The organism is Stenotrophomonas sp. S4 (assembly GCF_054187805.2).
The window spans coordinates 3205339-3315690 of record NZ_CM196188.1 but is presented as its reverse complement, the minus strand read 5'-3'; the positions used below and the strand labels follow the sequence as shown (position 1 = coordinate 3315690).

Here is a 110352-nt window from a genome sequence, read left to right as displayed (position 1 = left end):
CATCAGCCAGTTCTTCCACAAGGAATCGTGCGGCCAGTGCACCCCGTGCCGTGAAGGTACCGGCTGGATGCACCGCGTGCTGGAGCGCATCGTCGCCGGCAAGGCCACGATGGAAGACCTGCACCAGCTGAAGGCGGTGGCCGGCCAGATCGAAGGCCACACCATCTGTGCGTTCGGCGAAGCGGCTGCATGGCCCATCCAGGGCTTCCTGCGCCAGTTCTGGGACGAGTTCGAGTACTACATCGTCAACGGTCATTCGATGGTTGACGGCAAGAAGGTGGAGGCAGCCGCCGCATGAGCGCGCAACCCGTAAATCCGAGCGTCCCACCCGATCACGTCACCATCGAGATCGATGGTAAGTCGCTGGTCGTGCCCAAGGGCTCGATGATCATCCAGGCGGCCGACAAGGCCGGCATTTCGATTCCGCGCTTCTGCTACCACGAGAAGCTGCCGATCGCCGCCAACTGCCGCATGTGCCTGGTGGACGTGGAGAAGTCGCCGAAGCCGGCGCCGGCCTGCGCCACCCCGGTGATGGATGGCATGAAGGTCGCCACCCGCAGCGAGAAGGCACTGAAGTTCCAGCGCTCGGTCATGGAGTTCCTGCTCATCAACCACCCGCTGGACTGCCCGATCTGCGATCAGGGCGGCGAGTGCGAGCTGCAGGACGTGTCGCTGGGCTATGGCCGTTCGGTCAGCCGCTTCAACGAGCGCAAGCGCGTGGTGCCGGACGAGGATATGGGCCCTCTGGTCGCCACCGAGATGACCCGTTGCATCCAGTGCACCCGCTGCGTCCGCTTCACCGCCGACGTTGCCGGTACCTATGAACTGGGTGGCATGTACCGCGGTGAGAACCTGCAGATCGGTACCTTCGACGGCAAGCCGCTGACCACCGAGCTGTCCGGCAACGTCGTCGACGTCTGCCCGGTCGGCGCGCTGACCAACAAGGTGTTCCAGTTCCGCGCCCGCCCGTGGGAACTGACCGCGCGCGAATCGCTGGGCTACCACGACGCGATGGGTTCGAACCTGTTCCTGCACGTGCGTCGCGGCGAAGTGCTGCGCACCGTGCCGCGCGACAACGAAGCCGTGAACGAGTGCTGGCTGTCCGACCGTGACCGCTACTCGCACCAGGGCCTGTACAGCGAAGACCGTGCGGTCAAGCCGCTGCGCAAGGTCAATGGCGAGTGGAAGGAAGTGAGCTGGGCCGAAGGCCTGGCCGCGGCCGCCGAGATCCTCAAGGCCAACCAGGGCGACAACCTGGGCGTGCTGGTGCACCCGTCGACCTCGAACGAGGAAGGCGCGCTGCTGGCCCGCCTGGCCAAGGGCCTGGGCTCGAGCAACATCGACCACCGCATCAACAACCGCGATTTCTCCGACGCTGCAACCGCCGAAGTGTTCGGCCTGCCGCTGGCTGAGATCGAAGGCGCTGACCGCATCGTCGTTCTGGGCAGCAACATCCGCCACGAACTGCCGCTGCTGCACGCCCGCCTGCGCAAGGCGCAGACCACCAACGGCGCGAAGATCCACGTCGTCAACCCGGTGGACTTCGACTTCGCCTTCAGCATCGCCGGCAAGCAGATCGTCGCGCCGTCGAAGTTCGTCGACGCGCTGGCCAACGCCGAGCTGCGTTTGGCGGTGCAGGGCGGCAACAACACCGTGCTGATCGTCGGTGGCATTGCCGAAAACCACCCGCAGGCTGCCGCGATCCGCGCTGCCGCGCGTGACTTCGCTGCCGCCACCGGTGCCAAGCTGTGCCGCATCCCGCAGGGCGCCAACGCCGTTGGCCTGACCCGCGCCGGCGTGCTGCCGGCCGGCAAGGACGTCGCCGCGATGCTGGCGCAGCCGCGCCAGGCCTACGTGGTGTACGGCCTGGAGCCGGGCCTGGACTTCGCCGACGCTCCCGCCGCGCGCAAGGCGCTGGCCGGTGCCCAGGTGGTGGCCTTCAGCCAGTTCGCCTGTGCTTCGACCCGCGACGTCGCCGACGTGATCCTGCCGATCGGCGCGCTGCCGGAAATCGACGCCACCCTGACCAACCTCGATGGTCGCGAGCAGTCGGCCCGTGCCGGCGGCAAGCTGCCGGGCGAGGCCCGTGAAGGCTGGCGCGTGCTGCGCGCCCTGGGCGGCGACCTGGCTGTGGCCGGTTTCGACTTCACCGACCTGGCCGGCCTGCGCGCCAGCCTGGCCCCGGTGTCGGTCACCGTTGCCGCCTCGGCACAGCCGGCGGTTGCCGGCGAAGGCCTGGAAGTGGCTTCGACCGCCGCGATCTACCGCACCGATGCGGTGGTCCGTCGCGCCCCGGCGTTGCAGTCGCATCCGCTCAACAACGCCCCGCGCATCGTGCTGAACGCTGAAGATGCCGCTCGCCTGCAGCTGCAGGAAGGGCAGATGGCCAAGGTCGGCACCGATGCCGGCAAGGCCACCCTGCCGGTGGTGGTCGACGCCCGCGTCGCTGCGGGTTCGGTCTGGATTGAATCGGGCCACGGCGCGACCGCGCCGCTGGGTGCCGCTCGCGTAACGGTGGTGGCTGCATGAACGAATTGCTGTTGAACGCGGTCGACCCGCTGCACCAGTGGCTGCTTGGCCTCGGTGACATCGGCGCGCTGATCTGGATCATCCTGAAGATCCTGGTGATCACCGTGCCGGTGATCATCTCGGTGGCCTTCTACGTGGTCTGGGAACGCAAGCTGATCGGCTGGATGCACGTCCGCCACGGCCCGATGTACGTGGGCATGGGCATCTTCCAGGCCTTCGCCGACGTCTTCAAGCTGCTGTTCAAGGAAGTGGTCCAGCCAAGCAGCGCCAACAAGGCGATCTACCTGCTGGCCCCGCTGATCACCCTGGCCCCGGCCTTTGCGGCCTGGTCGGTGGTGCCCTTCGATTCGCAGATCGTGCTGTCCAATGCCAACGCCGGCCTGCTGTACCTGCTGGCGATGACCTCGCTGGGCATCTACGGCATCATCCTGGCCGGTTGGGCGTCCAACTCGAAGTATGCGTTCCTGGGTGCGATGCGCGCCTCGGCGCAGATGATCAGCTACGAAATCGCCATGGGCTTCGCCCTGGTCGGCGTGATGATCGCGTCGGGCAGCTTGAACCTGAGCAACATCGTGATGGCGCAGGCCGGCAGCTCCGGCTTCTTCGACTGGTTCCTGCTGCCGCTGTTCCCGCTGTTCGTCATCTACTGGGTGTCGGGCGTGGCTGAAACCAACCGCGCGCCGTTCGACGTCGTGGAAGGCGAATCGGAAATCGTCGCCGGCCACATGGTCGAATACTCCGGCGGTGCATTCGCCCTGTTCTTCCTGGCCGAATACGCGAACATGATCCTGATCAGCTTCCTGATCTCGATCTTCTTCCTCGGCGGCTGGCTGAGCCCGGTGCAGGGCTGGGTCAACTTCGGCGACGTCTCGCCGCTGGTCGACTGGATCTGGAAGGGGGGTGCGCCGTGGCTGTTCGTCAAGGTGTTCTTCTTCGCCAGTGCCTACATCTGGTTCCGTGCCAGCTTCCCGCGCTTCCGCTATGACCAGATCATGCGCCTGGGCTGGAAGGTCTTCATTCCGCTGGCCATTCTGTGGATCGCGGTTACCGCCGTCATGGTGTTCTTCGGCGTGATTCAAAAGGGCGTCTAAAGTGATGAACAGGATTACCCATTACTTCAAGAGCCTGCTGCTGCTCGAACTGCTGGCCGGTCTCTGGCTGACGCTGAAGTACAGCTTCAAGCCGAAGTACACGATGATGTACCCGATGGAGAAGTTCCCGCAGTCGCCGCGCTTCCGTGGCCTGCACGCTCTGCGCCGTTATCCCAACGGTGAAGAGCGCTGCATCGCCTGCAAGCTGTGCGAAGCGGTGTGCCCGGCGCTGGCCATCACCATCGACTCGGCCAAGCGCGAAGACGGCACCCGCCGTACCACGCGCTACGACATCGACCTGTTCAAGTGCATCTTCTGTGGCTTCTGCGAAGAAAGCTGCCCGGTGGACTCGATCGTCGAAACCCACATCCTCGAGTACCACTTCGAGAATCGTGGCGAAAACATCGTTACCAAGCCGCAGCTGCTGGCCCTGGGCGACCGTCTCGAAAACGAGATCGCCGAGCGTCGCGCCGCCGATGCCGCTTACCGCTGAGGTCGAGAGATGGATTGGGTAAATATCGCTTTCTGGGTGTTCGCCATCGCGGCAACGGTTTCGGCCGGTGCGGTGATCAGCGTGCGCAACCCGGTTCACGCCGTGCTCTGCCTGGTGCTGACCTTCTTCTCCATCGCCTGCGTGTGGCTGCTGGTGGGCGCCGAGTTCCTCGGCGTGGCGCTGGTGCTGGTCTACGTCGGCGCAGTGATGGTGCTGTTCCTGTTCGTGGTGATGATGCTGGACATCGACCCCACCAAGCTGCGTGAGGGCTGGGTGCGCTACCTGCCGGTCGGCCTCATCGTCGCGGTGGCGATGCTGGCGCAGATGCTGATCCTGATCGGCGTCAAGGCCCGCTCGGTCACGCCGTTCCCGGCCGACAACGCTGCAGCGGTCGCCGCCGACAGCTCCAACGTCACCTGGCTGGCGCGCACGCTGTTCACCGAGTACCTGCTGCCGTTCGAGTTCGCCGCCGTCATCCTGACCGTGGCCGTGGTTGCCGCGGTGATGCTGACCCTGCGCCGCCGTACCGGCGTGAAGAGCCAGAACCCGGGTGAGCAGACCATGGTCAAGGCCGGCCAGCGCCTGCGCATGGTGAAGATGGGCGCCGAAGCACCGGTCGTGCACAGCAACAGCAAGCCGGCCGCCGGCGAGGAGACCCAGCCGTGATTACCCTTGGCCACATGCTTGCGCTCGGCGCGGTGCTGTTCGCCATCAGCCTGGCCGGCATCTTCCTCAACCGGAAGAACGTCATCGTCCTGCTGATGTCGATCGAACTGATGCTGCTGTCGGTGAACATCAATTTCGTCGGCTTCTCGCGTCAGCTGGGCGATCCGTCCGGCCAGCTGTTCGTGTTCTTCATCCTGACCGTCGCCGCCGCGGAAGCCGCCATCGGCCTGGCGATCCTGGTGACCCTGTTCCGTACCCGCCGCACGATCAATGTCGGCGAAGTCGATTCGTTGAAGGGCTGATCCACAGATGGAAATCACTCTCTCCAAGAGTCTGTTGATCGCAGTGGTGCTTGCACCGCTGTTCGGCAGCATCATCGCCGGCCTGTTCGGTCGCCAGGTCAAGCGCTTCGGCGCGCAGACCATCACCATCCTCGGCGTCGCGGTTGCCTGTGGCCTGTCGATGTACACGCTCTACCAGCTGCTGTGGGGCGGGGCGCAGCCGTTCAACCAGAACATCTACACGTTCTTCGAAGTCGGCCAGTACTCGGCCCACGTCGGTTTCATGGTCGACAAGCTGACCGCGATGATGATGGTGGTGGTGACCTTCGTGTCGCTGCTGGTCCACATCTACACGATCGGCTACATGCAGGACGATCCGGGCTACCAGCGGTTCTTCAGCTACATCTCGCTGTTCACCTTCTCGATGCTCACCCTGGTGATGAGCAACAACTTCCTGCAGCTGTTCTTCGGCTGGGAAGCGGTGGGCCTGGTGTCGTACCTGCTGATCGGGTTCTGGTTCAAGCGCCCGACCGCGATCTTCGCCAACATGAAGGCGTTCCTGGTCAACCGCGTCGGTGACTTCGGCTTCCTGCTGGGCATCGCCGGCGTGCTGTGGGTGTTCGGCACCCTGGACTACTCGCAGGTGTTCTCGCAGGCCGGCATGCTGGCTGACCCGCGCGCCCAGCTGCAGATCTGGGACGGCACGATCCTGGGCATGCAGCTGCTGAACGAGCCGGTGATCTGGTCGATCGCCACCGTCATCTGCATCTGCCTGTTCATCGGTGCCATGGGCAAGTCGGCCCAGGTCCCGCTGCACGTGTGGCTGCCGGATTCGATGGAAGGCCCGACCCCGATCTCGGCACTGATCCACGCCGCGACGATGGTGACCGCCGGTATCTTCATGGTCACCCGCATGTCGCCGCTGTTCGAGCTGTCGCAGACCGCGCTGAACTTCGTGCTGTTCATCGGTGCCACCACCGCGTTCTTCACCGGCCTGATCGGCATCGTGCAGAACGACATCAAGCGCGTGGTCGCGTACTCGACCCTGTCGCAGCTGGGCTATATGACCGTCGCCCTGGGCGTGTCGGCCTATTCGGCCGCCGTGTTCCACCTGATGACGCATGCGTTCTTCAAGGCCCTGCTGTTCCTGGGCGCCGGCTCGGTCATCATCGCGATGCACCACGAGCAGGACATGCGCAAGATGGGCGGCCTGCGCAAGTACATGCCGATCACCTTCATCACCATGTGGATCGGTACCCTGGCGCTGGTCGGTACGCCGTTCTTCTCCGGCTTCTACTCGAAGGACACCATCATCGAGGCCGCCGAGCTGCACGCGCACCTGTCCAACAACTGGGTGGCCACCTATGGCTACTGGGCGGTGCTGGGTGGCGTGATCGTCACCAGCTTCTACAGCTTCCGCCTGCTGTTCCTGACCTTCCACGGCAAGGAGCGTTTCCGCGACGCGCATCATGACGATCATGGTCACGGCCATGACGATCACCACGCCGCCGACGCCCACCACGGCGATGCGCATCACGACGACCACGGCCATGGCCACGGTCCGCACGAGCCGCACGAAACCCCGTGGGTGGTGACCCTGCCGCTGATCCTGCTGGCCATCCCGTCGATCGCCATCGGTTTCTTCAGCATCGGTCCGATGCTGTACGGCACCGACTGGGCCGGCAACCATGCGCACGATGCCATCAAGGGCCAGGCGCATACGTTCTTCACCGGCGTGGTCGACTTCTACGATCCGGCCAAGAACACCATCGGTTTCCTGGGTGAAGAGTTCCACGGCCCGGTCGCCTTCGCGCTGCACGGCATGATGGCTCCGGCGTTCATGCTGACCGTTGCGGGCTTCCTGCTGGCCGCGCTGTTCTACCTGTGGAAGCCGGACCTGTCGGGCAAGGCTCGCAAGACCTTCGCTCCGCTGGTGTCGGTGCTGGAAAACAAGTACGGCTTCGACAAGCTGTGGATCGATGGCTTTGCCGGTGGCAGCGTCAAGCTGGGCAAGGTCTCGCGCTGGATCGACAGCAACATCGTCGACGGCGTGGTCAATCTCTCGGCACGTGTTGTGGACGTCGCAGCCGGCGTGCTGCGTCGTACCCAATCCGGTTTCCTCTATCACTACGCCTTCGCGATGATCATCGGCCTGATTGCCCTGCTGGGCGTGCTGATGCATTACCTGCGTTGATGACCTGTACGGAATAAGAAGACGTGTCGAACTGGCCTCTACTCAGTGTCCTCATCTGGCTGCCGGTCCTCGGTGGCGCCCTGATCCTTGCGATCCGTGATGCGCAGACCGCCCGCTGGGCGTCGCTGGGCGTAGCGGTGCTGACGTTCGTGGCGAGCCTCTCGCTGCTGAGCGGCTACAACGCGGGCATCGACGGTCTGCAGTTCGTCGAGACCCATGCCTGGATCCCGGCGTACAAGATCGGCTACAACCTGGGCGTGGACGGCATTGCCGTGGCGCTGATCCTGCTGACCACCCTGGTCAGCGTGCTTGCCCTGATCGGCGCCTGGAGCGCCATCGACAAGCGCGTGAACCAGTACGTGGCGGCCTTCCTGATCCTGGAAGGCGTCACGGTCGGTATCTTCTCGGCCACGGACGCGATGCTGTTCTACGTGTTCTTCGAGGCGATGCTGATCCCGATGTTCCTGATCATCGGTGTCTGGGGTGGCCCGCGCCGCATCTACGCCGCGCTGAAGTTCTTCCTGTACACCTTCCTCGGCTCGGTGCTGATGCTGGTGGCGCTGATCTACCTGTACCTGAAGGGCGGCAGCTTCCAGCTGGCCGACCTGTACGCGCTGCCGCTGTCGGCCAAGGAACAGACCTGGATCTTCTTCGCCTTCCTGATCGCCTTCGCGGTCAAGGTGCCGATGTTCCCGGTCCACACCTGGCTGCCGGATGCCCACGTGGAAGCACCGACCGCCGGTTCGGTGATCCTGGCCGCCATCGCCCTGAAGATCGGTGGCTACGGCTTCCTGCGCTTCAACCTGCCGATCGTCCCGGACGCATCGCAGGAATGGGCCTGGCTGGTGATCGCGCTGTCGCTGATCGCGGTGATCTACGTCGGCCTGGTCGCCCTGGTTCAGGACGACATGAAGAAGCTGATCGCCTATTCGTCGATCGCGCACATGGGCTTCGTCACCCTGGGCACCTTCATCGCCCTGTGGCTGGTGCGTGAAGCCGGTAACGCCGATGCCGCCCGCCTGGGCCTGCAGGGCGCCATGGTGCAGATGATCTCGCACGGCTTCGTGTCCGGCGCTATGTTCTCCTGCGTCGGCGTGCTGTACGACCGCATGCACAGCCGCCGCATCGCCGATTACGGCGGCGTGGTCAACGTGATGCCGTGGTTTGCCACCTTCGCCATGCTGTTCTTCATGGCCAACGCGGGCCTGCCGGGTACCAGCGGTTTCGTTGGCGAGTTCATGGTCATCCTGTCGGCCTTCCAGCGTAATCCGTGGATCGCACTGGGCGCGGCCACCACCCTGATCATCGGCGCCGCCTACACCCTGTGGCTGTACAAGCGCATCTTCTTCGGTGAAGTGGCCAACAGCCATGTTGCCGAACTGAAGGACATCAACGGCCGCGAATGGCTGGTGCTGGGCGTGTTCGCCATTGGCGTGCTGGCGCTGGGCATCTATCCCAAGCCGCTGACCGACCTGATGGAGCCCTCGATCGCGAAGCTGGCGATGCAGATCGCATCCAGCAAGCTGCTGTAATTCCAGGATTTGATGATGACCACCTCGCCGCTGCTGCCATTGACCGCCGCTGACCTGCCACCGCTCGCTCCCGAGCTGGTGCTGATCGGCAGCGCCTTCGCCCTGATGATCCTCGACCTGTTCGTCAGCAACCGGAACAAGATCGTCACCCACCTGTTCTCGCTCGCTGCGCTGGCCGTGGTGCTGTTCATGCTGGCCACCGGCGTGGGCGGGCAGGGGGAGGTCTTCCATGGCATGTTCGTGCGCGATACCGCCGCGGACGTGATGAAGACCGGGATCGTGCTGCTCAGCGGCCTGACCCTGGTCTACGGCTGGCGCTACCTGCGTGACCGCAACCTGTTCCAGGGCGAGATCCCGGTGCTGATCCTGTTCGGCACCGCCGGCATGATGATCCTGGTCTCGGCCGGCAGCCTGCTGATGGTCTACCTGGGCCTGGAACTGCTGGCGCTGTGCTCCTACGCACTGGTCGCCAGCAACCGCGAGAACGGCCTGGCCTCGGAAGCGGCGATGAAGTACATCGTGCTCGGTTCGCTGGCCTCGGGCCTGCTGCTGTACGGCATGTCGCTGATCTACGGCGCCACCGGCAGCCTGCACCTGGACGTCATCCGCGAGGCCATCCCGCACTCCGAAGAGCGCGTGCTGCTGATCACCGGTGCGGTGTTCATGATTGCCGGCGTCGCCTTCAAGCTGGGTGCCGCGCCGTTCCACATGTGGCTGCCGGACGTGTACCAGGGTGCCCCGGCACCGATCGCACTGTTCATCAGCTCGGCGCCGAAGCTGGCCGCCTTTGGCATGGCGTACCGCCTGCTGGAAATGGGCGTGGGCCCGCTGTCGACCGAACTGCAGCTGCTGATCGCCGGCCTGGCCGCGGTCTCGCTGGTCATCGGCAACCTGATGGCCATCGCGCAGAGCAACCTCAAGCGCATGCTGGCGTTCTCCACCGTCTCGCACATCGGCTTCCTGCTGATGGGCATCGCAGGTGGCGGTTCGCAGGGCTATGCCGCCGCACTGTTCTACGCACTGGCCTACGCCATCATGTCGACCGCCGCCTTCGGTGCGATCATCGCGCTGTCGCGTGCCGGCTTCGAAGCCGAGAACATCGAAGACTTCAAGGGCCTGAATGCCCGCAACCCGTGGATGGCCGGCCTGGTGCTGTGCATCATGGCGTCGCTGGCCGGCATCCCGCCGTTCCTGGGCTTCTGGACCAAGCTGGCGGTGCTGGGCGCGGCCGTCAACGGCGGCCTGCTGTGGCTGGCCATCCTCGGCGTGCTGTGCGCCGTGGTCGGCTGCTTCTACTACCTGCGTGTCATCAAGGTCATGTACTTCGATGAGCCGGTGGGCGAGGCCATGCCGCGCAGCAACGACCGCGTGCTGGGCGTGGTGCTGGGCGTGAACGCGCTGGCACTGCTGGCCCTGGGCCTGGCCTGGAACCCGATCATGGTCTGGTGCCAGCAGGCATTTGCGCATCTTGCATAAAAGTTGACACAAAGCTGCGCGATTCGTGTAATATGCGCAGCCTGAGTTGTCACTGCAGCGGTTCAGCCAGAACATCGTTGCGGTAGCCCTCCTCGAAAGAGCAGGGCAGCAGTTCAAACACTTCCGGTGCGGGGTGGAGCAGTCTGGCAGCTCGTCGGGCTCATAACCCGAAGGTCGCAGGTTCAAATCCTGCCCCCGCTACCAACTTCATATCGGCGCCAACCGGTTTGATGAATGAGTGAAGGCTTGCATGTTTTGAAGCATTCGCTCATAATTCCGCTTCTGATGCGGGGTGGAGCAGTCTGGCAGCTCGTCGGGCTCATAACCCGAAGGTCGCAGGTTCAAATCCTGCCCCCGCTACCAAGTAAAGAAATCGCCTTCGAAGTTCTGCTTCGAAGGCGTTTTTCTTTGGGGTCTGCGTCGTTTCTGCGTGATTGGGGTCAGGTCCCTTTTCCCGTGGAAAAGGGACCTGACCCCGGGTCCGCATCTTGCACCAGCGCGGTGCAGTCGCTATCATCAGCGGCCTAGCAGTACCCCTGAAGGCGGCCTCCCAGCGGGAGTCCGGACCCGGAAGGAGGGCCGCAACCGGCAGGCAATGCAGGTTGCAACCGGAATCCAGTCACCGGAGTCTTTCCGGAAAAGGGGCCCAACGGGCCCTTTGTCGTTTCCGGGGCGTCATGTTTCCACGCCGGCCAAGGCCGGCACCCAACCATAGAGATCAAGGCAGGCTGTGAGCGACAAGGCAACCGACATCGCGAATCTGCTCGCCCCGACCGTTGTGTCGCTGGGCCTGGAGCTGCTGGGCGTTGAGTATCTGCCGGCCCCCGGCGGTGCGACCCTGCGCCTTTACATCGACGTGCCGCTGGCTGAACAGCCCGAGCGCATCATCAATGTCGACGACTGCGAGCGCGTCAGCCGCGAAGTGTCGGCGCAGATGGACGTCGAAGACCCGATCAGCGGCAACTACACGCTGGAAGTGTCTTCGCCGGGCGTCGACCGTCCGCTGTTCAACCTGGAGCAGTTCGGCCGTCACCTCGGCGAAATGGCCAAGGTCACGCTGAAGCTGCCGCAGGACAACCGTCGTCGCCTGCAGGGCCGCATCGAAGCGATCGACGAGGCCGCGGACACCATCACCTTCATCGTCGACAAGGCCGAAGTGGTCGTGTCGGCCGACAACATCGACAAGGCACGGATCATGCCCGACTGGGTGGCGCTGGGGCTGGCCCCGAGCAAGCCGACCGGTCCGGCACCGAAGCGTCCGAAGCCGAACAAGAATTCTTCTTCCAACGAGCCGGCGGCAAAGAAGCCGCGCGCGGAGTGAGCCAATGAGCAAGGAACTGTTGCTGGTAGTCGACGCAGTCGCCAACGAGAAGGGCGTGCCGCGTGAAGTGATCTTCGATGCCATCGAGGCCGCCCTGGCCTCGGCAGCGAAGAAGCGCTATCCCGACGAGGAAGTGCTGACCCGCGTGGTCATCGACCACAAGGACGGCAGCTACGAAACCTTCCGCCGCTGGGAAGTGGTGGCCGATGACGTGGTCATGGAATCGCCGGACCGTCAGATCCGCCTGATGGACGCCGTCGATGAAGCCGAAGGCGTGGACGTCGGCGACTACATCGAAGAGCAGATCGAGAACCCGGACTTCGGCCGCATTGCTGCCCAGGCCGCCAAGCAGGTCATCGTCCAGCGCGTGCGCGAAGCCGAGCGCCAGCAGGTCGTGGATGCGTGGAAGGATCGCGTGGGTGAGCTGATCACCGGCGTGGTCAAGCGCGCCGAGCGCGGCAACATCTATGTCGACCTCGGTGGCAACGCCGAAGGCTTCATCCCGAAGGACAAGGGCATTCCGCGCGACGTGCTGCGCGCCGGTGACCGTGTGCGCGGCTACCTGGCCGAAGTGCGCTCGGAGCCGCGTGGCCCGCAGCTGTTCATCAGCCGTGCCGCCCCGGAATTCATGATCGAGCTGTTCAAGCTGGAAGTGCCGGAAGTCGGCCAGGGCCTGGTGGAAATCAAGGCCTGCGCCCGCGATCCGGGCGACCGCGCCAAGATCGCCGTGCTGGCCCACGACCAGCGCACCGATCCGATCGGTGCCTGCATCGGCATGCGCGGTTCGCGCGTGCAGGCCGTGTCCAACGAGCTCAATGGCGAGCGCGTGGACATCGTGCTGTGGAACGACAACCCGGCCAACTTCGTCATCAACGCGATGGCACCGGCCGAAGTGCAGTCGATCATCGTCGATGAAGACAAGCATTCGATGGACCTGGCTGTTGCTGAAGACCGCCTGGCCCAGGCGATCGGCAAGGGCGGCCAGAACGTGCGCCTGGCCAGCCGCCTGACCGGCTGGCAGCTCAACGTGATGACCCAGGACCAGGTCACCGCCAAGTCGGAAGCCGAGCAGGCTTCGGCCCGCCAGCTGTTCATGGACAAGCTGGAAGTGGACGAGGAAATCGCCGGCATCCTGGTCAGCGAAGGCTTCGGCACCGTCGAGGAAATCGCCTATGTCCCGGTCGGCGAACTGCTGGCCGTGGAAGGTTTCGACGAGGACATCGTCGAAGAGCTGCGCGCCCGTGCCCGCGATGCGCTGCTCAATGAGGCCCTGGCAGTCGAGGAAGGCCTTGAAGACGGCCAGCCGGCGCAGGACCTGCTGTCCCTGAAGGGCATGGACGAAGCCACCGCATATGCGCTGGCCGGCCACGGCGTGCGTACCAGCGAGGACCTGTCCGACCTGGCCGCCGACGAGGTCATGGACTTCGGCATCGAAGGACTGGATCAGGCGCGCGCCGCTGCGCTGATCCTGGCCGCCCGTGCCGAGGAGATCGCCCGACTGGAACGCGGCGAATGAGCCGGCAATGAACAGGGCCCTGAGCCGCTCAGGGCGTAGAATCCGCGCCACCTCCAGATGCGGGGGGGCGCCCACAAGATCATAGGATCCGAATGTCGCAGCAAACCACCATCCGCAAGCTTGCCGAACTGGTCAACACGCCGGTCGAAAAACTGCTGGAACAGCTGGCCGGTGCCGGCATGAAGTTCAGCGGTCCCGACCAGGTCGTGACCAGCTCCGAGAAGGTTAAGCTCCTGGGCTTCCTTCGTCGTTCGCACGGCAAGCCCGAGCAGGCCCCGGAAGAGACCGATCAGTCTGCAAAGAAGATCACGCTCAACCGCCGGAAGCAGCAGGAAGTGACGGTCAATTCCGGTCGCAGCAAGACGACCGTGAATGTCGAGGTGCGCCAGAAGCGTACCTACGTCAAGGATGGTGCTCGCGCCATGACCCCGGACGAAGAGCGCGCCGACATCCTGCGCAAGCTGGAAGAGTCGCGTGCCCGCAACCTTGCCGAACAGCAGGCCCTGGCCGAGAAGGATCGTCTGCGCGACGAGGCCATCGTCCGCGCCCGTGAGGAGGAGGTTGCCGCCAAGGAGCGTGCCGAAGCCGAGAAGAAGGCGGCCGAGGAAGCTGCGGCTGCCGCCAAGGCGGCCGAGGCGCTGGCTGCCAGCAAGCCCAAGCGTGCTCCGATCGACGAAACCGCGCCGCGTCCGCCGCGCGCCCCGGCCGCAGCCCCGGCTGCACCGCGTGGTGCTCCGCCGCCGCCGCGCAGCGACGACCGCAACAACCGCAGCGCGCCGCGCAACGAGCGTGGCCCGGGCGATCGCTTCGCCGGCCAGATGCACCTGTCGGCTGCCGACCGTGCGCGTCGTGGCAACAGCAACAACAGCAATTCCCGTGGACGTCCGGGTGGTCGCAACCAGTCCGGTGGCCGTCGCGACATGTCGCGTGGTGGCAACAATGCCGGTCCGCACGCCTTCGAGCGTCCAACCGCACCGGTGGTGCGTGAAGTGGCGATCGGCGACACGATCACCGTGGCCGACCTGGCGCAGAAGCTTGCGCTGAAGGGCGGCGAGGTGGTCAAGGCGCTGTTCAAGATGGGCGTGATGGCCACCATCACCCAGTCCATCGACCATGACACCGCCGCGCTGGTGACCGAAGAACTCGGCCACAAGGCGATCCGTGCCAACGACAACGACGCCGAGGACGCACTGCTGGCCTCGACCGGTGAAAACCAGGGCGAAGCCACCCAGCGTCCGCCGGTGGTCACCATCATGGGTCACGTCGACCACGGCAAGACCTCGCTGCTGGATTACATCCGCCGTACCAAGGTCGCCACCGGCGAGGCCGGCGGCATCACCCAGCACATCGGCGCTTACCACGTCGATACGCCGAAGGGCGTGATCAGCTTCCTGGATACCCCGGGCCATGCTGCCTTCACCTCGATGCGTGCGCGCGGTGCCAAGCTGACCGATATCGTGGTGCTGGTCGTGGCCGCCGATGACGGTGTCATGCCGCAGACCAAGGAAGCGATCCAGCACGCCCGTTCGGCGGGTGTGCCGCTGATCGTGGCGATCAACAAGATCGACAAGTCCGATGCCGATCCGATGCGGGTCAAGAACGAACTGCTGTCCGAGCAGGTCGTGGCCGAAGACTTCGGTGGTGACACCCAGATGGTGGAGATCTCGGCCAAGACCGGCCTGGGCATCGACGACCTGCTGGACGCCATCTCGATCCAGGCCGAACTGCTGGAACTGAAGGCCGTCGACGAAGGCCGCGCCTCGGGCGTGGTGATCGAATCGTCGCTGGACAAGGGCCGCGGCCCGGTCGCGACCGTGCTGGTGCAGCAGGGCCGCCTGAAGAAGGGCGACTACCTGGTGTGTGGCATCCAGTACGGCCGCGTGCGTGCGCTGTTCGACGAGACCGGCAAGCAGCCGGAGTTCGCTGGCCCGTCCATCCCGGTGCAGGTCCTGGGCCTGTCCGGCGTGCCGGAAGCCGGTGACGACTTCGTGGTGGTCGAGGACGAGCGCCTGGCCAAGGACGTTGCCCAGCAGCGTGAGACCAAGCGCCGTGAGTCGCGCCTGGTCGCCACCGCGGGCAGCCGCATGGAAGACATCATGGCGACCCTGGGCAAGGGCGAGGGCCAGCAGGTCCTCAACCTGGTCATCAAGGCCGACGTGCAGGGCTCGGTACAGGCGCTGAGCCAGGCACTGGTCGCGCTGTCCAACGAAGATATCCGCATCAACGTGATCCACTCCGGCGTGGGCGGCATCACCGAGTCGGACGCCAACTCGGCGGCCGCTTCGAAGGCCACCGTCATCGGCTTCAACGTGCGTGCGGACGCTTCGGCCCGTCGCATCATCGAATCCAACGGCGTGGACCTGCGTTACTTCTCGATCATCTATGACGTGATCGACCAGGTGAAGCAGGTGGCCTCCGGTCTGTTGGGCGTGGAGATCCGCGAAGAGATCATCGGTATCGCCGAGGTCCGCGACGTCTTCCGCAGCTCCAAGCTGGGCGCCGTCGCCGGCTCGATGGTCATCGAGGGCGTGGTCAAGCGCAACAAGCCGATCCGCGTGCTGCGCGACAGCGTGGTGATCTTCGAGGGCGAGCTGGAATCGCTGCGTCGCTTCAAGGAGAACGTCGAGGAAGTCCGCAACGGTACCGAATGCGGTATCGCGGTGAAGGCCTACAACGACGTCAAGCCGGGTGACCAGATCGAGTGCTTCGAGCGTATCGAAGTGCCGCGCACCCTGTAATGCTGCGTGGCGGCCCGACCAACGGTCGGGCCCTACCGGCATGCAAAGCCCGACCCACGGTCGGGTACCATGTAGATGTAGCGCCCGACCGTTGGTCGGGCGACAACTGAACCAAGAGCTCCTCGTGCCCAAGACTTTCCATCGAACCGACCGTGTCTCCGCCCAGCTGCGCCGTGAACTCGGCACCCTGGTGCACAACGCCGTGCGCGAGCACGGGTTGCCCTCGGTGAGCGTGTCCGACGTGGAAATCACCCGCGACATGGCCCATGCCAAGGTGTTCGTCACCGCGCTGATGCCGGAACGTTCGGCTGAAGCCGTGGCCGGCCTGAAGGAACTGGGCTACCGCCTGCGCATGGACCTGGCCCGTGCGATGAAGCTGCGCCACGTGCCGGAGCTGCATTTCCACTACGACGACTCGGTCGACCGTGGTGAGCACATCGACAACATCCTGCGCGACCTGCCCGATACGCTGGCCGCCGAGAAGCGTCGCGAGAGCGACGAAGAATAACCGCGCGACGCCGGGCATGCCCGGCGTTGTTGCATTCCGGCTGCGCGATGTCTGATGCAGACCGCGCTGCAGCAGTCGAGCATGGCTCGACTCTACAAAATCCTGTCATGACCCGAATTCAGTTCCGCCGCCTGGATGGCATCCTGCTGCTCGACAAGTCGACCGGCATGAGCTCCAACGCTGCCCTGCAGGTGGCGCGCCGCCTGTTCCGCGCCGAGAAGGGGGGCCATACCGGCAGCCTCGACCCGCTGGCCACCGGCCTGCTGCCGCTGTGTTTCGGTGAGGCCACCAAGATCGCCGGCCTGCTGCTGGGTTCGGCCAAGGCCTACGACGCCGAGATCGTGCTCGGCCAGACCACCGATACCGACGATGCCGAAGGCCAGGTGCTGCTGCAGCGCCCGGTGCCGGCGATCAGTGCCGAGGCCCTGCAGGCTGCGCTGGCGCCGTTGACCGGCAACATCCGCCAGCGTGCCCCGATCTATTCGGCACTGAAGCAGGGTGGGGAACCGCTGTATGTGAAGGCCCGCCGCGGTGACGTCATCGAAGCGCCTGAGCGCGAGGTGCAGGTGCACGCCATCGAGGTGCTGGAGCAGCAGCCGGAACGGCTGCGGCTGCGCGTGACCTGTGGTTCCGGCACCTATATCCGCAGCCTGGCCCGCGACCTCGGCGAAAGCCTGGGCTGTGGCGCCCACATCAGCGCGCTGCGCCGGCTCTGGGTCGAGCCGTTCCGCGAGCCTGCCATGGTCACGCTGGACCAGCTGAGGGCGATGGTCGAGGCCGGTGACGAGGCCGGTATGGACGCGTTGCTGCTGCCGCTGGCGGCCGGTCTGGCTGAATACCCGAGGGTCGACCTGGACGCCGACCAGGCCCATCGGTTCTGCGTCGGTCAGCGCCAGCGCGACCTGTCCTGGCCGCGGGGCCTGGTGGCCGTGTTCGGTCCGGACGACGCTGTCCAGGGCCTCGGCCAGGTCGACGACAGCGGCCTGCTGGCCCCGCAGCGCCGTTTCAACCTCTGACCGGGGCCTGCCGGTTCAGCCCCGGTCCTTGTCCCGGAAGCCCCCGACCGTTACAATTTCGCGGCCGTTTTCCGGCAACCTGCCTCGCGCAGGTTTCATCCTCGTAGTCCACGGCGAGCCTGGCGGTGCGCGAAGCGCGTTCCTGCCGGCCACGCATCACAGAGAAAAAAGAAATGTCGATCGACACCCAGAAGGTCATTGAAGACAACAAGCGCAGCTCGGCTGACACCGGCTCCCCGGAAGTCCAGGTTGCACTGCTGACCGCCCGCATCGAACTGCTGACCGGCCACTTCAAGACCCACAAGAAGGACCACCACAGCCGCCGCGGCCTGCTGCAGATGGTCAACCGCCGTCGCAGCCTGCTCGACTACCTGAAGAAGAAGGACGTCGAGCGTTACAAGGCCCTGATCGAGAAGCTTGGCCTGCGTCGCTAAGCAACGAATCCCCCGCGGCGCAGCGATGCGCCGCGGTTTTGTTTTGTAGCACCGCAATCCCCGATTCAGGCCGGAACGATCCGGCCACCCGCTGGCGGCATGGGTCGCCGACGGTCCAAATTCGCAGACAGCATCCCCAAGGACACCCTCCGTGGCAAAAATCACCAAAACCTTCCAGTACGGCAAGCACACCGTCACGCTTGAGACCGGCGAAGTCGCCCGCCAGGCCAGCGGCGCCGTCATCGTCAAGATGGACGACACCGTACTGCTGGTCACCGCCGTCGCCGCCAAGAGCGCGCGCGAAGGCCAGGACTTCTTCCCGCTGACCGTCGATTATCAGGAAAAGTTCTACGCCGGCGGCCGTATCCCGGGTGGTTTCTTCAAGCGCGAAGGCCGTGCGACCGAGAAGGAAACCCTGATCTCGCGTCTGATCGACCGTCCGATCCGCCCGCTGTTCCCGGAAGACTACAAGAACGAAGTGCAGATCATCGCCACGGTGATGTCGCTGAACCCGGACGTGGACGGTGACATCCCGGCCCTGATCGGTGCTTCGGCTGCCCTGGCCCTGGCTGGCACCCCGTTCATGGGTCCGATCGGCGCGGCCAAGGTCGGTTACAAGAACGGCGAGTACATCCTGAACCCGACCGTCAGCGAACTGGCTGACTCGCAGCTGGAGCTGGTCGTCGCCGGTACCTCCAACGCCGTGCTGATGGTTGAATCCGAAGCCGCGCTGCTGTCCGAAGAAGTGATGCTGGGCGCCGTGACCTTCGGTCACCGCGAAATGCAGAAGGTCATCAACGCGATCAACGAGCTGACCGTCGAAGCCGGCACCAAGCCGTCGACCTGGGAAGCCCCGGCCAAGAACGACGCGCTGATCTCCGCCCTGAAGGAAGCCATCGGCCCGCGCCTGGGCGAAGCCTTCCAGGTGCGTGACAAGCTGCAGCGCCGCGATGCCATCTCGGCGATCAAGAAGGACGTGGTTGAAACCCTGGCTGGCCGCGTGGCCGCTGAAGGCTGGAACCCGGCCGAGCTGTCGAAGGAATTCGGCGAGCTGGAATACCGCACCATGCGTGACTCCGTGCTGGACACCAAGGTCCGTATCGACGGCCGTGCGCTGGACACCGTCCGCCCGATCGCCGTGAAGACCGGCGTGCTGCCGCGCACCCACGGTTCCTCGCTGTTCACCCGTGGCGAAACCCAGGCCATCGTGACCATCACCCTGGGCACCGCCCGTGATGGCCAGGTCATCGATGCCGTTGCCGGTGAGTACAAGGAAAACTTCCTGTTCCACTACAACTTCCCTCCGTTCTCGGTGGGTGAGTGCGGCCGCATGATGGGCCCGAAGCGCCGCGAAATCGGCCACGGCCGCCTGGCCAAGCGCGGCGTGCTGGCTGTCATGCCGTCGCTGGAATCCTTCCCGTACACCATCCGCGTCGTCTCGGAAATCACCGAGTCGAACGGTTCCTCGTCGATGGCGTCGGTCTGCGGCTCGTCGCTGGCCCTGATGGACGCGGGCGTGCCGGTGAAGGCGCCGGTGGCCGGTATCGCCATGGGCCTGGTCAAGGAAGGCGAGCGCTTCGTCGTCCTGTCCGACATCCTGGGTGACGAAGATCACCTGGGCGACATGGACTTCAAGGTGGCCGGTACCGCTGAGGGCATTTCCGCCCTGCAGATGGACATCAAGATCGAAGGCATCACCGAAGAGATCATGAAGCAGGCCCTGCAGCAGGCCAAGGCTGGCCGTCTGCACATCCTGGGCGAAATGGCCCACGGCCTGACCGCTCCGCGTGAAGAGCTGTCGGACTACGCGCCGCGCCTGCTGACCATCAAGATCCACCCGGACAAGATCCGCGAAGTGATCGGCAAGGGTGGCTCGACCATCCAGGCCATCACCAAGGAAACCGGCACCCAGATCGACATCCAGGACGACGGCACCATCGTCATCGCGTCGGTCAATGCCATCGCTGCCCAGGCCGCCAAGGCCCGCATCGAGCAGATCACCTCGGACGTCGAGCCGGGCCGCATCTACGAAGGCAAGGTCGCCAAGATCATGGACTTCGGCGCGTTCGTCACGATCCTGCCGGGCAAGGACGGTCTGGTCCACGTGTCGCAGATCTCCAGCGATCGCGTCGAGAAGGTCGGCGACGTGCTGAAGGAAGGCGATGTGGTCAAGGTCAAGGTGCTGGAAGTCGACAAGCAGGGCCGTATCCGCCTGTCGATGAAGGCCGTGGAAGAAGGCGACGCCGTCAGCGCCGAGTAATCGACCTCCGGTCGATTACGGTAGGTGTCAACCTTGGTTGACACGCTGCTGGAATCGCTGAAATGAGAAAGCGGGCTTCGGCCCGCTTTTTCTTTGCCTCGATGTCATGAAGAGCCGCTCATCCGGGTCGCTGCATGTCCTGCTGCAGTGCGTGAGCGCCGCCACCTGGCCATCGTTCTGTCACGGTTGCGCGGATCGCGCCTGTCCACGGGACGACATGCCACGACATCGGTCCCACGGCCTCATCGGTTTGCTAACGTGGCTGCGCCTTCGAACCGGGAGATCCCATGTTCCGCCAGACCGTGGCCGTCCTTGCCGTGCTGATTGCCGGTGCCTTGCCCATCGCTGCGCACGCCGCTCCGGCGCAGCCGCCGATCTTCGGTGCCTACTACCCCGGCAGCTCGGCCGAGCGCTATCCGGTGTCGAGCATTCCCGCCGAGCGCCTGACCCATCTGTTCTATGCGTTCTCCACCATCGAGGACGGCCGCTGCACCATCGGCGCTGAAGCACAAAAGAATCTCGCTGCACTGGCTGAGCTGAAAAAGGCCCACCCGCACCTGCGCACGCTGATCTCGATCGGTGGCTGGGGCGCGGGCGGTTTCTCCGATGCAGCGCTGACCGAGGCCAGCCGCAAGCGCCTCGTCGACTCATGCATGGCGCTGTTCTTCGAGCGTCATGCCGGCAGCTTCGACGGCGTGGACATCGACTGGGAATTTCCGGTCAGTGGCGGACCGAAGGAGCTGGCACATCGCCCGCAGGATCGCGCCAATCTGACCAAGCTCGCGCAGGGCTTCCGACAGGCACTCGATGCGCGCGGTCGCAAGGTGGGGCAGCCAATGCTGCTGACTGCCGCACTGGCCGCCGGTCGCCTGCAGACCGATGGCCCCTACGATCCAGCCGCAAGCTATGACCTGCCGGCGCTGGCCAGGGTGTTCGATTTCATCAACCTGATGAGCTACGACATGGGCACCGGCTTCTCGGCGGTATCGACGTTCAATGCGCCCCTGCATGAAGTGCCAGCCGATCCGCTGGCGCCGGAACTGCGGCGCTGGAACAACGTCGCCGGCGCGGTGCAGTACTACCGCGAGCACGGTGTGCCGGCCGACAAGCTGGTGCTGGGTGTGCCGTTCTACGGGCGCGGCTTCAAGGTCACCGGCGATGCGCCGGATGGCCTGTATCAGCCCTACAGCGCACCGGCCGACGCCGGCGACTGGCGGGTGATCAAGGCACGCTATCTCGACCAGCCGGGCTGGACGAAGCACTGGCAGCCGCAAGCGCAGAGCCCGTGGCTGTACAACGCCGGGCAGAAGATCTTCATCAGCTATGAAGACCCGCGCTCGATCGGCCTGCGTGCGCAGTTCGCCCGCGAGCAGGGCCTGGCCGGGGTGTTCATGTGGGAGCTGACCGGCGACGACGAGCAGGCCAGCCTGCTCAACGCCATGCTGGGCCCCTGGCAGAAGGCGCGCATCGGCGATTGAGCTGTATCAGGCGATGTCCGGCGCAACGACGCAACGCCATCGGCCCGACCCCGCACAGCATGTCCATGCCCGCAGCGTTACGCTGCGGGCATGATCCATCTCGAACGCTTGGACCACCTGGTCCTCACCGTCGCCGACATCGACCGCAGCTGTGATTTCTACCAGCGCGTGCTCGGCATGCAGGTCGTGCGCTTCGGCGCCGGTCGTACCGCGCTGCAGTTCGGCCAGCAGAAGATCAACCTGCATCCGGCCAGCGCCCCGCTGCAACCGCATGCGCTGCGGCCCATGCCGGGCAGCGCCGATCTGTGCCTGGTCACGCGCACGGCGACGACCACTGTGCTGGCCCACCTGCAGGCGCAGTCCGTTGCAGTTGAGGAGGGGCCGGTCGCACGTACTGGCGCGCTGGGGCCGATCGAATCGGTGTACTTCCGCGACCCGGATGGCAACCTGATCGAAGTGAGTCGTTACCCGGGCGAAGAACACCCGCAGCGGTAGCGCCGGGCGATGCCCGGCGAAGACTCAGTTGGCCCAGACACTGTTGGGGTCGCCGCTGCGGGCGCGGCGCTGGCTGGCGACGGCCAGGCGGGCGAAGCCGAAGGCCATGGCCAGCGCGATGGCATCGACCCAGAACAGCGGCCACTGGCCACGCGCGGCGGCGCGCCACAGCCAGTCACCATTGAGTGCACCGTGCAGGACCGGCACCAGTGCAGTGCTGATTGCTGCGGCCCACAGCAGCTCGCGCGCGGCCTGCGCGGGTCGGCGCAGTGCAGCCCACAGCGCACAGGCTGCCCAGCTGCCGAAGCAGGCCCAGCGGATGCCGTGGTCGACCGCCGACGGTGCCAGCCGCTCCAGCACCAGTGCGGTGACGAACGCGACCGAGATCGCCACGCACAGGCCGATGCACACGCCGACCGTGGCCCGCGCCATGTTCACCCCGGCACGCGGCTGTTGCGGCTGGCGACGCTTGCGCCGCGACTCGATCCACAACAGGTTGCCGGAGTAGAACAGGAACGCACCGCCGAGGCCGAGCAGGAAGTACAGCCAGACCACCACGCCATTGCCGAACTCGCCGAAGTGCAGGGCATAGGCGGCGCTGAGCGTGGCGTGGTTGGCATCGCGCTGGCCCGGCAGCTGGGAGGCCAGAACGTTGCCGGTGGCCACGTCCAGGGCCACCGAACCGAGCGGCCCGAGTGTGCCGGTGGATTCACCAGTGATCTCGATCGTGGCGTTGGCATCGCCGGCGTTGGCCAGCTTCAGGTAGGCCGGTTCGAAGTTGGCCACGCCCTGTGCGCGGGCCACGTCAAGCGCGCGCGCATGCAGCAGGCGCAGGCTGCCCAGCGGTGCCGGGATGCCGCTGGCGTCGCGCACCGGCGCGGTGTCCATTGCGGTCGGTACCGCCTGCAGGGCCTTGCCGTCGTAGATCAGCGGGTTGAGCAGGGCCATCTGCACGAACACCAGGCAGAGCAGGGCGCCAGTGACCGCGAACATGAGGTGGAAGGGCAGGCTGAGCACGCCGATCACGTTGTGCGCGTCCTGCCATAGTTGCTTCAGGTTGCGGCCCGGGCGCAGCGCGAACAGGTCGCCGAACAGCTTCGGCAGGTGGATCACCAGGCCGCTCAGCAGCGCCATGCCATACAGCAGGCTGACGATGCCCATCACGTAGATACCGGCCACCGGCAGTCCGAGGCTGTAATGCAGTTCGTTGACCAGTTCGGCCAGCCCGGTCTGTGGCGGCGTCGGGCTGCCGGCGATCTGACCCGGCCAGGCATAGCGCCAGCTGCCGTCATCGGCCTGCCAGTAGGCCAGTGGTTGTGGATGCTCGGCGCCGGGGAAAGTCATGCCGACGTGGCGGCGGGCTTCCGGGTGTGTCGTCAGCACGTCTTCCAGCAGGTACTGCGCGTCGTCCAGGCCCGCCGGCAACGCGGTGGCTGCACCCGGGGTCTGCCACAGCGGCAGGTCGTGGTGGAACAGGGTCAGCGCACCCGCGTAGAAGGCCACGAACAGGCCGAAGCCAGCAACCAGGCCGACCCAGGTGTGCAGGGTGGTGAACGTACGCAGGGTCTGCGAGCTGAACTTCATGGGGTGGGTCTCATTGCACCGCGCCGGTCAGGCGCAGCAGCGTCAGCACGGCGAAGCCGGCCGCAGCGCTGCCGGCCAGTGTCACCCAGGCGCGCAGTGCGCTGCGGAAGCTGAACGCCCACAGGGCAGCCAGCATCCACAGCGGGATGAACGTGATCAGGCTGGGCACCAGCGCGTTCTGCCAGGGGCCTGGCGGCAGCCAGGTCACCAGCCCGGTCACGGCCGCGGCCAGGAAGAAGCCGGCCACGATGCCGGCGAAGGCGCGCGGCCACATCAGGGCGACTCCGTGCCCGGGCGATGCCAGGCGGCCAGGGCGGGCAGCAGCATCGCGGCCAGCATCCAGGTGCACAGCATCGCCACCAGGCCAGCAGCAAAGCCGAGTTCGGCCATCCACAGCCACAACGCGGCAGCGGCAGCGACCAGGCCGATCTGGCGGCCGAGGCGGCCGGCGCGGCGCAGGCGCGGCCAGCGGCAGTGCGGCGAGGCGGCATAGAACGCCAGCACCGAGAACATCGCCGCCAGCATGCCCAGGCTGCAGAAGCCCAGCGTGGAAAGGCCGACGGTGATCATTGCGGGCGGCCGCCTTGGCAGCGGGCCGGCGAACGCGGGACACGGGCGGGGCCGGCGGGAGCCGGTCGGAGCGGGTGGCGCATCACGAGGTCCTGGGGGAAAGCGGGCAGGCTGGCACGGGGCGGGCTGCGCGGACATGGTAATCATTGCGTTTTCACGCCGCCAGCGCTGGCCATTCAGCGGACCGTACGGTAGCCCTTGGGCTTTCCGGTGCGCTGGTTTAAGATCGTCGCAGAACCCTGACTGGAACAAGGTGGCCCGCGCCCAGCGCCGGCCGAGCGTGCGACATGAGCACTACCACCGCCCACTGTTGACCTGCCCCCGAAGGCCCTGTGTTCCAGGCGCCCTCGCGGCGCTTTTTTATTGCCCGGGCAATGGCCCGGGAACGCTTTCCAGCCCGCCCCGCGGGCCCCGCACGAAGCCAATGCGATGATCAACATTACCCTTCCCGACGGCAGCCGCCGCGAGTTCGAAAATCCCGTCAGCGTCATGGACGTCGCCCAGTCGATCGGTGCCGGCCTGGCCAAGGCCACCATCGCCGGTTCGGTCGATGGCGTGCTGGTCGATGCCAGTGACGTCATCGACCACGATGCCAGCCTGCGCATCATCACCGCCAAGGACGAGGAGGGCGTGGAGATCATCCGCCACTCCTGCGCCCACCTGGTTGGCCACGCCGTCAAGCAGCTGTACCCGGACGTGAAGATGGTGATCGGCCCGGTGATCGCCGAGGGCTTCTACTACGACATCTACTCCGAGCGCCCGTTCACCCCGGACGACATGGCCGCGATCGAGAAGCGCATGGGTGAGCTGATCGCCCAGGACTACGACGTCATCAAGAAGGTGACGCCGCGCGCCGAAGTGATCGAGATCTTCAAGGCCCGTGGCGAGGACTACAAGCTGCGCCTGATCGAGGATATGTCCGACGACATCCAGGCGATGGGCATGTACTACCACCAGGAATACGTGGACATGTGCCGCGGCCCGCACGTGCCGAACACGCGCTTCCTGAAGGCCTTCAAGCTGACCCGCATCTCCGGCGCCTACTGGCGCGGCGACGCGCAGAACGAGCAGCTGCAGCGCATCTATGGCACCGCCTGGGCCGACAAGAAGCAACTCGAGGCGTACATCAAGCGCATCGAGGAAGCCGAGATGCGCGACCACCGCCGCATCGGCAAGCAGCAGGACCTGTTCCACCTGCAGGAAGAGGCCCCGGGCCTGGTGTTCTGGCACCCGAAGGGCTGGGCGCTGTGGCAGGTGGTCGAGCAGTACATGCGCAAGGTCTACCGCAGCAGCGGCTATGGCGAAGTGCGTTGCCCGCAGATCCTGGACGTGAGCCTGTGGAAGAAGTCCGGCCACTGGGACAACTACCAGGACAACATGTTCTTCACCGAGTCGGAGAAGCGTACCTACGCGGTCAAGCCGATGAACTGCCCGGGCCATGTGCAGGTGTTCAACCAGGGCCTGCACAGCTATCGCGACCTGCCGATCCGCTACGGTGAGTTCGGTTCCTGCCACCGCAACGAGCCGTCCGGCGCGCTGCACGGCATCCTGCGCGTGCGTGGTTTCACCCAGGACGACGGCCATGTGTTCTGCACCGAGAGCCAGATCGAGTCGGAAGTGACCGCGTTCCACCAGCAGGCGCTGGCGGTCTACCAGCACTTCGGCTTCGATGAGATCCAGATCAAGATCGCGCTGCGCCCGGAATCGCGTCTGGGCGACGACGCCACCTGGGACAAGGCCGAGGGCGCGCTGCGCTCGGCGCTGTCCAGCTGTGGCGTGGAATGGCAGGAGCTGCCGGGCGAGGGCGCCTTCTATGGCCCGAAGATCGAGTACCACCTGAAGGACGCCATCGGCCGCACCTGGCAGCTGGGCACCATGCAGGTCGACTTCATGATGCCGGGCCGCTTGGGTGCCGAGTACGTGGACGAAAACAGCCAGAAGAAGCACCCGGTCATGCTGCACCGGGCCATCGTCGGCTCGATGGAGCGCTTCCTGGGCATCCTGATCGAGCACCACGCCGGCCAGTTCCCGGCCTGGCTGGCGCCGACCCAGGTGGTGGTGGCCAACATCACCGACGCTCAGGCTGAATACGTCTCGGGCGTGACCAAAACCCTTGCGGAGCAAGGCTTCCGCGTCAGCTCGGATTTGCGTAACGAGAAGATCGGCTATAAAATCCGCGAGCATACGTTGCAGCGCGTGCCGTACCTGCTGGTCATTGGTGACCGCGAGAAGGAAAACGGCGCTGTAGCGGTGCGTACGCGTTCTGGCGAAGACCTGGGCAGCATGAGCCTGCAGGCCTTCATCGAGCGGCTCCACGCCGAGGGCGCGTAAGCAAAGGTCCGGTCCGGGGGCACAGGCACCCGGACCGGTTCGATACCCTTGGGAGAACGTAATATCAGCACCCCTGACAACAAACAGAACCGCAAGAATCAGGAAATCCGTGTGCCGCGCGTCCGCGTGATCGGCAGTGACGGAGAAATGATCGGCGTGTTGTCGCGCGACGAAGCGCTGTCCATGGCCGAAGATGAAGGCCTGGACCTGGTCGAAATCCAGCCGCAGGCCGATCCGCCGGTCTGCAAGATCATGGACTTCGGCAAGTTCAAGTTCGAAGCGCAGAAGAAGGCCAGCGAGGCCAAGAAGAAGACCAAGCAGGTCGAGATCAAGGAAGTGAAGTTCCGTCCGGTCACGGACGAGGGCGACTACCAGATCAAGCTGCGCAAGATGCGCGGGTTCCTTGAAGATGGTGACAAGATCAAGGTCAACATCCGTTTCCGTGGCCGTGAAATGAGCCACCAGGAACTGGGTCGCGAAATGGCCAACCGGATCGAGACCGATCTGGGTGAGGACATCGTCATTGAATCCCGTCCGCGCCTGGAAGGGCGTCAGATGGTCATGATGATCGCGCCGAAGAAGAAGACCTGAGGCCTGACGGGCCGCCTTCCGGGGCGCCTGGCTGAATGGTTCAGGGTAAAGGGACGCCATGGGCGTCCCTTTGCTTTTGCAGGAAGCCGGTGAATTGCCGGCGAAAGGGTTGCAGGGGCTGGTGGCAGGGCGGTTTTGCCTGTATCATGCCCGGCTCGACCCACCCAGGACGGGTCGTACGCCGATCATGGCAGGACGGAAAGAGCGGCCCAGGCCGCCGCCAGATCAGTCAGAAACCAGGGTCATATCCCATCAAGGACATTGCAATGCCCAAGATCAAGACCAACCGGGCAGCGGCCAAGCGTTTCCGCAAGACCGCCTCGGGCAAGTACAAGTGCGGCCACGCCAACCGTAGCCACATCCTCACGAAGAAAGCGACCAAGCGTAAGCGTAATCTGCGTCAGACGGGCCATGTCCGTGCAGAAGACGCCGGCCGTCTGGACCGCATGCTCCCTTACCTCTGAGGAACTGAAAAATGGCACGAGTTAAGCGTGGCGTACAGGCGCGTCGCCGCCACAAGAAGATTCTGGATCTCGCCAAGGGCTATTACAACGCCCGTCGCAAGGTCTTCCGCGTCGCCAAGCAGGCGGTCATCAAGGCACAGCAGTACGCCTACATCGGCCGTAAGCAGAAGAAGCGCAACTTCCGTTCGCTGTGGATCACCCGTATCAATGCGGCTGCCCGCATCAACGGCCTGAGCTACAGCCGCTTCATGAACGGTCTGCTGAAGGCCGGCATCACCCTGGATCGCAAGGTCCTGGCTGACATCGCCGTGCACGACGCAGCTGGTTTTGCTGCGCTGGCCGAAAAGGCCAAGGGCGCGCTGGCGGCATAAGTCCTTCCCGATGCCGTAACCGTTCACTCGGAACGGTGTCAGGTCAAGGCAATGCATGGGGAAGGGCGCAAGTCCTTCCCCATTCTTTTTTGGGTCCCGGCGAGGCCACAGCGGCAGCGCGGGGACGGCGGTGGCGACAGGGGTCGGCCCTTCGCGCATCGCGATGGCAGATCGACTGGAGTTCCGGCCCCCCATGAGCGACATCCAATCCCTCACCACCCAGGCGCTGGCCGATGTGGCCGCCGCCCAGAGCCCCGACGTGCTGGAACAGCTGCGCGTGGCCCTGCTTGGCAAGAGTGGCAGCATCACCTCGCAGCTCAAGCAGCTCGGCGCCCTGCCGGCCGACGAGCGCAAGGCCGCCGGTGAAGCGATCAACCAGGCCCGCGACGCGCTGACCCGCGCGCTGGGCGAGCGCAAGGCGCTGCTGGAAGACGCGGCACTGGATGCGCGCCTGGCCGCCGAAACCATCGACATCACCCTGCCGGGCCGCAACGGCGACCGTGCCGGCCTGCATCCGATCACCCGCACCCTGGAGCGCATCACCGGCATCTTCGGCCGGCTGGGCTACGAGCTGTCGGAAGGGCCGGAGATCGAGGACGACTGGCACAACTTCGAGGCGCTGAACTTCCCGCCGCACCACCCGGCGCGCGCCATGCACGACACCTTCTACTTCGGCGACGGCCGCCTGCTGCGCACGCACACCTCGGGCGTGCAGGTGCGCTACATGGGCGACCACGCGCCGCCGCTGCGCATGATCGCCGCCGGCAAGGTGTACCGCAGCGACAGCGACCAGACCCATTCGCCGATGTTCCACCAGGTGGAAGGCCTGCTGGTGGACGAGCATTCGACCTTCGCCGACCTGAAGGGCACGCTGGCTGAGTTCGTGCGTGCGTTCTTCGAGCGCGACTTCGAGATGCGCTTCCGCCCCAGCTACTTCCCGTTCGTTGAACCGGGCGCGGAAGTGGACATCGCCTGGCAGCAGCCCGATGGCAGCACCCGCTGGCTGGAAGTGCTCGGCTGCGGCATGGTCCATCCGAACGTGCTGCGCAACGTCGGCATCGATCCCGAGCGCTACACCGGCTTCGCCTTCGGCATGGGCGTGGAGCGCTTCGCGATGCTGCGCTACGGCGTCAACGATCTGCGCGCGTTCTTCGAGAACGACGTGCGGTTCCTGAAGCAGTTCGCTTAACGCATCAGGTAGCGCCGGGCCATGCCCGGCGGACTCAACAACGCAGGCCCAGGCGCATGCGCCGGGCCCACCAGGGTGACACCATGAAATTCTCCGAAAACTGGCTGCGCAGCCACGTCCCGACCGGCGCCTCGCGCGATGAACTGAGTGCAGTGCTGACCGCCATCGGCCTGGAAGTGGAAGAAGTGACCGCGCTGGGCGAAGGTCTCGAGCACGTGGTCGTGGCACGCATCGTCGAAGCCGTACGCCATCCGGAAGCCGACCGCCTGCAGGTATGCAGGGTCGATGCCGGACAGGGGGAGCTGCTGCAGATTGTCTGCGGTGCGCCGAATGCGCGCCCGGGCCTGGTCGCGCCGCTGGCAATGGTCGGTGCGCAGATCGGCGAGCTGAAGATCAAGCCGGCCAAACTGCGCGGCGTCGAGTCCAACGGCATGCTGTGCTCGGCCAAGGAGCTGGGCCTGGACAACGATGCCTCCGGCCTGCTGGAACTGCCCGATGACGCCCCGGTCGGCCAGGCCCTGGTCGACTACCTGGGCCTGCCGGACGCCAGCATCGAGATCAAGCTGACCCCGAACCGCGCCGACTGCTTCAGCCTGCGCGGCATCGCCTACGACGTCGCCGCCGCCACCCGCAGCGAAGTGCTGGCGTTCGCCGCCGACGCCATTCCGGCGGCCGGCAGCCGTGAGCTGAGCATCCAGCTCGACGCCGGCGCCGAAGCGCCGCGTTACCTGGGCCGTGTCATCGAAGGCGTCAACGCCGCTGCCAAGACCCCGTTGTGGATGGCCGAACGCCTGCGCCGCAGCGGCGTGCGCCCGGTCTCGCTGCTGGTCGACATCACCCAGTATGTGATGTTGGAACTGGGCCAGCCGATGCACGCCTACGACCTCGGCACCCTGCAGGGCAGCATCGCCGTGCGCCGTTCGCGCGCTGGCGAGAGCCTGAAGCTGCTGGACGGCCGCGATGCCGCGCTGGACGACAGCTTCCTGGTGGTCACCGACGCCGATCGTGCGGTCGGCCTAGCCGGCCTGATGGGCGGTTTCGACACCCGTGTCACCGACGCCACCACTGCAGTGTTCCTGGAAGCTGCGCACTTCGCGCCGGCCGCGATCATGGGCCGTGGCCGCAAGCTGGGCCTGCACACCGATGCCGGCCACCGCTTCGAGCGTGGTGTCGATCCGGCGCTGCCGCGCACCGCGATCGAGTACGCCACCCGACTGGTGCTGGACCTGGCCGGCGGTACCCCGGCGCCGGTCACCGAGGCCGTGCGTGAAGCCGATCTGCCGCAGCCGGCAACCATCGTGCTGCGCCGCGCCCGCATCACCCGCGTGCTCGGCATTACCATCGATGATGCGGAAGTCGAGCGCATCCTGCGCGCGCTGGGCATGGACGTGGTCGCCACCGCGAACGGCTGGCAGGTGGCCGCGCCGAGCCGCCGCTTCGACATCGCCATCGAAGAAGACCTGATCGAGGAGCTGGCCCGCATCCACGGTTACGAGCAGATCCCGACCACGCTGCCGGGTGGTGCCTCGCGCGTGGCGATGCCGAGCGAGACCCAGCTGGACGCGCTGAGCGTGCGTCGCCAGCTGATCGCCCGTGACCAGCAGGAAACCGTCAATTTCGCCTTCGTCGACGACGCACTGCTGACCCAGTGGCAGCTGCGTGACGGCCTGGTGCCGCTGGCCAACCCGCTGTCGGCCGAACTGGCGGTGATGCGCCCGTCGCTGCTGCCGGGCTTGGTCGCCACGTTGGGCCGCAACGCCGCCCGCCAGCTCGGCCGCGTGCGCCTGTTCGAGCTCGGCCGCGTGTTCGCCCAGCAGGCCGGCGACGCGTCGCTCGGCGAAAGCCGGCCGGCGCCGCTGGAGACCCCGCGCGTGGCCGCTGCGGTCTGCGGTGACGCGCAGGCGGTGCAGTGGGGCCTGCCGACCCGCAAGGTCGATTTCCATGACCTGAAGGGCGACCTGGAATCGCTGGCGGCCGCCAGTGGCGCGCAGCTGGAGTTCCGCCCGTCGGCGCGCGCCTACGGCCACCCGGCGCGTTCGGCCGAAGTGTTCCGCGATGGCGTGTCGATCGGCTGGATCGGCCAGATCCACCCGCGCCTGGCCAAGGCGATGGAGATCGAAGCCGACGTCTATGCCTTCGAGCTGGACCTGGAGCCGCTGACCGCCCGCCGCCTGCCGCGTGCCGGCGAACTGTCGCGCTTCCCGGCGGTGCGTCGCGACCTGGCGTTCCTGGTGCCTGAACAGGTGGCCTGGGCCGATCTGGCGGCCACCGTCCGCCAGGCCGCCGGCCCGCTGCTGCGCGACCTGAACCTGTTCGACCGCTATGTCGGCCAAGGCGTCGAGCCGGGATTCAAGAGTCTCGCTATGGGCTTGATTTTGCAGGACAAGTCGCGCACTCTGACGGACCGCGACGTGGATGCGGTGGTGGCCGAGGCGGTCACTGCCATCGAGCGTGAACACCACGCCCGGATCCGCGGCTGAGCGGGCAGCACTCGGGGGTAGCAGGCAATGGCATTGACCAAGGCGGAGATGGCGGAAAAGCTGTTCGACGAAGTCGGTCTGAACAAGCGGGAAGCCAAGGAATTCGTCGACGCGTTTTTCGATGTGCTGCGTGAAGCATTGGAACAGGGACGTCAGGTGAAGCTGTCGGGCTTCGGTAATTTCGATCTGCGGCGCAAGAACCAGCGCCCGGGTCGCAACCCCAAGACCGGCGAGGAAATTCCGATTTCCGCCCGTACGGTGGTCACCTTCCGTCCGGGCCAGAAGCTCAAGGAGAGGGTGGAAGCTTATGCTGGATCCGGGCAGTAACCGCGAACTACCGCCGATCCCGGCCAAGCGCTACTTCACCATCGGTGAGGTCAGCGAGCTGTGCGACGTCAAGCCGCACGTGCTGCGCTACTGGGAAACCGAGTTTCCCAGCCTTGAGCCGGCCAAGCGCCGAGGCAACCGCCGCTACTACCAGCGCCACGACGTGCTGATGGTGCGGCAGATCCGCAGCCTGCTGTACGAACAGGGCTATACCATCGGTGGTGCACGCCTGCGTCTGGACGGTCCCGATGCCCGCGAGGAATCGGCACTGAGCAACCAGATCATCAAGCAGGTGCGCATGGAGCTGGAAGAAGTGCTGCAGTTGCTGCGCCGCTGATCCCATTTCCATCGTAATCCGCTATACTTCACGGCCCGCCGCACTGGCGGGCACATCGCAGCATCAGTCGGGGCGTAGCGCAGCCTGGTAGCGCATCTGCCTGGGGGGCAGAGGGTCGTCGGTTCGAATCCGGCCGTCCCGACCACTGTGATGAATCAAGAAGCCTGCGCAGCGATGCGTGGGCTTTTTTGTGCGTGCGGTGTATGCTGCGCGCCACTCGTACTACCGCGGCTGCTGAACCCGGTACTTACGAGAACACATCATGGAATCTGCAAGAAACCGTGCCTGGCGTCGCAGCCAGGCCCGCAACCGCGGTGGCGACCGCGCCACGACCGCCTACAGCTACAAGCCCGAAAAGAACTGGAAGCTGCTGTATACGCGCGATGCCAAGCTCGCGCGTGCACGCCAGCTGGGCTTCACCTATCCGGTGCTCAGCGCCCGCCAACTGCAGGAACAGGAATGATCAACCTGCTGTTCGTCTGCAGCCGCAACCAGCTGCGCAGCCCGACCGCCGAAGCCATGTGGCGACGGCGGCCCGGCTTCGCCGCGCTGTCGGCCGGCACCAGCCCGCATGCGCGACGCCCCATCGGCCCGGCGGACATCCGCTGGGCCGATGTCATCTTCGTGATGGAGGCCAAGCACCAGCATCGCCTGCAGGCCGCGTACGCGCGCCTGCTGGAACACAAGCGCCTGCATTGCCTGGACATCCCCGACGACTATCGCTGCATGGATCCGCTGTTGATGGACCTGCTGGACGCCAAGGTAACTACGTATCTGGATCAGCTGCCGGCAAAGCGGTAGATCAGCTCCGGATCGCCTTCGTCCAGGCCATGCACGATGCCGCTGTCGATGAAGCCCGAGGCGGCGAGCAGGCGTTGCATACCGGCATTGGAGGCATTGGTCGAAGTGAACAGCTTGCCCTGGCCCTGCAGCGCGATGGCATGGCGCAGCAGGGCGGCGCCGACGCCCTGGCTGCGATGTTCGCGCGCCACCATCAGCATCTCGACGAAGGCTTCGCCGAAGAAGTGACGATGGATGACCAGGTAACCGGCCAGCTGGCCGGCGCGTTCTGCCACGTGCATGCCACCGCTGGCCTGCCAGTCGCTGATCTGCCGTGCGCGTTGCGGATCACGGGCCGCAGCGCTGTCGAGTGCGATCAACGCGGGAACATCGGCGAGCATTGCCTTGCGGATGTGCAGCATTGTCGCGGAGGGATCGGGCGGCACCATCGAAGGCTCCTGGGGTGGGTGCGCCCAGTCTATCGATCACCTCGGCCGTGCCTGCCGATCCGCCGCAGCCAGCGTGTGGACGGCAGTCAATACACACGGAACTCTGCACGGCAGCCATCGCTGACCCACACGCCGCGTCGGTCCCAGCCCCAGTTGCGGTCCTCGATGCAGGGGGTCACCGATTTCTGCTTGACCAGGCGCACCTCGCGACGCACGCGGATGCGGCATTCCTTGTCCTTCTGCTCGTAGGACTCGCAGACCAGGCGCTCGCCGTCGTCGTCGCGGTCACCATCCCGGCCGCGCCCCGGCCAGCGGCCGCGTCCATGTTCGTCGGCCACGAACTCGGCGCGACAGCCGTCGGTGACCCAGAGCATGCGGCGGCTCTGGCCCCAGTTCCTGTCCTCGACGCAGCGGGTGACCGACAGCTGCCTGGCCAGGCGCATGCGGCCTTCGATCGGGCACTGCTGGGTCTTGTTGAACTGCGACTCGCAGCGCAGCGGCGGAATGTGATCGCTGTCGTAATCCTGGGCGGCCACCGTGGTGGCGGCCAGCAGCAGGGCCAGGGAAGAGGCGGCGATCGGCAGCAGCAGGCGATGGGTCATGGAGAGCCTCGGCAGGGGAACGGGCCGCAAGAATGGACCAGCCCGAGGCTGTCGGAACGGATCGTTCCGGCGCTGGCTCAGTGGGGATTTAGTAGTGCGCACGGGCCCATGCAGGGCCTTACATCCCTTATCATCGCTGCACATCCGATCGCATCGGCTTACACCTTCTTACATGTCTCCCACGCTTGCCGGCACCGCCTGTGGTTGCCGTCACTGGCGTGCAGCCGGCTTGTGGAGGAGGATGCGCGGACCACGACGACCACAGGGGGTTGCGTTGATCAGCAGTACCGTCATTCATCGCTCGGCTGGCGCAGAGGCCGGGCAGGTGCGTGTCCTGGACACCACGTTCAAGGGCAAGCATGTGTTCATTGCGTGGGGCCTGCGCGGGCCGGAACTGACCCGCAGCGCAGACCCCGCCGCCACCGTGGCTGCGCGCAAGGCGCTGCATGCCGTGGCCGGCCACAGCGAGGGGCCGCGCAGCCCGGAAGTGTTCATCGCCAACCAGTCGGCGGTGGCGATCACCGTCTATCGGCTGCTGACCGAAGCGCGTTCGGGCGATGCCATCTTCTTCCTGTGTGATTCACAGGCGGTGGTCGATTGGCTGATCACCGCACTGGAAGTGCAGGGCGAGGGCTGACCGCGCGCAGGGTCAGGCCAGCGCTGCGTCCACCGCCGCAAGCGCGTGCAGGGTGGTGGTGTCGAACAGCGGCACCGCACTGTCTTCGGGGCGCACCAGCAGCATGATCTCGGTACAACCGAGGATGATGGCCTCGGCACCGCGCGCGACCAGGCGCGCGATCACGCCTGCATAGACCTGCCGCGAGTGTTCACTGACCACGCCGGCGATCAGCTCCTGGTAGATGATGTCGTGCACGCTACGGCGATCATCGGCCTCCGGAACCAGTACCTGCAGCCCGAAACGCTCCTGCAGCCGGTCGCGGTAGAACGCCTGCTCCATGGTGAAGGCAGTGCCGAGCAGCCCCACCTTGCGGATGCCAGCCTGGAGGATCGCAGCGGCGGTCGGGTCGGCGATATGCAGCAGAGGCAGCGGGCACTCGGCTTCGATCCGACTGGCCAGCGTGTGCATGGTGTTGGTGCAGATCACCAGCAGCTCGGCGCCACCGGCCTGCAGGCGTCGTGCGGCGTCGGCCATATGGTCGCCCAGCGCATCCCAGTCGCCGTCATGCTGCAACTGCTTGATCGGGGCGAAATCGACCGACCACAGCAGCAGTTGCGCCGAGTGCGCTCCACCGAGGCGATGCCGCACCGCCTCGTTGATGAGCCGGTAGTACTGCGCCGAGCTTTCCCAGCTCATGCCGCCGATCAGGCCGAGGGTCTTCATGCACTGCTCCATGCCAGAGGGGACCATTGCAGCACAGAAGACCATGGTGATGCCGTGCACGGGCGCCGGCATCTGTAACCGTCGCATCCACCGCACGCTGTATGTGCCGCATCCTGCATGGGTGCCCTATGCTGGTGCCGTCTTCTGAAGTGGAAACCGGCATGGCCTTGCATACCTGGTGGTGGTTCCTGGCCACGGTCTTCGTGCTGTGCGGGACGCCCGGGCCGAACATGCTGCATATCCTTGGCCGCAGCGTCGGGCTGGGGTTTCGTGGCAGCGTGCCGGCGATGGCCGGCTGCCTGCTGGCGATGCTGCTGGTGCTGGCCGCATCCGCTGCGGGCCTGAGCGCATTGCTGCATTCTTCGCCGATGCTGTTCGAGGTGCTGCGCTATCTCGGCGTGGCCTACCTGGCCTGGCTGGGCATCAAGGCGTGGCGTGACAGCACCCGGCCGGCACCGCCGGTGACCAACGATGCAGAGGTCGTGCTGGCGCCGGTGCACGGCGCGGGGACGGTGTTCCGCGGCGGCCTGTGGGTTGGCCTGAGCAACCCCAAGTTGTTGTTGTTCGCGGCAGCGTTCCTGCCGCAGTTCGTCGACCCGTCGCGCAGCCAGGCCGTGCAGTACAGCGTGCTGGTAGCGACCTTCGCGACGTGCGAACTGTTCTGGTACGTGATGTATGCCGCCGGTGGCCATGGCCTGCGCCGTTGGTTGGCCAAACCCTTCGCACGGCGCTGGTTCGAGCGGCTGGTGGGGAGCGTGTTCCTGGCCTTCGCAGTGGCCCTGCTGCGCTTCCGGCCGCGCTGATTCACGCCGCGCACGCGGCCTGTTCACGACTGCCGCATCGGCGGCGACCTAGCCTGATCACACCGTTTGCATTCCCTGCGGGGAAAGGACTGACATGATCAAGTGGGCCATCATCTTTGCCATCATCGGCATCATCGCGGGCGTGCTGGGCTTCGGCGGCATTGCCGGTGCCGCCGTGGGCATCGCCAAGTTCCTGTTCTGGGCCGGCATCATCATCGCCGTGGTGCTGTTCCTGATCGGCATGAGCGTGGCCAAGAAGGTCAGCTAGCGCCTGTCGCGCGGCAGCGGGTTCAGTGCGCGCTGCTGCGCGAGAACAGGTTGATCACCAGCACGCCGGCACAGATCAGGCCGATGCCGATCAGCGCCGGTGCATCCAGGCGCTGCTTGAACACCACCAGGCCGATCAGCGAGATCAGCACGATGCCGACGCCGGACCAGATGGCGTAGGCAATGCCGGTCGGTATCGATTTCATGGTCACCGACAGCAGGTAGAAGCACAGTCCGTAGCCGACCAGTGCGCCAAGTGTCGGCCACAGCCGGCTCATGCCGTCTGAGGCTTTCAGCAGCGACGTGGCAATCACTTCCAGCACGATGGCCGCAGCCAAGTAGATATAGGGGTTCATCGCGGGCTCCGGGTCACTGCGGGTCGCACAGCTTGAGGGCCTGCTCGGCCATGGCCAGTGCATTGAGGCGTTCTTCTTCATCCAGCGGACGACCGTAGGCGGTGGCCCAGTAGCCGTCGGCCACGCAGCGCGCTGCATACAGGCGCGGGTCGGAGGCTTCATCAGGGAATTCAGCCAGCATGCGTCGCAGCCATGCGCCCCACTGGGCAAGCAGGGCGGGTTCGAGCATGTTGCCCAGGGTCAGGCCGATGTCGTTGTCCCGCTCCTGCTGCAGCAGGTGATCGAAGTTGGCTCGTACGTAGGCGCGGCTGAAGCAGCCATGGCGGGGGCTGCCTTCCATCAGGCCGCGCACCTGCGCTTCGAAGTCGGCGATGAGTGTGGCGATGGCTTCATCGACCAGCACCTGCTTGCTGCTGAAATGGTGGAACAACGCGCCTTTGCTGACCCCGGCCGCGCGCGCGACATCCTGTACGGTCAGTGCCGCCAGTCCATGCTGGCCGATCACTGTGATGGTGGCCTGCAGCAATGACTGGCGCACGCTGTCGGGCGCCTTGGGGCGCGAACGGGAAGGGGATGCGGACATGGGCGGGAAGAAACCGACTGGACGGTACGATTGTAGCGCAGGCCTGCCACCGCGCCGTGGCTGCCGACCCGGGCCGGCAGCGTGGATTCAACCGTCGACGCGTGCGAAGCGGGGCTGTGGGCCGTGCTCGCCGGGCACCTGTTCGATGAACATCGGGTAGGGGCGCACCCACAGGCCGCCTTCGCCATACAGGGCGCGGTACAGCACCAGCGGTTCCAGTGTCTCGCTGCTGCGGACGATGTCGATTACTTCGTACTCGCCGCCCTTGAAGTGGCGATACCGGCCACGGGCGAGGTCGGGCAGGGGACTCAATTCAGCCATGACGGAGCGTGCTCACTTGCGCGCCGGGCTGGCCGGCGTGGCGCAGTACGCGTCGATGGCCTCGGCGGTGTTGGCCAGGCCCTGTGCCTGTGCCAGCTCCCAGGGACGCTCGCAGCGCTGGCTGTGCTCGCACCACTGGTAGCCGGCTGAACCGATGCAGCCATGCGCATCGCGATCACCACCCACCACGGGCGTGGCCGTCGACGTCGCGTTGGCATCGGCACGCGCGGTCGCCGCCTTGTCCGGGCTGGCACAGGCGGACAGCACCAGCAGGGCGGGAATCAGAAATAGCGCTTTCATCGGGCGGGCTCCGTGCCTAAAGCGACAGTTTGTGTCGCAAATAAACTAGCGGCAAGCGCTCAGTGCACGGCGGCGCGGACCAGCTCTTCGATCAGGATCAGATAGCTGGCCACGAAATAGAACTTCAGCAACGTCCAGCGCTGCTGTGAGAAGAAGGTGCGCATGTGGAAGGGGCCCCTGTTGATGACGATAGTGTGAAGTCAGGCTGACTCCGTGACAAGGATCACGAAATGAACGGGCTAAACGGGCTCAGGGATGTGACGAGGGTGGGGTTCTGACGCACTGGCGCGGGTTTTTCGTACTTATCTGATGGGACCACCCTGATGGGCTGGCTAGGGTGACGTCATCAGCAGAAGGGCAAGCGCCCTGCGCCTTTTCCCACAAGGAGCCTCCCATGGTCATTACCGTCAAGTGCAGTGCCGCGCAGTGGTCCCTGTTGGACCCCGCTGCGGGCCTGGCCGAAGCATTCAACACCGGCGCCGCAGCGTTCGACGCCGCGGTTGGCCGGGCCAGCGCCCACCATCGCCGGACCGGCCAGCGCAGCACGGTGCGCGTGGAGGCGCTGGGCAGCAGCGTGGATGCCGTGCACTTCGAGGCGTTGGCGATTGCCTCCGGGCCGGCTATCGGGCTGAATCCTGCGCCGGTGGCGTAACGCCAGATGATCCCTCGCGCACTGCCTGGCTTACGAAATGGCTCAGCCACGATGGATTGACCGTCTTGGCATAGACATGACCGATCTGCGCCGGCAGGGCGCGATCCTGCAATACGCGCAAGGGTTGTTGGGCCAGGACGAGGATGAGCAGATCCCTGCGCAGGCAGCAGATGCGGCGCAGCAGTGGCATGCCGTCGACCTGGCCCACAGTCGGCATGCAGGGATCGATGATCAGTGCCTTGCATCGCGGGCTGGCGATCTGGGTCAGGACCTCTGCGGGCGAGCGTGCTTCGCCGAGGGCTTTACCGCCCAGGTAGGGGAGGGCGCTGTGTATCAGTTCGCGTCGGACCCAGGGATTTGCATCGGCGATGACGAGGGTGGGGGCCGGGGCTGACCGGCTTTCGCAGGCGCCGCTGCCTGAATGGAGTGGCGAAGCGTCAACAGCTTGAAGTGTGTGCATGCAGGCTACGGATTGTCGGGGCCACAGCCTTTGGGCAGGAGGTCGTAATAGGGGATGGCAGTCCAGCAGCGCCATTCATGGCTGCCCGAGTCCCTGATCAGCACCAGGTTGTTTCGCCATGTCCCCACGTTGTAGCCAGTGTCGAATCGCAGCAGGCAATCGATCTCGAGGCCGCCATCCGCACGAATACGTGTTGCGATGGTTTCACAGCGCTCACTGCTCTCCGGTAGTCCCAGCTTGCGGTTGTCTGAGCCATAGAGATCACCCCGTTCGGCCAGCCACGCCTCTACTCCCGCCTTCCCGCCGGCCAGTTCGGCCAGGGCCGCCGCCAGCTTGGATCGGGTAGAGAACTTCTTGTATTGCGGGACTGCGATCAGCGAGAGAATCATGATGATGGCCAGGACCACCATGAGTTCGATCAGAGAGAATCCGCGCTGGTGGTGTGCGTGATTCGATCCGCAGCCAGCCTTTGATATTTTCTTTTTCATCGGTTCCTGCATCAGGAAATCAACGTTGAATCGTGGATGGCGCACGCAATGGAAAGGCGCATGCGACTGTGGGCAGGTTGAGCAGTCCGCGCAGTGGCATGCGCCCGTGATCAGGCCTGGCAGCCCTGGGGAAGCAGGCTCTGGTCCGAGATGTCGCTCCTGCAGAGCCAGACGCCCTCCGAGTCGCGATCCAAGGTCAGGTTGCCACTGCCGATTGCAGCGTCGTTCTTGAGCTCGCAGTTGATGCTCGTAGCTCCGTTGGTGACATCGGTCGTTACCGCAATCGCATCGCAGCGGGAACTGGTCTCGGGCAGGCCAATCGATGCAGGCGTTGTGATATCGCTGCCCTCAGCCAATAGGGATTCGACGCCAACTTTCCCGCCGGCGACCTCCGCGAGCGCGCCAGCCAGCTTTGCCTTGGCCGAGAACCGCTGATACTGCGGCAGGGCAATCATCGCGAGAATCCCGATGATCGCCACCACCACCATGAGCTCAACAAGGGAAAAACCCTTCTGCCGGGATGGGCCTGTGCCTGCGCGGGGTGTCGGGCCGGGTACGGTATTCATGATAATCCTCTGTGACATGGCGGTTTCCTGGGTTCGGCCACGAAGCGATCATTCGCGGCGCAGCCATAGAAAATCACGTGTGCAGCAGTGGGTATATTCAAGAACTGGTAAAGTCGAACCTGTTGAGTAACTGCACGATTGTTTTGCAATTAATCAGAAAGTACGCCGTAGCTCCGTGGGGCACGGCGTCGGCACTGCATGCACATCGGCCGTGCTTGCAGTGCATCTCCATTCGCCCGCAGGGGTTCGCCGCCATCGCACGCTGCCCTCCTGGTGTAGATCACAGGTCAGCACTGCGCGGCCGGTATCGGGCAGCGATGCACGCAGGCGCGCGCAGTGTGCGGCGCTGGCAGGCAGGCCGAGGTGCGGGTCGGTCACGGTGAGATCACCTTCGGCGTAGCTGTTTTCCACGGCGGCGATGGCGCCGCCCAGCACGTTGGCCGCATCGCGAAGCCGGGTTCGGCTGGCATCGTCATCCAGGCGGGGCGCACACAGCAGTAGTGCGTAGATGGCTGTCAGTCCGGCGACGATGCTGACCAAAGTCCATCGTCGGTAGTGCCGCGGGTGATGTGTCGCCTGGGTGGTTGATCGAGGGCGCATGGACGGCAGCTCCTGCGGTTGAGAAGGGCGCGCGGCGCAACTGCAGGCCGGGGCCGCTCTCCCCAGAGCAGCCCCGGCATTCCGATCCCCTGTCTATCGTTGCCTCGCGTTACAGCGCCAGCGAACTTTCCACGTCCAGTACGATGCGCCGGGCGAGGGCAAGGTTGGCCTTCTGCCGGTCCAGTACCACATAGAAGAACAGGCCCTTCTTGGCCGACACCGGGCGCAGCACGTGGTACGCCCGACCCAGAGTGATCAGCACGTCTTCGATGTTGTCGTTGAGGTTCAGCGCTTCGGCCGTCTTCATCTTGGCGCGCAGCACCTCGGTGTTTCCGGCTGCCGCCAGTTCCATGTCCACGCCCGAGCCGGCGTCACCCAGCAGCATGCCGCTTTCGAAGTCGACCAGGGCGACGGCTTGCGCGCCGTTGATCTGCATGAGCGTGTCCAGGCATTTGTTGATGGCGATATTCATTTCAGTGGTCCGTTGCGGGTGTGAGGGGGTGAAGAGGCGTCTGAGTACTGAGAGGGGCATGTATCAGGTCGGGGTGTTGGCCAATGCGCGCACGCACTGCTTGGCATGCCACAGCACGTTGCCGATGACGCAGCTGTGGTCGCATGCGGTCATCAGCAGGCGCGGTTGATTTCCTGGAATGGCGAGCATCAGTACCTTGCCGTTGGCGGCATCGAGGATGAGTGTGTCGAGTTCGCCGAAGTGCAGTTCGCGACCCAGCGCACTGGCCAGGCCGAGCATCGAGCTGGTCATCGCGGCCAGGCGATCGGCGACATGACTCTTCGGGCCGGCCTGGGCCAGTGCGAAACCATCAGTGCTGGCAACGACGAGCGCCTGGATACCGGTGACATCGTGTACCAGCGCGTCGAGTGCCGAAGTGTGGCCGATGTCATTCATGGGTGGCCGCCATGGCGTTGCATTCGATCTGGCTCATCAGCAGGTCCATCGCAATGACGGCCTGTGCCATGTCGCGTGGGTCCAGCGGCAATGCCGGCAGGTGTGGCGCATGGTCCTGCAACCAGTCCTGCCAGTGCGGCTGTACCGGATCATCGGTGCTGCCGCATCGGGTGAAGCCGATGACCACGGGCAGGCCCGGTGCGCTGTCGGCGATGGCTCTCAGATGCCGCCCGGCCAGCGTGGCGCCCACGCTGGCGCTGCCATCGATCAGGACGATGGCACCTTCTGCACCGGCCAGCAGGATCGGCCAGATGTAGGAGAAGCGTTCCTGCCCCGGCGATCCGTACAGGCGCAGGCGGTCGCCGCCTGGCAGGTCGATGTCGCCATAGTCCATCGCCACGGTGGTGTATTGCTTGCCCACGGTAGGGTCGGTATTGCGGGCTTCCGTCACCACGGCCGTGCCCCGGGTCAGGGTCTGCACGAGGGTGGACTTGCCCGCGCCGAGTGGGCCCATCACTACGATCTTGTGCTCACGCACGGTCATGCACTCCAGCGGATGCGAAGTTGTCGCCACAGATTGACGAGGCCGTCGGCGGGCGAGGAGCGCACGGGTGCGTCCTCGCCCACAACGGGAAAGGCATAGGCGGTGAGGAACGCTGCGTTGAAGAACGACTGCACGATTTGGCGTGGCAGATCGAGGATGTCGCAGCATGCCCGCACGGACGCGCCCTGCTTGATCAGCAGCGCGCACAGTCGGAAGTGGTCGGGACGATGGGCGAGGATGCGGAAGTCTGGCCAACGCCGGAGGCGCAACTTCGTGCCGTCCTGCAGGGGCGGGATCGGCACGCCGCGGCCGTCCGTGACCAGGGCAACGTTCCATAGCGTCAAGCGCAGCGGAACATTGCTGCACACCGTTGCACGCTGCACGAAGACCTCCTGTGTCACCGGTACCAGGCTCAGCCGAGGGTCTGCGTCGCCCAGTAGTCTCTGCAGCAGTGTCAGCGTGATCGGCGCGGGTGCGGTGGTCATCATCCGGTCGTTCCTGGCGTCCAGCCAGCACACGGTGGCCCCGTCATGAATGATCGCGGCATGGGCCGAACGCCGTGGCAGCGCGCCATCGCTTGCCAGGTGCAGGCGCAACTGCTGTACGAACGGCAATGCGGCAGTTGGCAATGCGGCCGGCGCCAGTGGCTCTGCTTCAAAGGGCTCTTGCAGATCCTCAAACGGTTGACGACGGAAACGGACCATGGGATGTCCAGGGCAGCGAGTGATCGGAGGTGACTTTGTAAGCGGTCCTCCTGGCTTTCTGGAATGAAACTATTGGGAAAGCTGCAGTGCCATTCGTGTTTTTGATGCTCTCTGCAACAAATGGAATTGGCCGGATGTTTATGCTTCGATGAAATCAATTGCAGCGAGCGATTATTAAGTTGACGTAACCTGGAATGATTACTAGCGTCTCCACTGCGCACTGCGGCGTGACTATTGACGGGTAATCAGCATGCTCACTCGAATTGCCATCGCGGATGATCATCCACTGGTCCTGCTTGGCACGCGCATCGTGATCGAGGCCGGTGGGCACCATCGCGTGGTGGCGGAGGCGCGATGTGCAGAAAGCCTGCTGGCCATCCTGGCCGAAGAGCCGGTGGATCTGGTGGTGACTGATTTTTCGATGCCGGATGTCGGCCGCTCGGACGGCCAGGCGATGCTGCAGGCGTTGAGTCGCAATTACCCCAAGGTGCCGGTGATCCTGGTCACGATGGTCACCAATGCCACCACCTTGAACATGGCCATGCGTACCGGTGTGCGCGGACTGGTGTGGAAGTGCAGTTGCGTGGATGGCACCCGCAAGGCGGTCGATACCGTGTTGAGCGGGGGGATCTACCTGGACCCCCAGTTGGCGCACTGCCTGCAGGAGGGTGGGCGCGAGCGATCGCTTTCGGTGTTGTCGCCCAAGGAGCTGGAAGTTCTGCGGCTGTATGTGTCGGGGCCTTCGATCACAGAGATCGCCGGGCAGCTGCGGCGCACCGTCAGTACCATCAGCCGGCAACGCATTTCGGCGATGAGGAAACTGGGCATCAGCAATGATGCCGAGCTGTTCGCCTATGCGTTCGAGGAACGCCTGGGCAATGCCGGTGGCATGGCCAGTGGGGCAGCAAACGGGAGCCCATGAGCTCACAGCGGTCCAGTCAGGTCCGGTTGCGTTGTTTGAATGGGGAAAAACTGCCGTTGCGCCCCCCTCTGTGCGGCGGGCCGTGAATCCCGGATGCTTGCGCCATCGTATTCATCTGGAGATCTCGATGGGCAAGGCACTCACCTGGCGCACCCTGGCCTGCACCCTGTTGCCGATGCTGGCGGCTGCCGGTGGCGCCCAGGCGCAGAGCTATGGCTACGGCTATGACGACGACCGCTATGGCGGCCGCGATGGCAGTGGCATCGTGCGCTGCGAGTCGGTCAAGAACCGCAGCAATGAGTGCCGCCTGGACGGCCGCGCGCGGTTGATCCGCCAGCTGTCCGGTTCGCCCTGTGTGGAAGGCGAAACCTGGGGCCAGTCGCGCAATGGCGTCTGGGTCACACAGGGGTGCCGTGCCGAATTCGTGGGTGAGTACCGCCGCGGTGGCGGCTGGGGCGGCAATGGCGGTGGCTGGGGTAATGGCAATGGGTGGGGCGGCGGCGATGTCGTCACCTGCCACTCCAATGGTCATCGCCAGGAGTACTGCGATGCCCGCATCCGCCGGGGTGTACGCCTGATCCGCCAGGACTCGCGCAGCGCCTGTATCGAAGGCCAGAGCTGGGGCTGGGATCGCCGTGGCATCTGGGTCAGCGATGGCTGCCGGGCGCAGTTCCAGGTGAACTGAGCATTCCGCGCTCTGTCCCGTGAAAATCAGAATAATCTGATACAGCTCACATTTTGAACGCCGTATTGTCTGCGATCAGGGCACGTTGCGTGCCCTGAATCCCAGCGATGCCGTGTGCCGTAGCCGGCATGGGCATCGCGCCGCCATCGATACGCTGCCTCAAGGAGTGAGCTGCATGTTGATCCGCCTGCAATGCGAACAGCGCCAGTGGCGCGTGCTGCATCCGGACCGGCCGGAGCCGATCGAGTTCCGCGATGGCGCCCGTGCCTATGACTTCGCCGAGACCCTGGCCCGCCTGCACTTTGTCGACACCGGTCAGCGTGCGGCCGTGCGCGTGGAAGCCAGCGGCGCATTCGTCGAAGCGGTCAGTTACGGCTGAGGGCGGGTGCCTGCCGAGGCAGGCCTGCGGAGTTCCGCCATCCACGCATGGCGTGGATCTACGCGTTTCGAGCCTGAAGGGTGCGGACTCTGTCCGCGCCCATTGCGCCCTGTGTGAATCTACCGGGTGGCGATCGGCCTCAGCCTGCCGCGCTGAGCGGCGGGATACCTGCGGCCAGCTGCGGCCAGCGCTTGAGCACAGCAGCGCGGATGCCGGCCGCGTCGATGCCGGCTTCGGCCAGCAGGTCCTCGCGGCTGGCGTGGTGCTGATAGCTGTCGGGCAGGCCCAGGTGCAGGATCGGACGCAGCACGCCTTCGGCATTGAGCAGTTCACCGACGCCGGAACCGGCGCCACCGGCCACCACGTTGTCTTCGATCGTGACCAAGCCCTCGTGCTGGGCGGCCATGGCCAGCACCAGCTCGCGATCCAGTGGCTTGATGAAGCGCATGTTGACCACGCTCAGGCCCAGTTCGCGGCCGACCTGCTCAGCGGCGGCCACGGTGCTGCCGAAGGCGAGCAGGGCGATGCGGCTGCCCTGCAGGCGCAGCTCGCCCTTTCCGATCGGCAGGGTCGACAGGTCGGTACCGGCCGCAACGCCGGTGCCGGTGCCACGCGGGTAGCGTACGGCGGCCGGGCCCGGGTGCTGCAGGCCGGTGCTGAGCATCTGCCGGCACTCGGCTTCATTGGACGGTGCCATCACCACCAGGTTCGGCACGCAGCGCAGGAAGCTCAGGTCGAGGTTGCCGGCGTGGGTTGCGCCGTCCGGGCCGACCACGCCGGCGCGATCGATCGCAAACAGCACGTCCAGGTCCTGGATCGCCACGTCGTGCACCAGCTGGTCGTACGCGCGCTGCAGGAAGGTGGAATAGATCGCCACCACCGGCTTGCCACCCTGGGTGGCCATGCCGGCGGCGAGGGTGACCGCGTGCTGCTCGGCGATCGCCACGTCGAAGTAGCGCTGCGGGTATTCCTTGCTGAAGCGCACCAGGCCTGAGCCTTCGCGCATTGCCGGGGTGATGCCGTACAGGCGCGGCTCGGCGGCGGCGGCATCACACAGCCAGTCGCTGAATACATCGGTATAGGTCGGCTTCTTGGCCCCGGCTTTGGCCACCAGGCCCTTGTCCGGATCGAACGGGCCCACGGCGTGGTAACCGATCTGGTCGCCTTCGGCCGGCTCGTAGCCCTTGCCCTTGGTGGTCATCACATGCAGCAGCTTCGGGCCCTTGGAGGCGCGCAGCGTCTTCAGCGTGGACAGCAGGGCAGGCATGTCGTGGCCGTCGATCGGGCCGGTGTAGTGGAAGCCCATTTCCTCGAACATCGTGGAGGGCACGAACATGCCCTTCCAGTGTTCTTCCCAGCGCTTCACGAAGCGCGCCGGGTTGTTCTTCTTGTCACCGAGGATCTTCTTGCCGCCTTCGCGCAGTGCGTTGAGCGTGCGGCTGCCGGTGGCGCGTCCCAGCATCTTGGTCAGGCCGCCCACGGCCTCGGAGATCGACATGTTGTTGTCGTTGAGGATCACCAGCAGGTTCGGTTCCGGCTCCATGCCGCCGGCATGCATCAGCGCTTCGAACGCCATGCCGGCGGTCATCGCGCCGTCGCCGATCACCGCCACGACCTTGCGGTCGTCGCCTTCGGACTGGCGGGCGATGGCCATGCCGAGTGCGGCCGAGATCGAGGTCGAGGAGTGGCCGACGCCGAAGGTGTCGTACTCACTTTCTTCGCGCTTCGGGAACGGCGCGACGCCGTCCTTCTGCTTGACGGTGTGGATCTCGTCGCGGCGGCCGGTGAGGATCTTGTGCGGGTAGGTCTGATGGCCGACGTCCCAGACCAGCTGGTCGTGCGGCGTCTGGTACAGGTAGTGAAGGGCCACGGTGAGCTCGATCACGCCCAGGCCGGCGGCGAAGTGGCCGCCGCTCTTGCCCACCGATTCGATGAGGTAGGCGCGCAGTTCGTCAGCAACCGCCCTCAATTCGGATTCGTCGAACGTGCGCAGGTCATCCGGCGTCTGGATGCGCGCGAGGCGGGGATAGCGGGCAGAGTCGATCATCATGTTCGCACTTTTTCTGAACGCCCATTTTCGCCCTCAAACGGGGGTGGGGCAAGCAAACGCCGCCGCCCGTGACAGGACGGTGAGGGTTGCATTTTCGGGCGTTCAGGTGCTCAGTTTCGACCGCTTGGGCAATTGCGCCTTCAGGAAGGCCATCTGGTCGGCCAGGATGTTGCGGTTGGACAGGATCAGGTGCTCGATCCAGCTGGGCCGGTAGGGCACCGCCAGCAGGGGCATGCCGGCCTGCTGCGGGGTACGGTCGCTCTTGCGCGAATTGCAGTGGAAGCAGGCGGTGACCACGTTTTCCCAGCAGTCCAGGCCGCCCTTGGACAGCGGCATGACGTGGTCGCGGGTGAGCGTGGGGCGGCTGAACTGCTGGCCGCAGTACATGCACAGATGGGCGTCGCGGGCGAACAGGGCCTGGTTGGTCAGGTTCGGCGTCGGGTCGATTGCGCGCGAGCGGGCGTGGCCGCGGGCGGCGATGATCGGGTGCAGGTCCATGCCGCTCTGCAGTCCGCTGAAGCGGTTGGTGCCGCCATGGATGTGCAGGCAGGGGTCGCCGAGCGTCCAGGCCACCGCTTCGCGTGCGTAGAGGCACGCCGCGTCCTGCCAGGTGATCCAGTCCAGTACGCGTCCGTGGGCATCAAGCGAGAGCAGCCGGACCGAACCGGGGCGATGCAGCGTCGTGGCGTTGGGCGATGCTTCGGCGCCCGGAGCAGAAAACGGAGCTCCGGCTTCGATCAGACCCAAGCGTGTAGTGTCTGTCTCCATCGGGAGAACAGCTTATACCTGAATCATTGCGATTTGGGTATCGCCTGGAGGGCGATACCCAAATCGCAATGATTCAGGTCCGCGCATTCGGCATCCCAGCCCGCCGTCGGCGGGTTGGGATGCCCACGCATCCCTCCTAGCCCCCGCGCCGTTGGCGCGCCCCCCTTAACAAAGGGGGGCTCTTCTCCAGAGAGATCCCGGTGGTTTCCATCCACGCGTGGCGTGGATCTGCCGTGTCGACCAAGGTCGACACCTGCCATCAGCCGAGTGAACCTGTCAGAGGCCCGGGCGGTGTGGGGTGGCAGGACCGTTGGCGCCATGGATGGCGCCATCGAGCCCCCATGGATGGGTTTACGGCGTGTCCTGCCAGCCCACGCCGCCCAGCCATTCATCGGGATGCAGCTGTTGCTGTTGCGGTTGCCGGCCAGCGGCCGGCACTACCGCGGGTGCCGGGCGCAGCCCGGCTCAGGCGCCGAAGCGCTCGTCGTCCATGGCCATCAGCGGGGCGGCGCCGGCCTGGATCGCGGCGGCGTGGCTGAGCGTGCGCGGCAGCACGCGGGCGAAGTAGAACCGTGCGGTCTCGCGCTTGCCCTGGGCGAAGGCGGCGCCGTGCGCGCTGGCGTCGGCGGCGGCCACGCTGCGGGCCCACCAGTAGGCCAGTACCACGTAACCCGAATAGAACAGGTAGTCGTAGCTGGCCGCGCCCAGTTCGTCGGGGTTGGCGGCCGCGCGCTGCAGCACGTCCAGGGTCAGCTTGCCCCATTCGGCGGCCTTGGCGCGCAGCGGGCCGATGAACTCGGCCAGCGCTTCGTTGCCCTCGTGTTCCTTGGCGAAGGCTTCGATCTCGGCCAGCATCAGCTTCAGGCCGGCGCCCTGGCTGGACGCGGTCTTGCGGCCGATCAGGTCCAGCGCCTGGATGCCGGTGGTGCCTTCATACAGCGTGGTGATGCGTGCATCGCGGGCCAGCTGTTCCATGCCGTGTTCGCGGATGTAGCCGTGGCCACCGAAGCACTGCAGGGCGTTGTAGGTGTTCTCGATGCCCCATTCGGTCTGGCAGGCCTTGGAGATCGGGGTCAGGAAGCTCACCAGGGTGTCGGCGCGCTCGCGCTCGGCGGCATCCTCGGCGTGGTGGGCGACGTCGATCAGGGTGGCCGCGTGCAGCGCCAGCAGGCGGCTGCCTTCGACCAGCGACTTCACCGTCAGCAGCATGCGGCGCACATCCGGGTGGACCAGGATCGGGTCGGCCGGCTTGTCCGGGAACTTGGCGCCGCTCAGGGCGCGCGACTGCAGGCGCTCACGGCTGTACTTCAGTGCGTTCTGGTAGGCGCGCTCGGACAGGCCGATGCCCTGCAGGCCGACGCCCAGGCGCGCGGTGTTCATCATGGTGAACATCGCCTGCAGGCCCTTGTGCGGCTGGCCGACGAGGTAGCCCTGCGCACCATCGAAGTTCATCACGCAGGTGACCGACCCCTTGATGCCCATCTTGTGCTCGATCGAGCCGCAGCGTAGTGCGTTGCGCTCGCCGACGTTGCCCTCGCGGTCGACCTTGAACTTCGGGGTGACGAACAGCGAGATGCCCTTGGCGCCCGGAGGGGCGTCGGGCAGCTTGGCCAGCACCAGGTGCACGATGTTGCCGGTCAGGTCATGCTCGCCGGCGGTGATGAAGATCTTGGTGCCGGTGATCGAATAGCTGCCATCGGCGTTCGGCTCGGCCTTGGTCTTGAGCAGGCCCAGGTCGGTGCCGCAGTGCGGTTCGGTCAGGCACATGGTGCCGGTCCAGCGGCCTTCGATCAGCGGCTTGAGGAAAGCCTCGTGCTGCCAGGCCTCGCCGTGCTGCTTCAGCGCTTCGATGGCGCCATGCGAGAGCAGCGGGAAGTTACCCCATGCCAGGTTGGCGGCGTTGATCATTTCGTTGAGCGGCACGCCCAGGGTGTGCGGCAGGCCCTGGCCGCCCAGCTCCGGCGAGGCGGTCAGGCCGGTCCAGCCGCCATCGACGAACTGGTCGTAGGCCTGCTTGAAGCCGGGCGGGGTGGTCACTTCACCGGTGGCCTGGTCGAGCACGCAGCCGATCTCGTCGCCGACGCTGTTGAGCGGGGCCAGCACGGTGGCGCTGAAGCGGCCGGCTTCTTCCAGCACGGCATCGACCACGTCGGCGGTGGCGTCGGTGAAGCCCAGGCGGGCGAACAGGGGTTCGACCTTGAGCACGTCGTGCAGGGCGAAACGGAGGTCGGAAAGCGGGGCGGTGTAGCTGCTCATCGGTACGTCTCGATTTGATCAGGGCAGGGGGAGAGCGGCGCCGGGCGCCGCGACGAAAGGCGGGTTCAGCGCAGCACGCCGGGCAGGCCGGGGGCCTGGTTGAGGGTGCTGCGGCTGCTGATGTCGAAGCTGCGCTGCTTCTTTTCCTGCGGTGTGGCCGCCACCGTTCCCTTCAGGCCATAGGCCAGGGTGCGGTTGCTGGCCAGCGCGTCGGCCACCACCAGGCGCGCGGCCGAGCTGGGCACGAGGTCGACATTGATGACGTCGGCGGAGGTGCCGCCGATGGAGATGCCGGGCTTGACCTGCAGGGTGCCAGCGTCGTTGTCGCCGACGGTCAGCGCCAGCGCGACGTCATCGAAGGTCATCGGCATCGAGCTGAAGTTCTGCAGGCGCAGGGCCACGGTCCAGTTGCCGTCGGCACGTACGGTCAGCTGCTGCAGGCTGGCTGCCGGTTCCGAAACACGCTTGACGATGCCGTTGTTGCAGGCAACAAGGGCGAGGGTGCACAGGACGATCAAGGCGGTACGGAAACGGTGGAGCATGGGCGCAAGTCCTCTGGAGGGGGTGCGTTGGGGTAAGCATACTACGGCGTATGGTTTTGTGGATCGCCTGTGGCGACCCGTCGCAGAGGGTAGCGCGTGAAGATGGCGGCCGGGCGTGCGCAACGCTGGATCGGGCGCGCGGAATGCGCCCGATGCGGGGCGGTTCAGTCGGCGGGCGTATCGCGCAACGGTGCCATCAGCCGCAGCGGGCCGAGGTCGTAGCCCATGGCCTCGGCCTTGGCTTTCAACTGTTCGAACCGGGCGCGATCCATTTCCGGCAGCCGCGAGAGGATCCACAGGTACTTGCGGTCCGGTTCACCAACCAGCGCCCACTGATAGTCGGGGTCCAGCGCCAGCACCCAGTAGTCGGCCCAGACCAGGGGGACCCAGCTCAGCCAGTCGGGCACGAAGCGCACCTGCAGTTGGCCGGGGTGTCCGGCCACCAGGCGTGCCACGCCTTCGGCGACCACGCGTTCGCCCTCGCCATTGCGGCAGGCATTGGTGACGCTGATGCGGCCGTCGCGGCGCAGCCCGTAGTTGGCAGTGATCTCGCCCACGCACTGCTTCTGGAACGACACCGGCAGGTGCGCGATTTCGTGCCATTGGCCTGCGTAGCGGTCGATGTCCAGCGTTTCGACCGCGCGCACCGGTTCGGCGGCGATCACCGGGAAGGCGGCCAGCAGCAGGCAGGCGAGCAGGGCGGGGCGCAGAGGCATCGGCAGGCTCCAGGCAGGAGTCTGGAGCGTAGGTGCCGCCGCGCATGCCGGTGTAAATGTTTCGTCAACCGGGCGGCGGTGGCCGCCGCTTGCGCGAAGCGCGAACAAAAAAAGACCTGCATTTCTGCAGGTCTCTGAAGATGGTGGCCGAAGACGGAATCGAACCGCCGACACGGGGATTTTCAATCCCCTGCTCTACCAACTGAGCTACTCGGCCAAATTGTGTGGCGACCGCGGTGAATGCGGTTTCCGGAAAAAAAAGACCCGCATTTCTGCAGGCCTTCGAAAGTGGTGGCCGAAGACGGAATCGAACCGCCGACACGGGGATTTTCAATCCCCTGCTCTACCAACTGAGCTACTCGGCCACATGTTTCGTTGCAGCGAGGTCGCTGCCAAGGACGCGTATATTACGGAGGTCGGCTGCCTTCGGCAAGCGTTTTGCCAAGATTTCTTCACATTGCCGTCTGCGCGCTCGCAAGTGCTTGATCCTCCGTCGTGGGCGGGGCGTGACCAGTCGATCATCGTCTGCGGTGGAAATCAGCAGGTCGCCGCGATCGCCAAAGCTGCAAGGGCAAGGGCTGCGCTGGACCCGCGCCGGTCCGGGCAATGGAACGCTGTTTTCGTGGCCGCCATCGGGGATGGCTGCGGCGTAGTGTCGGCAGTCCTTTCCCGACGCTGGCAACAGCAGAGACCCGACCATGTCCGATTCCTCTACTACCTCCCGCATCGTGCTGGCGTCGCGTCCGCAGGGGGCGCCGAGTGCAGCCAATTTCCGCCTGGAACAGGTTGCGCTGCCGGCACTGGCCGATGGCGACGTGCTGCTGCGCAACCGCTACCTTTCGTTGGACCCGTACATGCGAGGACGCATGGACGAGGGCCCGTCGTATGCCGCGCCGGTGGCGGTCGGGGCGGTGATGGAAGGCCAGACCGTGGCCGAGGTGCTGCAATCCAAGGCCGAGGACGTAACCGCGGGCGAGCTGGTGCTGGCGCCGGGGGGCTGGCAGACCCACGCGGTGCTGCCGGCCAAGGCGCTGGGGCGCCGTCTGGATCCGGCCGGGCTGCCGCTCAGTGCGGCGCTGGGCGTGTATGGCATGCCGGGTTTCACCGCCTATTCCAGCCTGCATGAAATCGCACGCCTGAAGCCGGGCGAGACGCTGGTGGTGGCTGCCGCGACCGGGCCGGTGGGCGCGACCGTGGCCCAGCTGGCCAAGCTGCAGGGCGCGCGCGTGGTCGCCATCGCCGGTGGCGAGGCCAAACGTGCCTATCTGCAGACGCTGGGCGTGGACGTGGCGCTGGATCATCGCGCCGCTGATTTCGCCGCCCAGCTGCGCGCGGCGGTGCCTGCGGGCATCGACGTGTACTTCGAGAATGTCGGTGGCCATGTGCTGGATGCAGTGCTGCCGCTGCTCAACGACTTCGCCCGCATTCCGGTGTGCGGCACCATCGCCACCTACAACGAGCGCGGCGTCGAGCAGCCTGGCCCGGACCGGTTGCCGGCACTGTTCAGCCAGATCCTGCGCCAGCGCCTGATCGTGCGTGGTTTCATCGTGCACGACTTCAACCACCTGTGGCCGGACTTCGAACGCGAGATGCCGCAGTGGCTGCGCGAAGGCCGCATCCAGTACCGCGAGGATGTGGTGGAAGGGCTGGAGAAGGCGCCGGAGGCGTTCTTCGGGCTGCTGAAGGGGCACAACTTCGGCAAGCTGGTGGTGAAGCTGGATTGAGGGCCTGGCGGTGTGCCGACCAAGGTCGGCACCCACGTCAGGCAGTCGAGGCCTTTTCCCGGCGCAGCAGTTCGCGCTTGCGCGCTACGCCCCACGCATAGCCGGACAAGTCGCCATCGCGGCGCACCACGCGGTGGCAGGGCACGGCCACGGCCAGCGGATTGCTTGCACAGGCGCGTGCCACCGCGCGGCTTGATCGCGGCGCGCCGATGCGCGCGGCGATATCGGCATACGAGGCAGTGTGCCCGCGCGGAATCTGCTGCAGTGCCTGCCACACCCGCTGCTGGAACGCGGTGCCGCGGATGTCCAGCGGCAGGCTGGTGCCCCGCGTGGGATCCTCGACCAGGCCCACCACCTGCGCTACCAGTTGTTCATAGCCGCTGTCGGCGCCGACCAGTTCGGCCTGGCGGAAGCGCTGCTGCAGCGACTGCAACAGCGTCTCCGGATCGTCGCCGAGCAGGATCGCGACCACGCCGGTCTCGCTGCTGGCCACCAGCACGCTGCCCAGTGAACTTTCGGCGATGGCGAAGTGGATGACTTCGCCGCGGCCACCTGCGCGCCATTGCTTGGGCGTCATGCCCAGCAACTTCGGTGCGTTTTCGTAGAAGCGTCCGCTGGAGCCGAAGCCAGCATCGTGGAAGGCATCGGTGATGCGCTCCTGGTGTTCCAGGCCGGTGCGCAGGCGGTCGGCGCGCAGCGCGGCGGCGTACTGCTTGGGGGTCAGCCCGGTCGCCTGCTTGAACAGGCGATGCAGGCGCGTCGGGCTGCAGCCGGCGATGTCGGCCAGCTCCTGTAGCGAGGGTTCGTCGAGGCTGGTCTGAAGGTGGCGGCAGACGCGTTCGACGCGGGCATCGAGGGCGGTGGTGGCGGTACTGTCCATGGCCGGATTCTGGCATGTGCCGACCCTGCGAAAACTCCGTTTCCTGCACTCATCTGTGAGGCCCGGAAACGGAGTGTTGACGGGCCGAAGGCTTGGCATCGTGGCGGCCACTTCACAACCGGTACCGCCAGCATGCGCCTGAACAACAAGATCGCTCTCATCACCGGTGCCAGCGCCGGCATTGGCCGCGCCAGCGCGCTGCGCTTTGCCGCCGAAGGCGCAAAACTGGTGCTCAACGCGCGGCGGCTGGAGCCGCTGCAGGCGCTGGCCGAGCAGATTCGCGCCGCCGGTGGCGAAGTGGTGGTGCATGCCGCCGACGTGGCCGACCCGGGCACGGCGCAGGCGCTGGTCGATCGGGCCCAGCAGTCCTTCGGTGGCCTGGACATCGCGCTCAACAATGCCGGCATGCTCGGCCCGGGCGTGCCGGCGGCGGAGTTCCCGGCGGACGCCTGGCGCGAAGTGATGGCCACCAATCTCGATGCCGCCTTCCACGCCGCACGCGCGCAGTTGCCGGCATTGCTGGCACGCGGCGGTGGCTCGCTGGTGTTCGTCGGCACCTTCGTCGGCCATACCGTGGGATTCCCGGGCATGGCGGCCTATGCGTCGAGCAAGGCCGGGCTGATCGGCCTGAGCCAGGTGATCGCCGCCGAATACGGGGCGCGTGGCGTGCGCAGCAACGTGCTGCTCCCCGGGGGTACCGATACCGAGATGGGCCGGCAAGCGGCACCGACCGGCGATGCCCGCGACTTCGTGCGCTCGCTGCATGCGCTCAAGCGCCTCGCCGAGCCGGAAGAGATCGCCAATGCGGCGTTGTTCCTGGCCAGCGATGAGAGCAGTTTCGTTACCGGCAGCGCGATGCGCGTGGAGGGTGGGGTGTCGATCACCCGTACCTGAGCGCGGTCACGTGCGTGGCGCGTAGCGGATGCCGCTGCTGGCCATGAAGCCTTTCGGGTCGAACCGGGCCCAGGCCTCGCCCCAGCCTAAGCGGGCGTGGCCACCGGCCAGCCTGTAACCCAGCGCCGCACCCAGCGTGCGGCGCATGAAGGCGACTTCGGCATCGATCGCGGCCTGGGTCGGCCAGCCGTCTTCCAGTGTTGCACCGGGTAGATCGACGCTCATCGTCACCATGTCGAGCCGTTGCCCGTGGAAGCACAGGCTGATGCCGGCAGGCGCACCGCCCAGGCTGAGCCGGTGCAGGCTGAGCCAGTGGTAGCCGGTGCCGACATCGCGCTCGCCATGCATCAGCGTGGCGAAGGCGATGCGCGCCTCGTCCTGCGAGAGGGTGGGGCAGATCAGTGCCGGCAGGTTGCCAAGCTGGATGCTGCCGTCGGTCGGATTGAAGTTCATCGGCACGAATGATGCGACGCGCTTGGACGTTGAGGGCATGGCGTACCGATATGCGGTTTGCATCGGATTCTGGATGTACCTCATCGATGGCTGCAAGCCGCTGGCTGCACACCGTGTTCGCGCCGGACTGACCTGCGGCTTACCCGTTGCGTTCTAGCGTGGCGTCAGCGTCGGACTCCACCGGCGAAGGAGTATTCGATGAGTGAGCGAGACAACGACCAGGGTGATCCGAAGCAGGGGGTGCAGGAAAGCCGCCAGGACAGGAAGCAGGACGACGTGGCCAGGCAGCGGCCAGGTCAGCGCGATCAACAGGTGCGTGATGCGCACTCACGGAGCCCACGGCGCAAGGACGGCGGTGAGGAGCCGGCCTGAGGCGGAAACCGGAAAAGAAAAACCCGCAGATCATGGAGATCTACGGGTTCTTCTGAATAGTGGTGGAGCCAAGGAGGATCGAACTCCTGACCTCGTCATTGCGAACGACGCGCTCTCCCAGCTGAGCTATGGCCCCACGGCAGGGCTTCAGTGTAGCGCTGCCCGCCGGGCTTGCCAAGCGCCGGGCCGGGGCGGCGGCAGGCGTGCATCTGCCGCCGTCCCCAGCCGGTTCAGGCCAGGGCCTGGCGCAGCAGGGCGCCGGCGCGCTGTACCGCCATGCCGGTGGAAGTGGCCACTCCCTGCAGGTGGATGCAGGCGTGGATCATTCCGGACAGCCGCTCCAGCGTGCAGTCGACACCCGCAGCCTGCAGGCGGTGCGCGTACCGCTCGGCCTCGTCGCGCAGCGGATCGTACTCGCAGCTGAGGATGGTGGCTGGCGCCAGCGCCTGCAGGTTGGTTGCGTGGGCGGGCGAGGCCAGTGCCGGCGGCTGATCCCGACCACCCAGATAGGCCTGCCAGCAGCGCTGCATCAGTTCGGCGCTGAGATAGTAGCCAGTGGCGTAGTCGCGGTAGGAATCGCTGCCCATGCCGGCATCCAGTGCCGGGTACAGCAGCAGCTGGTGGCGCGGCTGCGGCAGGCCCCGTTCGCGCAGCAGCAGGCAGCAGGCGGCGGCGAGATTGCCACCGGCGCTGTCGCCACCGATTGCCAGGCGCTGTGGGTCCAGGTCGAGGCGATCCGCATTGGCCTGCAACCACTGCCAGGCGTCGGCGACGTCATGCAGTGGAACCGGGAACGGGTGTTCCGGCGCCAGCCGGTAGCCCACGGCGACAATCACGCAGCCACTGGCATTGGCCAGCGCACGGCAGGGGCCGTCATACACCGCCAGCGAGCACTGGAACCACCCGCCACCGTGGGCGAACAGCAGGGCCGGCGCTCGTTCGTCGGGCAATCCTTCCGGTGTGTAAAGGCGGATGTCCAGCGCCTGCCCGTCGCCTGCGATCACCGTGTGTTCGATCACATGTGCAACCGGCTGCGGCGCACCCTGCAACTGTGGCAGCGCGCTCTCGCTGATCGCCCGCAGTTCGCGCAGGTCCTCCGGCAGCGGATGGGCCGCGACGGCGTCGACGAACTGCTGCAGCGCAGGTTCAAGCTGCATGGCGGACCTCCCGGAGGAACGGCAGCAGCTGCGCGAGGAACGCCTGCGGCGCTTCTTCCATGATGAAGTGGCCGCAACCCGGCACGATGCTGCCGCGGACATCATCGGCATGCGGCTGCAGGGTCAGCATCGGCGCATCGCCGGTGGCGTGCTCGGCGCCGATCGCCAGCACCGGCATCGGCAGCCGGCGCTGCGCGCGCAGCTTGTTCTGGCGGATCGTTTCCGGAATCGCACGGTACCAGGCGAAGCCCGCCCTCAGCGCACCGGGGCGGCTGTAGGCGGCGATGTAGGTATCGGCGGCCACTGCATCGCGTCGGTATGACCAGCGGTCGAACATGAATTCCAGGTAGGCGCGTTCGCGGCCACTGATCAGTGCCTCAGGCAGATCGGCCACCTGGTTGAACATGAAGTGCCAGAGGAAGATGTTGTCGGCCGGTGCAGCAAAGATGCCGGGTTCCGGCGCCAGGCCGGGAATCACTGCTTCGGTGACGGCCAGCTGGCGCACCGCCTGCGGCTGGTCGCTGGCCAGTGCATAGGCGATCCACATGCCGATGTCATGGCCGACCACCTGGTAGCGGTCGTGGCCCAGCGCCAGCATGGTCCGGTGCAGCACGGCGGCGGCGCTGCCGGTGTCGTAGCCGTGGGCGGGGCGATCGGATTCGCCGATGCCCGGCGGATCCACGGCAATCGCTTCGAAGCCGGCCTCGGCCAGGGCGTGCAGCACGTGGCGCCAGGCGTACCAGGTCTGCGGCCAGCCGGGAATCAGCAGTACGGGTTCACCGTGGCCCGCGGACACGCAATGCACGCGCTGGCCATCGATGCGCAGGTAGTGGTGGCGCAGCGAAGCGTCGCCGGCAGCGCCAGCGGAAAGTGAAGTGGTCATGGAGGAATGCTCCGTTGGGGCTCAGGCGATGCCGAGCATCTGCTGCATCTGTGCGGTGCTGATGGGAGCACCGGCGAAGTCGTCGAAAATCTTGTCGGTGACCGGGATGATGTGGTCGCGGATGAACGCGGCACCTTCGCGCGCGCCGGCTTCCTGGTCCTTCAGGCAGCACTCCCATTCCAGCGTCGCCCAGCCCTGGTAGTCGTACTGGGCCAGCTTGGAGAAGATCGACTTGAAGTCGACCTGGCCGTCGCCCAGCGAGCGGAAGCGGCCGGCGCGCTCGGTCCAGTCGGCATACCCGCCATAGATGCCTTGGCGGCCGCTGGGGCGGAACTCCGCGTCCTTGACGTGGAACATGCGGATCAGCGGATGGTAGATGTCCAGGTACTCCAGGTAGTCCAGCTGCTGCAGCACGAAGTGGCTGGGATCGAACAGGATGCGGCATCGTTCGTGCTGGCCGACGCGCTCGAAGAAGCGCTCGAAGCTGGTGCCGTCATGCAGGTCTTCGCTGGGATGGATCTCGTAGCAGAGGTTGATGCCGTTGTCCTCGCAGGTATCGAGGATGGGCCGCCAGCGCCGTGCCAGTTCATCGAAGGCCGCATCGATCAGGCCCGGTGGGCGCTGCGGGAACGGGAACAGGTAAGGCCACGCGAACGAGCCAGAGAACGTGCCCATGTCGTGCAGGCCGAGACGGCGTGACGCGCGGGCGGCCAGGTGCAGCTGCTGCTGCGCCCATTCGCTGCGGGCCTTCGGATTGCCGCGCAGTGCTTCCGGGGCGAAGCCATCGCAGAGTTCGTCGTAGGCCGGATGCACGGCCACCAGCTGGCCGAGGATGTGGGTGGTCAGTTCGCTGACCTGCAGGCCGTGCTCGGCCAGTGTGCCGCGGAGGTCGTCGCAGTAGTCCTGACTGTCGGCGGCGGTGGCCAGGTCGAACAGGCGTGCATCCCATGCGGGAATCTGCAGGGCCTTGAAGCCATGGCCGGCGGCCCACGCGGCGATGCCGGCGAGGCTGTTGAACGGCGCCTGGTCGCCGGCGAACTGCGCGAGGTGCAGGCTGGGGCCCTTGAGGGTCTGCATGTGTTTCTCCACTTGTTTGTCGGTCGACAAAGAATAGGCGCGACCCTCGTGGTGGTCAACACCCGCGTTACACTGCGCGTCTCACTGGAGCAGGCAGGCAGATGGCAGGGCGACCGCGCGAATTCGACAGGGACCAGGCATTGCGCAAGGCAATGCTGCTGTTCTGGCAGCACGGATATGAAGGCACGTCGATGTCGGCACTGGTCGAAGCACTGGGCATCGCCTCTGCACGCATCTACGCCGCGTTCGGCAGCAAGGAGCAGTTGTTCCGCGAAGCCGTTGCGCTGTACGAGGAAGGCGAAGGCGGCTTCGCGCCGCGCGCGCTGGAGCAGGCCACGCTGCGCGAGGCGATCGGGTCGATGCTGCGTGACGCGGTGCTGACCTACACCCGGCGCGGGCGCCCGCACGGTTGCCTGGTGGTGTCCTCGGCCAGCAGCGTCTCGCCCGACGGCGAGGGCGTTCGGGGCTGGCTGGCCAGCCATCGTCGCCAGCGCACGGCGGCGATCATCGCGCGCCTGCAGCAGGCGCAGGCCCAGGGTGAGCTGGCCGACGACGCGGCGGTGCAGGCGCTGGGCGATCACTTCGCCACGCTGCTGCACGGCATTTCGGTACAGGCCCGCGATGGCATCAGCCGTGAGCGGCTGCTGGCGATGGTCGATATCGCGCTGACCCCGTTGCCCTGAGATCCGGGGTCAGATCCGTTTCCCCTTGGGAAACGGATCTGACCCCCAGGCGATGCTGGCTGACTGTGCCGAAACCGCCTGTTTCACCGGGCGTGGGCGCCGCGCAACGAAATCGTAACAATTTGGGGGATAATGGCCGCTTGCGCAGTATTCCTCCTATTTGCCGCCCGGCTCGCGCAGGCCGCACGGACGCCTCCTCAGAGCATTCCATGCCCTCCCATTCCGATTCCCGCCGCCTGTCGGGTATGTCGTCTTCCTTCGTTTCCTTCCGCCGCCACCCGCTGGCCCTGGCCTGTGCTGGCCTGGCCCTGGTCGGCAGCTTCGGCGCCGCCGCGCAGGACAGCGCGCCGACCCCGACCGGGCTGGACACCATCACCGTGACCGCCGAGCACCGCGAGCAGAACCTGCAGGAAGTGCCGGTCTCGGTCGGCGTGGTGCAGGGCGAGCGCATGCGCGACTTCACCGCCGGCGGCGACGACACCCTGCTGGCGCTGTCCGGCCGCGTGCCGAGCCTGTATGCGGAAACCACCACCGGCCGCATCTTCCCGCGCTTCTACATCCGCGGCCTGGGCAACATCGATTTCTACCTGGGTGCCTCGCAGCCAGTGTCGATCATCCAGGACGACGTGGTGCTGGAACACGTGGTACTGAAGTCCAACCCGGTCTATGACGTGGACCAGGTGGAAGTGCTGCGCGGCCCGCAGGGCTCGCTGTTCGGCCGCAACACCACCGCCGGCATCATCAAGTTCGACACCCTGAAGCCGACCCAGGACTACACCGGCCGCGTCAGCGCCAGCTACGCGACCTACAACAGCGTGTCGATCGACGGCGGCTTCGGTGGCCCGATCAACGACATCGCCTCGTTCCGCGTGTCGGCCCTGTACCAGCACCGCGACGACTACGTCGACAACACCTACAAGGGCCCGAGTGCTGACGGCACCGTCAGCCCGAAGAAGAACGCCATGGGCGGCTTCGATGACCGCAACGTGCGCGCGCAGCTGCTGCTGACCCCGAGCGACCAGTTCTCTATCCTGGCCTCGGCCCATGCCCGTGACTACGAAGGCACCTCGACCCTGTTCCTGCGCGGTGCGCTGACCAAGGGCTCGAACAAGACCGACGTGCCGCGCGACAAGGTCGCCTACGACGAAGCCGACAACAACCCGCAGGCCTACAAGACCTACGGCGGTTCGGTGAAGGCGCGCTACGACTTCGGCGCGATCGACTTCACCTCGATCACCGCCTACGAAACCACCTCCGGCTACAGCCGTGGCGACACCGACGGCGGGGCTGCGGTGAACTTCCCAGTGAATGGCGTGCCGAATGGCTACGGCCAGTCGATGGGCCGCATCCGTGATCTGGACCAGTGGACCCAGGAGTTCCGCCTGGCCAGCCATGACGACAGCGCCCTGCAGTGGCAGGCCGGTGCGTTCTACTTCAACGGCAGCGACACCACCGACTTCTACCAGCGCGCCTGGTTCCTGCAGGGCGCGGCCCGCAACCCGAACAACTGGGTGCGCCTGCGCAACAAGAACACCTCGTGGGCCGGTTTCGGCCAGCTGAGCTACGCCTTCACCGACAAGTTCACCGTCACCGCCGGCCTGCGCCAGACCAAGGACGAGAAGCACACCCGCCTGCTGAAGACGGCTGACACTGCCGCTGGCGTGGTCACCTACAAGGGCCGCACCGACGTCAAGATGTCCGACACCACCCCGAGCTGGGATCTGAGCGCGATGTATCAGATCACGCCGGACGTGAGCGTCTACGCCAAGGTCGCACGCGGCTTCCGCGGCCCGACCATCCAGGGCCGTTCGGCGGTGTTCAATGCCGACTTCACCACCGCTGATTCCGAGACCATCCTGTCCTGGGAAGCGGGCGTGAAGAGCAGCCTGTGGGACAACCGCCTGCGCCTGAACGCCACCGCGTTCACCTACACCGTCAACGACATCCAGCTCAACGGCAACGATTCGGACGGCAATGGCGTGCTGTTCAACGCTGACAAGGCCAAGGCCTACGGTTTCGAAGCAGACATGGAACTGCGCCCGATCCCGAACCTGACCCTGAGCGCCGGCCTGAGCCTGCTGCACAGCGAGATCAAGGACAAGCGCGTGTATGCGCAGGTCTGCGGCCTCAACGGCCAGGTGGTGTGCACCGTGAATGACCCGACCATCAAGGTCGGTGCCAACACCTTCGCCCAGATCGACGGCAACCCGCTGCCGAACGCGCCGAAGTACAACGTCAACCTGGCGGCCCGCTACGACTTCCCGGTCAGCGACGCCGGCACCATGTTCGTCTCCACCGACTGGAACAAGCAGGGTTACACCAGCTTCGTGCTGTACGACAGCAAGGAGTTCAACTCCAAGGGTGACTTCGAGGGCGGCCTGAAGATCGGCTACTCGGGCAACTACGGTGCCTACGAAGTGGCGCTGTTCGCGCGCAACATCACCAACGAGAAGAACCTCAAGGGTGTGATCGAGAACTACATGGCCGCGGTCTACAACGAGCCGCGCACCGTCGGTGTCTCGCTGAACATGAACTGGTAATGCGCTGTCGCGGTGGCGGGTCGTCCCGCCATCGCGCTGCTGGAATGCAAAGGGCGGCCCGGATTAACGGGCCGCCCTTTTCGTTGCTTCAGACCGCGGTGAGGTCGCTATCCTGGCTGCGCTGGCCGAAGGTCAGGGCCCAGGTCGCACTGTCCACCTGCTGGCGGTCCTGTTCCTGCTGCTTGCGTGCGCGACTGGCACCGAACCAGCGACCCTCGCCGTTGATCAGCGGCGCCATGCGCACCACGTCCACGTACTCCGGATCGATCTCGCTGGCACGCTGCAGCCAGGTCAGGGCGAGGAATGCATTGGCCGGCACGCCGTTGCCGGCGTGGTAGATGTCGGCCAGGTAGCCGGCGGCCCACACCTTGTCGTCGTCATCGCCGCGCCACCACAGTGGGATCAACGCGCGCTCGACCGCTTCGCGCTTGTGCGCATCGTTCTGGCCATCCAGTGCCAGGCAGGCCAGGTTGCGGCAGGTCGGACCCCATACGCGTTCACCGGCCTCGGCTTCATCCAGGCAGCGCAGGTACAGCTCGCGCGCACGTGCTTCATTCTCTGCGCCACCGGCAGCGACCAGGCGTACGCCGAGGTTGTAGGTGGCGATCAGGTCGCCGCCCTCCACCGCACGCTCCTGCCAGTACGCGGCCTTCCCTGCATCAACGAACTGCGGCTGGTCACGGCCACCGAGGCGGCCCTTGTACAGGTCGCACAGTGCGGACATTGCGCCTGCATCGCCCGCTTCAGCCATGCGCTGCAGCAGCGACAGGCCGGCAGCCTGCGAGACATCACAGAACAGGTTGGCCGCGAAGGTGACCGCAGAGGTGTTGTCCTGCTGCGCAAGCTTCAATGCGCGCTGCAGCAAGGGCGCAGCGCGTACCGGATCGGCTTTCTGGCCAAGCAGCCCATGCTCGATGGCCGTCGCGGCCCAGAGCAGGCCGATCGCCGAATCGCCCTCGCGCGCGGCGTAGTCCACCACCTGGGCGAACAGCGCTTCGGCACCATCGACGTGGGCAAACCAGGTGCAGGCTTCGAGATTGCTGAGGCCTTCGTGCAGGACCATGTCGCGGTCCAGTGCCCAGGCCTGCTGCAGGTCCTCGAACACCGCCTGCATGTGCTGCGCATCCCACTGCACGTCGTCTTCGGCCTCTTCGATGCGGCCGAGCCGATAGCGCAGCCCGGCACGCTGGGTCAGCACCTCCGCGCGCAGGTTGCGGTCCAGGTGCCAGTCGAGAATCTGTGCGTATGCGCGCTCCTGCGCGGCTACGGTTTCGCTGTCATCGCGCTGTGGCGACTCGGCCAGCCAGTCCTGTGCCTTGCGCCAGCGCAGTGCATTGCTCTGCGCCAGATCGAGGCCGCGGCACCAGCTGCCTTCGATGAAGTCTTCCATTGCCTCGTGGCTGCCGCCCCAGCGCGGGTACAGGAAGTACAGGGTGTCTTCCAGCGTGCTCAGGTCGTCGGGGCGCTGTTCCAGCACCAGGCGCATCCAGTACGCCAGCGGCGCATCGAAGTCGTCCTGGCTGCGGCCGCGCAGCAGCGGTGGCAGGCTGTCGGGCAGTTCCTGCAGCGGTGCACCGAAGCGCGACAGAAGCTGCAGTGCCTGCGGCCACGCCTGCGGATAGTGTTCAGCCAATGCGGCCTCGTCGGACTGCGCTGGCTGCCCGGCCTGCAGCGCGAGCAGCCAGTTCGGCTCGCGCAGGTAGCTGGTGATGCGCTTGATGCCATCCAGCGCCAGTGCCGGCCGCGACGACAGCGGGATCGCCTGCAGGTAGGCGTACACGGCGTGGTCGCTGGCCAGCTGCGCGGCCAGCCATTGGCTGTCCTCCACCAGCGCGGCCACGTCGGCGCTGCGCAGTTCGCTGGCAGCGTCCTGCCAGCACGCACCCAGGCGCAGCCAGGCGTAGTAGCTGTGTGGTGCGGCGGCGACCCAGCGCTGTGCCTGCTGCAGGCGCTCATCCAGGGTCAGGGCCTTGTCCTGCACGTTGCGCAGGCGCCAGCGGATGCCGGGCAGCGTCCGCGCCCCGTCCAGCCAGGCTTGCTCGTGGGGCGCCAGCAGTGCATCCAGCGCTGCATGGTTGTGTTCCTGCAGCGCGGTGCGCGCCTGCGTGCGCCAGGCCAGGTCCTCGACGGAGAGACCGTCCTTCGCAATTCCATTTGTCATCTGAAGCCATCCAACAGTAGCGGGGCCGCTATTGGACAGGCCCGCGCCCGTGTCGGCAAGCGTGGCAGATGCTCATTCCGATGCCACGGCGGCCGAGGCAATGCCCCGGCGCCCGGTGATATCAGACCGCCGGCAGCAGCGCCTGCAGCCGCGACTCCAGCTCCTGCTGGCGCCAGCCGGAAAGTGCGGCCGGCCACTGGCGGCGTTCCAGATAGCTTTCCAGATGCTTGCGCGAGGCCAACACGCCGTCCGGCAGGCCCAGTTCGCGGCTGCGCTCGGCGACGGCGTCCTGCAGCTTCTTCAGTGCCTGTTTGTTGCTGTCGTTGGCCGGCAGCGCCAGCGGTGCCTCGGCCTCATCGGCCAGCGGCGTATCCAGCGCCTGCCACACAGCGCCCGCGAGCTTTCGCGGAGCCTTCGGGAACTGTTCGAACAGCTTGCCCAGTGCGGCGGCATCGGCCGGTGGCGTGCGTGCCAGCGTGGCGGCCAGTTCGTTGTCCAGGATCCAGCTGCGCGGGCGGTCGCTGCTGCGCGCCTGCACATCGCGCCAACGCAGCAGGCGCAGCAGGCGGTGCTGTGCGGCGGCATCGAGGAACTGCGCCGAGCGCATCGCCAGGTGCGGCCAACGGTCTTCGTCGTTGGCAACGCTGGCCAGCAGGCGCTCGCCGTCGTCGTGCAGCCACTGCTGGCGGCCCAACGCCTGCAGCCTGGCATCGATGGCGTCGTGCAGCGCGAACAGGTGCTCGACGTCGTCGGCGGCGTACTGCAGCTGCGACTCCGAGAGTGGACGGCGCATCCAGTCCGAGCGGGTTTCGCCCTTGGCCAGTGCCACGCCGGTGATTTCCGCAACCAGCTTCTGGTAGCCCATGCCGCCACCGATGCCGGCCAGCGAGGCGCCGATCTGGGTGTCGAACAGCGGTCGTGGCAGCACGCCGCAGGCCCACTTGAAGGCGACCAGGTCTTCGCTGGCGCTGTGCATCACCTTGATGATCGATTCATCGGCCAGCCAGGGCGCCAGGGCCTCGGTCATGCCGGGAATCAGCGGATCGATCAGCAGGATGTCCTGCCCGACCGCCATCTGCACCAGGGCCAGCTGCGGCCAGAAGGTGCGTTCACGGATGAATTCGGTGTCCAGGCCGATGCGGGCCGGGCGCTGCTGGAAGTATGCATCCAGCTCGGCGGGGGTGGTGATCCAGGTTGCCACGGGTCAGGGCCTACTACTCGGGTTTGCTCAGGCAGGGGAGAATAGCCTAACGTCGGTCCGCATCCGTGCTGAAGGAGATCCTGCTTGCGTTTTCCGCTGTCGTCCGCGCTGTGCACCGCCCTGGCCGTGGCCCTGGCCGGCTGCACGCCTTCGCCCTCGGCGACGCCGGAGCCGGGTCCGGCTGCTGGCGAAGACGCACGGCCGCAGGAAGGTTCGCAGGCGGACGCGACGCCGGAGGCGGGGCAGGGCAGCGTCACCATTGCCGGTGAGGATGCCGCCGAGGATGTGCAGCGGTGGACACCACCGCGGGTCGATCGGCAGGGACGCAGCCTGGCCCAGCTGCGTCGCGCGGCCGAGAAGGCGTTCAGCGAAGGGCACCTGTACGAAGACGCCGACGCGGCGGTTCCGCTGTGGCTGGCGGTGCAGGAGGAAGACCCGGATGACCGGCAGGCCCGCAACGGCCTGCAGCGTGCACGCCAGCGCCTGCAGCAGCAGGCCGATGCCCTGCTGGTCCGGCCGCTGCAGCAGCGCGAGGCGCTGGCCGAGGCCAGCCGCCAGGCGCTGGTATTGCTGACCCTGGCGCCGAAGGATGACAAGGTGCGCGCGCTGCAGGGCCGGGTGGAGCTTGCCCAGCGCGTGGTGGCGTACAACCGGGCCGGCGAGGAAGACCTGCGTTCGGGGCGGATCGGTGAGGACGGTGACGGTGCGATCGGCAACTTCCGTGAAGCGCTGGCCCTGGATGAACACAGCAGCCGGGCACGGCAGGGCCTGGCGGCGGCCGAGAGTGGCCTGATCCGCCGTGCCGAGGACGCAGCGCGGGTGCGTGACTTCGCCAGCGCCGGCACCTGGCTGGCCGAAGCCAGCAAGGTCCGCGACTCGTCACCGACCATTGCCGATGCCTTCGAACGCATCGAACAGATCCGCGCGGCGGCGCTGCTGCAGCTGCGCGACGATGGCCTGCGCGAGCTGGCCACGCCGCAGGGCCTGAAGCCGGCGCGCGAAAAGCTGGCCGAGGCCCTGCGCATCGCCTTGCCCGGGGACGCGGTGGTGGCCCAGTTGCGCGAACGCATCGACCTGGCCACGCATTACGGCAGCTTCCGTCCCGGGCAGGTGTTCAGCGACGCGATGCGCGATGGTGGGCGCGGTCCGCAGATGGTGGTGGTGCCGCATGGCGGCTTCCAGATGGGCGCGGGTGATGCCGAGCCCGGTGCCACCGACGCCGAGCGGCCCTCGCATTACGTGCGCTTCGACCGCGGGTTTGCGATGGCGATCACCGAGGTCACCGTCGGCGATTTCGAGCGCTATGTGAAGTCGACCAATGCGCGGCCGCGGGCAACCCGGCGCGGCCACTCGGTGGTGTATGACGAGCGCAGCGGCAATTTCATCCGCCGCAGCGGTGTGGACTGGCGTTCCGACTACGATGGCGCGCGCGCACTGGGCAATTCGCCGGTGATGCATGTGAGCGTGCGTGATGCCGAAAACTACGCGGCGTGGCTGTCCGAGCAGACAGGACGCAGCTACCGGCTGCCCAGCGAGGCCGAATTCGAATATGCGCTGCGCGCTGGCAGCAGCGGCCGCTATCCATGGGGCGACGCCGGCACGCCGCCGCCCGGCACCGGCAACTTCACCGGCAGCAAGGATGTTTCGCCTTCGGGACGGCACTGGCACAACGCCTTCATCGGCTATGGCGATGGCTGGTGGGGACCGGCACCGGTGGCCAGTTTCCAGGCAAATGCCTTCGGCCTGCACGACATGGCCGGCAATCTCAGTGAATGGGTGGCCGACTGCTGGCATGCCAGCTACCGGCGTGCGCCCTCCGATGGTGTCGCCTGGTTCAACCCGGGCTGCCGGTCACGGGTGATCCGGGGTGGCAACTGGGCCAACGCGCCCGAGCAGACCCGTGCGGCCTGGCGGCAATCGCAGGATTCGGATACCACCAACGCGCGCATCGGCTTCCGCCTGGTGCGCGGCATCTGAGCGGCCCCGGCTTCACCCGCTGCGGGCATCGGCGCACTAAGATTGCGCCGTGCCCGCCAGCCGGCGGGCCCTGCCGGAAGACCGCCTGATGCGCAACGATCCCTTCTCCCGCTCGCCGCAAGGCCCGCAACGGCGCGGCCTGTTCGGCAACATCCGTTGGTGGGTGCTGCTGCTGGCGGCCGGCTATGCGGTGTTCTACTGGTTTTCCAACCGCACGGTCGATCCGTATACCGGCGAGAAGGTGATGATCGACAGCAGCCTGGATGCGCGCCAGGAAACCGCGCTGGGGCTGCAGGCCTACCAGCAGATCCTGTCGCAGGAACGGCCGATGGATCCGAATGCACCGATCGCGCGCGATGTACGCGACATCGCCCAGCGGCTGATTGCCAAGGTCGACGTGGTGGAGACCGCGCTGGCGCAGGAGCACGGCGTGCAGCCGGCGCATTTCGCACGGGATTTCCAGTGGGAAGTGAACGTGATCCCGTCCGAACTGGCCAATGCGTTCTGCCTGCCGGGGGGCAAGATGGCCGTCTACACCGGCCTGGTGCCGGTGGCGCGTACGCGTGATGCGATGGCGGTGGTGATGGGCCACGAGATCGCCCATGCACTGCTGCGCCATGGTGCACAGCGGATGGCGCAGCAGAAGCTGACCCAGATCGGGCAGATGGCCGGCGCCGCCAGCGGCATGGACGCGCAGCAGCAACAGATGATGATGTCGGCGATGGGTTACGGCTACCTGCTGCCCTACGCGCGCAGCCACGAGACGCAGGCGGATGAAGTGGGACTGATGCTGGCCGCAGCGGCGTGCTTCGATCCCCGCGAGGCGGTGCCGCTGTGGCAGCGCATGGGCCAGGCCAGTGGGGGGCAGTCGCCGCCGGAGTTCGCCTCCACCCACCCGAATCCGGGTACCCGCATCCAGAACCTGCAGGCGCTGATGCCGAAGGCGCTCGAGTACCGGCAGAAATTCTGCGAGCAGGCAAAGTAGGGGGTTGTTCGGCAGGGCTTGCAGCCCTGCGCCCGCCGAAGCCAGAGCAACAGCAACAGCAACAGCAACAGCCGAAGCAAAAGCTGGCTATCCGTGGGGTGGCGGGGTGGGTCCGGTTGCGGGAGACGCCGTAAACCCGTCCCTGGGGGCTTGGCCGCGGCATCCATGCCGCGGACACTCCCGCAACCGGACCCACCCCGCCTTCGACAGATTCTCGCGATCTGTCGGAATGGCGTGGGGTCAGATCCGTTCTCCTACGGAAAACGGATCTGACCCCGAATTGATTCGATATTTGACAGAGATTCATCCACGCACGGCGTGGATCTACCGTGTCGACCAAGGTCGACGCCTACCAACAGTCGCCGGAATCTGTCAGAGGTGGGGCGGTGTCGGAGTGCGGGGTGTCAGCCGCATGGGCCCGAGGCATGCCTCGGGCGGGTTGGGCAGGACGCCCAACCCCGGTCTTGCCGTGTGCGCAGGACTGCGCACACGAGCAAGCGGCTGCCAAGCCTACATGGACGTACTTGCGGCGTCCCCGCGCTCCGACACCGCCCCGCCAACCCGCGGAATGCCAGCTTTTGCTGTTGCCGTTGCCTTGGCTTGAGGCCTCTGCAGGTGCAGGGCGCAGCCCTGCCGAACACCCCTTTACTTGACCTGCACGTCGATCACGCCGTCGCCGACGCGGGCCTGCAGGGCGTCACCGGGCTGTACCTGGTCGACCTTCCGCACCAGGGTACCGTCATCGCTGCGGGTCAGGATGCTGTAGCCACGGGCCACGGTCGCCAGCGGGCTGACTGCTTCAAGTGAACGCGCCAGCCCGCGCAGGCGCAGTCCATCGCGTTCCAGCAGACGCTGCATCGCTGCCTGCGGCCGCCCGCGCAGGGCAGCCAGACGACGCTGCATCGCATCGAGCTGGCGCTGCGGATGGTGCCCGCGCAGCACCGCCGCGGCATGGCGCAGGCGCGCGGCACGGCGTTCCTGCTGCTGGTTGAAGGCGGCATGCAGGCGCCGGCCCAGATCCAGCTGGCGTCGGCGCAGCAGGTCCAGCCGTGCCTGCGGGCTCTGGGCGTTCAGGCGCAGCAGGGCGCGGTCGGCGCGCTGCATGGCCTGCTGCGTCGCATGTCGTTGCAGCTGCACCATGCGCGCGGCCGTGCGGCGCAGGCGCAGCGCCAGTTCGCGCTGGTCGGGTACCAGCAGTTCAGCGGCCACCGACGGCGTCGGCGCGCGCAGGTCGGCGGCGAAGTCGCTGAGGCTGAAGTCGGTTTCGTGGCCGACCGCCGAAACCACCGGGGTGCGGCTGGCGGCGATCGCACGGGCCAGGGCTTCGTCATTGAACGCCCACAGGTCCTCCAATGAACCGCCACCGCGGGTCAGCAGGATCACGTCGTAGCGGCCACTGGCATCGGCCGCCTGCAGCAGGCGGGTGATCTGCGCGGCGGCGGCGTTGCCCTGTACCAGAGTCGGCAGCAGGTCCACTTCCAGCAGCGGGAAGCGGCGGCCGAGCACGCTCAGCACATCGCGCACGGCGGCGCCGGTCGGCGAGGTGATCACTGCCAGCCGCTGAACGTGCGCTGGCAGTGGCCGTTTGCGCGCCGGGTCGAACAGGCCCTCGGCCTCCAGCCGTGCCTTCAGTTCCTCGAAGGCACGGCGCAGTGCGCCTTCGCCGGCTTCCTCCATGTGGTCCAGCACCATCTGGTACTCGCCACGGGCGTCGTACAGGGTCACCTTGCCGCGTACCAGCACGCGCATGCCTTCGCGCGGCACGAATTTCAGGTACTGCGCCTTCATCCGGAACATGGCCGCACGCAGCTGCGCGCGCGCATCCTTCAGGGTGAAGTAGAGGTGCCCGGAAGCTGGGCGCGCCACGCTGCCCAGCTCGGCCTCGACCCAGATCGCCGGGAAGCTGCCTTCCAGCAGGTCGCGGGCCAGGGTATTGAGCTGGCTGGGGGTCAGGATGTCGTTGTTGCGTGGTTGCATGGAACAGCGTGCGGCGGGCGGAACGGGAGCTCAGGATCGCACGTCAGCGCGCCGTGTGCTGGCCCAGCGCCCATTGCACGTGTTCACGCACCAGCGGCGAGGGATCGTCGACGCGGCTGTGCAGGGCGGCCAGTGCTTCGGCCGAGGACGGTGCATTGCCCAGCGCCACGGCGATGTTGCGCAGCCAGCGCTCATGCCCGCTGCGGCGGATCGGGCTGCCCTCGGTGCGGCGCAGGAATTCGGCCTCGTCCCAGGCGAACAGCTGGTCCAGGCGCGCCGTATCCAGATTGTTGCGGGCGCGGAAATCGGCTTCGTCGGTGCGCTTGGCGAATTTGTTCCAGGGGCAGACCAGCTGGCAGTCGTCGCAGCCGTAGATGCGGTTGCCCATCAGTGGCCGCATGTCTTCGGGAATGGCGCCGTCGTGCTCGATGGTCAGGTAGGAAATGCAGCGCCGCGCATCCAGCCGCTGCGGGCCGATGATGGCCTGGGTCGGGCAGACATCGATGCAGCGCGTGCAGGTGCCGCAGTGCGCCGTGGCTGGCGTATCGATCGGCAGCGGGATATCGATGTAGATCTCGCCGATGAAGAACCAGGAACCACCATGGCGGTCGATCAGGCAGGTGTGCTTGCCGATCCATCCGAGGCCGGCATTGCGTGCCAGTGCACGTTCCAGCACGGGGGCGGAATCGACGAACACGCGATAGCCCAGCGGTGCCACTTCATCATTGATCTGCGTGGCCAGCTTCTGCAGGCGGTTGCGCATCAGCTTGTGATAGTCGCGGCCCAACGCGTAGCGGGCCACGTAAGCGCGGCCCGGATCGGCCAGGGTCGCCCAGGCTTCGGTATCGTCCTTGTGACTGTAGTCCATGCCCACTGAAATCACGCGCACGGTGCCGGGCAGCAGCTCGGCCGGGCGCGCGCGCAGCGTGCCGTGGCGCGCCATCCAGTCCATCGTGCCGTACAGGCCCTGGCCCAGCCAGTCGGCCAGGTGCGCTTCATCCTCGCCCAGTTCGATACCGGCGATGCCGCAGCGCTGGAAGCCATGCGCACGCGCCAGTTCGCGGATGCGCTGCACGGCCTGGGCCGGATCGACAGGGGTGAGGGCGGGGGACATGTGCACCAGTATAAAATCCCTGCATGGCCTACCTTGCCGATCTGTTCGATTCCGCTGCCGCGCGTGCGCTTGATGCGCAGGCTTCGGCGCTGGCCGCCGACGGCGGCTGGGGCCTGATGGCGCAGGCCGGCCAGGCCGCCTGGCAGTGCCTGTTGCAGCATTGGCCGCAGGCGCGGCGGATCGGCGTGGTGGTCGGCGCTGGCAACAATGGGGGCGACGGCCATGTGCTGGCCCGTCATGCGCTGCAGGCCGGGTGCGAGGTGACGGTGATCGCCCTGCCGGGCAGGCCGCCCTCGACCGCGCTGGCACAGCGTGCGGCGCTGGAGTTCAGGTCCGCAGGCGGCGCCAGCGCCGATTTCGACGGCGCACTGCCCGGGGCTGACATCTGGGTCGATGCCCTGTTCGGGCTGGGCTTCGATCGCGCGCCGGAGGGTACGGCGCAGGCGCTGATTGCCGCGCTCAACGCGCAGACAGCGCCAGTGCTGGCGCTGGATGTTCCCAGTGGTGTCGATGCCGACCGTGGGGCGGTGCCGGGCGAGGCGGTGCGTGCCACGCTGACCCTGCAGTTCATCGTGGCGCATCGCGGGCTGTATTCCGGCGATGCGCTGGATCATTGCGGGCAGAAGGTCCTGGCGCCCCTGCAGTTGCCCGCGACGGCCTGGCAAGGCGTGGTACCCGCTGCGGAGCACTGGACGCAGGTGCGGTTGCGGGCCCTGTTGCCACCACGCCGCGCCAATACCCACAAGGGCGAATCCGGGCACGTGCTGTGCGTCGGCGGCAACCACGGCAGCGGCGGCGCCATCGCGATGGCGGCCGAAGCCGCCTTGCGCGCGGGTGCGGGGCTGTTGAGCCTGGGCACCCGCCGCGACCACGTCGGTCCACTGCTGGCCCGGTTGCCCGAGGCCATGACCCATGCACTGGAAGACGGCGATGTGCTGCCGGCGCTGCTGGACAAGGCGAAGGTGGTGGCGATCGGGCCCGGTCTGGGCCAGGACGAATGGGCACGCGCCTTGTTTGCGCGGGTGCTGGCCAGCGCCAAACCATTGGTGGTCGATGCCGATGCCCTGAACCTGCTGGCGCAGGATCCGCGCGCGTTGCCCGATGCCATTCTCACCCCGCACCCGGGCGAGGCCGCACGCCTGCTCGGCTGCAGCACGGCTGAAATCCAGGCCGATCGCTATGCCTGCGCGCAGAGGCTGGCCGAACGTTTCCACGCCGTAGTGGTACTGAAGGGCGCCGGCAGCATCGTGGTGGCGCCAGGGCAAACGCCCCGGTTGATCGCCGCCGGCAATCCCGGGATGGCCGTGGGTGGCATGGGCGACCTGCTCACCGGCATCATCGCCAGCCTGCGCGCGCAGGGCCTGATGGCTTTCGATGCCGCGGCCGCGGGTGCGTTGCTGCACGCGCTGGCCGGCGACGTGGCTGCCGCCGATGGCGCGCGCGGCCTGCTTCCTACTGATCTGCTGGTGCCGCTGCGGCGACTGGCCAACCCGGACCTCTCCCCATGACCGAATTCTTCCTTGCCGACAGCGACGCCACCGAACTGCTCGGGCAATGGCTGGCGGCCACCCGGCCGCCGCAGGCGCTGATCGAACTGCGCGGCGACCTGGGTGCCGGCAAGTCCACCACGGCCCGTGCGCTGCTGCGTGCGCTGGGCGTGCAGGGCGCGATCCGCAGCCCCACCTACACCCTGGTCGAGCGCTATCCGCTGGCCAGTGGCGGTGAGGCGTGGCACCTGGACCTGTACCGCATCGGCCAGGCCGGCGAGCTGGATTTCCTCGGTCTGGACGAGGGCAGTGCGGTGCTGTGGCTGGTCGAATGGCCGGAACGGGGCGCCGGCGCGCTGCCGCCCACCGACCTGGTGGTGGCGCTGGAGATCGAGGGGCAGGGGCGTCGCGTCCGTCTCACTGGGGCCAGCGACGCAGGACATGAATGGCTGGAACGGCTGCCCCAAGGGGGCGACTTGCAGGCCATTTCTGTCGGCTGACGAGAACAAACACCGGCAGGTTACGGATTATTAAGGAAAAAGGTGTTGCATTCCGTTCAGCGCGGTGATTGAATCCTGAGCCATGCGCCCGGGGAACCGTCTCATCGCCATCTGTGCCGCCGTCGGACTGGGTCTGGCGAGCGTCAGTGCGTGGGCGGGTGAAGTCCGCCAGGTCCTGCTGAACACGGGCGCGACCGGTACCCGAGCTGAAATCTCGCTGGTTGGCAGCGGTGGCTACAAGACCTTGTCGCTGGCGGGTCCGAACCGGCTGGTGGTCGATTTCCCGGACTCCAGCGCCATACGCAACCTGAAGATGCCGGCCGCGCAGGGTGTGGTCACGGCGGTGCGTACCGGACAGCCGGTCCCGGGCACGTTCCGTGTCGTTTTCGACCTGGCCGAATCGGTGGCGCCGTTCCGCCCGCAGATGCAGCGCGAGGGCAATGAATCCAAGCTGGTGATCGAATGGCCGGGTGATGGCCCGGCCGTGGCCGCCAGCCGCCCGGCGACGCCGCCGGCCGCGCAGCCGCAGGCACCCGCTGCGGGTGCCTCGCCTGCGCCCACGCCGGCCGAGAGCGCGCAGTCGCGCACCGATGCCGCGCGTGCCACGGCCCTGCTGACCGCACAGGTACAGCAGCAGGCCAGCGCCACTGCCGCCGCACCGGCCACGCCAACCCCGGCACCGACCACCGCACCGGCCCAGGTTGCTGCGGCCGGCGTCACCGCCACCAGCTCGCCTTCGTCCTCGCCGGCCGCGATCCTCGCCGGCCAGCGCACCGCAGCGGTGGTGACCACGCCGCCGGCCACCGTGCCCACACCGGCACCAACGCCGGCACCAACGCCGGCGGAGCCGCCGCGTCCGGCCATGCCCAGCGATGCGTCGCGTATCCGCATGCAGGCCGGCATGCGCCACCTGGTGGTGGCGATCGATCCCGGTCATGGCGGCCAGGATCCGGGTGCGATCGGCCCGACCGGCAAGCGCGAGAAGGACGTCACCTTGGCAGTGGCGCGCGAGCTGGCCCGCCAGGTCAACGCCACGCCGGGCCTGAAGGCCTACCTGACGCGCGACAGCGACGTGTTCATTCCGCTGCCGATGCGTGCGCAGAAGGCGCGTGCGAACAAGGCGGACATCTTCATCTCGATCCATGCCGACGCGGCCGAAAACCGTTCGGCCACCGGTTCGTCGGTCTACGTGCTGTCGACCAAGGGTGCCTCTTCGCAGCGCGCCCGCTGGCTGGCGGACAAGGAAAACGCGGCCGACCTGGTGGGTGGCGTGCGCCTGCAGCAGACCGAAGGCACCCTGGCCAACGTGCTGCTGGACCTGGCGCAGAGTGGCTACATGAAGGCGTCTGAAGACGCGGCCGGCCACGTGCTGGGCGGCCTGAAGCGGATCGGCAACAACCACAAGCCGAACATCGAGCGCGCCAACTTCGCGGTGCTGCGCACCTCGGACATGCCGGCGATGCTGGTGGAAACCGCGTTCATCTCCAATCCGGATGAAGAGCGCCGCCTGATGGACCCGGCGTACCAGCGCAAGATCGCTGGCGCCGTGCTGGATGGCGTGCACACCTTCTTCAGCCGCCAGCCGCCGCCGGGCACGTTGTATGCCGCCCGCGCCCAGGCTGAGATCGACGCGGCCGGCACCATGGCCGGCGGCAGCAAATAACCCGCCGAAAGCGGGTTGCTGCCTTCTGTAGAGTCGAGCCGCGCTCGACTGGGCCTTGTCGGCAGCCCGTCAGTCGAGCATGGCTCGACTCTACCCTCGGCCGCTCCGTTATCATCCCCGCATGACGTCTGCTACCCATCCGCGCCCGATCCGGCCGTTGCCGGAGATCCTCATCAACCAGATCGCTGCCGGCGAAGTGGTCGAACGGCCCGCGTCGGTGGTCAAGGAACTGGTCGAGAACGCGATCGATGCCGGCGCCAGCCGTGTCGACATCGACCTGGAAGAAGGCGGTGTACGCCTGATCCGCATCCGCGACAACGGTAGCGGCATCGCGCCCGAACAGCTGCCACTGGCGGTGTCGCGCCACGCCACCAGCAAGATCGCCGATCTGGACGATCTTGAATCGGTGGCCACGCTCGGTTTCCGGGGGGAAGCGCTGCCGTCGATCGCGTCGGTCAGCCGCTTCACCCTGTCCTCGCGCCGCGCGCACGATGAGCACGGTTCGGCATTGCAGATCGAAGGCGGCAAGATCGGCGAGGTGACCCCGCGCGCGCATGCGCCGGGCACCACGGTGGAAGTGCGCGAGCTGTTCTACAACGTGCCGGCGCGACGCAAGTTCCTGCGCGCCGAGCGCACCGAGCTGGGCCATATCGAAGAATGGCTGCGCTCGCTGGCGCTGGCACGGCCGGATGTCGAGCTGCGCGTGTCGCACAACGGCAAGGCCTCGCGGCGCTACAAGCCGGGCGATCTGTATTCCGATGCGCGCCTTGCCGAAACGCTGGGCGAGGATTTCGCCAACCAGGCCGTGCGCGTGGACCACAGCGGTGCCGGCCTGCGCCTGCATGGCTGGATCGCGCAGCCGCATTATTCGCGCGCCAGCGCCGACCAGCAGTACCTGTACGTCAATGGACGTTCGGTGCGTGATCGCAGCGTTGCCCACGCAGTGAAGATGGCCTACGGCGATGTGCTGTACCACGGCCGCCAGCCGGCCTATGTGCTGTTCCTCGAACTGGACCCGACCCGCGTCGACGTCAACGTGCATCCGGCCAAGCACGAGGTGCGCTTCCGTGATTCGCGGCTGGTCCATGATTTCGTCTATCGCACGCTGAAGGATGCGCTGGCCGATACCCGCGCCGGCATGTCGGCGCAGGAGATCGGTGCTGGCCCGGTGCATCCGGCGGATGCCCCGGCTGCAGCCACGGCATCGAGCGCGGGCGCCTCCGGTTTCGGGCTGGTGCGCGGTCCGGCACCGGGTGCCGGCTCCGGCGGTGGTGGTGGATTCTCCGGGTGGCGACCGCAGCAGCCACTAGGCCTGCAGGTGGCCGATGCACCGGCTGCCTATGCCGCGCTGTATGCCACGCCGGCCCGTGCCGAGCGTGCAGCGGCACTGCCACCGATGCCGACCGAGAACGGGTTGCCGGTGACCAGCGCCGAGGCAGGCGTGCCACCGCTGGGCTACGCCATCGCGCAGCTGCATGGCATCTACATCCTGGCCGAGAATGCCGAAGGCCTGATCGTGGTCGACATGCATGCGGCACACGAACGCATCGGCTACGAGCGCCTGAAGAACGCGCACGATGGCATCGGCCTGCAGTCGCAGCCGCTGCTGGTGCCGATCACGCTGGCGGTGGGCGAGCGCGAGGCCGATACCGCCGAAAGCGAAGCCGAAACCCTTGCGGCGCTCGGCTTCGAGGTGACCCGTGCTGGCCCCGGTTCGCTGCACGTGCGCAGCATTCCGGCACTGCTGGCGCATGCCGAACCGGAAGGGCTGCTGCGCGACGTGCTGACCGACCTGCGCGAGCATGGCCAGAGCCGCCGCGTGGCCAGTGCACGTGACGAACTGCTGTCGACCATGGCCTGCCATGGCGCGGTGCGTGCCAACCGGCGCCTGACCGTGCCGGAAATGAACGCGCTGCTGCGCGACATGGAAATCACCGAACGGTCCGGCCAGTGCAACCACGGCCGACCGACCTGGGCCCGTTTTTCGCTGGCGGAGATCGACCGCTGGTTCCTGCGCGGACGTTGAGGGGAGCATCGATGCGTTATCGGGGAATGGCGGGCCTGCTGGCCGCCGTGGTGTTGGCCGCCTGCAGCCCGGCAACACCGCCGGCACCGACGGTCGCTGAAGATCCGGCCTACGCGGCCGCGCAGCAGCAATGGCGTGTGGCGCGCTACCAGGACCTGACCCGGCCCGATGGCTGGACGGCCCTGGTCGGCCTGCACTGGCTGCAGAACAGATCCCATTTCGTTGGCAGCGGCGCCACCAACGGCATCCGCCTGACGGTTGGCCCGGACAAGCTGGGCCTGCTGCGTCGCGAAGGGACGCAGTGGTGGTTCACGCCTGAAGCCGGTGTCGATGTCAGTCATGATGGCCAGCCGGTGCGCGGCCGCATCCGCGTCGACACCGACAAGGACGCGCAGCCGACGCTACTGGCCTTCGATGGCGGCAAGGGGCAGCTCAGCATCATCCGCCGGGGGCCGCGTGACGCGCTGCGGGTCAAGCATGCCGATGCGCCTGCGCGGCGTGATTTCGCTGGCCTGCAGTACTGGCCGGGCGGCGCGGACTGGCAGGTGCAGGCGCGCTTCATCGCGCACCCGCCGGGCAAGACCCTGCCGATCGTCGACATCACCGGCCTGACCACCGAGATGCCCAATGCCGGCGCGGTCGAGTTCCAGCGCGACGGCCGAAGCTGGCGGCTGGAAGCGATCGGTGCGCCCGGGCAGCCGCTGTTCCTGATCTTCGCCGACCGCACCAGCGGCCGCGGCAGCTATCCGGCCGGGCGCTACCTGGACACCGATGCGCCCGCCGCAGACGGCACCGTGCGCATCGATTTCAACCATGCCTACAACCCGCCGTGCGCGTTCACCGCCTACGCCACCTGTCCGCTGGCGCCACCGGAAAACCGGCTGGACCTGCGCGTGGAAGCGGGCGAGAAGGCTTACCACCTGCCTGAAGGAGAAGGCTGACCATGCCGATCAAACATCTGTTCCGTGCCGCGCTGCTGATGGCGGCGTGCGCGATGGCGCCACTGGCCACCGCCCGCGATGCGCCGGGCGCCACGGCTGCGGCCGCGACCGCCGCGGCGGCCAAGCCGCCCGTACCGCTGTTGTGGAAAGTCACCGGCCCGGGCGATGCACGCGTGTACCTGCTGGGGTCGTTCCATCTGCTGAAACCGCAGGACTACCCGCTGTCGCCCGATGTCGAACAGGCGTTCGAAGCCTCGCAGCGGGTGGTGTTCGAGTTGTCGCCGGAAGACATGCAGTCGCCACAGCTGGCCAGCCGCATGGTGCAGGCCGCGACCCGCACCGATGGCAGCGAGCTCAAGCGTGATCTCGATGCGGCGACCTGGCAGAAGCTGCAGGCCTTTGCCACCGAGAACAAGCTGCCGCTGGCACAGATGCAGGGCATGAAGGCCTGGTTCGTCGGCCTGAGCATTTCGGTCGGGCAGATGCAGAAGCTGGGCCTGGACCCGGCGCTGGGCCTGGATCGCCACTTCATGGAGCGCGCGCAGAAGACCGGCCGCAAGACCGCTGGCCTGGAGGACATCGATACCCAGATCGGCATGCTTGACGGGATGACGGTGCAGGAACAGCGGCAGATGCTGGCCGAAGCGCTGGACCAGGCCGGCAAGGCCGATGAGCAGGCGCGGCTGCTGCATGATGCATGGCGCCGCGGCGACGAACGCCTGCTGTGGACCAAGATGGCGGCGGAGATGCGCCAGCAGTATCCGCAGCTGTATCAGCGCATCAACACCGGGCGCAACGATGCCTGGGTACCGAAGCTGCAGCCGTACCTGCAGGCCGGGCAGGGCGGTACGCTGGTGGTGGTCGGCACGCTGCACCTGCTGGGCAGTGATGGCGTGGTCGAGAAGTTGAAGGCCAAGGGCTACAAGGTCGAGCGCGTGTGCACGGGGTGCAAGGCGAAACGCTGACGCATCGTTGGCGCGATGCCAAGCAAAACGGCGCGCCAGTGGCGCGCCGTTTTCGTATCAGCCGTAGCTGCCGCTCAGCGGCGGGTCTTGCCGCCGGTGCCGGTGCCGGTGCCCGGTTCGCCGGGCTTGTTGCCGGTGCCGGTGCCCGTTCCGGTGCCGCCCGGGCGCGGGCCACCGAAACCGCTGCCCATGCTGCGCTGGAATTCCTGCCACAGCTCCAGGTTGCGCTCGGTCAGCTGGTTCATCATCGCCCACGGGGTCTGGCCCAGCAGGTTGCCCATCTGCTGGCGGAACTGCTGCTGCTGGTCGAGGAAGACCTGCATGCTGCGCTCCAGGTAGTTGCCCATGAAGCCCTGCAGGGAATCGCCGTAGAAGCGGATCAGCTGGCTCAGCAGCTGGGTGGACAGCATCGGTTCGCCGTCCTGTTCCTGGTCGGCGATGATCTGCAGCAGGACCGATCGAGTGAGGTCGTCGCCGCTCTTGGCGTCGCGGACTTCGAAGTCTTCACCGTCCAGGATCAGCTGGCGCACGTCCTCGATGGTGATGTAGCTGGAGATCTCGGTGTCGTAGAGACGGCGGTTCGGATACTTCTTGATGATGCGGGTCGCAGCCATGAAGCGGTACTCGTCACAGTAGACGCGCAGCATGGCGCAGTGCAGCAGCGGTTGCAACCGCCCCAGCCCCCGCCAGGCTTGGCTTTCAGGGGCGATCATGTTGCGCAACAAGGGTTTGCGTGCTGCGCAGCATGACTCTTGGCAGGGGCCGGCGGTGATCGCCGCAGCGCCCCCTGCGCGGCTCACCAGCCCATGTGGTGGCCGCCGTTGATGTCCAGGTTGCTGCCGGTGATCCACGAGGCTTCCTCGGCCACCAGGAAGGACACGCCATAGGCGATTTCCTCCGGTTTGCCGAGGCGTCCGGTGGGGATGTCGGCGATGATCTTGGCGCGCACGTCCTCCGGAACCGCCATCACCATGTCGGTGGCGACGTAGCCGGGCGAAATGGTGTTCACGGTGATGCCGAAGCCTGCGTTCTCGCGCGCCAGCGAGATGGTGAAACCGTGCATGCCGGCCTTGGCCGCGGCGTAGTTGGCCTGGCCGTACTGGCCCTTCAGGCCGTTGATGGAGCTGATCTGGATGACCCGGCCCCAACCGCGGCGGCGCATGCCTTCGATGACCGGCCGGGTGACGTTGAACACCGAGTTGAGGTTGGTGTTGATCACATCGTGCCACTGGTCCGCGCGCATGCGGTGGAAGGTGGTGTCCCGGGTGATGCCGGCGTTGTTGACCAGGATCTCGACCGGGCCCAGCTCGGCCTCGACGGCGCGCACCAGCGCTTCGGCGCTGTCCGGATCGGAGACATCGCCCGGGAAGATCGACACGCTGTAGCCGCGTTCGGTCATCGCCTGCTGCCAGGCGCGGGCCTTGGCCTCGTCGCGGTAATTGGTGGCGACCCGGTGGCCCTGGTCGGCCAGGCGTTGGCAGATGGCGGTACCGATGCCGCCGGTTCCGCCGGTGACCAGTGCGACGCGAGATGTCATGGAATGCTGTCCGGGTATCAGGTGGGGGAAGGGGGATTCTGCAACATCGGCGCGGAAAGTGCGCCGGCTGGCAGCAGGATGTCGGCGCGCGGCAGCTGCGCGGGGTCGAAGGCCTGTCGAGCCGCGGCCAGCAGTGTGTCCAGATCGCGTGCCTGCGCCAGCGCCTCAGGGGCTTGGCCGAGCAGCTGCCAGAGCTGGCGAAGCACCGGCAGCGGGCGTGCGCTGTCCACCGGCAGCGCAGCCAGTGACTTGGACAGCTTGTGGCCCGGCGCATCCAGCAGCAGCGGCAGGTGCCAGTAGCGTGGCACCGCCAGGCCCAATGCCTGCTGCAGCAGGATCTGCCGCGCGGTGGAATCGAGCAGGTCGGCGCCGCGCACCACTTCGGTCACGCCCTGTTCGGCGTCATCGACCACCACGGCCAACTGGTAGGCCCAGCAGCCATCCGCACGGCGCAGCACGAAGTCGCCGACTTCGGCATGCACGTCCTGCTGCTGCGGGCCACGCAGGCCGTCGTCGAAGCGGACCACGCTGCCGGGCGGTACGCGGAAGCGGACGGCAGGGTCCGGTCGCGGCTGCCGCGCAACGCAGCGGTGGTGGATGCCGCCGCTGGCGGCCAGTTCGCTGCGGCTGCAGTGGCAGACGAAGGCCAGGTCGCTGGCCAGCAGTACGTCCAGGGCAGCCTGGTAGGCCTCGCCGCGTGAACTCTGCCAGAGGATCGGGCCGTCGTGGACCAGGCCGAACGCGGCCAGTGCTTGAAGTTGCGCATCCGCTGCGCCGGGCACGGTGCGCGGCGGATCGACATCTTCAACGCGCAGCCGCCACAGGCCGCCATGATGGCGGGCGAGCAGCCAGCTGCCGAAGGCGGCAAGCAGGGATCCGGGGTGGAGCAGGCCGGTCGGTGAGGGCGCGAAGCGGCCGCAGGGAATGGGGGAGGTCATGCTGGCTGAATCGTCGGTCAGGTTGGCGCTTGAATTCAAGCTGACCACACCGCAAATTGACCGGTATCGACCCCTTCCAAGCCGGATTTTCCCATGTTTACCCGCATTGCCCTGTTCCTGGCGACCAACTTCGCGGTCCTGATCCTCGCCAGCATCGTGATGTCGTTGCTGGGGGTCAATCCGAGCCAGATGAGCGGCCTGCTGGTCATGGCTGCGATCTTCGGCTTCGGTGGCTCCTTCATCTCGCTGCTGCTGTCCAAGTGGATGGCCAAGCGCTCCACCGGTGCGGTGGTGATCACCGAGCCGCGCAACCAGACCGAGCGCTGGCTGCTGGCCACGGTCGAGCGCCAGGCCAAGGCGGCCGGCATCGGCATGCCCGAAGTGGCGGTCTATGACGGCCCGGAAATCAATGCCTTCGCCACCGGCGCCAACCGCAACAACGCGCTGGTGGCAGTGTCCACCGGCCTGCTGCACAACATGAGCGAAGACGAGGCCGAAGCGGTGCTGGGCCACGAGATCGCCCACGTCGCCAACGGTGACATGATCACCATGGCACTGCTGCAGGGCGTGTTGAACACCTTCGTGATCGTGCTGGCCCGTGTGGTCGGCGGCATCATCGACAGCGCGCTGTCGGGCAACCGCGAAGGCGGCGGCCGCGGCTTCGCCTACTACATCATCGTGTTCGTGCTGGAGATGGTGTTCGGCCTGTTCGCCACCATGATCTCGATGTGGTTCTCGCGCCACCGCGAATTCCGTGCCGATGCGGGTGGTGCCTCGCTGGCGGGCCGCCAGAAGATGATCGCCGCGCTGGAGCGCCTGCAGCTCAACCACGGCCAGAGCACGCTGCCGACCCAGATTGCCGCGTTTGGTATTGCCGGTTCGACCGCGAAGAAGCTGTTCATGAGCCACCCGCCGCTGGAAGAGCGCATCGCCGCGCTGCGGGCGTCGACGGTGGCGTAAGCCTCCGTACTTCCACGGTAGTGCAGGAACGCCTGGCCTCGCGCCGGGCGTTTTTGTTTGCGCGCCCGCACATGGGTGGCGCCGGGTACGACCCGGCGAGAGTCATTTCCGCGACCGCGGAGGGGTGTCACTTTCTTTGCACGAGCAAAGAAAGTGACACCCCTCCGCGGTCGCGGAAACGAATCTCCGTGCGCACAAACGAAAACGGCACCCTCGCAGGTGCCGTCTCCATGAACCGCTTTACACGAGATCTCAGAACTTCGCGTCGAACTCGGCAGCGTAGCCGGTGTTCACCAGCACCTTCTGCAGCGACTCGGCCACCTTCAGGTTGCCGGCCACGATCTGGTGGGTCTCCGGGCCACGGTTGTCCATGCGGCCCAGGGTCGCGCCCTTGAAGTCGCAGACCTTGCCACCGGCCTCGCGGACCAGCAGCAGGCCGGCGGCGATGTCCCACGCCTTCACGCCGGCTTCGAAGTAGGCGTCGGCGCGGCCGCAGGCCACGTAGGCCAGGTCCAGTGCTGCCGAACCGGTGCGGCGGATGTCCTCGCCGTGCACCAGCAGGGCGTCGACCGCCTTCAGCTGAGCGCTGGCACGGCTGCGCTCGCGCGGGGCGAAGCCGGTGTGGATCATCGTGCCTTCCAGATCCTTGCGGTCGGCCACGCGGATGCGGCGGTCGTTCAGCACGGCGCCGGCGCCACGGCTGGCGGTGAACAGTTCATTGCGCAGCGGGTCGAAGATGACCGCATCGGTCGGCTCGCCATTCTCGACCAGGGCGATCGACACGCAGTAGTGCGGCACGCCGCGCAGGTAATTGCTGGTGCCGTCCAGCGGGTCGATGACCCACATCTGGCGGCGCTCGCCCTGCACGCCACCTTCTTCGCCGAAGATGCCGTAGTCCGGGTAAGCGCGCTTGAGTTCCTTGACGATGACCTTTTCCGCGTCCGCATCCACTTCGCTGGCGTAGTCCATCCGGCCCTTCTGCACCACGTTCAGTGCCTCGAGCTTGTTGATGTTGCGCAACAGGACGTTGCCGGCGAGGCGGGCGGCCTTGACCATGACGGTTACGGCGGGTTTCTGCATGGCGTGGGCTCCCGGAAAGGCAGAAGAGATGGACTGGCGGGGGAAAAGAGCGGGTCCGGCGCAGTGGCCGGCCGCACAGTTTACCATTGGTCATCGTCCAGCTCGACCTTTTCCCTGTTCATGTCCCAGTTTCCCGCCGCCACCCGCCTCCGATTCGTCCTGGTCGGTACCCAGCACCCCGGCAACATGGGCGCTGCCGCCCGTGCCCTGAAGACCATGGGCCTGGCCCGCCTGGTGCTGGTCGCCCCCGAAAAACCGCTGGACGAGGAGGCTTTCCGCCGCTCGGCCGGTGCCGAAGACGTGCTGGGAGACGCCCCGGTGGTGGCCACCCTGGCCGAGGCCGTGGCCGATTGCCGTCTGGTGCTGGGCTGCACCGCCCGCGCCCGCCGCGTCCAGCTGGAGGAGTACCTGCCGGCCGATGCCGCCGCCCGTGCGGTGGCCAAGGCCGGCGAAGGGGCCGAGGTGGCGCTGGTGTTCGGCCGTGAGCGTACCGGCCTGACCAACGAGGAACTGCAGCTCTGCCACGCGGCGGTGCATATCCCGTCCGACCCGGAGTTCAGCTCGCTCAACCTGGCTGCCGCGGTGCAGGTGCTGGCCTATGAAACGCGCATGCAGCTGCTGGGCGCGCAGCCGGCCGCCGACGCCGAACCGGGTTTCCGCGAACAGGCGGCCAGCCACGAGCAGATGGAGAGCTTCTTCGCCCAGCTCGGCGACACGTTGGACGAGATCGATTTCCACAAGGGCCGCGCGCCGGAATCGGCGATGCGCAAGCTGCGCCGCCTGTTCCTGCGCAGCGAGCCGAGCGAGCAGGAAGTGCGCCTGCTGCGCGGCATCCTGGCCGACACCCAGCGCATGGCGCGACTGGCACAAGCGGGCAACAAGGACAGCTGACGACGTTCTCATTTTTTCGGGTAGTCTGTCTGGATACCCAGGGGGGATGAAGCCTGTGTCGGGTCTGCGAAGGGCAGTGCAGAGGGGACTGCTGAGCCTGGTCATGATCCTGCTGGCCGGGACGGTGCATGCAGCACCGGACCCGGTGCTGGTGCTGGGCCGGATCAGCGATGATCCCAAGGCCCATTACGAGCAGCTGCAGCCGTTGCTGGACTATGTGGTGGCACGCATGCATGACGTCGGCATCAAGGAGGGGCGGATCCTGATGGCGCGCGACCCGCAGCAGATGGCCAGCTATCTGCGGCGGGGGCGGGTCGACTGGGTCACGGAAACGTCGGGCACGGCGGTGGCGCTGGGCCAGCGCAGTGGCGCGCGGCCGCTGCTGCTGACCGAGCGCAACGGCGTGCGCGAGTACCAGACCGTGTTCTTCGTGCGCCGCGACAGTCCAATCCAGCGGATCCAGGACCTGCGCGGGCATCGCCTGGCCCTGCAGAACACGGCGTCCACCAGTGCCTACCTGGTGCCGGTGATGACGCTGCTGCAGGAAGGGTTGTCGCCGCAGATCCTGGCGGGTACGTGGGACATGCCGGGCCGGGACAGCGTGGGGTATGTGTTCGCGCGCAGCGAGTTGAACATCGCTACGTTCGTGCACAAGGGCGTGGTCGAGGTGGGGGCGGTGAGCAGCGTGGACTGGAACGACGAGCGACGGGTGCCGGCGGCATTCCGGCGCGACTTCCGCGAGCTGCTGCGCACCGAGCCCTACCCGCGGGCGGTGGAGATGGTGCGCGCCGACCTCGACCCGCGGGTGCGTGACCGGCTGCAGGAAGTCCTGCTGCAGGCGGCCAGTGACCCGCAGGCGCAGGGGGCGTTGCATCGGTTTTTCGGCACTTCCGGTTTCCACCGCGTCGATGCGCATGCGCAGCAGCGGCTGGATGAATTGAAACAAGGATTGACGCGCGTGCGGATGGAAGTGGAATGAAGTGGCTCGGCTCGGGAATGCAGGCCCGGTTCCTGCTCGCGATGGGCGGGGCGATGGTCGTAGTGGTGGCGATCCTGGCGGTGTTGCTGGGGCGTCAGGCGGCAATGCAGGGCGAAGTGCGCAACCTCAGTGGTGGCGTCATCCATGAACTGTTCGACCGCAGCGTGCGCAGCCGCGGCGAAGCGATGGCGCGCGAGCTGTCCGACGCGCTGGCCAACCCGTTGTACTACCGCGACCTGGACCAGGTTGGTGCGCTGGTGCGCAGCACCGCACGGCAGCCGGTCGTGCGCTATGTACTGGTGTTCGACGAACGTGGCCGGCTGGTGCATGACGGCTCGATCGAGGTGTCCGGTTTCGGCCAGCCGATGGCCGATCCGTTGGCGCCCAAGGCCGCCGTGGCGCAGGCGCTGGTGGTGCAGGAATCGCCCAAGGTGCTCGATAACACCATGCCGATCATGGTCGGCAACCAGCGCATCGGCGGCGTCCGCGTCGGCATGGCGCTGGACGAGGTGCAGCAGCGCGAACAGGCCGCCAATGCTACGCTCGGCGAGCGCCTGCAGCAGGTCGGCAGCCGCCACCTGGGCTGGCTGCTGCTGATGCTGGGCCTGCTGGTGGTGATCGGCGTGGTGGTGATCCTGTACGTGCAGCGCACCCTGGTGGCGCCGATCCGTGACCTGGCCGCCGCGGCGCGCCGCATCGAGGCCGGTGACTACCAGGCGCCGCTGGCCGAGAACACCCGTGACGACGAGGTCGGCGAGCTGGTGCGCGGCTTCGCCCGCATGCGCGATTCCATCGCCCGCCATGACCGCGAGGTACGGCGCATGGCCTATACCGATGCGCTGACCGGGTTGACCAACCGGCTGGCGTTCCGGGAAGCGCTGGACCATCGCCTGATGGCGGCGCGCGCATCCAATCATCGGCTGGGCCTGCTGTTCGCCGATATCGACGATTTCAAGCGCGTCAACGACACCCTCGGTCATGAGGCCGGTGACGAGGCGCTGTTGCAGTTCGCGCAGCGCATCGGGCGCGCGGTTACCGAGGCGGGCGGCGATGAGGCGCTGCTGGCCCGATTCGGCGGCGACGAGTTCGTGATCCTGGTCGGTGATGGCGACGTGGCCGCGAATGCGCGGCTGCTGGCCGAGGTGCTGGTGCGCGAACTGGGCAAGCCGCTGGTGGTGCAGGGCAGGGAACTGTTCCTCGGGACCTCGATCGGCGTGACCCTGTTCCCGGACGATGCCGCCGATGCGACCACGCTGCTGAAGAACGGCGACATCGCCATGTACCAGGCGAAGATGGCCGGCAAGAACTGCTATCGCTACTACAGCCGGGCGATGGACCATGCGGTCGAGCGCCGCGTGCACATGGAGCAGGAGCTGCGCGGGGCGTGGGAGCGCGGCGAGCTGCGCCTGGCCTACCAGCCGATCTTCCGCATGCGCGACCGCCGCATGGTCGGCGTCGAAGTGCTGCTGCGCTGGCAGCACCCGACCCTGGGCACGATTCCGCCGTCGGTATTCATCGAAGTGGCCGAGCAGAGTGGGCTGATCGAGATCATCGGCCCGAAGGTGCTGCGTGCGGCCTGCATGGAAGCCTCGCAGTGGCCACGGGGTGCGGGCGGCGACGATCTGTTCGTGTCGGTGAACGTATCGCCGCGGCAGCTGCGCGGCGGCGAGCTGCCGGCGCTGGTTGCGCAGTGCCTGCACGAGTCCGGGCTGCCGGCCTCGCGCCTGCACCTGGAACTGACCGAAACCGCGGTGATCGGCGACGAGATGGTCGCCGCGCAGCTGCTGGACAAGCTGCACCGCACCGGCGTGAAGGTCTGGCTGGACGATTTCGGCACCGGCTTCTCCGGTCTCAGCCACCTGCGCCAGGTGCCGGTGGACGGGGTGAAGATCGACAAGAGCTTCGTGGCCGACATGCAGCGCGATCCCGATGATCTGGCACTGACCACGGCGATCATCGCCATGGCCCACGCGCTGGGCATCACGGTGGTGGCCGAAGGCATCGAGCAGCAGGCACAGTTCGAGCTGCTGGCCCAGCGTGGTTGCGACCTCGGCCAGGGCTACTGGCTGAGCCATCCGGTGACCGCCACCGAAGTGGTGCGGATGATCGAATCGGGCGTCTGACTGTAGATCACGCCATGCGTGGATGGGAAGTCCAGTAGATCCACGCCATGCGTGGATGGGAAGTCCAGTAGATCCACGCCATGCGTGGATGGGCTTTCCTAGCCGAAGCATCCACGCATGGCGTGGATCTACCACGGCGCCGCGTTACACCGGGCGCTTGCTCGGGTCGCCGGGCAGTTCGCGCACCAGCTTGGGGATCAGGTAGCCGGACAGGCGTGCGGTCAGGCCAGCAATCAGTGCCTTGGCCTGGCTATCTTCCACTTCGAAGTGGGCCACGCCCTCGACCCGGTCCAGCTGGTGCAGGTAGTAGGGCAGCACGCCGGCGGCGAAGCTGCGCTCGCTCAGGTCCTGCAGGGCCTGCACGCTGTCGTTGACCCCGCGCAGCAGGACGGCCTGGTTCAGTAGCTGGGCGCCGATGCCGCGCAGGCGAGCCATCGCTGCGTCCACGCTGGCGTCGAATTCGTTGGCGTGATTTGCGTGGACCACGATCGCCAGCGGCCAGGGCAGGCTGTCCAGCCAGGAGACCAGTTCATCGTCCACGCGCTCCGGCAGCACGATTGGCAGGCGGGTATGGATGCGCAGTCGGCGGACATGCGGGATCGCGCGCAGGGCATCGGTCAGCTCGACCAGCTTGTGGGTGGCCAGCGACAGCGGGTCGCCGCCGGACAGGATCACCTCGTCGATGTCCGGATCGGCCGCGATGGCGGCTACGGCCTCCTGCCAGCCGCCCTTGGCGGCGTTTTCCGCGCCATAGTCGAAGTGGCGGCGGAAACAGTAGCGGCAGTTGATCGCGCAGCTGCCGGTGGCGACCAGCAGGGCGCGACCGCGGTATTTCTGGATGACCCCGGTGGCCTTCCTGGCGGCGCCATCGCCCACCGCATCGAAGCTGAACCCGGGTGCCGGGCGCATTTCCTCGTCGATCGGCAGCACCTGACGCAGCAGCGGGTCGGCCGCATCGCCCACGCGCATGCGCGCCACGAAGCCCTCGGGCACGCGCAGCGCGAACTGGGCGATAGCCGTCTCCGAGACGCCCAGCGCGGCCGGGTCCAGCTGCAGCCGGGCCAGCAGGGCGTGCGGGTCGCGCAGCGCCTGGCGCCAGAGCTGCTGCCAGCGCGCGGGCGCGCCTGGCGACTGGGGCCGGGGGAAGGCGGAAAGCTGCATGGAGAGGGGGCCTGCGGTTATCATGGGGGCAGAAAAACAGTCGCCCACCGGCATCCGGTGGGCTTTCCATTCTAACGGCTCGCCGCACCCGCGGCGTTTTTGCCACTCAGGAGTTTACGCATGGCCAGCTACGGCATGAACGACGTCAAGAACGGGATGAAGATCCTGGTCAACAACCAACCGGCCGTCATCATCGACACCGAATACGTCAAGCCGGGCAAGGGCCAGGCCTTCACCCGCGTGAAGTACCGCCTGATCAAGGACGGCCGTACCCAGGAAGTCACCATGAAGTCGACCGACTCGCTGGATGCAGCCGACGTCGTCGATACCGACATGAACTTCATGTACAGCGACGGCGAGTACTGGCACTTCATGGACCCGGAGTCCTTCGAGCAGGTCCAGGCCACCAAGGCCGGCATGGGCGGCGCCGAAAAGTGGCTGAAGGGCGAAGAGTCCTGCGTGGTCACCCTGTGGAACGGTGAGCCGATCTTCGTGCAGCCGCCGAACTTCGTCGAACTGAAGATCACCGAAACCGATCCGGGCGTCCGTGGCGACACCTCGGGCGGCGGCGGCAAGCCGGCCACCCTGGAAACCGGCGCCGTGGTCCGGGTGCCGCTGTTCGTCAACCAGGAAGAAGTGATCCGCGTCGACACCCGTTCGGGCGAATACTCCGCACGCGTCAAGTAATCCGGCGCAGCCGGATTACGGTAGTGCCGGCCGCTGGCCGGGTACGCGCCATCGCATTCGCGCTGGCGCTCCCATGATCTGCTTCGGCAGATCATGGGCCCCGCTTCACGGGTCCCCAGACCCCGCCGCTTCGCGGCAGCCCCTGACTCAGGGGCGTGTCCCCCAGAAGTATCTCGCCGCCCCCCAGCCAGTGAGCCCGCATGAGCGATAGCCCGCACCTCCCCGAAGCCTGCGACCTGCTCATCGAAGCCGGTTACGTCGTTCCGATCGAGCCGCACGCGGTGGTGCTGGAAGACCATGCCGTTGCCGTGCGTGGCAGCGAGATCGTGGCCATCCTGCCGCGTGCCGAGGCGCGCGCACGGTTCCGCGCCACCCAGGTGGTGAGCCGCCCCGAGGCTGCGCTGATGCCGGGCCTGGTCAACGCGCACACGCACAACCCGATGACCCTGCTGCGCGGCGTTGCCGACGACCTGCCGCTGATGACCTGGCTGCAGCAGCACATCTGGCCGGTGGAAGCGGCGGTGATCGGCCCCGAATTCGTTGCCGACGGCACCACCTTGGCCATCGCCGAGATGCTGCGCGGCGGCACCACCTGCGCCAACGAGAACTACTTCTTCGGCGACGTGCAGGCCGCGGTCTACAAGAAGCATGGTTTCCGCGCGCTGGTCGGCGCGGTCATCATCGATTTCCCCACCGCCTGGGCCAAGACCGACGACGAGTACTTCGCCAAGGCCGGTGAACTGCACGACCAGTGGCGCACTGATCCGCTGATCGGCACCGCGTTCGCGCCGCATGCGCCGTACACGGTCAACGATGCCAACTTCGAGCGGGTGCGGATGCTGTCCGACCAGCTCGACATGCAGGTGCACCTGCATACCCACGAGACCGCGCAGGAGATCAACGATTCGATCAAGCTGCACGGCCAGCGCCCGCTGGCGCGGCTGGACCGGCTCGGCCTGGTCAATGACCGCCTGATCGCGGTGCACATGACCCAGCTGACCGATGCGGAAATCCACCTGTGCGCCGAACGTGGCGTCAGCGTGGTGCATTGCCCGGAATCGAACCTGAAGCTGGCCTCCGGTTTCTGCCCGGCCTGCGCCCTGCAGCGTGCCGGCGTGAACCTGGCGATCGGTACCGATGGCTGCGCCAGCAACAACGACCTGGACATGTTCAGCGAGAACCGCACCGCGGCGATCCTGGCCAAGGCCGTGGCCGACGATGCCACTGCACTGGACGCGGCGACCACGTTGCGTGCGTCCACGCTGGGTGGCGCGCGCGCGCTGGGCTTCGGCGACCGCATCGGCTCGATCGAAGTCGGCAAGCAGGCCGACCTGGTCTGCGTCGACCTGTCCGCGCTGGAAACCCAGCCGCTGCACAACGTACTGTCGCAGCTGGTGTACGCCACCGGCCGCCAGCAGGTCAGCGACGTCTGGATCGCCGGCAAGCCGAAGCTGGTGCAGCGCGAGCTGGTCGGCATGGACCTGCCGGGCATCATCGCCAACGCGCGCCAGTGGCGCGAGCGCATCCGTCATATCCGCGCCTGAACCCCGGCGCCGCAAGGACTCCCTCATGACTGCCCCCCACGCTTCCTCCAATTTCGATCAGGCCGAGCTGGACAAGTTCGCCGCGCTGGCCAACCGCTGGTGGGACGCTGACGGCCCGCAGAAGCCGCTGCATGCGCTGAACCCGGTACGCCTGCAGTACGTGGCCGACCGCGTGCCGCTGCGCGGCGCACGCGTGCTCGACATCGGCTGCGGTGGCGGCCTGTTGAGCGAAGCGCTGGCGCAGGCCGGTGCCGACGTGACCGCCATCGACCTGGCCCCGGAACTGGTCAAGGTCGCGCGCCTGCATGCGCTGGAAAGCGGTGCCAAGGTCGACTACCGGGTGCAGGCCGCCGAGGACCTGGCCGCCGAGCAGCCGGGCAGCTTCGACGTGGTCACCTGCATGGAAATGCTCGAACACGTGCCGGACCCGGGCGCGATCATCGAGGCCTGCAAGCGCCTGCTGAAGCCGGGCGGCCACCTGTTCCTGTCGACCATCAACCGCACCGCTGCCGCCTTCGCGGTGGCGATTGTCGGCGCCGAGTACGTGGCGCGGCTGCTGCCCAAGGGCACCCATCACTACCAGGAATTCATCAAGCCGGCCGAGCTGGCGCGCTGGCTGCGCGAGGCCGACATGCAGCTGGTGGATGTCAGCGGCATGGCCTACGAGCCGTGGCGCAACCATGCCCGCCTGAGCAGCCGTACCGACATCAACTACCTGGCCTACGCGGTCAAGCCGGCATGACCGCGGCCCGCTTTCCGCGCGCGGTGCTGTTCGACCTGGATGGCACGCTGCTGGACAGCGCACCGGACTTCGTCGCCACCTGCGACGCGATGCTGGCCGAGCGCGGTCGCGCGCCGATCGATCCGGCAATGTTGCGGCCGGTGGTCTCCAAGGGTTCGCGTGCAATGGTGAGCGCCGCCTTCCCGGAACTGGATGTTGCCGCACGCGATGCGCTGATTCCGGAGTTCCTGCAGCGCTACGAAGCGTTGATCGGCCAGCACGCGGTACTGTTCGATGGCGTGGCCGGCATGCTTGCCGCGCTGGATGATGCCGGCACCGTGTGGGGCATCGTCACCAACAAGCCTGAGTACCTGGCGCGCTTGATCCTGCCGCAGCACGGCTGGCAGCAGCGCTGCGCGGTACTGGTTGGCGGTGACAGCCTGGCCGAGCGCAAGCCGCACCCGCTGCCGCTGCTGCACGCCGCGCAGGCGATTGCCGTTGCCGCCGAAGACTGCGTGTACGTGGGCGACGACGAGCGCGACATCATTGCTGCGCGCGCCGCGGCGATGCCGTCGGTGGCGGCGCTGTGGGGCTACCGCCTGCACAGCGACGACCCGCTGGCCTGGCAGGCTGACGTGCTGGTCGAGAACGCCGAACTTCTGCAACTGGCCAGTCTGTGGCCGACCCGGCCGGCAGCCCCGGCCCAGCCGTAAGGAATCACGTAGTGAGCAGTACCGCGCTGGACAGTTTCCTCGACAAGTGGCGCAGCCGTTGGCCGGAATGGTCGGTGGCCGCCCCGTTCGTGGCCGAATCGCAACGCGAGCTTGCAGTGGCGTGGTTCGCGCTGCTGCAGGAATTCGACGACATGCTCAACACCAGCGGCGACCCGTTGCCGGCCGACGCCAAGCTGGCATGGTGGGGCGAGGAGCTGCGCAGCTGGGCCGCACATCGTTCGCGCCATCCGCTGGGTCGCCTGCTGGAGCCGGTGCGTGCGCCGTGGGCACAGTTGGCTGAAGCACTTCCGGACCTGGTTGAAGCGCGCACGGTCGCGCTGGATGCGGCCGGTGCCGAGCGCGCGCTGGCGAATTACGCCGAGGCCGTGGCCGCGGTGGAGGCGGCCTTGTTCGCCGACAAGCCGCGTACCGGCGCCGGCCGTGCGGTGCAGCTGCAGACCCTGGCCCAGCGCCTGCAGGATGCGGGCGTGGCCGGTGTGCCGCGCAGCCTGCTGGACGAAGACGCCAGCAATGCCGCACAGCGCTGGGCGCAGCATCTGTTGAAGGGGTGGGGCACCCGCGTGCCCGGCCCGCGCCCGCGCCGCGTGTGGTCCAGTCTGGCGCGTGCGCGCGTTGCAGCGCAGGCCGCAGGCAAGCCGATCGAAGCCACGCCGGTGCGCACCCTGCTGCGCGTATGGTGGGCCGCGCGCGGTTGATCGATCGGCCCTGCTGACTGCTTCTGGTGGGTGCGGACCTTGGTCCGCACGCTCTGAGGGATTGTGCCGACCAAGGTCGGCACCCACCAAAGCGCATTACGCGCGTTATTTGCGTTCCAGCACCAGCAGCGGGTCGATACGGGTATCGAACCAGTTCATGCCCCAGTGCAGGTGCGGGCCGGTGGCACGGCCGGTGGCGCCGACCGCGGCGATCACCTGGCCCTGTTCCACTCGGTCGCCGACCTTTACGTCGATGCGCGACAGGTGCAGGAAGTTGGAGCTGACCCCGAAACCGTGGTCGAGCAGCAGCGTGCCGCCGGTCAGGTACAGGTCCGGGCCGGCGAAGGTGACGATGCCGGCAGCCGGTGCTTTCACCGGCGTGCCGGTCGGCACCGCGATATCCATGCCGGAATGACCGGCGCCGGGCTGCCCGTTGTACACGCGCGCATTGCCGAAGCGGCCGCTGATGCGGCCCTGCACCGGCCAGATGAAGGTCTGGGTGAAGTCGGTGCGGTCGTCATCGCGGGCGCGTGCGGCGGTCACCTGCGCCTGTTCGCGCTTGATCCGCTCGGCAATCGCCGACGGCGGATTGACCGTCTTCGGCGGCACGCCGTTGACCCGCTCGGTCGGCCAGTCGCGCGGCGTCACCGCAATGGTCGCGGTCTCGCTGCCACCATCGGGGCGCTGCACCTGCACGCGCAGCGGGCCCTTCTCGTCACGGCCGATGCCGAACACCACGCTGCCGTAGCCGCTCACCCGCAGCTGGCGGCCGGCGTACTGCACGCGGCTGCCGGCGGGTACCTTGCCGATCACCAGCGCGCCCTGCGACGCGCTGGCCGGGAACACCACGCGGCTGTCGATCAGGCTGCCGATGCCATCCTGCGCCTGCGCCGGGGATGAGGAAAACAGGGGCGCGGCCAGCAGCGCCCCGATCAGAAGTGCGGAGCGCATCAGCGGTCGTAGGTCATGCGCTGGCCGGCGGGTTCGCCCACCAGCTTGCTGCCGTCCCACACCTGCTGGCCGTTGACCCAGGTGGAGGCGATGCGCGAACGGAAGGTGGTGCCTTCGAACGGCGACCAGCCGCACTTGGACAGCACATCCTCGCGCTTGACCGTGAACGGCACGTCCTCGACCAGGACCAGATCGGCGAAGTAACCCTCGCGCAGGAAGCCGCGCTCTTCCACGTCGAACAGCTGCGCCGGGGCGTGGGCGAACTTCTGCACCACCTGCTCGCGGGTCAGCTTGCCTTCGTGCACGCGCTCCAGCGCGGCCACCAGCGCGTACTGCACCAGCGGCAGGCCCGACGGCGCCTGCGCGTAGGGCTTCTGTTTCTCTTCCCAGGTGTGCGGTGCGTGGTCGGTGGCCAGCACGTCCAGCACGTCATCGGCCAGCGCGGCGGTGATCGCCTCGCGGTCGGACACTTCCTTGATCGCTGGGTTGCACTTGATCAGGTTGCCCTTGGTCGCATAGTCCGGGCGCGCGAAGTGCAGGAAGTGCACGCAGGTTTCGGCGGTGATCTGCTTGCGGCTGCCGTCGGCGCGGATCAGCGGGCCCTTCTCGAACAGCGCCAGTTCGTCGGCTGTGGAAATGTGCAGCACGTGCAGGCGGGTGCCGTGCTTGCGCGCCAGCGACATCGCCAGGCGGGTCGACTTGATGCAGGCCTCGCGCGAGCGGATGTCCGGGTGCATGTCCGGGGTCAGCGCGTCGCCGTACTTCTCCTGGAAGGCCTTCAGGTTGGCATCGATCATCGGCGTGTCTTCGCAGTGCGTGATGATCGGGGTCGGGCATTCGCGGAAGATCGCGTCCAGCGTTTCCGGGTTGTCGACCAGCATGTTGCCGGTCGAAGCACCCATGAACACCTTCACGCCGGGCGCCTTCTTCGGGTCCAGCGCACGGATCGCGTCCAGGTTGTCATTGCTGGCGCCGTGGTAGAAGCCGTAGTTGGCCCAGGCGCGGCCGCGCGCGAGCTCGTACTTGGCTTCCAGGATGGTCGAATCCAGCGTCGGCGGGTTGGTGTTGGGCATGTCCATGAAGCTGGTCAGGCCACCGGCCACGGCCGCGGCCGATTCGCTGGCGATGTCGCCCTTGTGGGTCAGGCCCGGCTCGCGGAAGTGCACCTGGTCGTCGATCATGCCGGGCAGCAGCCAGCGCCCGGCTGCGTCCACCACCTGCTCGCCGTCGCGCGGCGCCAGCCCGCTGCCGATCTGCGCGATGCGGCCGTTCTCGATGCGCAGGTCGCCGTCGAAGGTGCGGCCTTCGTTGACCATGCGGGCGTTGGTGATGAGAGTGGAGGACATGTCAGTGTTTTCCTGTGCAACGGCAAGAGGGGGCGTTGGGGGACTCGGGCACGGGGTCGAAGCCGCCGGGATGGAACGGGTGGCAGCGGCCCAGCCTGCGCGCAGCCAGCCAGCTGCCGCGCAGCGGGCCGTGCCGCGAGATGGCCTCCATCGCGTATTCAGAACAGCTCGGCACGAAACGGCAGCGTGGCCCCAGCAGGGGGCTGATGAAGCGCTTGTAGAAGCGCAGCAGGGCGATGAGCAGGCGCGAGATCACCCAGTCATCTTATGCCAGTTGGCATGAAGGCCGCATTTGTGCAGGATGGGCCGTTGGTCGCATGTCGCCGATGGCCTGCGACCGGTACCAGCACCTTCGGGTGCTGGCCAGGTTCCGTACCGCGCAAGGCGGTCCGTGTTCGTCGGACTGCCCCTTGGGCGCCTTGACTCCAGGACTGAATGGAGCAGGGTGCCGAGGTTGCTGCTGCGGGTCGGGTAGGCTATAAAGGCCCGCTTTCCCGGGCCCCGGGGAATCCAAGGAAGAGCGTTTCGTGGCTGCTAAAAAAACTGCAAAGAAGGCCGCAACGGCCGCCAAGAAAACCGCCAAGCCTGTTGTGAAGAAGTTGGCGGCAAAGCCCGTTGCCAGGAAGCCGGCCAGCAAGCCGGCGACCAAGGCAGCGTCCTCGCAACCGGCGGCCAGGAAGGCCACCGCAAAGAAAACGCCGGTCAAGGCGACCAAGCCGGTAGCGAAGAAGGCCGCTGCGCCCGCCAAGGCCAAGCCAGCCGCCGCCAGCAAGAAGGCGCCGGTGGTGAAGAAGGCTGCCAGCAAGGCTGCGCCGGTGAAAAAGGCCGCCGCCAAGCCGGTAGCGAAGAAGGCAGCAGCCAAGCCAGCGCCGAAGGCGGTGGTGAAGAAGGCTGCAGCCAAGCCGGTCGCAAAACCGGCGGCAAAGAAGGTCGCTGCGGCCAAGCCGGTCGCCACGCCTGCCGCTGTAAAGAAGGTTGCCAAGAATGTTGCCGCGCCGGCCGTAAAGCCGACCCCGGCCCCAGTAGTGAAGTCCGCACCGAAGCCTGCTGCCAAGCCGGCTCCGGCCAAGCCTGTCCCGGCCAAGACCGTGGCAGTGGCAGCAGCCCAACCGGCCTCCAAGCCGGCCCCGGCCGCCGCTCCTGCCGCCTCGAAGGCCCCGCAATCCAAGAATCCCGTGCCCGTTTCGAAATCGCCTGCCAAAACCGCCGTGAAATCCGATTCCGCCCCGAAGACCGTGTCGCGCCCTGTCGGCAAGGTTGCCGTGGCCGTCGCCGCCCGTTCGGCGGCACCGGCCCCGCGCAGCAAGTACAAGGTGGTCGAGTACAAGACCGACGAGGCCACTGGCCGCCCGATCCTGCCGGCTGGCTACAAGCCGTCCTCGGAAGAGGAATACATGAGCCCGCTGCAGCAGGAATACTTCCGCCAGCGCCTGCAGAACTGGCGCGCGGACCTGGTGGAAGAGTCCAAGCAGACCATCGAGAACCTGCGCGAGGAAGTGCGTGACATCGGCGACGAAGCCGAGCGCGCGACCCGCGAGACCGAGAATTCGCTGGAACTGCGTACCCGCGACCGCTACCGCAAGCTGATCGGCAAGATCGACAGCACCCTGAAGCGCCTGGAAGCCGGCGACTACGGTTACTGCGTCGACACCGGCGAAGAAATCGGCCTGGAGCGCCTGGAAGCGCGCCTGACCGCTGAGCGCACCATCGACGCCCAGGAGCGTTGGGAGCACCTGCAGAAGCAGCAGGGCGACTGATTCCCGATCGTTGTGATGTCATGCGAAAAACCCGGCCTCGGCCGGGTTTTTTGTTGGGAGGTGGTTGGCTGGGTAGAACGGCGCCTTCCGGGTATCGGACCCACCCGCAGGCTCTCGACGGTTTCCTGCGTGCGCGGTTGCTGTAAAGCCGAGCCCATGCTCGGCTCAGGCCGAAGCCAGAGGGCAAGGAAGAGCAAAAGCAAAAGCAGCCAAGCATGGCTTGGCTCTACCAAGGGCGGTCATGCGTGCGCTCGCGGCTGTTGGGTCCGCCTTGTAGCGAGCCGAGCACCGCAGGGGAATCAGGGGCGAAGAGGCGCCGCTGTTTGAGCGCAGCGAGTTCGGCGCCGCCCCCTGATTCACCGAGGAGCACAGGGCACCGGCGCGCAGCGCCGGCTCGCGGATGGCGGCGCGTTTCTTTGGTTACTTTCTTTGCGCGCGCAAAGAAAGTGACAAACCCATTCATCGAGGGAAAGTGACGTGGCCAGTCAAACGCCCGGCGCCGCCGAACGCGCTCTCCGCGGGGTCACTGCAGATCACGCAGATTCAGTTTCCGCAACGTCGGGTTCTTCCACGCGGTGATCCCGGCCACGCTCAGCACCGCGAACCCACCCAGCACTACTGCCGGCACCAAGCCGAGCAGCTTCGCCATCGTGCCGGCATAGAACGCGCCCAGTTCGTTGGACGAACTGATGAAGATGCCGTTGATCGACGACACCCGGCCGCGCATTTCCTCAGGCGTGGCCAGCTGCAGGATGGTCGAGCGGATCACCACCGAGACGCCATCGAAGGCCCCGTAGAACAGCAGGATCAGCGCCGACAGCCAGAAGTGCTGCGACAGCCCGAAGCTGATCACGCACAGGCCGAACCCGGCCACCGCGAACAGCAGCACGCGGCCGGCATTGCGGTGCAGCGGGTGGCGGGCCAGCCACAGGCCCACGCAGACCGAGCCCAGCGCCGGCATTGCGCGCAGGATGCCCAGGCCTTCCGGCCCGTGGTGCAGGATCTCGTGCAGGAACGCCGGCAGCATCGCCACCACGCCGCCCAGCAGCACCGAGAACATGTCCAGCGCCATCGCCCCGACCATGATCCGGTTGCCGACCACGAAGCGCGCGCCTTCAGCGATGCTTTTGAAGATCGGGGCGGCCGGGCCGGTATGCACCGGTTCTTCCACCTTCAGCGTGGCCAGGCAGGCCATCGCCACCAGTGCGAAGACGGTGGCCACCGCGTAGGACAGGCCCTTGCCGCCGAAACCCACCAGCACACCGCCCAGTGCCGGGCCGGCGATCATGCCGGCCTGGAATACCACCGCGCCCAGGCCGGCGCCCCGCGCGAACTGGTCACGGGCCAGTACGCGGGCGAACAGGGCGTTGTAGATCGGCGACAGGAAGGCGCGGACCATGCCGGTCAGCGCGATGGCTGCATAGATCGGCCACACGCCGTCGATCGGCAGCCAGCCCATGGCCACGCTGGTCAATACCAGTGCGGTGGCGACCAGTCCGCAACAGGCGACCATGCCGAGCCGGCGGCGCGGCAGATGGTCCACCAGGTAACCGGCAAACGGCGCCACGCAGAAGAACGGCACGACCTCGGCCAGGCCGATCAGGCCCAGCGAGAACGGATTGCGGGTGACTTCGTAGATGTGCCAGCCGACGGTGACCGCGACCACCTGGTAGGACAGCATCGCGAAGATGCGGTACGCCAGCAGCCTGGCGAATCCGGGCCGGGACAGCAGGCCCAGCGCGCTGTCTTCGGCTGTGGCAGGTTCGCTCACGACGGGTCGCGCTGCAGCTGCGCCTGCGCGGTCTCGCGGATGAAGGCCAGCATGGCCGCCACGCCGTTGCTGCGGGTCGGCGAGAGGTGGCGGGCCAGGCCGATGTCCTGGATGTAGCTCGGTTCGGTGGCCAGGATCTCCTGCGCCGAGCGCCCGGAGTACACGCGCAGGGCCAGGAAGATCAGTCCGGAGACGATGGCCGAATCACTGATGGCGTGGAAGCGCAGCGACTGCGCGTTGCCTTCGGGCACGATCCAGACCATCGACTGGCAGCCGAGCAGGCGATGCTCTTCGGTCTTCCACTCTTCCGGGAAGGCCGGCAGCTTGCGGCCAAGGTCGATCAGGTACTGGTAGCGCTCGGACCAGTCGCCGAAGAAGCCGAATTCCTCGGCGATGGCGGTCTGGGCCTCGGCGGCGGTGGGTTCAAGCGGGAACGGGGAGTCGGTCACAACAGTCTCTACGGTGGGGGCGTGGCCGGCGTGCCGGCCACGGGGCAGGGCGGGTCAGCCGCGCTTGCGCGACCAGCGCACGCCCTGCGGGGTGTCTTCCAGCACGATGCCTTCGGCGGCCAGCTGGTCGCGGATGGCGTCGGAACGGGCGAAGTCGCGCGCCTTCTTGGCAGCGGCACGCTCATCGATCAGGCCCTGGATGCGGGCATCGTCGCCGTCTTCGCTGGCCGCGGTGCCGAACCACTGCGCCGGATCGGCCTGCAGCAGGCCCAGTGCCAGGCCGGCGCCGAGCAGTTCACCCTTCAGGCGCGCCTGCTCGGCCGGGTCGGTGGCACGACGCGCATCGGCGGCGATGCGGGCCACTTCAGCCAGCGCCTGCGGGGTGTTGAGATCGTCGTCCAGGGTCGCTTCGACCGTGGCCGGAATCACTGCAGTGGCCTCGACCGATGCCAGCTCGCGCAGAGTGCCGTACAGGCGGTCCAAGGTGCGCACCGACTGTTCGATCAGGCCATCGGACCAGTCCAGCGGCTGCCGGTAGTGGGCCGACAGCAGGGCCAGGCGCAGCGCTTCCGGCGGGTGTTGGCGGACCAGATCGTGCACGCGCTCGATGTTGCCCAGCGACTTGCTCATCTTGGCGCCGCCGAAATTGAGCATGCCGTTGTGCAGCCAGAAACGGGCGAAGATCTTGCCGCCATGGGCGCATTCGCTCTGCGCCAGCTCGTTCTCGTGGTGCGGGAACTGCAGGTCGACGCCGCCGGCGTGGATGTCGATGGTCTCGCCCAGGTGGGCGGCAGCCATCGCCGAGCACTCGATGTGCCAGCCAGGCCGGCCCCGGCCCCACGGCGATTCCCAGCCGGGCAGGTCGTCACTCGACGGCTTCCACAGCACGAAATCACCCGGGTCACGCTTGTACGGGGCGACGTCGACGCGGGCACCGGCCAGCATTTCGTCCGGATCGCGGCGCGAGAGCTTGCCGTAGCCGTCGAAGCTGGCCACCGCGAACAGCACGTGGCCCTCGGCGGCGTAAGCATGATTGCTGGCGATCAGCTGCTCGATCATGGTGATGATCTGCGGAATGTGCGCGGTCACTTCCGGCTCGATGTCCGGTGGCACCACGCCCAGCGCGGCCATGTCTTCACGGTAGGCGGCGGCGAACTTGTTGGTGATGGTGCTGATCGGCACGCCCTGCTCACGCGCGGCGGTGTTGATCTTGTCGTCCACGTCGGTGATGTTGCGGGCGTAGCGCAGCGCGCCGAAACGGCGTCGCAGCAGGTCGGCCAGCACCCCGAACACCACCGGGCCACGGGCGTTGCCGATGTGCACGTAGTTGTAGACCGTCGGGCCGCACACATACAGGGTCGGACAGGCCGGATCGAGCGGGGTGAACGGTTCGAGCTGGCGAGTCAGGTTGTTGTGCAGGCGCAGGGTCATGGGGCTGTGGCTGGGGGACAAGCCTGTGATTTTAGAACGTGTCGGCCCCCTTTGGGGGCACCCGTTGCCACCGGTGGACGCCGGGGTCACCCAGGGTGGGGTGGGCAGGAGCGGCGTGGACGGGTAATGTTCAGCCCCTTGCGCTCGCCACTGCCTACACTATTGCCGTGTCCTTGCTCCCGTCGCCAATGAAATCCACCGCGTTGCTGACCCTGGCCTGCCTGTCGGCGCTGCCCGCCGTGGTGCTGGCGCAGGAGGCCGAGCCCCGCAACCGGGTGGTGATCGTGGAGAACGTGAAGTTCGACTATGCCCAGGTCCTGAACGTCGAGCCGGTGTTCCAGACCCTGCGTGCGACCCGCACCGAAGAGCACTGCGAGCCGGTGTCGACCCGGACCCTGGCCCCGGTCAACGTGACGGGCGAGGAGCCGGTCGAGGACAAGGGCCGGATCAGCCGCTTCTGGGACTCGGTGCGCTCGATGTTCAAGCGCAGCGACGAGGAAGCCGTTGAGGAGACCGGAGCCGAGACGCCGGCCCCGGCGCCGGCCAACACGGGCCCGATGCTGACCCGCGACTGCCGCATTGTGCCGGTGGGGCGTGAATTCCGCCGGCCCATCGCCTACGACGTGGATTACGTCTACAAGGGCACCAAGTACCGCTCGCGGCTGCCGGAAGACCCCGGCAACCGGCTCAAGATCCGGGTGTCGATCACTCCCTGGGTCGGCCCCGAGCAGGGTACTGCCAGCAATCCCTGATTCTGCGACCCCGGCCCCTTGCGCCGGCCCCGGGCGCATGCAAAGATATTTGACCATGAAGCTCACCGACTTCCAGCACGACAGCAGCGCAGCCCGACAGGCGTCTGGCATGACCTCGCGTGCGCGTCGACCGGAACCCCACATCCTCGCTGGGTAACCGGAGCTTTTTGCTGTTCGTCCGAAAAAAACCCAGCCCGCCGGCTGGGTTTTTTCGTTTCTGCGTTCTGAAAGCTGCAACTGCAACCTTTTCGCTCCACCTTTGGTTCCTGCTTTTCCCTTCCACTGCGTCGAACCCGGCGCCGCCACGCAAGGAAAGATGATGTCCCCCAAGCACTTCCTGAACACCCAGGACTGGAGCCGCAGCGATCTCGACGCGCTGCTGACCCAGGCCGCGCTGTTCAAGCGCAACAAGCTCGGCGACCAGCTCAAGGGCAAGTCGATCGCGCTGGTGTTCTTCAACCCGTCCATGCGCACCCGCACCAGCTTCGAACTGGGCGCGTTCCAGCTCGGCGCCCACGCGGTGGTGCTGCAGCCGGGCAAGGATGCGTGGCCGATCGAGTTCAACCTCGGCACGGTGATGGACGGCGATACCGAAGAGCACATCGCTGAAGTGGCCAAGGTGCTGGGCCGTTACTGCGACATCATCGCCGTGCGCGCGTTCCCCAAGTTCATCGACTGGGCCTACGACCGCCAGGACATCGTCCTCAACAGCTTCGCCAAGTACTCGCCGGTGCCGGTCATCAACATGGAGACCATCACCCATCCGTGCCAGGAGCTGGCCCACATCATGGCCCTGCAGGAGCACTTCGGCACCCAGGACCTGCGCGGCAAGAAGTACGTGCTGACCTGGACCTACCACCCCAAGCCGCTGAACACCGCCGTTGCCAATTCGGCGCTGACCATCGCCACCCGCATGGGCATGGACGTGACCCTGCTGTGCCCGACCGCCGACTACATCCTCGACGACCGCTACATGGGCTGGGCCGAGCAGAACGTGGCCGAGAGCGGTGGCTCGCTGAAGATCAGCCATGACATCGACAGCGCCTACGCCGGCGCCGACGTGGTCTACGCCAAGAGCTGGGGCGCGCTGCCGTTCTTCGGCAACTGGGAACCGGAAAAGCCGATCCGCGACCAGTTCAAGCACTTCATCGTCGACGAACGGAAGATGGCGCTGACCAACAACGGTGTGTTCAGCCACTGCCTGCCGCTGCGCCGCAACGTGAAGGCCACCGATGCGGTGATGGATTCGCCGCAGTGCATCGCCATCAACGAAGCCGAGAACCGCCTGCACGTGCAGAAGGCGATCATGGCCGCGGTTGCCGGGCGCTGAATCAAACAAGGGGTAGAGCCGACCGTTGGTCGGCTGCTCCCGCAGCGGCGCATCCAACATTTCAGCCGACCAGCGGTCGGCTCTACCGAATTCCCATCCCCCAAGTGGACCTGATCCCCATGAGCAACAAAGACGTCGTTCTCGCCTTCTCCGGCGGCCTGGATACCAGCTTCTGCGTGCCGTACCTGCAGGAGCGCGGCTACAACGTGCACACCGTGTTCGCCGACACCGGCGGCGTGGATGATGAAGAGCGTGATTTCATCGAGAAGCGCGCCGCCGAGCTGGGCGTGACCAGTCACGTCACCGTCAACGGTGGCCCGGCCATCTGGGAAGGCTTCGTCAAGCCGTTCGTGTGGGCCGGTGAGGGCTACCAGGGCCAGTACCCGCTGCTGGTCTCGGATCGCTACCTGATCGTCGATGCCGCGCTGAAGCGTGCTGCCGAGCTGGGCACCAACATCATTGCCCATGGCTGCACCGGCATGGGCAACGATCAGGTCCGCTTCGACCTGGCCGTGAAGGCACTGGGCGACTACCAGATCATCGCGCCGATCCGCGAGATCCAGAAGGAACACACCCAGACCCGCGCCTACGAGCAGAAGTACCTGGAAGAGCGCGGCTTTGGCGTGCGCGCCAAGCAGCAGGCCTACACCATCAACGAGAACCTGCTGGGTGTGACCATGTCCGGCGGCGAGATCGACCGTTGGGAAGCCCCGGGTGAAGGCGCGCGTGGCTGGTGCTCGCCGCGCAGCGAATGGCCGGAACAGGCGCTGACCGTGACCCTGAAGTTCGTTGAAGGCGAAGCCGTCGAACTGGACGGCAAGGCGCTGCCGGGCGACCAGATCCTGGCCCAGCTCAACAAGCTGTTCGCCCCGTACGGCGTTGGCCGCGGCGTCTACACCGGCGACACCGTGATCGGCCTGAAGGGCCGCATCGTGTTCGAGGCCCCGGGCCTGGTCTCGCTGCTGGCCGCGCACCGCGCGCTGGAAGATGCCGTGCTGACCAAGCAGCAGAACCGCTTCAAGCCGGACGTCGCACGCAAGTGGGTGGAGCTGGTGTACGAAGGCTTCTACCACGACCCGCTGAAGACCGACATCGAGGCATTCCTGAAGTCCTCGCAGGCCAAGGTCAATGGTGAAGTGGTGCTGGAAACCCGCGGCGGCCGCGTCGATGCAGTGGCGGTGAAGTCGCCGCACCTGCTCAACGCCAAGGGCGCCACCTACGCGCAGTCGGCCGACTGGGGCGTGGAGGAGGCTGAGGGCTTCATCAAGCTGTTCGGCATGAGCTCGACGCTCTTTGCTCAAGTCAACCGTGGTTGACTTGAGCACGAGCCCGCGCATTTCACCTTAACCCTGCGCCTTCGGCGCGCCCCCTTCAACAAGAAGGGGGCTCTCCACCAGACGCATTACGGTAGCGCCGGGCCATGCCCGGCGGAATTCCACAGGATCTTTGATTCATGCTTGAACAGACGATCTCGCATCTGCAGGCGCTGGTGTCCTTCGACACCCGCAACCCGCCGCGTGCGATCACCACCGGTGGCATCTTCGATTACCTGCGCGCGAACCTGCCCGGCTTCAACGTCGAGGTGATCGACCATGGCGCCGGTGCGGTCAGCCTGTACGCCGTGCGCGGCACGCCGAAGTACCTGTTCAACGTGCATCTGGACACCGTGCCGGATTCGCCGCACTGGAGTGCCGACCCGCACGTGATGCGGCGCCTGGACGACCGCGTGGTCGGCCTGGGCGTGTGTGACATCAAGGGCGCCGCCGCTGCACTGGTGGCGGCGGCCAACGCCAGCGATGGCGATGCCGCCTTCCTGTTCTCCAGCGACGAGGAAGCCAACGATCCGCGCTGCATCGCCGCGTTCCTGGCGCGTGGCCTGCCGTATGAAGCGGTGCTGGTGGCCGAGCCGACCATGAGCGAAGCGGTGCTGGCGCATCGTGGCATCAGTTCGGTGCTGATGCAGTTCGCCGGCCGCGCCGGCCATGCGTCCGGCAAGCAGGATGCGGCCGCCAGTGCGCTGCACCAGGCCATGCGCTGGGGCAACCGCGCGCTGGACCATGTGGAATCGCTGGCCTCGGCCCGCTTTGGCGGACTGACCGGCCTGCGTTTCAACATCGGCCGCGTCGAAGGCGGGATCAAGGCCAACATGATCGCGCCGGCTGCCGAGGTGCGCTTCGGGTTCCGGCCGCTGCCGTCGATGGACATCGACGGGTTGCTGGCAACCTTCGCCGGTTTCGCCGAGCCGGAAGCCGCATTGTTCACTGAAACCTTCCGTGGCCCCAGCCTGCCGGCCGGTGACATCGCCGAGGCCGAGAACCGCCGCCTGCTGGCGCGCGATGTGGCCGATGCGCTGGAGCTGCCGATCGGCAACGCGGTGGATTTCTGGACCGAGGCTTCGTTGTTCTCGGCCGGTGGCTACACCACGCTGGTGTTCGGTCCGGGCGACATCGCCCAGGCCCACACCGCCGATGAGTTCGTGACGCTGGAGCAGCTGCAGCGCTACACCGACGCCGTGCATCGCATCATCGCCGCCGGCGCCTGATCGACCCCACAACGCCGCCCGGCCCTGCCGGGTGGAACTGCAACGCGGCGACCGCCGCCTGTGACGAAACCGAAATGTCTCCTGCCCTCCAGCCCCACCGCCAGACCCGCCAGACCATCGTGCGCCTGCTTTCCAGCATGGCCAGCGCGAAGGAGATCAGCCAGTACCTCAAGCGCTTCTCGCAGCTGGACGCCAAGCGTTTCGCCGTGGTCAAGGTTGGCGGCGCGGTGCTGCGCGACGACCTCGACGCGCTGACCTCCTCGCTGTCGTTCCTGCAGGAAGTCGGGCTGACCCCGATCGTGCTGCACGGCGCCGGCCCGCAGCTGGATGCCGAACTGTCCGCCGCCGGCATCGAGAAGCAGACCGTCAACGGCCTGCGCGTGACTTCGCCGGAAGCGCTGGCGATCGTGCGCCGGGTGTTCCAGCAGTCCAACCTGCGCCTGGTCGAGGCGCTGCAGCAGAACGGCGCGCGCGCCACCTCGATCACCGGCGGCGTGTTCGAGGCCGAGTACCTGGACGTGGACACCTACGGCCTGGTCGGCGAGGTGAAGAAGGTCAACCTGGCACCGATCGAGGCCAGCCTGCGTGCCGGGTCGATCCCGGTCATCACCAGCCTGGGCGAAACCGCGGGCGGCCAGATCCTCAACGTCAACGCCGACTTCGCCGCCAACGAGCTCGTACAGGAGCTGCAACCGTACAAGATCATCTTCCTGACCGGCACCGGCGGCCTGCTGGACGAGCAGGGCAACGTGATCGATTCGATCAACCTGTCCACCGAGTACGACCACCTGATCGCGCAGCCGTGGATCCACGGCGGCATGAAGGTGAAGATTGAACAGATCAAGGATCTGCTCGACCGCCTGCCGCTGGAGTCGTCGGTGTCGATCACGCGCCCGGCCGACCTGGCCAAGGAACTGTTCACCCACAAGGGCTCGGGCACGCTGGTGCGCAAGGGCGAAAAGGTGCTGCGCGCCACTGCCTGGAGCGAGCTGGACCTGCCGCGCCTGAAGGGCCTGATCGAATCCAGCTTCGGCCGCACCCTGGTGCCGAAGTACTTCGAAAAGACGAAGCTGCTGCGTGCCTATGTCAGCGAGAACTACCGCACCGCGGTGATCCTCACCGACGAGGCGGAGGGCGTGTACCTGGACAAGTTCGCCGTGCTCGACGATGCGCAGGGCGAGGGCCTGGGCCGCGCGGTCTGGAACGTGATGCTGGAGGAAACACCGCAGCTGTTCTGGCGTTCGCGCCACGGCAACCCGATCAACCACTTCTATTACGCTGAATCCGACGGCTGCTACAAGCAGGACCACTGGAAAGTGTTCTGGTTCGGTGCCGATGGCATCGACCGGATCAGCACCTATGTCGACCATTGCGCCCAGCGCGCACCGAGCCTGCAGGACTGAATGATGGACCATTCCGATCACTGGACTACGATTCCCACTCTGCGCGGCCAACACGTGACACTGCAGCCGCTGCAGCCCGAGCATGTGCCTGGCCTGCGCGCCGCCGTGGAGGGCAGCGGCCTGGACCAGCTCTGGTACACCCAGGTGCCTTCGCCGGAGCGGGTCGAACACTATGTGCAGGCCGCGCTGCAGGCGCAGGCGGAAGGCAAGGTGTTGCCGTTCGTGATCCTTGATGCGGCGGGTGACATCGTGGGTACCACCCGCTTCTACGACCTGGATGCCGGCGTGCCCAAGCTCAGCCTGGGCTACACCTGGTATGCACCGCGCGTGCAGCGTACCGGCGTCAACACCGAAACCAAGCTGTTGCTGCTGCAGCACGCCTTCGAAACCATGGGCTGCATCAGCCTGGTGCTGGAAACCAGCTGGTTCAACTTCACCTCGCGCACCGCCATCGCCCGCCTCGGCGCCAAGCAGGATGGCGTGCTGCGCAACCACAAGCGGCACGCCGACGGCACGCCGCGCGACACCGTCATCTTCTCCATCATCGATGCGGAATGGCAGGGCGTGAAGCGCCACCTGCAGTACCGCCTGGACAGTCACGCATGAACGATTCGACTTTCACCCTGGGCATCGTCGGGGCCCGTGGCCATACCGGCGCCGAGCTGATCAAGCTGGTGGCCGCGCATCCGCGCCTGAAACTGGCCTTCGTCTCCTCGCGCGAGCGTGCCGGGCAGCGCCTGTCCGACCATCACCCGGAATTCCAGGGTGAGCTGCAATACGAGAACCTGGACGCCGACGCGGTGGCCGCCAAGGGCGTGGACGCGGTGATCCTGGCCCTGCCCAACGGCCTGGCCGCTCCATTCGTGGCGGCACTGGAAGCGGTGAAGCCGGACACTGTCATCGTCGACCTGTCGGCCGACTACCGTTTCGACAACAGCTGGTACTACGGCCTGCCGGAGCTGACCCGCGGCCGTTACAACGGCCAGAAGCACATCAGCAACCCGGGCTGCTATGCCACGGCGATGCAGCTGGCGGTGCATCCGCTGCTGGACCTGCTGGCCGGCCCGCCGCAGTGCTTCGGTGTGTCAGGCTACTCCGGTGCCGGCACCACGCCGTCGGACAAGAACAACGTCGAACTGCTGGCCGACAACCTGATGCCGTATGCGCTGACCAACCACGTGCACGAGCGCGAGGTGTCGGTGCAGCTGGGCGTGGCGGTCGAGTTCATGCCGCACGTCGCGCCGCATTTCCGTGGCATCACGCTCACCGCCAACCTGTGGCTGAACCGCGTGCAGACCCGCGAGCAGATCGTCGAGCGCTTCCAGCAGGCCTATGCCGGCGAACCGCTGATCGAGGTGGTGGATGAAGCGCCGTGGGTCAGCCGCATTGCCGGCCGCCACGGTGCCCAGGTCGGCGGCTTCACCCTGGCCCCGGGCGGCAAGCGGGTGGTGGTGGTGGCGACCCTGGACAACCTGCTCAAGGGCGCGGCCACCCAGGCCATGCAGAACCTCAACCTCGCGCTGGGCATCGACGAACTGACGTCGATCCCGCACTGAACACGCATTCCGGAGCCCCCATGGCAGACCTTCTTTGGCAGAAGCCCGGCGTCGCTGTCGACGCCCAGATCCAGACCTTCCTCGCCGGCGACGACGTGATCCTCGACCGCGAGTTCTTCCTGCATGACATCGCCGCCAGCGCCGCGCATGCACAGGGCCTGCAGCACATCGGCATCCTCAGCGCCGACGAGCTGGCCGGCCTGCTGCGCGAGCTCGACGTGCTGGCGCAGGATTTCCGTGAAGGCCGCTTCGTGCTGGACACGCAGTACGAAGACGGTCACTCGGCGATCGAAGCGCGTTTGACCGAACGCCTCGGCGATGCCGGCCGCAAGATCCACACCGGCCGCAGCCGCAATGACCAGATCCTGGTCGCCACCCGCCTGTGGCTGAAGGAGAAGCTGCTGCGCGTGGCCCAGCTCAGCGCCGACGTGGCCAAGGTCGCGCTGGACCGTGCGCAGGCCGAGAAGGACCTGCCGATTCCTGGCTATACCCACATCCAGCGCGCCGTGGTCTCCTCGGCCGGCATGTGGTGGGCCGGCTGGGCCGAGGCCTTCATCGACAACGCCATCCGCGCCCGCGACACGCATGCGCTGGTGGATGCCAATCCGCTTGGCACCGCCGCCGGTTACGGTGTGAACCTGCCGCTGGACCGCGAGCACACCACGGCGGCGCTGGGCTTCGCGCGCATGCAGGTCTCGCCGATCTACGCGCAGCTGTCGCGCGGCAAGTTCGAGCTGGCCGCGCTGGAAGCGCTGGGAGGCGCCACGCTGGACCTGCGCCGCATCGCGTGGGACCTGTCGCTGTTCACCAGCGCCGAATTTGGTTTCGTGGCATTGCCGGCGCAGTACACCACCGGCAGCTCGATCATGCCCAACAAGCGCAACCCGGACGTGATCGAACTGATGCGTGCGACCCACGCCAGCGTCGCCGCCGCACGCACCGAGATCGAGCAGCTGCTGTCGCTGCCGTCCGGCTATCACCGTGACCTGCAGTCGTCCAAGGGTGCCATCTTCCACGGCTTCGGCCGTGGCCTGGCCGCGCTGGAGCTGCTGCCGGCGCTGCTGGCCAACCTGGAATGGCGCGACGACAGGCTGCGTGCGGCGATCGATTCGGGCATGTATGCCACCGACGTGGCCGTGGAAGCGGCCGTGGCCGGCGTGCCGTTCCGCGAGGCCTACAAGGCCGCCGCGGCGGGCGCCGACAGCGCAGGGCAGGGACGCACGCCGGAAGGCAGCCTGGTCGCACGCGTGTCGCCGGGTTCGGCCGCTGATCTGCGCCTGGATGAACTGCGTGCACGCTGGCAGGCGTTGTCCTGATGGCGGCCACGGTGTATCTGGTGCTGGCGATGCGCCGCCCCGACTTCAACGCCGCGGCGGTGCAGCCGCACCGTGATTTCCTCGATGCGTTGCAGGCACAGGGCAAGCTGCAGCTGACCGGTGGTTTCGCCGATGGCAGCGGTGGTGCCTATGTGCTGTGCAACGTCGAGAGCCTGGAACAGGCGCAGGCCATCGTCGCTACCGATCCGCTGGTGACGATGCACGCTTCCGAGCTGACCGTGCACGAATGGAATACCCGCTGAGGCCCTGACCGATGACCCTGCACGCCGCCAACGTCGCCTCGCCGTTCCCGCAACAGGCGCTGCCGCCGTGGCGGCGTGCAGTGCTGAAGGTCGGCAGCAGCCTGCTGGCGGCCGATGGTGGCGGCCTGTCGCCACGCCACGCGCTGGGCCTGGCCCAGTTTGTTTCCGCCAACGTACTGGCCGGGCGCGAGGTGGTGATCGTCTCCTCCGGTGCGGTTGCGGCGGGGCGCGCGATCCTGCCGCGGGCCGATGAACCCGGTGCGGCGATGGCGGCGCGGCAGGCCCTGGCCGCGCTCGGCCAGGCGCAGCTGATCGGGCTCTGGCAGCGATTCTTCGAGCGCCCGGTGGCGCAGGTGCTGCTGACCCACGACGACCTGCGCAACCGCCGCCGCTACCTCAACGCACGCGCTACGCTGAGCGAACTGCTGCGCCTGGGTGCGCTGCCGGTGGTCAACGAGAAC

General features: G+C 66.8%; 111 protein-coding genes and 6 tRNA genes (2 of these 117 cut by a window edge). 72 read left to right on the top strand and 45 right to left on the bottom strand.

The genetic code is table 11. The features are described from left to right. The 20 genes from nuoF to ACUZUJ_RS15555 all read left to right on the top strand — a co-directional run. A protein-coding gene (nuoF, locus tag ACUZUJ_RS15650) for an NADH-quinone oxidoreductase subunit NuoF (protein ID WP_005410459.1) crosses the window boundary here: on the top strand, positions 1-298 show its 3' end. The gene continues 1043 nt to the left of window position 1, outside the view; 298 of the gene's 1341 nt are visible here — the last part of the coding sequence; the start codon falls outside the window, past its left edge; the stop codon is at positions 296-298. After that, on the top strand, positions 295-2529 hold the full coding sequence (gene nuoG, locus ACUZUJ_RS15645) for an NADH-quinone oxidoreductase subunit NuoG (RefSeq protein ID WP_458220655.1): 2235 nt from the start codon (positions 295-297) through the stop codon (positions 2527-2529). Before nuoF ends, nuoG begins: the two co-directional genes overlap by 4 nt. Further along, positions 2526-3620 (top strand): NADH-quinone oxidoreductase subunit NuoH, encoded by a 1095-nt coding sequence (gene nuoH / locus ACUZUJ_RS15640; protein ID WP_006458641.1) that lies wholly within the window; start codon positions 2526-2528, stop codon positions 3618-3620. The genes nuoG and nuoH overlap by 4 nt, the downstream gene beginning before the upstream one ends. Positions 3621-3624: 4 nt before the next feature. Beyond that, entirely contained in the window at positions 3625-4113 is a 489-nt protein-coding gene (gene nuoI / locus ACUZUJ_RS15635; protein ID WP_005410456.1) for an NADH-quinone oxidoreductase subunit NuoI, read from the top strand. A gap of 9 nt (positions 4114-4122) precedes the next feature. Continuing rightward, positions 4123-4779, top strand: a complete 657-nt coding sequence (locus ACUZUJ_RS15630; RefSeq protein WP_075677133.1) for an NADH-quinone oxidoreductase subunit J — start codon at positions 4123-4125, stop codon at positions 4777-4779. After that, positions 4776-5081 (top strand): NADH-quinone oxidoreductase subunit NuoK, encoded by a 306-nt coding sequence (nuoK, locus tag ACUZUJ_RS15625; RefSeq protein WP_005410454.1) that lies wholly within the window; start codon positions 4776-4778, stop codon positions 5079-5081. The genes ACUZUJ_RS15630 and nuoK overlap by 4 nt, the downstream gene beginning before the upstream one ends. A 7-nt stretch (positions 5082-5088) precedes the next feature. After that, on the top strand, positions 5089-7254 hold the full coding sequence (gene nuoL / locus ACUZUJ_RS15620) for an NADH-quinone oxidoreductase subunit L (RefSeq protein ID WP_101765854.1): 2166 nt from the start codon (positions 5089-5091) through the stop codon (positions 7252-7254). Positions 7255-7277: 23 nt separating this feature from the next. Then, positions 7278-8786, top strand: coding sequence for an NADH-quinone oxidoreductase subunit M (locus ACUZUJ_RS15615; protein ID WP_458220654.1), 1509 nt, complete (start codon positions 7278-7280; stop codon positions 8784-8786). Between the two features lie 15 nt (positions 8787-8801). Continuing rightward, positions 8802-10262, top strand: a complete 1461-nt coding sequence (gene nuoN, locus ACUZUJ_RS15610; protein WP_075677141.1) for an NADH-quinone oxidoreductase subunit NuoN — start codon at positions 8802-8804, stop codon at positions 10260-10262. A gap of 127 nt (positions 10263-10389) precedes the next feature. Further along, a tRNA-Met gene (locus ACUZUJ_RS15605) sits at positions 10390-10466 on the top strand. A gap of 82 nt (positions 10467-10548) precedes the next feature. Next, positions 10549-10625 (top strand) — tRNA-Met (locus ACUZUJ_RS15600). A gap of 367 nt (positions 10626-10992) precedes the next feature. After that, complete coding sequence (gene rimP, locus ACUZUJ_RS15595) at positions 10993-11583, top strand: ribosome maturation factor RimP (protein ID WP_049401227.1); 591 nt, start codon at positions 10993-10995, stop codon at positions 11581-11583. 4 nt (positions 11584-11587) lie between these two features. Beyond that, positions 11588-13099, top strand: a complete 1512-nt coding sequence (gene nusA / locus ACUZUJ_RS15590) for a transcription termination factor NusA (RefSeq protein WP_005410449.1) — start codon at positions 11588-11590, stop codon at positions 13097-13099. 92 nt (positions 13100-13191) lie between these two features. Continuing rightward, on the top strand, positions 13192-15837 hold the full coding sequence (gene infB, locus ACUZUJ_RS15585) for a translation initiation factor IF-2 (RefSeq protein ID WP_075677143.1): 2646 nt from the start codon (positions 13192-13194) through the stop codon (positions 15835-15837). Between the two features lie 124 nt (positions 15838-15961). Continuing rightward, positions 15962-16345 (top strand): 30S ribosome-binding factor RbfA, encoded by a 384-nt coding sequence (gene rbfA / locus ACUZUJ_RS15580; protein WP_005410447.1) that lies wholly within the window; start codon positions 15962-15964, stop codon positions 16343-16345. A gap of 107 nt (positions 16346-16452) precedes the next feature. After that, complete coding sequence (gene truB / locus ACUZUJ_RS15575) at positions 16453-17361, top strand: tRNA pseudouridine(55) synthase TruB (protein ID WP_135966407.1); 909 nt, start codon at positions 16453-16455, stop codon at positions 17359-17361. Between the two features lie 173 nt (positions 17362-17534). After that, complete coding sequence (rpsO, locus tag ACUZUJ_RS15570; RefSeq protein ID WP_005410445.1) at positions 17535-17795, top strand: 30S ribosomal protein S15; 261 nt, start codon at positions 17535-17537, stop codon at positions 17793-17795. Between the two features lie 151 nt (positions 17796-17946). After that, positions 17947-20055, top strand: a complete 2109-nt coding sequence (pnp, locus tag ACUZUJ_RS15565; protein ID WP_014037942.1) for a polyribonucleotide nucleotidyltransferase — start codon at positions 17947-17949, stop codon at positions 20053-20055. A gap of 287 nt (positions 20056-20342) precedes the next feature. After that, complete coding sequence (locus ACUZUJ_RS15560) at positions 20343-21533, top strand: glycoside hydrolase family 18 protein (RefSeq protein WP_119006562.1); 1191 nt, start codon at positions 20343-20345, stop codon at positions 21531-21533. Positions 21534-21623: 90 nt separating this feature from the next. Next, positions 21624-22028, top strand: a complete 405-nt coding sequence (locus ACUZUJ_RS15555; protein ID WP_101765851.1) for a VOC family protein — start codon at positions 21624-21626, stop codon at positions 22026-22028. 24 nt (positions 22029-22052) lie between these two features. Here ACUZUJ_RS15555 and ACUZUJ_RS15550 read toward each other — a convergent pair whose 3' ends face one another. From ACUZUJ_RS15550 to ACUZUJ_RS15540, 3 genes are read right to left on the bottom strand one after another with little or no spacing between them, the layout of a single operon-like run. Next, positions 22053-23612 (bottom strand): PepSY-associated TM helix domain-containing protein, encoded by a 1560-nt coding sequence (locus ACUZUJ_RS15550; protein WP_458220653.1) that lies wholly within the window; start codon positions 23610-23612, stop codon positions 22053-22055. 10 nt (positions 23613-23622) lie between these two features. Further along, positions 23623-23886 (bottom strand): hypothetical protein, encoded by a 264-nt coding sequence (locus ACUZUJ_RS15545; protein WP_075677153.1) that lies wholly within the window; start codon positions 23884-23886, stop codon positions 23623-23625. After that, positions 23886-24182: a hypothetical protein gene (locus tag ACUZUJ_RS15540; protein WP_014037937.1), complete on the bottom strand. Its 297-nt coding sequence runs from the start codon at positions 24180-24182 to the stop codon at positions 23886-23888. Before ACUZUJ_RS15540 ends, ACUZUJ_RS15545 begins: the two co-directional genes overlap by 1 nt. A gap of 429 nt (positions 24183-24611) precedes the next feature. Between ACUZUJ_RS15540 and thrS the strand changes: the two genes are divergently transcribed. From thrS to ACUZUJ_RS15485, 11 genes are all read left to right on the top strand, one after another. Continuing rightward, entirely contained in the window at positions 24612-26513 is a 1902-nt protein-coding gene (gene thrS, locus ACUZUJ_RS15535) for a threonine--tRNA ligase (protein ID WP_119006561.1), read from the top strand. Between the two features lie 48 nt (positions 26514-26561). Then, positions 26562-27104, top strand: coding sequence for a translation initiation factor IF-3 (gene infC / locus ACUZUJ_RS15530; protein WP_005410437.1), 543 nt, complete (start codon positions 26562-26564; stop codon positions 27102-27104). A 266-nt stretch (positions 27105-27370) separates the two neighbouring features. Further along, positions 27371-27568: a 50S ribosomal protein L35 gene (rpmI, locus tag ACUZUJ_RS15525; RefSeq protein ID WP_005410436.1), complete on the top strand. Its 198-nt coding sequence runs from the start codon at positions 27371-27373 to the stop codon at positions 27566-27568. Between the two features lie 11 nt (positions 27569-27579). Next, entirely contained in the window at positions 27580-27939 is a 360-nt protein-coding gene (gene rplT, locus ACUZUJ_RS15520; protein WP_005410435.1) for a 50S ribosomal protein L20, read from the top strand. Between the two features lie 193 nt (positions 27940-28132). After that, the gene (locus ACUZUJ_RS15515) at positions 28133-29128 is read left to right on the top strand and encodes a phenylalanine--tRNA ligase subunit alpha (protein ID WP_014037935.1); all 996 of its coding nucleotides are present in this window, start codon (positions 28133-28135) and stop codon (positions 29126-29128) included. Positions 29129-29211: 83 nt separating this feature from the next. Continuing rightward, the gene (pheT, locus tag ACUZUJ_RS15510; protein ID WP_458220652.1) at positions 29212-31608 is read left to right on the top strand and encodes a phenylalanine--tRNA ligase subunit beta; all 2397 of its coding nucleotides are present in this window, start codon (positions 29212-29214) and stop codon (positions 31606-31608) included. A gap of 27 nt (positions 31609-31635) precedes the next feature. Further along, positions 31636-31935, top strand: a complete 300-nt coding sequence (locus tag ACUZUJ_RS15505) for an integration host factor subunit alpha (protein WP_005410432.1) — start codon at positions 31636-31638, stop codon at positions 31933-31935. Beyond that, the gene (locus ACUZUJ_RS15500; RefSeq protein ID WP_005410431.1) at positions 31916-32272 is read left to right on the top strand and encodes a MerR family transcriptional regulator; all 357 of its coding nucleotides are present in this window, start codon (positions 31916-31918) and stop codon (positions 32270-32272) included. Before ACUZUJ_RS15505 ends, ACUZUJ_RS15500 begins: the two co-directional genes overlap by 20 nt. A 68-nt stretch (positions 32273-32340) precedes the next feature. Next, positions 32341-32417, top strand: a tRNA-Pro gene (locus ACUZUJ_RS15495). A gap of 117 nt (positions 32418-32534) precedes the next feature. After that, on the top strand, positions 32535-32735 hold the full coding sequence (locus ACUZUJ_RS15490) for a hypothetical protein (protein WP_014037933.1): 201 nt from the start codon (positions 32535-32537) through the stop codon (positions 32733-32735). Beyond that, a complete protein-coding gene (locus ACUZUJ_RS15485) occupies positions 32732-33073 on the top strand; it encodes a low molecular weight protein tyrosine phosphatase family protein (protein ID WP_049442387.1) in 342 nt (113 codons plus the stop codon). Before ACUZUJ_RS15490 ends, ACUZUJ_RS15485 begins: the two co-directional genes overlap by 4 nt. Here the strand turns inward: ACUZUJ_RS15485 and ACUZUJ_RS15480 are convergent. After that, complete coding sequence (locus ACUZUJ_RS15480) at positions 33052-33501, bottom strand: GNAT family N-acetyltransferase (RefSeq protein ID WP_182474389.1); 450 nt, start codon at positions 33499-33501, stop codon at positions 33052-33054. The genes ACUZUJ_RS15485 and ACUZUJ_RS15480 overlap by 22 nt on opposite strands. An 86-nt stretch (positions 33502-33587) precedes the next feature. After that, positions 33588-34103 (bottom strand): DUF3011 domain-containing protein, encoded by a 516-nt coding sequence (locus tag ACUZUJ_RS15475; protein ID WP_087923176.1) that lies wholly within the window; start codon positions 34101-34103, stop codon positions 33588-33590. A 241-nt stretch (positions 34104-34344) separates the two neighbouring features. Between ACUZUJ_RS15475 and ACUZUJ_RS15470 the strand changes: the two genes are divergently transcribed. Beyond that, positions 34345-34740, top strand: a complete 396-nt coding sequence (locus ACUZUJ_RS15470; protein WP_014037929.1) for a hypothetical protein — start codon at positions 34345-34347, stop codon at positions 34738-34740. A gap of 12 nt (positions 34741-34752) precedes the next feature. Here ACUZUJ_RS15470 and ACUZUJ_RS15465 read toward each other — a convergent pair whose 3' ends face one another. Beyond that, complete coding sequence (locus ACUZUJ_RS15465) at positions 34753-35445, bottom strand: aspartate/glutamate racemase family protein (protein ID WP_458220651.1); 693 nt, start codon at positions 35443-35445, stop codon at positions 34753-34755. A 161-nt stretch (positions 35446-35606) separates the two neighbouring features. Between ACUZUJ_RS15465 and ACUZUJ_RS15460 the strand changes: the two genes are divergently transcribed. Together ACUZUJ_RS15460 and ACUZUJ_RS15455 are read left to right on the top strand one after the other, a co-directional pair. After that, positions 35607-36248, top strand: a complete 642-nt coding sequence (locus tag ACUZUJ_RS15460) for a LysE family translocator (protein WP_101766431.1) — start codon at positions 35607-35609, stop codon at positions 36246-36248. A 94-nt stretch (positions 36249-36342) separates the two neighbouring features. Next, positions 36343-36516, top strand: coding sequence for a DUF1328 domain-containing protein (locus ACUZUJ_RS15455; RefSeq protein WP_005417836.1), 174 nt, complete (start codon positions 36343-36345; stop codon positions 36514-36516). Positions 36517-36538: 22 nt separating this feature from the next. Here ACUZUJ_RS15455 and ACUZUJ_RS15450 read toward each other — a convergent pair whose 3' ends face one another. From ACUZUJ_RS15450 to ACUZUJ_RS15435, 4 genes are all read right to left on the bottom strand, one after another. Then, positions 36539-36871, bottom strand: a complete 333-nt coding sequence (locus ACUZUJ_RS15450) for an SMR family transporter (RefSeq protein WP_075677169.1) — start codon at positions 36869-36871, stop codon at positions 36539-36541. Positions 36872-36884: 13 nt separating this feature from the next. Continuing rightward, positions 36885-37454: a TetR/AcrR family transcriptional regulator gene (locus tag ACUZUJ_RS15445; RefSeq protein ID WP_458220650.1), complete on the bottom strand. Its 570-nt coding sequence runs from the start codon at positions 37452-37454 to the stop codon at positions 36885-36887. Positions 37455-37541: 87 nt separating this feature from the next. Next, positions 37542-37775, bottom strand: a complete 234-nt coding sequence (locus ACUZUJ_RS15440) for a DUF1653 domain-containing protein (protein ID WP_101765845.1) — start codon at positions 37773-37775, stop codon at positions 37542-37544. A gap of 12 nt (positions 37776-37787) precedes the next feature. After that, the gene (locus tag ACUZUJ_RS15435; RefSeq protein ID WP_101765844.1) at positions 37788-38075 is read right to left on the bottom strand and encodes a hypothetical protein; all 288 of its coding nucleotides are present in this window, start codon (positions 38073-38075) and stop codon (positions 37788-37790) included. Between the two features lie 394 nt (positions 38076-38469). Here ACUZUJ_RS15435 and ACUZUJ_RS15430 point away from each other — a divergent pair, with 394 nt between their 5' ends. Together ACUZUJ_RS15430 and ACUZUJ_RS15425 are read left to right on the top strand one after the other, a co-directional pair. Next, positions 38470-38727 (top strand): hypothetical protein, encoded by a 258-nt coding sequence (locus tag ACUZUJ_RS15430; RefSeq protein WP_101765843.1) that lies wholly within the window; start codon positions 38470-38472, stop codon positions 38725-38727. Between the two features lie 76 nt (positions 38728-38803). Next, the gene (locus tag ACUZUJ_RS15425) at positions 38804-39121 is read left to right on the top strand and encodes a hypothetical protein (protein ID WP_197621975.1); all 318 of its coding nucleotides are present in this window, start codon (positions 38804-38806) and stop codon (positions 39119-39121) included. Positions 39122-39192: 71 nt separating this feature from the next. Here the strand turns inward: ACUZUJ_RS15425 and ACUZUJ_RS15420 are convergent, their stop codons facing one another. The 7 genes from ACUZUJ_RS15420 to ACUZUJ_RS15390 all read right to left on the bottom strand — a co-directional run bounded on the left by ACUZUJ_RS15420 (position 39193) and on the right by ACUZUJ_RS15390 (position 42996). Further along, positions 39193-39687, bottom strand: coding sequence for a pilin (locus ACUZUJ_RS15420; protein WP_119006557.1), 495 nt, complete (start codon positions 39685-39687; stop codon positions 39193-39195). Positions 39688-39785: 98 nt separating this feature from the next. Further along, the gene (locus ACUZUJ_RS15415) at positions 39786-40241 is read right to left on the bottom strand and encodes a pilin (RefSeq protein WP_101766430.1); all 456 of its coding nucleotides are present in this window, start codon (positions 40239-40241) and stop codon (positions 39786-39788) included. A 153-nt stretch (positions 40242-40394) separates the two neighbouring features. Then, positions 40395-40781 (bottom strand): pilin, encoded by a 387-nt coding sequence (locus ACUZUJ_RS15410; protein WP_233490793.1) that lies wholly within the window; start codon positions 40779-40781, stop codon positions 40395-40397. A gap of 169 nt (positions 40782-40950) precedes the next feature. Beyond that, positions 40951-41313, bottom strand: a complete 363-nt coding sequence (locus ACUZUJ_RS15405; protein WP_014037914.1) for a hypothetical protein — start codon at positions 41311-41313, stop codon at positions 40951-40953. Between the two features lie 63 nt (positions 41314-41376). Beyond that, positions 41377-41748 (bottom strand): roadblock/LC7 domain-containing protein, encoded by a 372-nt coding sequence (locus ACUZUJ_RS15400; protein WP_101765839.1) that lies wholly within the window; start codon positions 41746-41748, stop codon positions 41377-41379. Further along, positions 41741-42292 (bottom strand): GTP-binding protein, encoded by a 552-nt coding sequence (locus tag ACUZUJ_RS15395; protein ID WP_101765838.1) that lies wholly within the window; start codon positions 42290-42292, stop codon positions 41741-41743. Before ACUZUJ_RS15395 ends, ACUZUJ_RS15400 begins: the two co-directional genes overlap by 8 nt. Further along, on the bottom strand, positions 42289-42996 hold the full coding sequence (locus ACUZUJ_RS15390; RefSeq protein ID WP_101765837.1) for a hypothetical protein: 708 nt from the start codon (positions 42994-42996) through the stop codon (positions 42289-42291). The genes ACUZUJ_RS15395 and ACUZUJ_RS15390 overlap by 4 nt, the downstream gene beginning before the upstream one ends. Before the next feature lie 250 nt (positions 42997-43246). Between ACUZUJ_RS15390 and ACUZUJ_RS15385 the strand changes: the two genes are divergently transcribed. The 3 genes from ACUZUJ_RS15385 to ACUZUJ_RS15375 all read left to right on the top strand — a co-directional run bounded on the left by ACUZUJ_RS15385 (position 43247) and on the right by ACUZUJ_RS15375 (position 44982). Continuing rightward, the gene (locus ACUZUJ_RS15385) at positions 43247-43918 is read left to right on the top strand and encodes a response regulator (protein WP_101765836.1); all 672 of its coding nucleotides are present in this window, start codon (positions 43247-43249) and stop codon (positions 43916-43918) included. A gap of 127 nt (positions 43919-44045) precedes the next feature. Next, positions 44046-44603, top strand: coding sequence for a DUF3011 domain-containing protein (locus tag ACUZUJ_RS15380; RefSeq protein WP_005417825.1), 558 nt, complete (start codon positions 44046-44048; stop codon positions 44601-44603). Between the two features lie 175 nt (positions 44604-44778). Beyond that, positions 44779-44982 (top strand): hypothetical protein, encoded by a 204-nt coding sequence (locus ACUZUJ_RS15375; protein ID WP_005417823.1) that lies wholly within the window; start codon positions 44779-44781, stop codon positions 44980-44982. 139 nt (positions 44983-45121) lie between these two features. Here the strand turns inward: ACUZUJ_RS15375 and dxs are convergent, their stop codons facing one another. The 7 genes from dxs to ACUZUJ_RS15340 all read right to left on the bottom strand — a co-directional run bounded on the left by dxs (position 45122) and on the right by ACUZUJ_RS15340 (position 51679). Further along, positions 45122-47029: a 1-deoxy-D-xylulose-5-phosphate synthase gene (gene dxs / locus ACUZUJ_RS15370; RefSeq protein ID WP_101766429.1), complete on the bottom strand. Its 1908-nt coding sequence runs from the start codon at positions 47027-47029 to the stop codon at positions 45122-45124. Positions 47030-47134: 105 nt separating this feature from the next. Further along, entirely contained in the window at positions 47135-47800 is a 666-nt protein-coding gene (locus tag ACUZUJ_RS15365) for an HNH endonuclease (RefSeq protein WP_032956174.1), read from the bottom strand. Positions 47801-48265: 465 nt separating this feature from the next. Next, positions 48266-50056 carry an acyl-CoA dehydrogenase C-terminal domain-containing protein gene (locus ACUZUJ_RS15360; RefSeq protein WP_099551910.1) on the bottom strand — a complete coding sequence of 597 codons (1791 nt, stop codon included), beginning with the start codon at positions 50054-50056 and terminating at the stop codon, positions 48266-48268. Between the two features lie 65 nt (positions 50057-50121). Beyond that, positions 50122-50598: an LEA/WHy family protein gene (locus tag ACUZUJ_RS15355; RefSeq protein WP_101765835.1), complete on the bottom strand. Its 477-nt coding sequence runs from the start codon at positions 50596-50598 to the stop codon at positions 50122-50124. 164 nt (positions 50599-50762) lie between these two features. Next, complete coding sequence (locus ACUZUJ_RS15350; RefSeq protein ID WP_101765834.1) at positions 50763-51314, bottom strand: lipocalin family protein; 552 nt, start codon at positions 51312-51314, stop codon at positions 50763-50765. 141 nt (positions 51315-51455) lie between these two features. Next, positions 51456-51531, bottom strand: a tRNA-Phe gene (locus ACUZUJ_RS15345). A 72-nt stretch (positions 51532-51603) separates the two neighbouring features. Beyond that, positions 51604-51679 (bottom strand) — tRNA-Phe (locus ACUZUJ_RS15340). Positions 51680-52012: 333 nt separating this feature from the next. On the opposite strand from ACUZUJ_RS15340, the gene curA reads away from it, so the two are divergent. Further along, positions 52013-53038, top strand: coding sequence for an NADPH-dependent curcumin/dihydrocurcumin reductase (curA, locus tag ACUZUJ_RS15335; RefSeq protein ID WP_101765833.1), 1026 nt, complete (start codon positions 52013-52015; stop codon positions 53036-53038). A gap of 37 nt (positions 53039-53075) precedes the next feature. On the opposite strand, the gene ACUZUJ_RS15330 is transcribed toward curA, so the two are convergent. Beyond that, the gene (locus ACUZUJ_RS15330) at positions 53076-53918 is read right to left on the bottom strand and encodes a bifunctional transcriptional activator/DNA repair enzyme AdaA (protein WP_101765832.1); all 843 of its coding nucleotides are present in this window, start codon (positions 53916-53918) and stop codon (positions 53076-53078) included. A gap of 132 nt (positions 53919-54050) precedes the next feature. Between ACUZUJ_RS15330 and ACUZUJ_RS15325 the strand changes: the two genes are divergently transcribed. After that, on the top strand, positions 54051-54812 hold the full coding sequence (locus tag ACUZUJ_RS15325; RefSeq protein ID WP_101765831.1) for an SDR family oxidoreductase: 762 nt from the start codon (positions 54051-54053) through the stop codon (positions 54810-54812). Between the two features lie 6 nt (positions 54813-54818). On the opposite strand, the gene ACUZUJ_RS15320 is transcribed toward ACUZUJ_RS15325, so the two are convergent. Further along, positions 54819-55265: a hypothetical protein gene (locus ACUZUJ_RS15320; RefSeq protein WP_458220649.1), complete on the bottom strand. Its 447-nt coding sequence runs from the start codon at positions 55263-55265 to the stop codon at positions 54819-54821. A 198-nt stretch (positions 55266-55463) separates the two neighbouring features. On the opposite strand from ACUZUJ_RS15320, the gene ACUZUJ_RS15315 reads away from it, so the two are divergent. Then, positions 55464-55637, top strand: coding sequence for a hypothetical protein (locus tag ACUZUJ_RS15315; protein ID WP_014037899.1), 174 nt, complete (start codon positions 55464-55466; stop codon positions 55635-55637). 60 nt (positions 55638-55697) lie between these two features. Here ACUZUJ_RS15315 and ACUZUJ_RS15310 read toward each other — a convergent pair. The 4 genes from ACUZUJ_RS15310 to ACUZUJ_RS15295 form a co-directional block, all read right to left on the bottom strand. Further along, a tRNA-Ala gene (locus tag ACUZUJ_RS15310) sits at positions 55698-55773 on the bottom strand. A gap of 94 nt (positions 55774-55867) precedes the next feature. Beyond that, positions 55868-56794 (bottom strand): alpha/beta hydrolase, encoded by a 927-nt coding sequence (locus ACUZUJ_RS15305; RefSeq protein WP_458220648.1) that lies wholly within the window; start codon positions 56792-56794, stop codon positions 55868-55870. Beyond that, on the bottom strand, positions 56784-57677 hold the full coding sequence (locus ACUZUJ_RS15300; protein WP_458220647.1) for an alpha/beta fold hydrolase: 894 nt from the start codon (positions 57675-57677) through the stop codon (positions 56784-56786). Before ACUZUJ_RS15300 ends, ACUZUJ_RS15305 begins: the two co-directional genes overlap by 11 nt. Positions 57678-57698: 21 nt before the next feature. After that, on the bottom strand, positions 57699-58754 hold the full coding sequence (locus ACUZUJ_RS15295) for a sugar phosphate isomerase/epimerase family protein (RefSeq protein WP_458220646.1): 1056 nt from the start codon (positions 58752-58754) through the stop codon (positions 57699-57701). A gap of 101 nt (positions 58755-58855) precedes the next feature. On the opposite strand from ACUZUJ_RS15295, the gene ACUZUJ_RS15290 reads away from it, so the two are divergent. After that, positions 58856-59437 carry a TetR/AcrR family transcriptional regulator gene (locus tag ACUZUJ_RS15290; protein WP_458220645.1) on the top strand — a complete coding sequence of 194 codons (582 nt, stop codon included), beginning with the start codon at positions 58856-58858 and terminating at the stop codon, positions 59435-59437. A gap of 209 nt (positions 59438-59646) precedes the next feature. After that, complete coding sequence (locus tag ACUZUJ_RS15285) at positions 59647-61977, top strand: TonB-dependent receptor (RefSeq protein WP_119006549.1); 2331 nt, start codon at positions 59647-59649, stop codon at positions 61975-61977. A gap of 88 nt (positions 61978-62065) precedes the next feature. On the opposite strand, the gene ACUZUJ_RS15280 is transcribed toward ACUZUJ_RS15285, so the two are convergent. Next, positions 62066-64138 (bottom strand): DUF4034 domain-containing protein, encoded by a 2073-nt coding sequence (locus ACUZUJ_RS15280; protein ID WP_458220644.1) that lies wholly within the window; start codon positions 64136-64138, stop codon positions 62066-62068. A 121-nt stretch (positions 64139-64259) separates the two neighbouring features. Further along, a complete protein-coding gene (rnd, locus tag ACUZUJ_RS15275; protein WP_014037892.1) occupies positions 64260-65339 on the bottom strand; it encodes a ribonuclease D in 1080 nt (359 codons plus the stop codon). Between the two features lie 84 nt (positions 65340-65423). Here rnd and ACUZUJ_RS15270 point away from each other — a divergent pair, with 84 nt between their 5' ends. Together ACUZUJ_RS15270 and ACUZUJ_RS15265 are read left to right on the top strand one after the other, a co-directional pair. Then, positions 65424-67316 (top strand): formylglycine-generating enzyme family protein, encoded by a 1893-nt coding sequence (locus ACUZUJ_RS15270; RefSeq protein ID WP_458220643.1) that lies wholly within the window; start codon positions 65424-65426, stop codon positions 67314-67316. Between the two features lie 88 nt (positions 67317-67404). Further along, on the top strand, positions 67405-68301 hold the full coding sequence (locus tag ACUZUJ_RS15265; protein WP_458220642.1) for a M48 family metallopeptidase: 897 nt from the start codon (positions 67405-67407) through the stop codon (positions 68299-68301). A 645-nt stretch (positions 68302-68946) separates the two neighbouring features. Here the strand turns inward: ACUZUJ_RS15265 and xseA are convergent. Together xseA and queG are read right to left on the bottom strand one after the other, a co-directional pair. Next, entirely contained in the window at positions 68947-70278 is a 1332-nt protein-coding gene (xseA, locus tag ACUZUJ_RS15260; protein ID WP_458220746.1) for an exodeoxyribonuclease VII large subunit, read from the bottom strand. 43 nt (positions 70279-70321) lie between these two features. Further along, on the bottom strand, positions 70322-71392 hold the full coding sequence (gene queG, locus ACUZUJ_RS15255) for a tRNA epoxyqueuosine(34) reductase QueG (protein ID WP_101765825.1): 1071 nt from the start codon (positions 71390-71392) through the stop codon (positions 70322-70324). Positions 71393-71415: 23 nt separating this feature from the next. Here queG and ACUZUJ_RS15250 point away from each other — a divergent pair, with 23 nt between their 5' ends. From ACUZUJ_RS15250 to ACUZUJ_RS15225, 6 genes are all read left to right on the top strand, one after another. Further along, a complete protein-coding gene (locus ACUZUJ_RS15250) occupies positions 71416-72900 on the top strand; it encodes an NAD(P)H-hydrate dehydratase (protein ID WP_458220747.1) in 1485 nt (494 codons plus the stop codon). Continuing rightward, positions 72897-73379, top strand: coding sequence for a tRNA (adenosine(37)-N6)-threonylcarbamoyltransferase complex ATPase subunit type 1 TsaE (gene tsaE / locus ACUZUJ_RS15245; protein ID WP_101765823.1), 483 nt, complete (start codon positions 72897-72899; stop codon positions 73377-73379). Before ACUZUJ_RS15250 ends, tsaE begins: the two co-directional genes overlap by 4 nt. An 82-nt stretch (positions 73380-73461) precedes the next feature. Then, positions 73462-75042, top strand: coding sequence for an N-acetylmuramoyl-L-alanine amidase (locus tag ACUZUJ_RS15240; protein WP_101765822.1), 1581 nt, complete (start codon positions 73462-73464; stop codon positions 75040-75042). A gap of 121 nt (positions 75043-75163) precedes the next feature. Next, positions 75164-77068, top strand: a complete 1905-nt coding sequence (gene mutL, locus ACUZUJ_RS15235; RefSeq protein ID WP_049442764.1) for a DNA mismatch repair endonuclease MutL — start codon at positions 75164-75166, stop codon at positions 77066-77068. 11 nt (positions 77069-77079) lie between these two features. Beyond that, on the top strand, positions 77080-78009 hold the full coding sequence (locus tag ACUZUJ_RS15230) for a DUF1684 domain-containing protein (RefSeq protein ID WP_458220748.1): 930 nt from the start codon (positions 77080-77082) through the stop codon (positions 78007-78009). Between the two features lie 2 nt (positions 78010-78011). Beyond that, positions 78012-78974 carry a TraB/GumN family protein gene (locus ACUZUJ_RS15225; RefSeq protein ID WP_049442766.1) on the top strand — a complete coding sequence of 321 codons (963 nt, stop codon included), beginning with the start codon at positions 78012-78014 and terminating at the stop codon, positions 78972-78974. A 74-nt stretch (positions 78975-79048) separates the two neighbouring features. Here ACUZUJ_RS15225 and phaR read toward each other — a convergent pair whose 3' ends face one another. The 3 genes from phaR to gluQRS all read right to left on the bottom strand — a co-directional run bounded on the left by phaR (position 79049) and on the right by gluQRS (position 81449). Further along, positions 79049-79588, bottom strand: coding sequence for a polyhydroxyalkanoate synthesis repressor PhaR (gene phaR / locus ACUZUJ_RS15220; protein ID WP_032956189.1), 540 nt, complete (start codon positions 79586-79588; stop codon positions 79049-79051). 182 nt (positions 79589-79770) lie between these two features. Then, positions 79771-80511 carry a beta-ketoacyl-ACP reductase gene (locus ACUZUJ_RS15215; protein ID WP_014037880.1) on the bottom strand — a complete coding sequence of 247 codons (741 nt, stop codon included), beginning with the start codon at positions 80509-80511 and terminating at the stop codon, positions 79771-79773. A 17-nt stretch (positions 80512-80528) separates the two neighbouring features. Next, complete coding sequence (gene gluQRS, locus ACUZUJ_RS15210) at positions 80529-81449, bottom strand: tRNA glutamyl-Q(34) synthetase GluQRS (protein WP_049442767.1); 921 nt, start codon at positions 81447-81449, stop codon at positions 80529-80531. Positions 81450-81542: 93 nt separating this feature from the next. Between gluQRS and htpX the strand changes: the two genes are divergently transcribed. Beyond that, the gene (gene htpX / locus ACUZUJ_RS15205) at positions 81543-82409 is read left to right on the top strand and encodes a protease HtpX (protein WP_049442768.1); all 867 of its coding nucleotides are present in this window, start codon (positions 81543-81545) and stop codon (positions 82407-82409) included. 252 nt (positions 82410-82661) lie between these two features. Here htpX and ACUZUJ_RS15200 read toward each other — a convergent pair whose 3' ends face one another. Further along, entirely contained in the window at positions 82662-83489 is an 828-nt protein-coding gene (locus ACUZUJ_RS15200; protein WP_005417749.1) for an inositol monophosphatase family protein, read from the bottom strand. A gap of 120 nt (positions 83490-83609) precedes the next feature. Here ACUZUJ_RS15200 and ACUZUJ_RS15195 point away from each other — a divergent pair, with 120 nt between their 5' ends. From ACUZUJ_RS15195 to ACUZUJ_RS15185, 3 genes are all read left to right on the top strand, one after another. Then, positions 83610-84380, top strand: coding sequence for an RNA methyltransferase (locus tag ACUZUJ_RS15195; protein WP_010486603.1), 771 nt, complete (start codon positions 83610-83612; stop codon positions 84378-84380). 103 nt (positions 84381-84483) lie between these two features. Next, positions 84484-85359 (top strand): phosphate/phosphite/phosphonate ABC transporter substrate-binding protein, encoded by an 876-nt coding sequence (locus tag ACUZUJ_RS15190; protein WP_424143769.1) that lies wholly within the window; start codon positions 84484-84486, stop codon positions 85357-85359. After that, entirely contained in the window at positions 85356-87482 is a 2127-nt protein-coding gene (locus ACUZUJ_RS15185) for a putative bifunctional diguanylate cyclase/phosphodiesterase (RefSeq protein ID WP_014037876.1), read from the top strand. The genes ACUZUJ_RS15190 and ACUZUJ_RS15185 overlap by 4 nt, the downstream gene beginning before the upstream one ends. 144 nt (positions 87483-87626) lie before the next feature. On the opposite strand, the gene epmB is transcribed toward ACUZUJ_RS15185, so the two are convergent. Further along, positions 87627-88643: an EF-P beta-lysylation protein EpmB gene (gene epmB / locus ACUZUJ_RS15180; RefSeq protein ID WP_182474388.1), complete on the bottom strand. Its 1017-nt coding sequence runs from the start codon at positions 88641-88643 to the stop codon at positions 87627-87629. A gap of 120 nt (positions 88644-88763) precedes the next feature. Here epmB and efp point away from each other — a divergent pair, with 120 nt between their 5' ends. The 5 genes from efp (at position 88764) to ACUZUJ_RS15155 (ending at position 93024) form a co-directional block, all read left to right on the top strand. After that, on the top strand, positions 88764-89330 hold the full coding sequence (gene efp, locus ACUZUJ_RS15175; protein WP_014037874.1) for an elongation factor P: 567 nt from the start codon (positions 88764-88766) through the stop codon (positions 89328-89330). A 200-nt stretch (positions 89331-89530) separates the two neighbouring features. After that, complete coding sequence (locus tag ACUZUJ_RS15170; RefSeq protein ID WP_014037873.1) at positions 89531-90874, top strand: TRZ/ATZ family hydrolase; 1344 nt, start codon at positions 89531-89533, stop codon at positions 90872-90874. A 25-nt stretch (positions 90875-90899) separates the two neighbouring features. Beyond that, the gene (ubiG, locus tag ACUZUJ_RS15165) at positions 90900-91616 is read left to right on the top strand and encodes a bifunctional 2-polyprenyl-6-hydroxyphenol methylase/3-demethylubiquinol 3-O-methyltransferase UbiG (RefSeq protein WP_014037872.1); all 717 of its coding nucleotides are present in this window, start codon (positions 90900-90902) and stop codon (positions 91614-91616) included. Beyond that, positions 91613-92308 carry a phosphoglycolate phosphatase gene (locus ACUZUJ_RS15160; RefSeq protein ID WP_014037871.1) on the top strand — a complete coding sequence of 232 codons (696 nt, stop codon included), beginning with the start codon at positions 91613-91615 and terminating at the stop codon, positions 92306-92308. The genes ubiG and ACUZUJ_RS15160 overlap by 4 nt, the downstream gene beginning before the upstream one ends. 11 nt (positions 92309-92319) lie before the next feature. Continuing rightward, positions 92320-93024, top strand: a complete 705-nt coding sequence (locus ACUZUJ_RS15155) for an isoprenoid biosynthesis enzyme family protein (RefSeq protein WP_093999890.1) — start codon at positions 92320-92322, stop codon at positions 93022-93024. Between the two features lie 105 nt (positions 93025-93129). Here ACUZUJ_RS15155 and ACUZUJ_RS15150 read toward each other — a convergent pair whose 3' ends face one another. The 3 genes from ACUZUJ_RS15150 to yidD are packed head-to-tail and all read right to left on the bottom strand — an operon-like array spanning position 93130 to position 95577. Then, complete coding sequence (locus ACUZUJ_RS15150) at positions 93130-93975, bottom strand: M23 family metallopeptidase (RefSeq protein ID WP_182474387.1); 846 nt, start codon at positions 93973-93975, stop codon at positions 93130-93132. Beyond that, complete coding sequence (locus tag ACUZUJ_RS15145; RefSeq protein WP_049442773.1) at positions 93975-95321, bottom strand: dihydroorotase; 1347 nt, start codon at positions 95319-95321, stop codon at positions 93975-93977. Before ACUZUJ_RS15145 ends, ACUZUJ_RS15150 begins: the two co-directional genes overlap by 1 nt. Before the next feature lies 1 nt (position 95322). Beyond that, a complete protein-coding gene (yidD, locus tag ACUZUJ_RS15140; protein WP_005414016.1) occupies positions 95323-95577 on the bottom strand; it encodes a membrane protein insertion efficiency factor YidD in 255 nt (84 codons plus the stop codon). A 271-nt stretch (positions 95578-95848) separates the two neighbouring features. Between yidD and dksA the strand changes: the two genes are divergently transcribed. Beyond that, complete coding sequence (gene dksA / locus ACUZUJ_RS15135) at positions 95849-97078, top strand: RNA polymerase-binding protein DksA (protein WP_049442774.1); 1230 nt, start codon at positions 95849-95851, stop codon at positions 97076-97078. 523 nt (positions 97079-97601) lie between these two features. Here the strand turns inward: dksA and ACUZUJ_RS15130 are convergent. The 3 genes from ACUZUJ_RS15130 to cysS are packed head-to-tail and all read right to left on the bottom strand — an operon-like array spanning position 97602 to position 100729. After that, on the bottom strand, positions 97602-98849 hold the full coding sequence (locus ACUZUJ_RS15130) for an MFS transporter (RefSeq protein WP_101765814.1): 1248 nt from the start codon (positions 98847-98849) through the stop codon (positions 97602-97604). Then, positions 98846-99298, bottom strand: a complete 453-nt coding sequence (locus ACUZUJ_RS15125; RefSeq protein WP_010486631.1) for a SufE family protein — start codon at positions 99296-99298, stop codon at positions 98846-98848. Before ACUZUJ_RS15125 ends, ACUZUJ_RS15130 begins: the two co-directional genes overlap by 4 nt. Positions 99299-99352: 54 nt before the next feature. After that, positions 99353-100729, bottom strand: a complete 1377-nt coding sequence (gene cysS, locus ACUZUJ_RS15120) for a cysteine--tRNA ligase (RefSeq protein ID WP_049442776.1) — start codon at positions 100727-100729, stop codon at positions 99353-99355. Between the two features lie 188 nt (positions 100730-100917). On the opposite strand from cysS, the gene ACUZUJ_RS15115 reads away from it, so the two are divergent. The 10 genes from ACUZUJ_RS15115 to proB form a co-directional block, all read left to right on the top strand. Continuing rightward, positions 100918-101481, top strand: a complete 564-nt coding sequence (locus ACUZUJ_RS15115) for a glycine zipper 2TM domain-containing protein (RefSeq protein ID WP_049442777.1) — start codon at positions 100918-100920, stop codon at positions 101479-101481. 319 nt (positions 101482-101800) lie between these two features. Next, a complete protein-coding gene (locus tag ACUZUJ_RS15110) occupies positions 101801-102811 on the top strand; it encodes an N-acetylornithine carbamoyltransferase (protein WP_014037861.1) in 1011 nt (336 codons plus the stop codon). Positions 102812-102930: 119 nt separating this feature from the next. Next, complete coding sequence (locus ACUZUJ_RS15105; RefSeq protein WP_049442778.1) at positions 102931-104127, top strand: argininosuccinate synthase; 1197 nt, start codon at positions 102931-102933, stop codon at positions 104125-104127. Positions 104128-104264: 137 nt separating this feature from the next. After that, a complete protein-coding gene (locus ACUZUJ_RS15100; protein WP_049442779.1) occupies positions 104265-105353 on the top strand; it encodes an acetylornithine deacetylase in 1089 nt (362 codons plus the stop codon). A 74-nt stretch (positions 105354-105427) separates the two neighbouring features. Beyond that, positions 105428-106756, top strand: coding sequence for an acetylglutamate kinase (locus ACUZUJ_RS15095; protein WP_049442780.1), 1329 nt, complete (start codon positions 105428-105430; stop codon positions 106754-106756). Positions 106757-106759: 3 nt separating this feature from the next. Further along, positions 106760-107362 (top strand): GNAT family N-acetyltransferase, encoded by a 603-nt coding sequence (locus ACUZUJ_RS15090; protein ID WP_049442822.1) that lies wholly within the window; start codon positions 106760-106762, stop codon positions 107360-107362. Beyond that, the gene (argC, locus tag ACUZUJ_RS15085; protein WP_049442781.1) at positions 107359-108312 is read left to right on the top strand and encodes an N-acetyl-gamma-glutamyl-phosphate reductase; all 954 of its coding nucleotides are present in this window, start codon (positions 107359-107361) and stop codon (positions 108310-108312) included. The genes ACUZUJ_RS15090 and argC overlap by 4 nt, the downstream gene beginning before the upstream one ends. 20 nt (positions 108313-108332) lie before the next feature. Beyond that, a complete protein-coding gene (argH, locus tag ACUZUJ_RS15080; RefSeq protein WP_049442782.1) occupies positions 108333-109628 on the top strand; it encodes an argininosuccinate lyase in 1296 nt (431 codons plus the stop codon). Beyond that, on the top strand, positions 109628-109891 hold the full coding sequence (locus tag ACUZUJ_RS15075; protein ID WP_049442783.1) for a YciI family protein: 264 nt from the start codon (positions 109628-109630) through the stop codon (positions 109889-109891). Before argH ends, ACUZUJ_RS15075 begins: the two co-directional genes overlap by 1 nt. 11 nt (positions 109892-109902) lie before the next feature. Beyond that, positions 109903-110352, top strand: the 5' portion of a protein-coding gene (gene proB, locus ACUZUJ_RS15070; protein ID WP_049442784.1) for a glutamate 5-kinase. 708 nt of this gene lie beyond the right edge of the window; only the first 450 of its 1158 coding nucleotides appear in the window; the start codon lies at positions 109903-109905; its stop codon lies beyond the right edge, outside the window.

Bases quoted from the DNA above. Each gene is read 5' to 3' on its own strand.
- nuoG (WP_458220655.1), top strand. From the start codon at position 295: ATGAGCGCGCAACCCGTAAATCCGAGCGTCCCACCCGATCACGTCACC.
- nuoH (WP_006458641.1), top strand. From the start codon at position 2,526: ATGAACGAATTGCTGTTGAACGCGGTCGACCCGCTGCACCAGTGGCTG.
- nuoI (WP_005410456.1), top strand. From the start codon at position 3,625: ATGAACAGGATTACCCATTACTTCAAGAGCCTGCTGCTGCTCGAACTG.
- ACUZUJ_RS15630 (WP_075677133.1), top strand. From the start codon at position 4,123: ATGGATTGGGTAAATATCGCTTTCTGGGTGTTCGCCATCGCGGCAACG.
- nuoL (WP_101765854.1), top strand. From the start codon at position 5,089: ATGGAAATCACTCTCTCCAAGAGTCTGTTGATCGCAGTGGTGCTTGCA.
- nuoN (WP_075677141.1), top strand. From the start codon at position 8,802: ATGACCACCTCGCCGCTGCTGCCATTGACCGCCGCTGACCTGCCACCG.
- nusA (WP_005410449.1), top strand. From the start codon at position 11,588: ATGAGCAAGGAACTGTTGCTGGTAGTCGACGCAGTCGCCAACGAGAAG.
- infB (WP_075677143.1), top strand. From the start codon at position 13,192: ATGTCGCAGCAAACCACCATCCGCAAGCTTGCCGAACTGGTCAACACG.
- truB (WP_135966407.1), top strand. From the start codon at position 16,453: ATGACCCGAATTCAGTTCCGCCGCCTGGATGGCATCCTGCTGCTCGAC.
- rpsO (WP_005410445.1), top strand. From the start codon at position 17,535: ATGTCGATCGACACCCAGAAGGTCATTGAAGACAACAAGCGCAGCTCG.
- ACUZUJ_RS15560 (WP_119006562.1), top strand. From the start codon at position 20,343: ATGTTCCGCCAGACCGTGGCCGTCCTTGCCGTGCTGATTGCCGGTGCC.
- ACUZUJ_RS15555 (WP_101765851.1), top strand. From the start codon at position 21,624: ATGATCCATCTCGAACGCTTGGACCACCTGGTCCTCACCGTCGCCGAC.
- ACUZUJ_RS15550 (WP_458220653.1), bottom strand. From the start codon at position 23,612: ATGAAGTTCAGCTCGCAGACCCTGCGTACGTTCACCACCCTGCACACC.
- ACUZUJ_RS15545 (WP_075677153.1), bottom strand. From the start codon at position 23,886: ATGTGGCCGCGCGCCTTCGCCGGCATCGTGGCCGGCTTCTTCCTGGCC.
- ACUZUJ_RS15540 (WP_014037937.1), bottom strand. From the start codon at position 24,182: ATGATCACCGTCGGCCTTTCCACGCTGGGCTTCTGCAGCCTGGGCATG.
- thrS (WP_119006561.1), top strand. From the start codon at position 24,612: ATGATCAACATTACCCTTCCCGACGGCAGCCGCCGCGAGTTCGAAAAT.
- rpmI (WP_005410436.1), top strand. From the start codon at position 27,371: ATGCCCAAGATCAAGACCAACCGGGCAGCGGCCAAGCGTTTCCGCAAG.
- rplT (WP_005410435.1), top strand. From the start codon at position 27,580: ATGGCACGAGTTAAGCGTGGCGTACAGGCGCGTCGCCGCCACAAGAAG.
- ACUZUJ_RS15515 (WP_014037935.1), top strand. From the start codon at position 28,133: ATGAGCGACATCCAATCCCTCACCACCCAGGCGCTGGCCGATGTGGCC.
- pheT (WP_458220652.1), top strand. From the start codon at position 29,212: ATGAAATTCTCCGAAAACTGGCTGCGCAGCCACGTCCCGACCGGCGCC.
- ACUZUJ_RS15505 (WP_005410432.1), top strand. From the start codon at position 31,636: ATGGCATTGACCAAGGCGGAGATGGCGGAAAAGCTGTTCGACGAAGTC.
- ACUZUJ_RS15500 (WP_005410431.1), top strand. From the start codon at position 31,916: ATGCTGGATCCGGGCAGTAACCGCGAACTACCGCCGATCCCGGCCAAG.
- ACUZUJ_RS15490 (WP_014037933.1), top strand. From the start codon at position 32,535: ATGGAATCTGCAAGAAACCGTGCCTGGCGTCGCAGCCAGGCCCGCAAC.
- ACUZUJ_RS15485 (WP_049442387.1), top strand. From the start codon at position 32,732: ATGATCAACCTGCTGTTCGTCTGCAGCCGCAACCAGCTGCGCAGCCCG.
- ACUZUJ_RS15480 (WP_182474389.1), bottom strand. From the start codon at position 33,501: ATGGTGCCGCCCGATCCCTCCGCGACAATGCTGCACATCCGCAAGGCA.
- ACUZUJ_RS15475 (WP_087923176.1), bottom strand. From the start codon at position 34,103: ATGACCCATCGCCTGCTGCTGCCGATCGCCGCCTCTTCCCTGGCCCTG.
- ACUZUJ_RS15470 (WP_014037929.1), top strand. From the start codon at position 34,345: ATGCGCGGACCACGACGACCACAGGGGGTTGCGTTGATCAGCAGTACC.
- ACUZUJ_RS15465 (WP_458220651.1), bottom strand. From the start codon at position 35,445: ATGAAGACCCTCGGCCTGATCGGCGGCATGAGCTGGGAAAGCTCGGCG.
- ACUZUJ_RS15460 (WP_101766431.1), top strand. From the start codon at position 35,607: ATGGCCTTGCATACCTGGTGGTGGTTCCTGGCCACGGTCTTCGTGCTG.
- ACUZUJ_RS15455 (WP_005417836.1), top strand. From the start codon at position 36,343: ATGATCAAGTGGGCCATCATCTTTGCCATCATCGGCATCATCGCGGGC.
- ACUZUJ_RS15450 (WP_075677169.1), bottom strand. From the start codon at position 36,871: ATGAACCCCTATATCTACTTGGCTGCGGCCATCGTGCTGGAAGTGATT.
- ACUZUJ_RS15445 (WP_458220650.1), bottom strand. From the start codon at position 37,454: ATGTCCGCATCCCCTTCCCGTTCGCGCCCCAAGGCGCCCGACAGCGTG.
- ACUZUJ_RS15440 (WP_101765845.1), bottom strand. From the start codon at position 37,775: ATGGCTGAATTGAGTCCCCTGCCCGACCTCGCCCGTGGCCGGTATCGC.
- ACUZUJ_RS15435 (WP_101765844.1), bottom strand. From the start codon at position 38,075: ATGAAAGCGCTATTTCTGATTCCCGCCCTGCTGGTGCTGTCCGCCTGT.
- ACUZUJ_RS15430 (WP_101765843.1), top strand. From the start codon at position 38,470: ATGGTCATTACCGTCAAGTGCAGTGCCGCGCAGTGGTCCCTGTTGGAC.
- ACUZUJ_RS15425 (WP_197621975.1), top strand. From the start codon at position 38,804: ATGACCGATCTGCGCCGGCAGGGCGCGATCCTGCAATACGCGCAAGGG.
- ACUZUJ_RS15420 (WP_119006557.1), bottom strand. From the start codon at position 39,687: ATGCAGGAACCGATGAAAAAGAAAATATCAAAGGCTGGCTGCGGATCG.
- ACUZUJ_RS15415 (WP_101766430.1), bottom strand. From the start codon at position 40,241: ATGAATACCGTACCCGGCCCGACACCCCGCGCAGGCACAGGCCCATCC.
- ACUZUJ_RS15405 (WP_014037914.1), bottom strand. From the start codon at position 41,313: ATGAATATCGCCATCAACAAATGCCTGGACACGCTCATGCAGATCAAC.
- ACUZUJ_RS15400 (WP_101765839.1), bottom strand. From the start codon at position 41,748: ATGAATGACATCGGCCACACTTCGGCACTCGACGCGCTGGTACACGAT.
- ACUZUJ_RS15395 (WP_101765838.1), bottom strand. From the start codon at position 42,292: ATGACCGTGCGTGAGCACAAGATCGTAGTGATGGGCCCACTCGGCGCG.
- ACUZUJ_RS15390 (WP_101765837.1), bottom strand. From the start codon at position 42,996: ATGGTCCGTTTCCGTCGTCAACCGTTTGAGGATCTGCAAGAGCCCTTT.
- ACUZUJ_RS15385 (WP_101765836.1), top strand. From the start codon at position 43,247: ATGCTCACTCGAATTGCCATCGCGGATGATCATCCACTGGTCCTGCTT.
- ACUZUJ_RS15380 (WP_005417825.1), top strand. From the start codon at position 44,046: ATGGGCAAGGCACTCACCTGGCGCACCCTGGCCTGCACCCTGTTGCCG.
- ACUZUJ_RS15375 (WP_005417823.1), top strand. From the start codon at position 44,779: ATGTTGATCCGCCTGCAATGCGAACAGCGCCAGTGGCGCGTGCTGCAT.
- dxs (WP_101766429.1), bottom strand. From the start codon at position 47,029: ATGATCGACTCTGCCCGCTATCCCCGCCTCGCGCGCATCCAGACGCCG.
- ACUZUJ_RS15365 (WP_032956174.1), bottom strand. From the start codon at position 47,800: ATGGAGACAGACACTACACGCTTGGGTCTGATCGAAGCCGGAGCTCCG.
- ACUZUJ_RS15360 (WP_099551910.1), bottom strand. From the start codon at position 50,056: ATGAGCAGCTACACCGCCCCGCTTTCCGACCTCCGTTTCGCCCTGCAC.
- ACUZUJ_RS15355 (WP_101765835.1), bottom strand. From the start codon at position 50,598: ATGCTCCACCGTTTCCGTACCGCCTTGATCGTCCTGTGCACCCTCGCC.
- ACUZUJ_RS15350 (WP_101765834.1), bottom strand. From the start codon at position 51,314: ATGCCTCTGCGCCCCGCCCTGCTCGCCTGCCTGCTGCTGGCCGCCTTC.
- curA (WP_101765833.1), top strand. From the start codon at position 52,013: ATGTCCGATTCCTCTACTACCTCCCGCATCGTGCTGGCGTCGCGTCCG.
- ACUZUJ_RS15330 (WP_101765832.1), bottom strand. From the start codon at position 53,918: ATGGACAGTACCGCCACCACCGCCCTCGATGCCCGCGTCGAACGCGTC.
- ACUZUJ_RS15325 (WP_101765831.1), top strand. From the start codon at position 54,051: ATGCGCCTGAACAACAAGATCGCTCTCATCACCGGTGCCAGCGCCGGC.
- ACUZUJ_RS15320 (WP_458220649.1), bottom strand. From the start codon at position 55,265: ATGAACTTCAATCCGACCGACGGCAGCATCCAGCTTGGCAACCTGCCG.
- ACUZUJ_RS15315 (WP_014037899.1), top strand. From the start codon at position 55,464: ATGAGTGAGCGAGACAACGACCAGGGTGATCCGAAGCAGGGGGTGCAG.
- ACUZUJ_RS15305 (WP_458220648.1), bottom strand. From the start codon at position 56,794: ATGCAGCTTGAACCTGCGCTGCAGCAGTTCGTCGACGCCGTCGCGGCC.
- ACUZUJ_RS15300 (WP_458220647.1), bottom strand. From the start codon at position 57,677: ATGACCACTTCACTTTCCGCTGGCGCTGCCGGCGACGCTTCGCTGCGC.
- ACUZUJ_RS15295 (WP_458220646.1), bottom strand. From the start codon at position 58,754: ATGCAGACCCTCAAGGGCCCCAGCCTGCACCTCGCGCAGTTCGCCGGC.
- ACUZUJ_RS15290 (WP_458220645.1), top strand. From the start codon at position 58,856: ATGGCAGGGCGACCGCGCGAATTCGACAGGGACCAGGCATTGCGCAAG.
- ACUZUJ_RS15285 (WP_119006549.1), top strand. From the start codon at position 59,647: ATGCCCTCCCATTCCGATTCCCGCCGCCTGTCGGGTATGTCGTCTTCC.
- ACUZUJ_RS15280 (WP_458220644.1), bottom strand. From the start codon at position 64,138: ATGACAAATGGAATTGCGAAGGACGGTCTCTCCGTCGAGGACCTGGCC.
- ACUZUJ_RS15265 (WP_458220642.1), top strand. From the start codon at position 67,405: ATGCGCAACGATCCCTTCTCCCGCTCGCCGCAAGGCCCGCAACGGCGC.
- xseA (WP_458220746.1), bottom strand. From the start codon at position 70,278: ATGCAACCACGCAACAACGACATCCTGACCCCCAGCCAGCTCAATACC.
- queG (WP_101765825.1), bottom strand. From the start codon at position 71,392: ATGTCCCCCGCCCTCACCCCTGTCGATCCGGCCCAGGCCGTGCAGCGC.
- ACUZUJ_RS15250 (WP_458220747.1), top strand. From the start codon at position 71,416: ATGGCCTACCTTGCCGATCTGTTCGATTCCGCTGCCGCGCGTGCGCTT.
- tsaE (WP_101765823.1), top strand. From the start codon at position 72,897: ATGACCGAATTCTTCCTTGCCGACAGCGACGCCACCGAACTGCTCGGG.
- ACUZUJ_RS15240 (WP_101765822.1), top strand. From the start codon at position 73,462: ATGCGCCCGGGGAACCGTCTCATCGCCATCTGTGCCGCCGTCGGACTG.
- mutL (WP_049442764.1), top strand. From the start codon at position 75,164: ATGACGTCTGCTACCCATCCGCGCCCGATCCGGCCGTTGCCGGAGATC.
- ACUZUJ_RS15230 (WP_458220748.1), top strand. From the start codon at position 77,080: ATGCGTTATCGGGGAATGGCGGGCCTGCTGGCCGCCGTGGTGTTGGCC.
- ACUZUJ_RS15225 (WP_049442766.1), top strand. From the start codon at position 78,012: ATGCCGATCAAACATCTGTTCCGTGCCGCGCTGCTGATGGCGGCGTGC.
- phaR (WP_032956189.1), bottom strand. From the start codon at position 79,588: ATGGCTGCGACCCGCATCATCAAGAAGTATCCGAACCGCCGTCTCTAC.
- ACUZUJ_RS15215 (WP_014037880.1), bottom strand. From the start codon at position 80,511: ATGACATCTCGCGTCGCACTGGTCACCGGCGGAACCGGCGGCATCGGT.
- gluQRS (WP_049442767.1), bottom strand. From the start codon at position 81,449: ATGACCTCCCCCATTCCCTGCGGCCGCTTCGCGCCCTCACCGACCGGC.
- htpX (WP_049442768.1), top strand. From the start codon at position 81,543: ATGTTTACCCGCATTGCCCTGTTCCTGGCGACCAACTTCGCGGTCCTG.
- ACUZUJ_RS15200 (WP_005417749.1), bottom strand. From the start codon at position 83,489: ATGCAGAAACCCGCCGTAACCGTCATGGTCAAGGCCGCCCGCCTCGCC.
- ACUZUJ_RS15195 (WP_010486603.1), top strand. From the start codon at position 83,610: ATGTCCCAGTTTCCCGCCGCCACCCGCCTCCGATTCGTCCTGGTCGGT.
- ACUZUJ_RS15190 (WP_424143769.1), top strand. From the start codon at position 84,484: ATGATCCTGCTGGCCGGGACGGTGCATGCAGCACCGGACCCGGTGCTG.
- ACUZUJ_RS15185 (WP_014037876.1), top strand. From the start codon at position 85,356: ATGAAGTGGCTCGGCTCGGGAATGCAGGCCCGGTTCCTGCTCGCGATG.
- epmB (WP_182474388.1), bottom strand. From the start codon at position 88,643: ATGCAGCTTTCCGCCTTCCCCCGGCCCCAGTCGCCAGGCGCGCCCGCG.
- efp (WP_014037874.1), top strand. From the start codon at position 88,764: ATGGCCAGCTACGGCATGAACGACGTCAAGAACGGGATGAAGATCCTG.
- ACUZUJ_RS15170 (WP_014037873.1), top strand. From the start codon at position 89,531: ATGAGCGATAGCCCGCACCTCCCCGAAGCCTGCGACCTGCTCATCGAA.
- ubiG (WP_014037872.1), top strand. From the start codon at position 90,900: ATGACTGCCCCCCACGCTTCCTCCAATTTCGATCAGGCCGAGCTGGAC.
- ACUZUJ_RS15160 (WP_014037871.1), top strand. From the start codon at position 91,613: ATGACCGCGGCCCGCTTTCCGCGCGCGGTGCTGTTCGACCTGGATGGC.
- ACUZUJ_RS15150 (WP_182474387.1), bottom strand. From the start codon at position 93,975: ATGCGCTCCGCACTTCTGATCGGGGCGCTGCTGGCCGCGCCCCTGTTT.
- ACUZUJ_RS15145 (WP_049442773.1), bottom strand. From the start codon at position 95,321: ATGTCCTCCACTCTCATCACCAACGCCCGCATGGTCAACGAAGGCCGC.
- cysS (WP_049442776.1), bottom strand. From the start codon at position 100,729: ATGACCCTGCGCCTGCACAACAACCTGACTCGCCAGCTCGAACCGTTC.
- ACUZUJ_RS15115 (WP_049442777.1), top strand. From the start codon at position 100,918: ATGAAATCCACCGCGTTGCTGACCCTGGCCTGCCTGTCGGCGCTGCCC.
- ACUZUJ_RS15110 (WP_014037861.1), top strand. From the start codon at position 101,801: ATGTCCCCCAAGCACTTCCTGAACACCCAGGACTGGAGCCGCAGCGAT.
- ACUZUJ_RS15105 (WP_049442778.1), top strand. From the start codon at position 102,931: ATGAGCAACAAAGACGTCGTTCTCGCCTTCTCCGGCGGCCTGGATACC.
- ACUZUJ_RS15100 (WP_049442779.1), top strand. From the start codon at position 104,265: ATGCTTGAACAGACGATCTCGCATCTGCAGGCGCTGGTGTCCTTCGAC.
- ACUZUJ_RS15095 (WP_049442780.1), top strand. From the start codon at position 105,428: ATGTCTCCTGCCCTCCAGCCCCACCGCCAGACCCGCCAGACCATCGTG.
- ACUZUJ_RS15090 (WP_049442822.1), top strand. From the start codon at position 106,760: ATGGACCATTCCGATCACTGGACTACGATTCCCACTCTGCGCGGCCAA.
- argC (WP_049442781.1), top strand. From the start codon at position 107,359: ATGAACGATTCGACTTTCACCCTGGGCATCGTCGGGGCCCGTGGCCAT.
- argH (WP_049442782.1), top strand. From the start codon at position 108,333: ATGGCAGACCTTCTTTGGCAGAAGCCCGGCGTCGCTGTCGACGCCCAG.
- ACUZUJ_RS15075 (WP_049442783.1), top strand. From the start codon at position 109,628: ATGGCGGCCACGGTGTATCTGGTGCTGGCGATGCGCCGCCCCGACTTC.